The following is a 114309-nucleotide window of genomic DNA, read 5'->3' on the forward strand; positions in this document are numbered from 1 at the left end:
AAGTTAAAGAAAAATGAAGTAAAGCCGTTTAAACTCGCAATTTAATAAGTAATCTGTTGCTTTAGTCGACTAGTGTCCAGTATTAGGGGGTTAGACCGGATTGTTGTAGAAAATGCAACATCGCCTAATCCAAAACATAAAATTTCAAAATTAAAAAAAGCTGCCCCCAAAGGACAGCTCAAACGAAGGCCAATCAGCTAAACAATGAAATTTTGATTTTCGATATTAGTTACATTTGTCCCGGTCGCACCTACAGTACCAGCAGGTGGTGTCTTGGCGCCAAAACCTTTAATCATGCTTTGGATTTTGTCTACCACTTGCGGTGCCGAGTCAATGAGGCGTTCAAGAATATGTGTTTGGTTGTCCAGCGGAACAACCTTCACGCCATTCTTGCCTACGACGAGGAAAGCAATAGGTGTTATAGATACCCCGCCGCCGCTACCGCCACCGAAAGGAAGAGCAACCTTCGCATTCAGTGCATCGCTTCTACCTACAGTGCCGCCTTCGATTTCAATTTCTGAATCTGTCACGAATTCGCTGCCACCTGCGGCAAAACCGAAACCTACTTTGGAAATCGGCATGATAACACTACCGTCAGGCGTTTCAACAGGGTCACCGACAATCGTGTTAACGTCGACCATTTCTTTAATATTTTCCATGGCGACTTTCATGAGGCCTTGAATCGGGTGTTCGGACATGATCGTATTCCTCCTTAGAATTGTTAGCCAGATCAACTGGCATCGGAAGCAAAAACGTCAAAATGCAATAATGGTTCATTTGTATAGTGCCCTTAGTGGAATATCGTTATGTACACTTTAAGAAGCAGTTTTAACTCGTGACCTTATCTTCATTGTTTTCAAAACAATTTGAATCCATATGCGAATACCACCTTTTACTTTGGCAGCTCTGCTAATTAAACGAACTCCTGCAACTACTACAAACCATACGCGGATACGTCCTGCAAAACGAAAATCGGTAGAAAATTGTTTCTCATTGTATTGCGGAATAACATCAATCTGCGGCTTAGCCGTTAATTTCACATAGCGAATGGAAAAACCAAGCAGCGAAGATTTGATTCCCCATATAGCCCCTGTTGTAATTGCTGTTTCAGGAGCATCACCTACGCCTACACGAGTTATCCATTTCAAATCGGTACATTCGACTTTCGCTAATGTCTGCTTCGTCCAATCATAAAGGTTTAATGTATGTACAAGTGCTTCCTTTGCTTGATTGTAAAGGTAGATTATTTTTTCTTTGGTGATATGATCCTTGTTTTCATCTTTAAGTTCGGAACTGGATTTGGTTATGGTTTCAGATTTAATCATGATCCCCTTCGTAAAGCCTTTGAATTGTATGATTGGAATGACGTAACGATAGCGTATAAGCCCGAATAGCGCCCGCATTTCCACTGATAACGTATCGTTGTCCTTCACTCTGGTGAAGTTGAACTCTCCACGAATGAAACTGAATAAGAAAACGATGATCGCAAAAATGATCAAAAGAAACACAATCCACAGCCACAACAACTTAGAATCCCTCCTAATATAGGGATCTTTGAGCTATGCTCAAAGTCTCTCCGCTCTGGGATCTTTGAGCTATGCTCAAAGTCTCTCCGCTCTGGGATCTTTGAGCTATGCTCAAAGTCTCTCCGCTCTGGGATCTTGAGCATTGCCCAAAGACTCCGTTCAACAAAAAACTCCGCCTGCAAGAATAAGTCTTCTCGTAGGTGGAGTTAGTATGACCCTAAAAAGGAAATGAAATGCATGTGAGCGGGTTCTTATTCAGTTTCATCATTTACATCTTCAAGCGTAAGCTGCTTCTGATCCCCGCCTAATCGGTCAAATAATAGACGTGTTTCTTCTTCAAGATCGAAATTCCCTTGGAAGCTTGCTGAATCTGGGAGCTCTGTAATCGAACTAAGCCCGAAGTATTCTAGAAATTGCTTGGAGGTTCCGTACAATATCGGTCTACCTACCGCATCGGCGCGTCCGACTTCCGTTATCAAGTCTTTGCCCGTTAAGGTTGCCAAGGCCCGATCACATTTCACGCCGCGGATCTCCTCAATTTCGACCCTTGTAATTGGCTGTTTATAAGCAACGATGGATAAAGTCTCTAACGCGGCTTGCGATAAGGATGATCGTGAAGGTGAATAAGCTAATCGTTCAAAATAGGGCGCATGCTCAGCTAAGGTCGTTAACTGATACGCTCCAGCTACTTCCACAATCTGAATGCCACGACCTTTTCGTTTGAACTCTGTTCTCATATCTTTAAGCAGATCACGAACCAAATAAAGATCAAGCTCCATGACTTCAGCTAATTGCTTGGCATCCAAACCTTCGTCGCCAGAGGCAAAGAGCAGTCCTTCAATAATTGATTTCATCTGTTGGAAATTGAGTGTCAATGTCAGAAACCTCCTCTTTCGCTTGGATGACGATGTCTTCAAACAGCTTGTACTGATAGCAAATAACTTTTTTCATTTTCATTAATTCGAGTATCGCTAAGAAAGTCACAACAATTTCTTCACGTGTCATTTCGTAATCGAATAGCTTCGAGAAAAGCAGCTTGCCGCCTTTAACTCTAAGTAAATCGACTACCTCTCTAATGCGTTCTTTGACAGATATTTCATCTCTACGTATTCTCGTAACCACATTGCGGTTAGCCAGCTTCCTTAGCGTTCGCTGAAAGGCAAACAACAGATCTGCGACATCAAGCCCCTCAACCGGGTTCTCCTGGATGTCAGGCAAGTATGATGTCAAATCCTCAGGTTCTCGCGTGTAAACCAGACTACGTTCTACTTCTTTATCCCTAAGCATATCGGCAATCGATTTGTACTTTCGGTATTCAATCAGCTTCGCAACAAGTTCTGCGCGAGGATCTAGCGAGTCGTCCATATCATCAAAATATTCATCAAATTCAATAACAGGCGGCTTAGGTAATAGCATTTTGCTCTTGATAGAGAGAAGAGTTGCTGCCATCACAAGAAATTCACTCGTAATATCCAGCTCCAATTCATGCATGGCTTGAACATAACCCAAGTATTGGTCTGTAATTTCTTTGATCGGAATATTATAAATGTCAAGTTCATTTTTATCGATAAGATGAAGCAATAGATCAAGGGGGCCTTCAAATGCTTCTAGCTTATAGGTTACTTTCATTTCGTTCTCCCCCTTGTCATATTGAAAATAGATTCATAACAAATTGCGCGGCAAACGGATAAACATGTCCGAGCGCCCATTGACCAACTGGTGTAATCAATAAAACAATAACTAGAATAAGTGCATAACGTTGATTCCGTGTAAACCAGCCTTGCTTATGAGAAGGAACAAGTCCTTTCAAAACATGCCATCCGTCGAGCGGGTAAAGGGGCAGCATATGTATCAGACAAATCATTAAATTAACGATGACGCAGTACTGCAAATAGACTCGCCACTGTTCAACGGTTATGGACTCGGTCCCTCCTAACAAAGCAGGAAGAAAGAAGTAGAGCCACCAGAAGAACAAAACGAGCAACAAATTCGTAAAAGGACCCGCTAAATAAACAAGTGTATGGGATAGCCTCGGTCTTTTCTTAAATCGTGATTCATCTACCGGTAATCTCTTCGACCAGCCATAGGGTCCGAAGATGATCATAGCTAGCCCCAAGGCATCTAAATGTGCCAAGGGGTTTAGCGATAACCGTTTGCTTTCTCGAGCTGTACGATCTCCGAGCAGCCAAGCTACCCCCGAATGAGCTGCGTCGTGCAGCGTCATTGCGATCAGAAAAGCGAACAACCTGGGCAGCAGTGTTTCCAGATGATAATAAGAAAGCATTACGAAGTGAATTGCTTCGTCAAATTCGCCATTTCAATCGCTGTTACGGCAGCTTCCCAGCCTTTATTTCCAGCTTTGGTACCCGCGCGTTCCACCGCTTGCTCAATGGAATCTGTAGTCAAGACGCCGAAAATCGTAGGTACGCCTGTTTTCAGGTTAATAGCAGAAACACCTTTCGCTACTTCGCTGCACACATAATCAAAATGCGGTGTTGATCCTCGAATTACCGCACCTAGTGTAATAACAGCATCGTATTTCCCGCTTTCTGCCATTTTTTGAGCGATTAACGGAAGTTCAAATGCGCCTGGAACCCAAGCAATATCTACTTCATCTTCATTGACACCATGACGTTTCAGAGCGTCCTGTGCGCCACCCAACAATTTGGATGTAATAAATTCATTGAAACGACCTACAACGATACCATATTTTAAATTTTGCGAAATTAAATGTCCTTCAAAAATGTTAGCCATGGTGAGATACTCCCTTTCTTATTTGAACAATTATTTGGATTAGATTGGATTTAAATGCCGCTGCCCGAGTCGTGGAAACTGAGCATATGACCAAGTTTGTTTTTCTTCGTTTGTAAATAATGGAGGTTATCAGCCTTACTATCCATTTGAATCGGAACCCGCTCAACCACTTCAAGGCCGTAGCCTTCTAGTCCTCTAATTTTGCGAGGATTATTCGTTAATAGACGAAGCTGCGTGATGCCAAGATCTTTCAAAATTTGCGCACCAATCCCATAATCCCGAAGATCTGGAGCAAAGCCTAGCTTAATATTCGCTTCTACGGTGTCTAATCCCTGCTCTTGCAAGGCATAAGCCTTCAATTTATTGATTAAACCGATTCCGCGGCCTTCCTGTCGCATATATAATAATACACCATTGCCCTCTTCATCAATCTGTTTTAATGCGGCATCCAATTGTGGACCGCAGTCACAGCGATGAGAATGGAAAACATCCCCAGTTAAACACTCGGAATGCACACGTACCAAAGTCGGTTTTGAAGGGTCAATTGTCCCTTTAACAAGGGCTACGTGTTCTTTGTTATCAAGCAGGTTCGTATAGGCAATTGCCTTGAAAACGCCGAAGTCGGTAGGAAGTTTAATTTCAACCTCACGTTCAACTAATTTCTCCTGCTGATTCCTGTAATGGATTAAGTCCTGAATCGTGATAATACACAAGTCGTGTTTCGTTGCAATCTCCATCAGATCCGGTACACGAGCCATCGTCCCGTCTTCCTTGATGACTTCACAAATGACGCCTGCTGGGTAAGAGCCACACAAGATAGCTAGATCTATTGTCGCTTCTGTATGTCCAGCTCTGCGAAGGACGCCCCCCTTCTTGGCAATCAGAGGGAAAATATGGCCAGGTCTGCGGAAATCCTGCGGTTTTGTTCCGGGATCAATCAAGCCCATAATCGTTCTTGAACGCTCATGCGCAGATATCCCTGTGCTTGTATCCATATGGTCAACAGAAACGGTAAACGCTGTTCCGTGATAATCCGTATTCCGAGCGACCATGGGAGGCAGCTCAAGTTCTTGTGCACGTTCTTCCGTTATAGGTGCACAAACGAGCCCGCGTCCCTCTCTGATCATGAAATTAATGACTTCTGGCGTAGTTTTATCAGCAAGTGCGATAAAATCGCCTTCGTTCTCACGATCCTCATCGTCTACAACAATAATGACTTTTCCAAGTTTAAGATCCTCTAACGCTTCGTCTATGGTGTTGAAGTTTATTTGTGTCATATTCACCTCTCCTAAAAGCTTTGCTTTAGCAAAGCTGGCTTCGTAAGCGTAAACTTGAGTTTTGCTTTTGCAAAACTTTCTTCGTAAGCATAATCTGAGCTTTGGTTTAGCAAAGCAGGCTTCGTAAGCCTAAACTTGAGCTTTGCTTAGCAAAGCTGGCTTCGTAAGCGTAAACTTGAGCTTTGCATAGCAAAGCTTTTTTCAAGTTCCTACATAAAGCCGTTATCGGCAAGAAAGCTCGCAGTTAGCGTACTTTGCTTTTTCCCGTTTCCATCCGAAGATTCAGATGGACCGAACTTTAGTAGACGCTCCATATATTTGCCTAGCACATCGCATTCTATGTTGACTGTATCCCCGGCCTTTTTATCATGTAGGACCGTTTGAGCAAGGGTATGCGGGATGATGGATACCGCCACTTCACGATCATTTACATCAACAACGGTAAGGCTTATGCCGTCAACGGTGATGGAACCCCCGGAAATGATATATCGGAAAATATGCTTGTTCTCCGGTTCGAACCGGTAAACAACGGCATTTTCTTCGGGTATTCGTGAAAGGATCGTTGCGATTGCATCTACATGCCCTTGAACAATATGCCCGCCGAAACGGCCATTCGCTGACATTGCTCGCTCCAAATTCACGCGTGTGCCTGTTTGTAGTTTGCGAAGATTCGTCTTGCGGTATGTTTCTGGCATAACATCCACGGAAAATGAGTCGTTATCAAAGGATATAACCGTCAAACAGACGCCATTTACAGAAATACTGTCACCCAGGTGGACATCTTCTAGTACTTTCTTGGCTGCGATGGTCAATACCATCGCTTGCCCTTGACTATGAATGCGGCGCATGTGGCCGATTTCTTCGATAATTCCGGTAAACATGCAAGCCCTCCATTCGTTAGCTCTTATAATTCGGATAGCCGGTTACGCAAATATCCGGTCCGAACTGCTCGACCTTGAGTCGGTCGAGCGTAATCGCATCATCCATCTTCGCGAAGCCATCGAAGTTGATGTTTACAGGTGCTGCAGAGCCTCCGCCGATGAGTTTCGGCGCAAACATCAGCACCAGCTTGTCGATCAGGCGCTGCTCCAGCATAGCGCCGTTGAGCTTCCCTCCACCCTCTAGGAGGATGGAGCCAATCTCGCGCTCGCCGAGCTGCCGCATGGCGAGCGTCAGGTCCACCTGCGGGCCGTCCCCGCAGGTGAGGACCGTGATGCCGCGCGCTTCCAGCGCGGCACGCCGCTCTGCGGGCGCCTGTGCGCTCGCGAGCAGGATCGTCGGCTGACGATCCTGCTCCGTGAGCACCCGGGCGCCCAGCGGGACTCGCAGGAGCGAGTCCGCGACGATCCGTACCGGCTGCACAGCCGGTACGTCGACGCGCGCGCTCAGCAGCGGGTCGTCGGCGATGACGGTGCCGACGCCGACCATGATCCCCTGATGCCGATGGCGCAGGGTATGAACGAAGGCACGCGACGCTGGCGACGTGATCCACTTGCTGTCGCCGGTCTTCGAGGCGATGCGACCGTCTAGCGTGCTTGCCGTCTTCATCGTCACATAAGGCATGCGGGTGACGATGTATTTGTTGAAGGCCTCGTTCATTGCCGCGGCCTCCTCTGCAAGCAGCCCAACCGCCACGTCGAGACCGTGCTCGCGCAGCTTAGCGATGCCAGTCCCAGCAACCTGCGGGTTCGGATCCGTTCCAGCGACGACAACCCGTGACACGCCGGCCTCAATGAGTCGGTCGCTGCACGGTGGCGTCTTTCCAAAGTGACTGCACGGCTCTAATGTCACATAAGCCGTGCTGCCCTTAGCTTCCTCGCCTGCCATTTGCAAGGCGAGAACCTCGGCATGGCCATGTCCGCGCTTCAGGTGCGCTCCCATGCCAACAATGCGTCCATTTTTAACAAGGACACACCCTACTACGGGATTAATCCCTGTCTGACCAAGAGCACTTTCAGCCATTTGAAGAGCAAGTCTCATGTAAGCTTCGTCATTCAGTACATGCACGAAGTTCACCGCCTTTCAGGTTCATTCCAAAATTTGAATGCAAAAAGGCCCCTCCGTGTATCGGATAGGGGCCAGAGATTGTCTAGATAACACGAAGAAGCTTCATCCATCCATACTTGCCGCATTTTTGATCAAATCAAACAACAACGACGTATCTGCTTCAAAAAACAGACCTGCCGAATTTTTGTTTACGTGAAAAAATGTACAAGCATGCATAGCGAATCAAATGTTCGCGTTTTCCTTCTCCCATCCAGACTATACTGTCGGTTCCGGAATTGCACCGGATCAGCCGTAGCGAAGCTGTGTGTCAGGTACCGCTAGCTTCAAAACGGGTCACGGACTTATCGAAACCATGTAACGGGTACATGCTATCGAATCACCGCCGGTGTGGAATTTCACCACGCCCCGAAGGTTTTGCATACATATGAAAGTAACTTACAACTAAGAACTAGCTAAAAATTACTTTGGTAATGAAAAATTTATCACTCACACTTACAAAAAGCAAGTGCTTTTTTCCTTTTCACATTAATTTCTTACTTTTTCAATGAATTCACTCGGAATTAAATCAAAAAAGAAACCTATTGAAATAAATCAACAGGCCTCTTTTCGAATATGTCGAATTATACTTCTACAACTTCAACTTTCTCCATCAAATCTTTGCCTTTGAAAGCATCGACTAATTCCATGCCTTTGGATACTTTACCGAATACGGTGTGTTGTCCATCCAAATGCGGTTGCGGTTGGTAAGCAATATAGAACTGGCTTCCACCTGTATTTCTGCCCGCATGAGCCATAGCCAAAGAGCCGCGCTCATGTTTGTTCGGGTTGATTTCACAGTCGATTTGGTAACCAGGGCCACCAGTTCCTGTTCCAGTAGGGCAGCCACCTTGTGCTACGAATCCTGGAATAACACGATGAAAAACAAGTCCGTTATAGAAACCGGAGTTTGCTAATTTTTCAAAGTTAGCAACAGTATTCGGTGCATCGTTTTCGAAAAGATCGATAACGACTTCGCCGCCACCTGCTAGTTTAATTTTTGCTTGTTTGGCCATTTGTGGTCCACTCCTTTAGGAAATAATATCTTATTCTACTATGAAAACATCCATTTCACAAACTGCGCTATATTTCTAACACAATTCTCCCCCGACCATGCCCTGTTTGACTGCGAAAATGTGCTTCCCGCTCAAACGTAAAGAAGGAAACCCCGTGAAACTAGGCTTCCTTCTTTTTTATTCAAAACCAATTAAACGGTCTCGCTCATTTGTTTCATTCTTGCAGGAATGATGTCGTTGCCAACGATATTATCAAACGTTTCGCGTTTCACGACAAGATCACTTTGACCATCTTTCACGAAGACAACACCAGGACGGCGGATACGGTTATAATTGCTTGCCATTGCATAATTGTATGCTCCTGTGCAAGATACAGCGAGTACGTCACCTGAATTTACTTTTGGCAGGTTCAGATCCCAGATCAGCATATCGCCGCTCTCACAGCATTTCCCTGCTATAGACACAACCTCTGTTGGTTGCTCTGTAGCGCGGTTAGCCAACATTGCCTCATACACAGCATCATACAAAGCAGGACGCGGATTATCCGTCATTCCGCCATCTACAGCTACATATTTACGCACTCCTGGAATATCCTTTGTTGTCCCTACTGTGTACAACGTAGTTCCAGCGTCACCCACGATGCTCCGGCCTGGTTCAACCCAAATTTCAGGCATTGGAAAATCATTGCTGCCGAAGTTGTCTTTAATCGCGTCTGTAATAGCTTTCACATAAACGGCAACCGGAAGCGGGCTATCTTCGCTCACATAGCGAATGCCAAAACCGCCGCCAAGGTTAATGACCTTGAACGTAACGCCTATTTCTTTCCGAACTTGAACGGCAAAGCCAGCCACTTTCTCAGCAGCTATGCGGAAGCCTTCCACTTCAAAAATTTGGGAACCAATATGGGAATGAACACCCAATAGCTCCACGTTGCTTAATTGCGAAGCCTCTTGAACAGCGCGGAATGCTGATCCATTGCCCATGTCGAAACCGAATTTGGAATCCGTCTGGCCTGTAGAAATATATTCATGCGTGTGTGCCTCAACACCCGGCGTAATACGCAGTAAGATCTTCACCTTTTGGCGCTTCTCTCCGGCAATCGCATTCAACATTTGAAGTTCGATAAAGTTATCTACGACGAAACAGCCAATTTTGGCATCGATCGCCATTTCTAATTCAGTGATTGTTTTGTTATTGCCATGGAAATGAATGCGGTCCGCTGGGAAGCCGGCTTGTAGCGCCGTATAAAGCTCACCATCGGAAACAACGTCAAGTGACATTCCCTCTTCATCTACAATTCGGCACATGGCCATTACGCAAAATGCTTTACTTGCATAAGCCACTTGGAATTTCAGACCAGATGCTTTGAAAGCATCTACGAATTCACGGCAGCGCCCACGTACTAACGCTTCGTCAAATACATATAAAGGTGTGCCGTATTCAGCAACTAATTTCGTTGCATCGACACCGCCGATTTCGAGGTGGCCTTGGTCGTTTATTTTACTAGTACCATGTAAATACATAGCTTTATTTCCCTCTCTCCCTGAACCATCTTCTTGCTATATTCCGCCAAAGAGGTTAATGTACATTACTATTAAAAGTACCATATGGCATGCGCTTTTGACAATACACGCTTCGACATAAAAGCAAAAAAGGACAAGAGAATTCCCTGTCCTTTTTCTGCTATTTAGATTTTGGTTGACGTGTGCCATCGATCGGCTTTGTAATACTAAGCCGCGTTTTGCCTGCAAGCACCGGACGCCGAACCAGGATGGCAAAGAAGCTTTTGGCGTTAAATGGAATAAAGGGCCACATGTAGGGTGCATTAAAGGATTTTCTTGTCGCTAGCAGAATCAACCATATTGTTGAGCCTACTACAAAACCGGGCACATGGAAGATCGCCACGATGATTAAGAGCGCAAGCCTTACAATTCGATTCGCTAAACCCAGCTCATAGCTTGGTGTCGCGAACATCCCAATGGAGGCGAGTGCCAAATACAGGATAACCTCATTGATAAAAAGACCGGTTTTCACCGCGATATCTCCAATCAAAATGGCTGCCACCAAACCCATTGCGGTAGCGAGCGGTGTAGGTGTATGTACGGCTGCCATTCGCATGAGATCAATCCCTATATCCGCTAACAAGAACTGAACCAATAGCGGCAGGGTTCCTTCCTTCTGCGGACCGAGAAATTCTAGTCCAGGCGGCTTTAAGGAAGGATCCATTACCATCATAAACCAAAGAGGGAGCAGGAAAATCGAAGCCATAATGCCAGCAAAGCGTACCCACCTTAAATAAGTACCGATGAAAGGCGTTTGTCGATATTCCTCTGCGTGCTGTACATGATGGAAAAACGTTGTCGGCAGGATCATGACGCTCGGCGACGTGTCCACAAAAACACATACATGTCCTTCAAGTAAATGGGCGGATACAACATCCGGCCGTTCCGAATATCGAACCATCGGGTATGGGTTCCAACCCTTATTCACAATCGCTTCTTCCAGTTGTTTCTCAGCCAGAGGAAGGCCGTCTATTTCAACATTCTTTATTTTATCTTTTACAGCTTGGACTAAGTCCGCATCAGCAATATCGTTAATATAAGCTACACAGACATCCGTTTTGGTTCGTTTGCCGATTTGCAAGATTTCCAGCTTAAATCTTTCATCGCGAATTCTTCGTCTGACTAATGTCACATTCAATAAAAGAGTTTCCACGAAGCCATCTCGTGAACCTCGAACAACCCGCTCTAAGTCAGGCTCAGCGATCGAGCGAACGGGATAACTTTTAACATCGATCGTAATGCCTGCTGTCTCCCCTTCAATGAAAAACGCCGTTCCGCCCATCAATACTTGTCCTACGACTTCAGACATTTTCTTGTAGGACTTCACTTGAATGTGCGGAATTAATTTCTCAATGAATGCTTCCAATGTATGATGCGAGACGGATTCTTCATCCGCATAAGTGAGACGTGTAATGATATCTGTTAACACCGTATCTTTGGCAAATCCATTGCAATAGAAGATGCCTACGCGCTTGGATCCGAACACCATTTCTCTGAGTATGAGATCGAAGCTTCGATCGAGTCCTACTCGTTCCTCCAGCACCCTTCGAACTTCTCGAATACTTCTGGGGATATCTTCCTGAATTTTGAGCTCCTTTTCTTCAGGCGTCATGTCGGTTATTGGATTGTAAGCAGATAAATTCCCCTCCTCATCTACGGCCAGCTTCTCTGTCTCTCCCTGTGATTCGTTTGATTCGATTGATTCGTTCGAGTCATCCTTATCGCTTCCATTTCCTTTTTTCACAATAAACTTCACTTGCACTCCTCCTTCAACACACGTTAATAAAACAACCACTCAAACAAGGATCCAAATACTTTACCGAAAATCATCGCCATTAAAAGCAAAATCATATAGGATCCCATGCCAACACGCTTGGCGAGGATGGGCAGCACGTTAATGATTTCCGTTAGCGCTGCCGCTAGCATGCCAACAAAACATCCGGCAAAAATACCTACTACCGCTGTTCCCATGGGAAAAAGGTGCAGCTTAGCATCGCTAAAATCAACCCATGTAAATAAGAGTGAACCCATCACAACAGCCGCTTCATAAGCGTGTATTTTTGAAAACGAGCGTGTGATCTGGGCAAGTCTTGGAATAATATCCAGTACCACAAGGAACGCGACCATGCCGCTGCCAACAGCGATTCCACCTGCTAATCCGATAAAAGCCGCCAAGAGGGCTTCCCCAAATAGGGTAATCACGCACGATCTCCTTCCTCATGAATTTTGATATATTCTTCCGTTATCACATAATGGTTTATATTTTCCTGGTACATGAACATTTCCACTTCCAGCGGGCTTGGTTCTTCATTGAATTTCTTCTTGAACAGGTGGTTGAAAAAAATGACCATTCCAACACCAATACCTAGGGAATACGGGATTTGCAGAATGAGCGGATGCTCCACCTTTTTCCCTGTCATCAATTCATAAATGCGTTGGTGAACTTCCAGCATAGAAACATCCGCATGGAAATTCATGATGGCCAGCCCCGATCCGATGAACAAAAGCAGCCAAACCAAACCGATAAGTATTGGACTTGGCTTTCTAGAATCGGAGATAATCTCGAGAAGCACATGAGGTTCTCCGAAATGCTCAATTTGCAGCTGTGGATAAAGATCTTTCACTTTACGAACGATCAGCATCATATCAATGAGAACCCGATTGCCATCCTCTTGTTGCGGACGATGAATGATCAACTCGTTCAGAGCTTGCTCATATTCAGGTTCCACGAAGATCTGAGCGATATGACGTAAGTACACGACATTCCCCTTGCGAATACTAGCTTTTCGGCGAAGCCGGATGTATAGATATGGTTTTCCATCCTGAACCATGGTCTCACTCCCCTCAGAGCTTTACGGTGAATCATCCATGTATAGGAGTAGTATGCAAAATCTTTCCTTCCCATAAACACCTGATAAGATGGTAAATTCTCCAGGAATAATGTCATCTGCATTATGGCATAGTAAGATTGAATAACGATAACTTATTCCATATAAAGAAGGTGATAACATGAAAAAATTCGCGTTAACACTAGTCATTATTGGTGCGCTGAATTGGCTCTTGGTTGGGCTTTTCGAATGGGATTTAGTTTCTGCTTTATTGGGAGGAGATTCTCATCGTGAATCTTCCGGTCTAAGCCGCATTATTTATACGGTAGTGGGCTTATGCGGAATTTACTGCGTGAGATTTTATTCAGACGACAGGCACTCTGCCCGATAAACATGCTCGTGATCACAAAAAGCCGCAAACTACCCAGTAAAGAATTAGGGTAATCAGCGGCTCTTTTTTATGCAGAGCAGACTATCTGACTTGTTCAATCATTAATTTACTTTCCTCGTTTAAACCAATACAGATGACTTTTTTATTCAGTTGCTCATATTTCGTAATGGTTTTGGTTATAGCTGTCACAGCGGAATGATCCCAAACATGTGACGAGCTGAAATCAATCGTAATCGTATCGGGGTCGTTCCTATGATCAAATAACTCAATAAAATGTGCCATAGTTCCAAAAAACAGCTGACCAGAAATGCGATATACTTTTGAGCCATTTTTGTCGTTTGAAGTATGCGCCTTAATTTTGGCTGATCTCCAGCCAAATATCAAAGCACTTAACGTAACGCCTGATAAAACGCCAATCGCTAAATTGGATGTTGCTACAACGATGGCTACGGTAATGATCATGACTAGCGCGTCACTCCGCGGAATTTTAACTAAGGTTCTAAGCGACTGCCAATCAAATGTGCCCACGGATACCATAAACATTACACCTACTAGTGCGGCCATTGGAATTTGCTTGACCACATTGCCTAATACCATAATTAAGAACAGCAGGAAAACCCCCGAAACAAAGGTAGATAGTCGGGATCGACCACCCGATTTCACGTTTATGACTGTTTGACCAATCATGGCACAACCTGCCATCCCACCGAAAAAGCCAGACACGATATTGGCTATGCCCTGCCCTCTCACCTCTTTATTTTTATCACTTTTCGTTTCGGTCATTTCATCTACAATCGTTGCTGTCATCAAGGATTCAGTCATACCTACAACGGCTAATGCCAAGGAAATAGGTAATATATAGCCAATTGCTTGAAGAGTTAACGTTAAGTCAGGAATATGGAAGAACGGCAAGGTCTGTGTGATTTCACCCATATCGCCAACTGTTCGTAGATCTAGATGTAAGTTTATAGACAGAATCGTCATCACAATAATGGCAACCAAAGCAGAAGGTATGGCTTTCGTGATTAAAGGCAGCAAATAAATAATAGCCAAAGTACCAGCTACCATGGCATACATCTGCCAGCTTGCCCCGGTGAAATTAGTAAGTTGAGCCATGAAAATAATAATGGCGAGTGCATTAACAAACCCAACAATGACAGAGTGCGGAATAAACGTAATGAATTTACCAAATTTCAAAACACCCATCACATATTGAATTACACCTGTCAAAATACTGGCTGCAAATAAATATTCAATTCCATATTTCGCAACTAAAGGACCCATTAGAGAGGCCATCGCACCTGTTGCAGCTGAAATCATCCCCATCCGGCCACCTGTGAAAGATATCACTATGGCAATGATGAAAGAAGCATACAAGCCAACCATTGGGTCTACACCGGCTAGAATAGAGAACGCAATGGCTTCGGGAATTAAAGCCAAAGCAACCGTTATACCAGACAAAACATCCTTACGAATATTAAAAAACCATGAATCCTTCCATTGGCTATAAATCAAAAATACACACTCCTAAGTTAATTTTGGTGACTTTTCACTCTCAGAAAAGTCGGGACCGTTATTTGCAGTATTTATTATACACAAATCGAGACTATGTCTCTACATAGTCAAATAACCGTTCCTCCGAGGAGGAACGGTTATTTATTTCAAAAGCCTGTTATTGAGCAATCTGATCTTTAATCGATTGCAAAATTTTCTTTTCCAAGCGTGATACCTGCACTTGGGAAATACCTAGCCTACTCGCGACCTCGGACTGCGTTTGATCTCGGAAATAACGGAGATAAACGATGAGCCGTTCTCGCTCCGAAAGCGTCCCAATAGCTTCATTCAGCGCAAGCTTTTCGAACCACTTTTCTCCGGACTCATCCGAAATTTGATCCATTAGCGTGATAGGATCACCATCGTTCTCAAAGACGGTCTCATGGATGGAAGAGAGAGGTTTGTTCGCCTCTTGCGCGAAAACAACTTCTTCCGCCGTTATCATAAGCTCCTCTGCGACCTCTTTGATCGTAGGCAATCTGCCAAGCCGCTTCGAAAGCTCATCTTTCGTCTTGCGAATCTTATTCGCCAATTCTTTGAGCGAACGGCTTACTTTAAGTGTTCCGTCATCACGAAGAAAACGTTGAATTTCACCGATAATCATCGGTACCGCATAGGTTGAAAACTTCACATCATAAGATAGATCGAATTTGTCTACGGACTTCAGCAGTCCGATACAACCGATCTGGAACAAGTCTTCGGCTTCGTATCCTCGGTTCAAAAAACGTTGAACCACAGACCAAACCAAGCGGATATTGCAGCTGACAAGTGTTTCTCTGGCGAGTCCATCTCCGGATTGGCTGAGGGCGATTAACCGTTTGACTTCCGAATCGTCTAAATAACTATGAGAAGCATGTTTCAGATCGACATCCATAGATCAAACCCCTAATTGTATAAAGCTTTTTTAGATTCAATTCGCTTCAACATGTTTATTTTGGTTCCGATTCCGACGGCCGTCACAACTTCTACTTCGTCCATGAAATTTTCCATAATCGTGAAACCCATGCCAGAGCGTTCCAACTCTGGTTTGGATGTATATAGCGGCTGTTTCGCCTGTTCTAAATCAGCAATCCCTGAACCCTTGTCTTCGATCGTGATACGAACCACGTCGTCATCAATTTGCGTCGAAATCATGATAACGCCATCTGTTCTATTGTTATAACCATGAATAATCGAATTTGTTACCGCTTCAGAAACAACCGTCTTGATATCGGTTAATTCATTCAGCGTAGGATCCAATTGAGAGACGAAAGCAGCAACAGCTACACGAGCAAAAGCTTCATTCTCCGAACGACTGGCGAACTCAAGTGTCATAAAGTTATGTTCACTCATAATGCAACCTCCAAACTGGACATTGCATTGCGTTCGTTGTCCTGTATAGATACAATCTTGAACATTCCAGAAAGCTCGAATAAGCGGTAGACAGCAGGAGCAACGTCACAAACGACCATTTTGCCGCCTTTACTCGTAATCTGCTTATAGCGGCCGAGAATGACGCCTAGACCTGAGCTGTCCATGAAGGATAGATCCTTCAAACTAAGGATTAAATGACGCGTATGCTCTTTGGCAATCGCTTCCTCCATCCTTGCTTTCACAACATCGGCTGTGTGATGATCCAGCTCGCCTTTCAATCTAACAATCAGCGCTCTTCGGCCTTGCTCGAATTCAATTTGCAGGCTCAACATGTTCACTCCTCTCAGCTGAGAGACTTTGAGCATACTCAAAGATCCCGTCATGAAACTTAAGTTTCTACAGCTGAGAGGGATTCTCCTGCCCCCCGACAAAACTAGAAGAAAACTGCTAAAACTAGAAGAAAACTGCGCTTATTCGCGAAATCTCACCATTAATCCGTATGAAACAGATTCGATGTGGTTCGCTTGAATAGCTTCCACCAGGACGCTTTATCTACAGCAACTGGAGACTCAAGTGGGTATTCAGCAAGTAAATTATCGCCATTGTAAACAACAATTCTTCCGATTGGTTGCCCCATAGAAATCGGTGCTTTTATGTTTGGATCGAGTTTCAGTTCATGTCGAATCTCCCCAGTCACAGTACCCTTTTTCATTAAAATACTATAATTCTGCTTCGCGACTAACGGTACTGTCGAAACCTGACCTTTATTAACCGTAAAATTTCCAAGACTGTCGCCAGATTTAAACAAAGGATAGTTCGTAAATTGCGCAAAAGCGTAATCAAACAGCTTCGTTACTTCAGCATTCCGTGTTTTAGTATTTGGTTCACCGAGCACCACGGCAACGACCCGTAAATTATCCCGTTTTGCTGTTGCAGATAAGCAGAATTTCGCTTCGCTTGTGTATCCCGTTTTCAAACCATCTGCACCGCTGTAGAAGCGCACCAATTTATTCGTATTCACGAGCCAGAACGGCGTTGCCGTTTCTTTTCGCAGATAGTCTTGATAAGCTCCTGTAAATTTAGTAATCCCCTCATGCTTGAGCAGTTCTCTTGACATGACGGCAATATCATTCGCACTTGTATAATGATTGGCCACAGGCAGTCCGTTGCAGTTTGAAAAATGGGTGTTTTTCATGCCTAACTGCTGTGCACGATCGTTCATCATTTGCACAAAATTCTCTTCCGAGCCTGCGATTTTCTCAGCCATTGCCACAGAAGCATCGTTCCCGGAAGCCATGGCAATCCCCTTCAGCATTTCCTCAACCGTCATCTCTTCGCCAGGCTCAAGGAAAATTTGCGATCCACCCATGGAAGCCGCGTATTCACTGACCTTGACCTTCTCATCCATTTTAATATTGCCTTTGTCGACAGCTTCCATAATGAGCAGCATCGTCATTATTTTCGTAATACTGGCCGGAGGAAGCTTTGCATCCTTATTCTTTTCGGCAATGACCGTGCCCGTGTCTGCATCCATTAATACAGCGGATTGTGCATTCGGTGTCAAATCGACCGATGGCGCCTTCTTCTCTTCCGCAAATGCGGCTGGTATGAGCAGCATCAAACATAGCTGTAAACAGATTAAACTTATTAGCCCTTTTTTTCGCATAGCAATTGTACCCCTCCTGTGATGTATGAAGTGAAAGTCTGACACTTGCAGCTTGAATGACTGCTATTCAGTCTTGACGATTTCCGCACAAAATATTCCAACAGGAAGAAAATAAAAAAGGCACTTTCCGCGTGGAAAGTGCTTGGGCAAATCATTTGGCATTAAACAATGACATCATAAATTAATTGAACGGGAGCAGGTTTGCTATTCTCGATGCGATAGGCTCCTTGAATCATACTCTCGACTGCCTTCACATCCTGTTGATTCGCATGAATGGTACAGATAGATTCCCCAATCTGCACCTCGTCACCGATTTTCCTATTCAAAGTAAGACCCACTGCATAATCAATCTGATCTTCCTTCTTGGCACGACCAGCACCAAGCAGCATCGCGGCAATACCGATTTGTTCCGCATTGATCTGATTAATAAAGCCATCTTTCTCAGCCAGTACTTCGAATTGGTAAGCTGCCGTCGGGAGGAGCTCGGGTTGGTCAACCACATTCGGATCACCGCCCTGGCTTGCTATGAAGCGTTTGAATGTCTCTAACGCCTTCCCGTTCAGGACAATATCGCGGACAGCCACCTGTGCCTCCTCAAAGCTCTCAAACACTTTCCCCAGCAGCGACATGTAGGCAGCAACCGAGATCGCTACCTCCGTCAGCTCCTTATCACCGGTACCGCGGAGCACTTCAATGGATTCACGAATCTCATTTGCATTTCCGATTTCACGTCCGAGCGGCTGCTCCATGTCTGTAATCATGGCGATTGTGTTCCGCTTTAATTGCGTTCCAATATCAACCATCGTACGAGCCAGGGCTCTTGCATCGTCCACTGTTTTCATGAAGGCGCCTGAACCGATTTTCACGTCCAGCACAATAGCATCTGCTCCGGAAGCTATCTTCTTACTCATAATGGAGCTAGCGATTAAGGGAATTGAATCAACCGTTGCTGTTACATCGCGAAGTGCATACATCTTCTTATCAGCAGGAGCTAAGTTACCACTCTGGCCAACGATGGCGATTTTATTCGTATTCACCGCATGAATAAAAGCTTCTTTCGTCAATTCAATTTGAAAGCCTGGAATCGACTCCAGCTTATCTACCGTACCGCCCGTATGCCCTAATCCTCGGCCAGACATTTTGGCAACTGGGATTCCTAGCGAAGCAACAATAGGTCCAACGATCAGGCTTATTTTGTCCCCCACCCCGCCTGTTGAGTGTTTATCCACTTTAATCCCGGCAATCTCCGATAAATCGATCATTTCTCCCGATCCTGCCATGGCCAGCGTGAGTGCAGAGATCTCTTCACTTGTCATCCCATTGAAGAAAATAGCCATCAATAAAGCTGACATTTGATAATCTGGAATATCACCGCGTGTATATCCGCTAACGATATACGTAATTTCTTGTTCGCTAAGCACTTCACCAGAACGTTTCTTATGGATTAAATCAACCATTCTCATGTGCATTCCTCCTTAAGATTACCTAAGAGTTTTCGCTAGAAAACTTGCATCGTACGCATTACTCATCAAAATCGAAAAAAGGGAGCTGCTAGAGCCCCCTCTGATACTACCATTATTGGTTAAGAAACAACTAATTTGGATTTCATTTTGGCATGACCTTCACCACAAGGAAGGACACACTGAATTTCATAAGTGCCTGGTTTATCGAAAGTTATTTGTTTGGAAGGATTTTCTTTATCCAACTTGATATCCAATCCTACGATTTCAATCGCATGTACACCTTCTTTTAAAGACAAGGTAACTTTCGTAGGCTCACCGCTTTTAACCGTATAATCTGCAGAATCGAACTGCCAGTTAGAAGCTGCAATTTTAAGCTGTTGACCTTTGCCAGCGGCAGCCTCTGCTTCCTTAGCCACTTGGCGGTCAGAAATATCTTGAAAGAGGACTCCCAGCCCCAATGCGCCCGCAAGTATAAATAACACAAAGAAAATCCACTTTTGCATGCATATCCCCCTCATAATGTGTTCACTTCATCTATTCTACCTAACATCTTCAGACAATCCCATACATGGTTAGTGGCAAATCCTTGAATATTTTGTGACAAAATTGTGACTCAGCCTTTCGTAAAAACATCCCCCTTATCGGGGGATATCACCATTACTATTGCCCATTTTGTTATAAATTACACACCACTAAGTCTTTCACGTATTTGAAAACCGCCAGTGGATACTGACTGTTTTTCTCTAAGAAGTGGTTGAAATGATCGGTCTTTCTCTTTCAGTTCTCTAATATCCCTATTAATTCGGTACGTGCAATCCGGGCAGAGCTTTTGTCCGCGAATCGGTTTCGAGCATGATACGCAGGGATAGTTCAAATTCGGATAATCCGAAAGCAGCAGCTTCCCCTCTTTAATCCAAGTATGCATTTGCTCTTGTGAAACACCTGTCGCTTCGCTGAATTGCCTATTCGTTGAGCGATGATTTTTACGTAGAAATTCAAGACTGGTCGTGAGCATGGAATCCATGCTGCGGCTGCAATCTGAACACTGGTTTCGAAAATTTTTCTGGAACACTTTCCCGCATTTAGGACAGTTAGCGACCATTAATTGTTGGACTGACATGCTCCATCACATCCTTGTTATGGAATGGGTATCTGTATCTACGACACCCTCTAATATAGTTCTAATTAACTATATATTAGCATGACTCCCTCCGAATTCATAGGTCTCCAGAAGCTTATTTTCATTAAAAGTTCATAAAAAATATAGCCAAATTATCCCAGACGGACCTCACGAACAAAGGCCTTAACAAGTGCAATGAACTTCGGTTTCGTCCGATTTGCAACCGCCACAACCTGCTCATGCGTCAATGGTTCCAGCTCTTCGCCTATCGCCATATCGGTAATACACGAAATCCCTAACACCTTAAGTCCTGCATGACGTGCTGCAATAACTTCTCCTACCGTGGACATGCCAATCGCGTCGCCACCGATGCGAGCTAACATCGTAAGTTCAACTGGCGTACAGTAGGTTGGTCCTGTAATCCCCGCATAGACCCCTTCCTGCAGCTTCAGCGGCACGCCATCTTCTCCTACGACCGTTTGTGCCAGCTCATGAGCCAGCTTGCGGTATTCGCGGTTGTACGCTTCCGACATGTCCGGGAAACGAACACCGAGATCAGCATGGTTAGGTCCGATAAGCGGGTTATCACCTGTCATATTCAAATGGTCGCTAATAACCATAAGATCTCCCGCTTTGAAATCTCGATTCATCCCGCCTGCTGCGTTCGTCATCATAACCGTCTGAACGCCAATGGCTTTCATAACGTAAACAGGAAATACAACCTTTTTCATATCGTAGCCTTCATAATAATGAAAACGACCCTGCATAACAATAACTTGCTTACCTTCAAGGGTACCTGCAACAAAACGGCCTTCATGACCTTCAACAGTTGAAACGGGAAAGTGAGGAACCTCGCTATAATCGATGGCTATGGGCTGCTCAACCTGATTCGCCATATCTCCCAAGCCTGATCCCAAAACTAATCCGATAACAGGCTTAACTCCGCCTAAACGCTGCTCAATAAAGCTCGCTGCTTCTTTAATTTTATCTATGTAAGTCAGTTCCATTTTGTTCTCCTCTTCTAGTTAAAGTGCTTCAATAATGCCTAGTACTAATTTCAGAAACTTAGGCTTTACTTTCTCTGTCGTTTCCATGACTTCTGCATGGGAGAGTGGCTGGTCTAATATACCTGATGCCATATTCGAAATACAGGAGAATCCAAGCACTTCGATTCCTGCATGACGTGCTACAATCACTTCAGGTACCGTCGACATCCCAACGGAATCACCGCCTAATGTGCGGAACATGCGAATCTCAGCAGGTGTTTCATAGTTAGGACCGAGGAGTCCCACATAGACGCCTTCTTGTAAGTGGAAGTTCTGTGATGCCGCAACTTCGTGCGCCAATTTACGCAGACGTTTGCTGTAAGCTTCCGACATATCCGGAAAGCGAACACCTAAAGCCGAGTCATTCGGTCCAATGAGTGGGTTGCGGTATGTCAAATTCAGATGATCACTTATGACCATAAGATCGCCAACTTGGTAGGATTCATTAATTCCACCAGCTGCATTCGTCACTATCAGCGTTTCTACACCTAGTTCTTTCATAACTCTTACTGGAAAAGAAACCGTTTCCGCGCCATAGCCTTCATAAGCATGAAAGCGGCCTTTCATCACTAACACTTGTTTGCCTTGAATCGTACCAACGACCAATTCTCCGGCATGCCCTTCCACCGTAGACACTGGGAAATGGGGAATTCTCGAGTAGTCTACAACGATAGGCTGCTCAATAAGATCAGCAAGAACGCCGAGACCAGAACCAAGAATCAGTCCAATTTGGGGTTTAATATTCGTTTCCTTGCTAATAAATGCAGCTGCTTCTTGAATCTTTTGAATCATGGACGTATCGGACATGGGTGGATTCCTCCTAAGCGATTTCAGTTCACATAGACTGAGTATTTCGTAATCATTTATTTTAAAAGATGTAAGAAGCTCTCGCCTTGATCGGTTGCACTAACGCCAAAATTATCTGCGATGGTCGCTCCCAGATCAGCGAAGGTTCCGCGGATACCAAGCGAAGCAGGGGATTGGAAGCTTGGGCTGTATAACAAAACAGGCACATATTCGCGCGTATGATCGGTTCCCGGATGCACAGGATCATTGCCATGATCCGCCGTAAGGATTAGTAGATCCTTCGGTCCTAGACCCGCTTTGAGCTGAGGCACATAAGCATCAAACTCCTCCAGTGATCTTCCATAGCCCTCAGGATCACGACGATGCCCAAACAACGAGTCAAAATCGACAAGATTCGTAAAAGCGAGTCCTTTAAACGACGAGCCCAGTACCTCTATCGTCTTCTGAATACCATCTAAATTACTTTTTGTTGATGTGGCTTTTGTAACACCTTCACCATCGAAAATGTCATTAATTTTCCCAATCGCAATCACATCATATCCAGCATCCTTCAAATGATTCATGACCGTTGGCGCTGGCGGTTTCACGGCATAGTCATGGCGATTCGGAGTACGTTTGAAAGCGCCAGGCTCCCCGAGGTACGGTCTAGCAATGACTCTGCCCACCGCAAACTCATCCTGCATGGTCAACCTTCTGGCAATCTTGCATGCCCGATACAGCTCTTCTAGCGGAATGACGTCTTCATGCGCAGCTAGTTGAAATACACTATCCGCAGATGTATAAACGATCCAATCCCCTGTTTTCATCTGCTCTTCTCCGAGCTCGTCTAAAATTTCAGTGCCTGAGGCCGGCTTATTTCCAATGACTTTACGCCCTGTCTCCTGCTCAAATTGAGAAATCAATTTTTCTGGAAATCCATCCGGAAATACATTAAATGGGGTATTAATTCGAAGCCCCATCAATTCCCAGTGGCCTGTCATCGTGTCTTTCCCAACAGACACCTCAGCCATTTTCCCATAATAACCTTCTGGTGAATCAGTTGCAGGAATCCCTTTAATATCAGCTATGCTCCCAAGTCCCATTCGCTGTAAATTAGGGAGTGCAAATCCGCTTACTCTCTCTGCAATATGTCCTAGTGTGTGAGCGCCACTATCGCCAAACTGCTTGGCATCCGGTAATTCGCCGATGCCTACACTATCCAATACAATTAAACATATACGTTCAAAGCGCACTCTTGTCCCTCCAAATCAATTCCTAATGTCATCCACCCTCGATTATCTCACTTCCACTCTATGAATGCAAAACAGCAGCTTCCCCTAGGGAAATGCCGCTGTAAGGTTATAATTTCGCTCTTGGATGTGCAAGGTTGTAAACCTCTTTCATTTTGAGCTTGGTGACTTGAACATACATTTGTGTCGAGGAAATATCGGAATGTCCCAGCATTTCTTGAACCGATCTCAGATCTGCGCCATTTTCAATTAAATGGGCAGCAAAAGAATGCCTTAAGGCATGAGGTGTTATCTCATTCGCGATATTCATCTCATTTGCATATTTTTTTAAAATCTTCCAAAACCCTTGCCTCGTCATCCTTGTTCCCAAGTGTCCGATAAATAAGGCTTCTTCATCCGCCGTTTTTTTCAACAACTTCATCCGATAATTATGTATATAGGTCGTTAAACACCGAATGGCGATTGAGCTAAGAGGAATGTTACGTTCTTTATCCGCTTTCCCTATACAGCGGATGAAGCCCATTTGCAAATTGATATCCGTTACATTCAGAGAAATGAGCTCCGATACTCGGATCCCAGTCGCATAGAGCAATTCCAGCATGGCCTTATCACGCGCGCCGCTCACATGCTCAGGTTGTGGTGCATCAAGGAGCTTCTCTACCTCTCCAATCGACAGCACTTTAGGAAGCTTTTTTTCCAGCTTGGGAGCATCAACATAAATACTTGGATCAGAATCCATTACACGTTCTTTCACTAAATATTGATAAAGTGCTCGAATGGAAACCATATTGCGAGACAAGGTTGCTGATGCTCGTCCGAGCATTTTCATCTGCGATAAGTATCCAGCAATGTGAGTTTTCCCTGTGTCTTTCCAAGCCGTAATGCCTTGCTGTTGTAGATAATCAACAAATTGCTGTAGGTCTCTCTCATAGGATTCCAACGTATTCCGGGATAGTCCCCGTTCAACTGACAAAAATCGGATGAAGGATTGCAAGTCTTTCGTCATCATGCCGATATACTCCTTCGTTATCATGCCATATCTTCATACCGAATAGCATTCAACGATTCCAGTGCGAACTCCTCTTTTTTACGCTTTCTTTATTCCCCATACCAATAAAATAAACGCAAACGGTCACTCATTGTTCCTGTATCCGAAACCGAAGTATGCTCGTGATGGCCAAACACCTTAACGGACTTTCCCGTTGGTGTTCTGTATTTGTTCACAGGCTGAATCCAACCCGTTAGAACAAGCATAACTTGATATAGAATCACAGTCAAAGTCATAAATAGTAAAATAAAGCGTAAGCGAACAATTAGTTTTCGATATGAAAATATCATAGCCAGTCCTCATTTCTATCCCCTTTTTATGATCAGGATATGAGGCTTGGTCTATGATTATGACAGATCGGACAACTTCACATACGGCTTTCCTAGTGCTTCAGCCACTGCGGGGTGCGTTACACTCCCTTTGTAGGTATTCACACCTAATTGGAGTGCGTAATTAGCAGCTACAGCCTGTTCAAAACCTTTATTGGCAAGCTCCATGGCATAAGGTATCGTCACATTGGTTAACCCCAGTGTTGAAGTTCTCGGAACGGCACCAGGCATATTGGCAACAGCATAATGCAGTACGCCATGTTTCTCATAGGTGGGATTACTGTGCGTTGTCACACGGTCAATCGTTTCAATCGATCCACCTTGGTCCACGGCAACATCTACAATCACAGCGCCTGGCTTCATGCTTTGAACCATTGCTTCCGTTACTAATCTTGGAGCTCTAGCTCCAGGTATAAGAACAGCGCCAATTAATAAATCCGCCTTCTGTACAGCACTCGCAATATTATAAGGATTAGAAATCAATGTTCGCAGTCTTCCCCCGAATATGTCGTCCAGAGCTCTCATCCGATCGGCACTCCGTTCAATAATGACAACATTAGCTCCAAGTCCGAGCGCCATTTTGGCCGCATTCGTTCCAACGATCCCTCCGCCCAAAATAATGACATCGGCTGGCGGCACTCCGGGTACACCACCCAATAAAATTCCGCGTCCCCCATAGAATTTTTCCAAAAAATGGGCGCCAATTTGTACCGACATCCGGCCAGCGACTTCACTCATCGGTGTCAAAAGCGGCAATGAGCCATTCGGAAGTTGAATCGTTTCGTAGGCAATCCCTGTCACTTTCTTGTTAAGCAAATGTTCAGCCAAGTCTCCTGCCGCTGCCAAATGCAAATAGGTGAACAACATCTGCCCTTCCCGGAAATAACCATACTCTGCTGGTAAAGGTTCCTTAACTTTCATAATCATATCGCTGAGAGCCCATACCTCAGCAGCCTCCGCGACAATAACGGCACCTTCGCGAGCATAGTCCTCATCACCGAAGCCGCTGCCAACACCAGCCCCAGTTTCAACAAACACTTGATGTCCTGCCATCAAGAGCATACCCGCTCCTCCAGGCGTTAAAGCTACTCTGTTTTCATTGTTTTTGATTTCTTTTGGAACGCCGACTACAATAGGTTGCTGAGTCATAGTTGCTACCTTCTTCCTTATTATCACTAAACATAATGTGCCATCCTTCTATACGAATTATGTGAGTTAATATCCGACTTTTCTTATTACCTAGTATATGAAAAGAACACAAAAATGCCTGTATGCACAGGGTGTGCTTACAGGCATTTTCATTGTATAAACAGCTTCTATTCCGAAACTGTTATTTTAGATTTGTCCAATGAGTCCGGTTTGCCTCGATCGTTACAGCGATAGCATATACCTTGAAAATCAAGTCGATGATCTAGCACTTGAAAATGAAAATCTTGCTCTAACCGTTCTTCCAAAGGTCCGAGCCAATCTTCCATAATTTCATCTACGGCTCCGCATTGCACGCAGATTAAGTGATGGTGATGATGACGTGTACTGTCGTCACGTAAATCGTAACGAGCGACACCGTCGCCAAAATTCATTTTTTCCAAGACATGCAGCTCACTCAGCAGCTCTAAAGTTCGGTAAACTGTTGCCAATCCGATCTCTGGAGCCTTGTCCTTCACAAGCATAAACACATCTTCAGCGCTTAAATGATCTTGTTCATTCTCTAAAAGTACGCGTACTGTCGCTTCCCGTTGAGGGGTTAGTTTGTACCCTTGGGATTGCAATTGCTGCTTAATCTTCTCGATCCTTGCTTCCATATGCCTCCCCCTCAGAAAGGTGGGCATCCAAGCCCAGTTTTAGCCACTCTTTTTATTATAGGGGGAGCTGACTGACAAAGTCAAACAGAAACATAAGTGGATCTCTTATCCATATAGGCCAACTAGCATAGGCGTTACCCATTTCATCATCAATTGTGACATATATCCTTCCCAAAGCGCTGCTCCAAGGAGGAATACCCCCATCAAGAGGGTTAGCGTTGTATATCGCATAAAGGGCTGGTATATGTTACCATTTCGGCTCATGAAGCGATTTTTGATCATATATATGGAGAACGCCATAGCCGCTACACTGCAGAATAGGATAGCCGGAATAACAATCAGGTTCTGCGGCGCAACGGAAACAAGCGCAAATAACATGCCCTTCCATGACATTTGGCCGACCAGATACCCAACCGTAAACCCAATTAGCACACCTTTGAGAAAGTCCAAAACGAGAATCAGCGGCAGCCCGACAATAGACAAACCAAAGAGCCATATCAACAAAATCCACTTCATATGCATGCCGAAAGCTTGAACGAACGATTGCCTGCTGTCAAACTCGGCACCTTCGTTAATTTCATGAAAAAAACTACCCAAATGACGAGTCATTTCTTGCTTTTGCTCCAAAGAAAGTGCATTCACCATCACGGCGCCGAACACGACCCCTATGATGAAAAGAACGGAGACGAATATAAATAGCGGCAAATTATCCTTCATATATTGTTTCATCGTTAGGTTCCTATTCATCTTGCTGCTCCTTCCTTGTGTCAACCTCTACAAAGACAAGCTTATGAGCGAGTATTGGAAACTATGAACGATTTTTAACTTTGCCGTATTTACCCCCGCCGCCAACTTCAAGCTGTAAGGTGCCCTCTCGCGCTTTTACAATATAAGAAGCAATTTCTTCACCAATTTCACTTGCAAGCTCTTCCGGTGTCGTGCGATGCAGCACATTCATTTCCGTTCCGAAGCGGCGAAGCAGTTGTTCAAGCTTCTTAGGCCCGAGCCCTGGGATAAATTCTAGTGGAACTTGATACTGATACGGAGGTCGATAAGACGGAAGGAAAGCTTTTTCACGGTCTGCTAAGTTCAGGATCCGATCCATGACTCCTCTAATAATTTTATTGCTGCCACAGTCGGCACAGCGCTGGACAGTCGTTTCACTTTCATCCAAAACGGATTCACATAAGCTGCAATAGGTTCGGTGGTATTTCCCAAGCCGTGGATTAAGGCCGTAGTTAGCTATTATACCGCGTTCCTCTTGACGATGCAGCGCTTTAACGAGTTCCTCATACGTAGGGGCAGCCAGCTTCATTTCGTTGTACTCACGTCCGATTTTGCCAAGAGAGTGTGCATCTGAGTTCGTAACGAATGTGAACGGGTCAAGCTCCGAAATTAAACCGGCCATATCGGAATCAGAACTAAGACCAAGCTCGACAGCAGAGATACCATTAAGATCTAGAAGGTACTTCATCTTAGAAGTCGCACTTCCATACACACTTTTATGTGGAGTAAAAATATGCGCAGGTATTAGGATACCCCCCCTGCCTAGCACTTCTTCTTGAAGTACGCGAGCGGGTACATAAATGCGTTGAGAGCTTAGCTCCACATTTTTCATGTGCCCCTTCATCCATTGCGTGAACCCCTGCATCACTTTCAGATTAGGCATATAGGCAAGCAAATGGGCCGGGCCCATGCCTGGATCCCGCACCTCAATTTCACTGCCCAACATAATCGTCGTGTCCTGATACCGGATGCCGCCGCCCTCCAGCTCCTCCATCTCACCCCGATCCAAGTACGTCATAATGTCATCCTGAACAGAAGGCGAGTGACAATCGATAATACCGATGATGTCCATTCCTTTTCTAACAGCAGCTTCCTGCGCAATATTGAAGAAAGTCAGGTCATTCGAAGCGCTAATCTTAATCGCTTGTCCCTTCTCTGATCGACCTATGTGAATATGGAGATCAACATAATAAGCATTCATTTAGATTTGACCCGTTAAAAGATACAGCTGCCAAGCGTAAACAGCCATAATCGTCTTCGCGTCGCTAATTCGCCCTTCACGTATGTACTGCTGTGCTTGTTCCAAAGTAATCGATTCGCATTCGAGGAATTCATCCTCATCCGGATTCGCTTCGCCCTTTACCAAATCTTCTGCGAGATAGAGATGAATGATTTCATCCGCGAAACCTGGCGAGGTATAGAAGGAACTAACCAGCTTCATATTATCCGTGCGATAACCCGTTTCTTCCTCTAATTCGCGTAAAGCTGCCTTTAGCGGCTCCTCACCTGCATCCAGCTTACCGGCCGGGATCTCGACCTGACTTTTCTCCAGCGGCTTTCGATATTGTTCTACAACGATCATTTTATCTCCTAATAGCGGAATAACAGCTACAGCGCCGGGGTGTTTTACGATTTCACGTGTTGCAATCTCCCCATTTGGCAGCTTCACATGATCCACCTGCAACGAAATGATTTTACCTTTGAAAATAGATTCAGTCTTAACCGTTATTTCTTCGAATTTTTTGTGTAATATCATACGAACACCTCACCCTTGTTAAAGTTGGTCTAACTTGTCCCATTCATGCATATCGTTCATTATATCAAAATTTCACCTGAAAAGAGGAAAATGGATATGAAGAGCTATGTAACCGACCGTCAAATTCGACTTGTAGGGAAGGCCTGGGAAATCAAACGTCAATTGCAGTTGATGCTGCAGCAAGGTGGGAATACCATTACACTAATGGATTATGTAACTGGCTTGCACAATCCGCAGCCGCACAAATCGCTTGGAAATAAACCGGGTCCTGCGATAATCCCCTTCCCATCGAGGTAATGGGCTGTGGATACTGCGAAAAAGCTTCAGCGATTTCCGCAATCGATGGACTCGGCATGGCTTCTATTTGATGCAACTGCAGGTTCTGCGCTTGTTTTTGCACAATAGCATTTTCCTTAACGCCCAAAATTGGGAGAGGCACTACAGCCGGACATCTCGCTGCCAGCTGCAACGCAGTAAGCGTATGATGACTAATGCCCTGATGCCGAATCCTAGGATCAGCAAAAGAAATTCTAGGGATGACCACTGGAATCCCGCCTAAAGCGGATACAGCATTCACGAGCTCACCAACCTCAAGACCCGAGAAACCGTATCGGGTATTCGTTCCCACGATGCCTGGTCCCATAGTTACAAGACTGATATCTGCATTCACTGCATTCTTAGCTGCAACTAATGCACTAAATTTGTTAACCGCCTCCACCTTACCTCCGTAGGCTTGACCATAAGTAATGGTTGTTTTAAGCCATTCCATTCCCTCAAGTATCGCCACATGCTCACTCCATGCGAGTGGAAGAGCCCCCCCATCTGTCATGATATAGGCGACCTCCAAAGCACGATCAGATAAATTTCTTTGTTGATGCCGATATCTGAGCCAGCATATCACGACAGGCAGCATACTGTGCAATTCTCCCAGCAAGACGGGCATCCCCTCTAGATTCATGTCACCTTGAAATGAAGAATGAAACGAGCTAGCAGGCTCTTCAATAGCGAGCACACTTCGCTGCATTGGGGTATATTTGAGCTTCATAATGTGTCCATTTGATGATGTAGATGCTGAATCGTGATCCGATCCTCGGTCGCGAACGGATATTACGATATGAAATCCCCCTGAACCTAACCTCAGCTTCATGGCAGTTACATTTAAGTCAACCAGGTCCCCAGGAGTTAACAAAGGTAATGTATCCGTGTAGTGTACAGCATGCTCAAGCTCACCGCTTCGCATTTGTACAGTGACAATCTGTAGTCCCTCTCTAACTGAAATAATTTCCGCAACCGTACCCTCATCCCGTATCATCAAGCCAGTTTCCCCTTCCTGGACGTGTCTTACTCGAAGCATATGAGGATTGATTTCGTTTTACCCCAATTAATCGGTAGAATGACTGAAAAAAACCGACCAGCCATGCCATGTCATTGGCAGACTAATCGGTTCTCTAGAAAAGTGGTGAATTAAACTTTCGCAGCTTCCTTCACGAGAGCAACGAGTAATTCAGCCGTTTTGACTAAATCACTGATGGCAATATGTTCTTTTGTTGTATGAATTTCATGATAACCAACAGCGAGATTAACGGTTGGAATGCCCATTCCGTTGAAGATATTCGCATCACTGCCGCCGCCGGAGTGGAAGGTTCGAGCTGTCAATCCGAGGGTTGAGAGTGCTCTAGCGGTCAATTGTACAATAGGAGCAGAGTCATCATGCATATAGGAAGCATATACAATATCCGCGTTAAACTCGCAAGTAGTGCCAGCATCAGCTGCTGCTGATTCGCAAGCTTCTTTCATCGCGGCGATTTGAGCTTCCAGCTTATGCTGAACAATGCTGCGTGCTTCCGCTTCCATCTTCACTTTATCGCATACCACGTTCAAAGGACCTACGCCTGAGAAACTGCCAATATTCGCAGTCGTTTCGTTGTCAATTCGACCGAGCGACATACGCGAAACTGCTTTACTCGCTACTTGGATGGCACTGATGCCGTCTTCAGGATTAACACCGGCATGAGCTGACTTTCCGTGGAAAATAATTTCAATTTCTGCACGTCCAGGCGCTGCTGTTGCGATATCGCCAATGGCACCGTTAGAATCAAGTGCAAAGCCGAACTCAGCTTCCATAACGCTGCGATCCATGGCGCGGGCGCCTTTCAGACCGCTCTCTTCCCCTGCCGTAATAACGAATTGAATGCGGCCATGTGGAATGTTTTGCTCTTTTAACACTTGAATGCCTTCGATCATCGCCGCGATACCCGCTTTATCATCGCTGCCAAGGATCGTCGTTCCATCGCTGCGGATATAGCCATCATCGCCAATTTGCGGCTTGATACCTTTCCCAGGAGCTACCGTATCCATATGAGAAGTGAAGAAAATAGTCGGAATTGCTGCGTTGCTGTCCGTTGCTTCAAGTGTACAGATCAAATTCCCTGATCCATGGCCGCTTTTCGCCATCGAATTATCTTCTACAACATGCAACCCTAAACGACTGAACTTTTCTTTAAGAACGACACAAATCTCTTGCTCAAATCGGGTCTCGCTGTCTACTTGCACAAGGGAGATAAACTCTTCCACCAAACGATTTTGCTGAATCATGTACTTTCCTCCGATACACTCTATGAGTTACAATAAAACCGTACAAGCTTTTTCACGAAAAAGGAGTGAATCTTCATTGTTACAGAATAAGCGTTGGTTTAAAATCGTGATTTACCTAATGCTGATCACGATGCTGCTATCAAGCATATTGTTTACTGCGGGATTATTTTTTGATTCATAGTTTTAATAAATCTTTGTATCCGCGTTATAACTTTCTAAATTTTCTTTCACTCTCTGTAGGAACCGGCCACAGATGACACCGTCAAGAATACGGTGATCCAGTGACAGACAAAGGTTAACCATCGAACGAACCGCAATCATATCTTGAATAACGACGGGCTTCTTCACAATCGATTCGAAGGTCACAATAGCTGCTTGCGGGTAGTTGATGATCGGATAAGACAGAATCGAGCCGAAGGAGCCTGTATTATTTACAGTAAATGTCCCGCCAACCATATCATTCAACGATAATTTCCCCGCACGTGTTTTCTTCGTCAATTCATCAATTTCTCTGGCTAGTCCTGCGATATTTTTTTGATCCGCTTTTTTGATGACTGGCGTCAAGACCGAATCTTCCGTTCCGACAGACAACGAAATGTTAATATCGCGTTTCACGATAATTTTATCTACGGCCCAGACGGAGTTGATGATCGGGTAATCCTTAATAGCATTGACGACCGCTTTCAGCATGAATGCCAAGTACGTTAAGTTAATGCCTTCTCGGCGCATAAACTCGTCTTTCACTTTATTCCGCAGAACAACAAGATTCGTTACATCGACCTCAATCATTGTCCATGCATGCGGAATTTCTGTTACACTCTGGCGCATTTTTGAAGCAATGGCATTGCGCATTGGTGTAACGTCAATGAAATGCTCATTGCGAGCGTCTAATGAATGTCCTTCCGCTTCAATCAACGGCGTTTGCGGACTGGCGGATAAATGGATGCCAGAGCTGCGAACAGGCTGGTGGGCCTGCTGCGGAACCACAGGTGGAGCGGTTTGTGGAGCAACAGGAGATGCAGGTTGATTCGTTTGCACGGCGGCAGGAGCTGCATTAGCTCCACCAGAGGCGATGAATTGCTCAACGTCCTTACGCGTAATTCTTCCGCCAAGCCCCGTTCCTGCAACACGAGACAAATCTATGCGATTGTCTTGTGCAAGCCGGTGTACAGCTGGTGAATAACGACCGCGCATGCTTTGATCTGAGTCTTCAGCCAGTTCAGTTCCAGTATGACTAGCAGCTGCAGCGGTTGATGGTCCGTTCGCTAAAGCTGCACCCGGCTCTTCAATTAAACAAATGGCTTCGCCAACAGCAGCTGTCTCGCCGTCACCGACAATAATTTTTACAAGTGTGCCTTCAATGGGTGAAGGCATTTCCGTATTCACTTTCTCTGTGAAAAGCTCACAAAGCACATCGTATTGTTCGATATAATCACCTGGCTTCTTGAGCCATTTGCCTATTGTAGCCGAAACAAGGCTCTCCGCTAGATGCGGGACTGTGACCTCGGTTAGTCGGCTGTTGGTTTGGTTCATGGGTGTACCTCCTAAGTTCAGGACATGATCAATGAAAGGATATTAGATGTGTAAATTAGAACATAGCAAGCTGGTGCATGGCATCCTTCAGCTTATCTGCATTGAGCAGAAAAAATTTCTCCATCGGTGGATTGCTGCCAACTGCCGGAACGTCTGGGCCGCAAAGTCTTGCGATAGGCGCATCGAGCTCGAACAGCATTTCTTCGGCGATAATCGCCGACACTTCAGCACCAACGCCGCCTGTTTTGTTGTCTTCATGGGCGATGAGCACTTTGCCTGTTTTCCTAGCAGCCTCCAAAATAGCTTCTTTGTCTAGCGGCTGTAGCGAACGCAGGTCGAGTACATGCGCGGAAATGCCTTCCTTCGCAAGCTCTTCAGCTGCTTGTAATGCATAATTGACAACCATACCGTAGGCGATGACTGTAATGTCTGTGCCCTGGCGCTTGATGTCGGCCTTGCCGATCGGCACGATGTAGTCGTCATCTGGCACGTCCGCAGATAACGCCAGATAGCACTTCTTGTGCTCGAAGAATAACACAGGATCGGCATCTCGGATTGCTGCCTTCAGCAGCCCCTTCGCATCATATGGATTCGAAGGCGCTACGATTTTAACACCCGGCGTGCCAAAGAAAACAGATTCAGGACATTGGGAATGGTACAAGGCACCTGCCCCGGTCGCTCCATATGGAGCACGAATGACGATCGGGCAAGTCCAATCATTATTAGAACGATAACGAATCTTAGCCGCTTCACTAAGAATTTGATTCGTTGCTGGGAAGATGAAATCAGCAAACTGAATTTCGGCGATCGGTTTCATCCCATACATCGCAGCACCAATAGCCACGCCTACAATGGCAGACTCCGCTAGCGGCGTGTCTAGAACTCGCTCTTCACCAAACAAATCACGCAGCCCTTTGGTCGTGTTCAAGACACCACCCTTACCAACATCTTCACCAAGTACGAAGACGTTATCATCCTGCTGCATTTCCTCCTGCATGGCAGAACGGATTGCTTCCAAATATGTAATTACAGCCATAATTTATTGGTCATCTCCTTCTGCATAAACATGAAGGAGCGTATCTTCCGGTTTCGGATAAGGCGCGAGATCCGCATACTTTGTAGCTTCATTAATCTCTTGCTTTTGCCGTTCCTGAAGGTCACGATCCTGATCATCACTCCATAGACCGCATTCCATTAAATATTCTTTGAATTTAAGGATGCCGTCTTTTTGACGGTTCTGTTCAACTTCTTCTTTCGTCCGGTACAGCATGTCATCATCCGACGTTGAATGAGGCATGAGTCGATAAGAAATCATTTCGATGAGCGTTGGACCTTCGCCACGAACGGCTCTTTCTCTTGCTTCCTTCGTCACCCGATACATTTCTAATACATCGCTGCCATCTACTTGAATACCTGGGAAACCATACCCGAGCGCACGATCCGCGATTTTTCCTGCCACTTGTTTATGAAGAGGAACAGAAATCGCGTATTGATTATTTTCACAAACGAAAATAACAGGAAGCTTATGTACACCCGCGAAATTACAGCCCTCGTGGAAATCCCCTTGATTGCTGGAGCCTTCACCGAAGGAAACAAAGGTGGCGAAGTCTTGCTTTTTCATTTTGGCTGCAAGCGCGATACCAGCAGCATGCGGAACTTGAGTCGTAACAGGGGACGACCCTGTGACGATATGATTTTTCTTATCGCCAAAGTGACCAGCCATTTGTCTTCCACCGCTGTTAACGTCTTCTGCTTTGCAAAAAACCGCCAGCATTAAATCCCTTACTGTCATGCCGACAGATAGTACGAACGCATAGTCACGATAATACGGCAAAAAATAATCTTTTTGCGCTTTCATCGCAAAAGCCATCCCTACTTGACCCGCATATTGTCCCATACCAGATACGTGAAAAGGTATTTTACCTGCGCGTTGAAGCATGAAAGCTCGCTCATCATATTTAGCAGCAAGACTCATGACTGTATACATACGAACGGCTTCGTCGTCAGACAAACCTAAACTTCTATGTTTATATAGTTGACCAATAGACATGGAGGTTGCCTCCTTTAGAAATTTTAAGTACCACATAAATTATTACCTGGTCCTAGTACTTGACTCTATATGCTTATTATAAACGCAAATGTTTATGATTACAATTTTTATCCGCTAATTGCAATCCCATCCACGGCCAGCATTGCTTCTCCTAATGCTTCTGATAAAGTGGGATGCGGATGAATGGTTTGTCCCACTTCCCAAGGCGTCGCATTCAGTACCTGTGCAAGTGCTGCTTCAGATATGCTGTTAGTCACATGCGGTCCAATCATATGTACACCAAGAATGTCATTCGTTTCGCTATCTGCTATAACCTTTACGAAGCCGTCTGTATCTCCATATACAAGTGCTTTCCCAATCCCTTTGAAGCTGAATTTGCCAATTTTCACTTTGTGTCCTTGGAGGGCGGCCTGTTGTTCGGTCCAACCAACACTAGCTATTTCCGGTCTTGTATATGTACATCTTGAAACGAGATGCGCTTGCAGCTCATGCGGAGTTTGACCAGCCAGGTGTTCAGCTGCCAGAATCCCTTCATGACCGGCCATATGAGCCAGCATAAGTCCTCCAATAACGTCGCCAACCGCATAGATATGTGATTCCGTCGTTTGCATGAACCGATTCACACGAATGACACCTTTATCTATTTTAATATCCGTATTTTCAAGTCCGATTCCCTCAATATTCGCTATTCGGCCAACAGAAACAAGCACCTTATCTGCTGTTAATTCAACAATTTCCCCTTGCTTGTCCGCTTGTAAAGTAACACTGCCTTCCGTTACCTTAACGGAATCAGGAAGCACTTTTGCTCCAGTAACCAAAGTAATGCCGCGTTTCTTAAACAAGCGCTCCAGCTCTTTGGAGATATCCGCATCCTCTAAGCTCACTAATCGTTTATCCAGTTCAACTATGGTAACCGCTACGCCAAAATCGCTCAGCATCGAAGCCCATTCTACGCCAATCACACCGCCACCTACAATGATGATTGACTTCGGAAGGTTCTCCATACGCAAAGCGTCTTCACTCGTTAAAATATGGGTACCATCGATCTCTAAACCTGGTAAACTACGCGGTCTGGAACCTGTAGCAATGATCAAATTACTCGATAGAAGCGTTTCGATATCCCCGTCTTCCTTCTCTACAGAAACAGCACCGCTGCGTGGTGAAAAGATAGAAGGCCCAATAATGCGTCCATTGCCGTAATGGACCGTGATTTTATTTTTCTTCATCAGGAATTGCAGTCCTTGATGCAGTTGATCAACAATACGTTGCTTACGGTTAAGCACACTGTCAAACTTTACTTCGATGGATTCAGCAGAAATGCCATATTCCTCACTTTTCTTCATTGTTGCGTATACTTCCGCACTCCGAAGGAGAGATTTACTTGGAATACAGCCTTGATGTAAACAAGTGCCTCCAAGCTTGTCCCTTTCCACGACAGCTACAGTTTTCCCTAATTGTGCTGCCCGTATAGCCGCGGTATAACCTCCAATACCACCACCAAGTACGACGACATCATATCTATGTTCACTCATTATGTATTTCCTCCCTATTAAGCGTTCACTACCTCATATGTATACACTTCACTCTATTATATTACCCTTTTTTGGTCACCAAATCATAGTCTTATTTGTGAATTAGACACACTAACAGTTTCAGAGTATGATGATATAAAACATGTTTTATGCAAAGTAAGGAGCAGCTATGAGAGCGCCATTTTATCGATTTATTGCTATTCTTCTTCTCGTCATTCCCGGTTTGACAGCTACCTATGGGTTCCTTGCCATGAAGGATGCCTTTTTCGCTCAATTCGATACGGACGGACATCTGTTGTGGGGAAAATTTATCCTTGGGCTAATTTTGTTTCTTCTAGGTGTTGCTTTTATTGGAGGATGGACGTTTTTCCGTGATCGCAAACGAAATTATGTGGCACCAAGATTTAAACCTAACCGACGCAAATAGACCGGACTTTCAAGTCCGGCCTAAACGATCTAACCAATGAAGGAACCGGTTCTGTTCAATCATTTGTGTAATGGAGCTCACCTCCGCTTGTCTATGAAGGAAGCCGATTACAGCAACAATCACACATTGTGCCTCCCAAGGAAAGATCATAATAATTCCATAACCCAATGTAAAACCAAGTAGATTCGATCCGGCATCACCAAGCATCCCAAAGCCTCTAATATCAAGGCTATAAAGGATCAAGCCACCCATGCATACTGGGATCATTGAAAAAAACAAACTCGTATCCAAGTCTAAAAAATAATATCCTAAGAGCAAAACCGCACAAAAACTACCCAAAAATGCTTTTAATGATCGACCTGGACGAACGTCAAGCAAGTTCAAGGTATTCGTCATTAGTATCAGCAGGATAAGCTCAACCCCCATCTGCCAGATGGGGGTTTGATCGTTTCCGACCGCTAAAACAAGCCATGCGGCAATCGATAATGTGCCTATCGCCTTAACGGCTCCCATCGATAAAGTCTTTGACTCCATCCAATACCGAAAGTTTCCCTTAAGGCCTTTTACGGCTTTACTACCTATTAAATCATCTGTCCAACCTAATAAGAAAATAAATGTAGCGGAAAAAGTGAATGCCCGATTATTCACTTCAAGGGTACTAAGCTCTTTAAGTAATGAAATTTCGCCCATCAAGCCTGAAGATTCTAGCTTTAGAGCACCTTGAAGAACCAGCTCCTGAAGCCATAAGAGCAACCAAAGAACGACCCCCATCCCGCGAGGGATGGTATGGCCAAGATAGTTCGGCCCTACTTGCCCATGGGCCTCCAGAAAGCGCCTTACGTGCGGCAGCATCCACCACCCTGCCGCTCCAAGCACAATCAGATCGAGGATCGATCCGATGAGAACCATATCCGCTTCCTCTCCTTCCAGCGAGTCAGCAGTGTCAAACCGACCGCGGCGAATTGCCTGCCGCGGTGCATGTATCCGTGCCAATCCCGCCCCGTTTCCCGGTGCGTGATTGGCACGTCCAGCTCCACGATGCGCAGGCCGTGCCTCACCGCATCGATGGTTAGCGCGACTTCCACGCCGAAGCCGCGCGCGAACCCTCCAAGCTCCCGCAGCCGATCAGCACGCACCGCGCGCTGTCCAGACAAGGGAGCTTCAGTCTTATAGCCGCTGAGCCGGTGAATACCGCGACGGGCCAAGCCCTTCACCAAGCCGAAGCCTGCTTTGGCGCCGGACGGCGGCAGCTTCGCTATCGCCATATCCGCTTCGCGCCGCAGCAGCGGCTCGATGAGGACGAGCGCCTCCCCGGCCGTAGCCTGCAAGTCGGCGTCAAGAAAGAGCAGCAGGTCGCCACGAGCCTTGGCGACACCTGATTGCATCGCCGCTCCTTTGCCGCGCCGGCGGTCATGCTTGACCAGCTTGTCCACCCAAGGCCAAGCAGCTTCATAGGTATTATCGACGCTGCCATCGTCGACCACAATAATTTCGAATCTCATCCCCGTACTCCAAATGAAGTCTGCCTGATTCAACAGATGTTGTAGTGTACTCGGAATCGTGCTTGCTTCATTCCAAGCTGGAATAATGATGGATAGATACGGCTTCATCCTTCACCTCCTAGATTCCAAACTACGTGAGCAACTCGCTTCAAAATCCAGTGAAGCTGAAAAAGCCCTAAAGCAATAAAGAAAAGTGAAAGAAAAGCAGTGGTGGCAACCTCTTTCGTCCATAGATACGGCTGCTTATACAGGGCGCCTATACTTTTGATATCTACCAAACGCGACCCTACCTTCATCCGAACAAGAAGCGTGCTTCCCATGCCCTCCCTCCCTTTCTCCAGAAAATCAATCATATGAGTATGCGCACCAACCGTAACTAGCCACTCCCCCCGCTGCTCAAAGGCGAGTAAAAGCGCCGCGTCCTCACTGGTTCCGAAACAAGGCAGTACATGCGCGAATAACCCTAATGCGTTCGTACGAGCTATCCCCGGTGCCGTTCCATTCGGGTAAGCATGGACAATTAACTCCGCACCGCACAAAAGGGCTCGATCCGTCACACTGTCCATATCCCCAACAATCAGATGCGGCTGATAACCGCACTCCAGCAGCGCATCTGCCCCCCCATCAACCCCAATCAGAATCGGCTTGACCTTTGAGATAAATGCTTTTGCGGCAAGTAAATCCTTCTTATACCCTTTCCTTCTGGAAACAACCAATACATACTTACCCTCGCAATTTACCCTAAGGTGTAGTGTGGGCAGCGGCTCCATAACAGCTTGTTTCTCCCGAATTGCATAGGTTAATGTATTATCAATAAATTGCTCCAAAAGCCTTGACGATTGATCGTTCGCAAGCTGCTGCAAGTTCATCCAGTTCTCACGTGTAAATGCGGTACAGGCGATATGCTGATCTCCGATGATGATCCTATCCTCATAAATCGCAATCTCCTTATTCGATTCAAAAACTTCGAACGCCGACGACTCCACTTCCCAAATCCGTATATGCTGCTGCAGCAGCAGCAGGGGGCCTTGGGTTGGATAAGTGCCACTCATCGTTTGGTGGCAATTTATGATCGCTTTTACTTTATGGTCGATGAGTTCCTGTGCAATGACTTCATCTAAGTCACGGTGCTGCAGAACAACGATTCGGCCTGGCGGCAAATCACGCAGCAATACTTTCGTAATCGCCCCTACGTTAATCTTCCCTTTGCAGAGCGGCAGCGGCTTCGAAGAAAACAATGACAACGAGGGCCAATTCATGATAGACACCGACTTTCCTTTCGTCTCTTGGCTCGCTTATTTTGCCCTTTGCCACTATATTCTATGTATATTTTACCTATCCAATGGCAAGTATTGGGTTATATTCTTATTGAAAGGAGATGAAACATCCATGGAGCTAAACATGAGCGCAGACGAAGTGTTAGGCCACATTGTACAGCTTCACAACACCGGAGAGTCGCTAGCCAAAAAAAATGTGAAGAAGCTGCATCCTGATCTTATGAAAAATGCCCTGTATTATTACCCAAGCTGGGAGCACGCCTTGCAAAAGACCGGAGTTGGCAACATCGTTCACTAAACATACATACCATTGCACACACAAAGAGCTCCGAAGGGGATTAATCTCCTTCGGAGCTCTATACGATCTACGTTATTTTCTTCGTTATTCAAGCACTTCCCATTCAACTTGCACCATGCGATCTACCCATGTGCGGATTTTTATTTCAATCGCACTTTCGATTTCTTCATCAGTCATTTCACCAAGTTTATATTCCGGTATTTCAAGTACATCCTGCTTAACCATTTCGCCTGACACGGCTAATTGAATTTGAATACGCAAGCCCTCACCCTTTTCTAAATGAAGTGAATATATAATTGATAAGAAAACTTTCCATTGCAGCTAGGCAACTGATTAATTACAATTAACAAGAGTAACAATCCAATTTGAATGAAGAAAAGAGGAATCCGAATGTCACGAACCCAAGCACAAAAAAATCGACAACGAAGTTTACGCGAAGGTAAGCTAGATCCTGCTATCCATCGACTGCACTGGCATGGAGTCAACCCTGTAACTAAAACGACGCCTACACTGAAACAATTACTAACGAAACAAAATCATAAACACAAATCAAGGAATTTGAACCATTCGCATGGTGACGATTCCTTTTTTCATGCTTCATAACGTTCTTGGATCGTAATTCCTTGTTCCGCTGCATAAAGGACTAACGCTTCTTTTTCCGCAGGACGAAAGGTATAGTTACAATCAAACCCGTTAAAGAACAGCTTCCACTCGCTCACAACTCCGTTATCTCCCAACTCTAACTCCGCTACATATAAGGAATCAGGTTCATCTTCAAACTGAAGGCCGATATGGAGTTGTATCTTCCCTTCCGACATTTCTTGTTCACAATAGTCCATAATCACGAGTGTAGGCCCTCCTATTGAATTAAATCTTTTTTATTTATATAATATACTAATGCGCACAAGCTAAACAACGAGGTGAAACTTTGATCGCAGGTCAAGGATCCCTATACGACAATGCTAGTTTATGCTTAAGCTTACGTAGAAAGTTTTGCTAAAGCAAAACTCTTAGGAGGAATTACAATGGCATACGATCCGCAAGTAGTAGATGCAACAATAGTTAGTGATAACAAAAAAAATGGTCTTTTCGAAGTCGTTGTCTCACTGAAAGACCGCAACAAATGCCGTCTTTTCTTCGAAAGAGATTCCGAAACGGGTATCGGCAAAGTGACTGATTTGAATAGATTGATGAAAGAACCTTGTCCGATCTGCCGCAAAGATTACCTTTGCAACTGTCTTGACCGTTACAAATATTCAATCGCGGATCAAGCGCTAACCTTCATAAAATAATGGCATGACGAAACCCCCTAGCTAATTCAGCTAAGGGGTTTCATTGTTAGTTACGACTTTGTTGATACTGCGTACACGCATGAATCCATTCTTTCACCATATTCGGATTAGATGCGAAATGCAAATGTGTATAACCGGCAACAAGATTCCCAGTGAGATATCCGTCTGCTTTGGTTCCAAACCGGCCTTTCAATTGAAAGGCAGCTTTTACATCCACACCCTCATTAGCTTGAAAAGTTGAATAATGAAATTCATGGCCGCGAGCCTGTTCGCCTGCGGAAAACAAGAAGTTTTCCTCTACACCTGTAACCTCGCGGTAACCTAGAGCTGCTAACTTCGTCTGCATGGTGACTTTTCCGGGGATCATGCCAACCATTGGAAATTCATTTCCTGTCGTATCTACAATTTGTTCCGTGAGGAACATAAATCCACCGCATTCAGCGAGTGTCGGGATACCTTCCTCAATTCGGCTGCGAATTGAGGCCTTAACCCCTTCTTCGGCAGCTAATCGCTCTGCGAATTCCTCGGGAAACCCTCCGCCAATGTAAAGTCCGTCCGCATCAGGAGGAACCTGTTCACCAGCAAGCGGCGAAAAGAATACACATTCCGCACCGCTCGCCTCTAACAGCTCCAGATTTTCCGGATAATAAAAATGAAATGCGGCATCTTTGGCGATCGCAATTTTAACTCTCTTAAGTTCGTCAAGTTGATCTTTGCTAGTGAATAAAACGGACTTACTATTTATTGGCTCAGCTGCGGCTAAATCCAACAAAAGGTCCAAATCTATATGTGCTGTCACTTTGTTAGCCAAAAGCTCAAAAAAAGGTTGGAGCTCGCCTCGCTCAATCGATGGAACCAGACCCAAATGCCTTTCAGGTAGTTCAATGTTTGCGTCGCGCGGCAGATACCCTAAGACAGGAACACCGCATTCCTGCTCGATGGCTTGCTTAACCATCTTATAATGCCCTTCGCTGCCTGCTCGATTGGCAATAACTCCTACAATGTTATCGCCTTGACCAAACTGCTGAAAGCCTTTTACAATCGCAGCGGCGCTTCTTGCCATACTGGCAATGTTGACAATCAACACGATCGGAGCACCTAGAATGCGTCCTATATCTGCGGTACTGCCTTCATCTGTCAGCGGGTTTTTGCCATCAAACATCCCCATAACACCTTCGATAATCGATATATCTGACCCTTGGCTTCCGCGTTCAAATATTTCCTTCACCGCTTCACGCCCAGTCATCCATGAATCCAAGTTGCGTGAAGGCCTTCCCGTTACTGCCGAATGATAGGTAGGATCAATATAATCGGGACCACACTTAAATCCCTGAACCGTATTTCCTCGTTTCTGCAAAGCAGCCATAATCCCGATGGTCAAGGTGGTCTTCCCTACACCACTGCCTGTGCCTGCTATGACAATCCGATGATCCATCACAAGCCACCTCGTCCATATTGCGTAGAACCTGTAAATTCGAGTAATCCCACAGATATGGTGACGTTTCCTGATTTTTTCTTAACTAAAGCTAATTTATCTTGACCCGTGTAAAGCTTAACAGCCGGCTCACTCACCGCATACGCTCCTGTAAACTGATACACAGTCTCAGACGGTGCCTCAACGCTCACTGTGTTCAACTCATCAGGAGTATAGGTGATGAACTCCCAGCCGTGATTACGGGTAACCTCGAGCAAGCCAACTTCGTCCTTCTTCAAATCGATCGTACATACTGCTTTCACGCTTCGAATGGAAAATGATAGCTCTTCAAGTGTTACTTGTATGACTTGTTCAATTTCATCTGATAAAGTACCGCGGTTACAGCCTATTCCGAGTATGATAACTTTCGGTCTGTACAGCACACCGTTAGTTAAAACGCTCTCCTCCTCTGGCTCCAAAAGCCGATGCGTAATGAGCAGAACGGCATTCGGCTCGCTTGCTCGACCCTCCGAAATTGATGTGAACCGCCTAATATTGGCGGGTATAGGTCGCTCATGCGTCCACCAATTCGGTTCACCCGATTCCTGAATAACGGCAATTCGCTCTTCATTGACGACAGCAGCGCTGACCGGGGTCAGTTTATCTGCCGAGTCCCAAACCCAGCCGAATCGACGGCCGAAGAGGTCGACAGGTATCGTTTTCTGAACATCCGATGCCGTAGTAATTACAGCCCTTGCATCAATAGCAGCTGCGACCTCATGGGTTAGCTCATTGGCGCCGCCCAAATGCCCAGAAAGCACGCTAATGACATGCTCCCCATTATCATCAATAACTACAACACCAGGATCTTTTTTCTTATCTTTAAGTAATGGAGCAATCATACGAACAACAGCACCTAAGGAAATGATGATAATAAGTCCTTGGTATGCAGGAAATAAGGCTGGAAATAATAACCTTACACTTCCTGTAAAAAGTTGAATCGAGCGCTGCTCTTCATCACCTTTGACGAATTTGCTCATGTAATAGACATCCGTGCCGCTCATTTGCTCATTCAGCTTGCGTGCAATCTCAACACCATGTTTCGTAATAGCTACGATCGCATAGTCATTTTGCTGTCGTATAACAGGAATGACTCCTTCTTGCAGACTAATCGTCATGGCTTAACCCCTCTGCGGAAGCGGTGTGTAAATGATTTATCATATAACTTGGAGCGGTACTCCTCTTTGCCATGAATTTCCGGATCCAGCGCCCAGCCTGCCAGAATCATCGCATGCGAACGGATGCCATGGCTCCGCATATCCTCTTCCAGCTTCCCTACCGTCGTACGAACAATGAGCTGATCCGGCCAGGTAGCACGCTGAACGACCGCAACAGGTGTCTCCTCGCTCCAACCCGCCTCAACAAACTCGCTAACAACTTTCTTGATTAAAGTAGCACTCAGGAACAATGCAATTGTACAATGATGTGCGGCAAGATCACGCAATTTCTCAAGCTCAGGCACTGGCGTACGGCCTTCCGCTCGAGTTAGAATAACCGTCTGGGTAAGTTCTGGAATCGTTAGCTCTGCGCCAACAGCCGCGGCTGAAGCGAAGACGGAGCTTACGCCTGGAATAATTTCATAGCCAATGTTTTCTTTACGCAGCAAGGCGATTTGTTCCATTGTTGCCCCGAACATGGCTGGATCTCCGGTGTGCACGCGCACAACCATCTTTCCTTGTTTAAGGCGGTCGACGATGATGCCAACCATTTCCACCAACTCCATGCCGGAGCTTTTCAGTACTTCTGCTTCAGGCTTCGCCTTAGCAATCAACTCTTCATTCACAAGCGAGTCCGTATACATCACAACATCTGCTTGTTGAAGAAGCTTTAAGCCTTTCACAGTGATCAAATCCGGATCTCCTGGTCCCGCACCAATAATATAGAGTTTCATCTATTTTCTCACCACCATCAAGGTTAAATATTCTAATTCTCGTCCTTGCAGTTCTTCCACATTACGCCAAATCTCTTCCTCCGAGGAAGTAACTTTAGTTAAAACGGATGCCTTATTCACGAGTCCGAGATCGTGAAGTACGGATAGCATCAAATCTATCACTTTAGCGACCTTGATGAAGACGACACAATCATGTTCTTCAATGGCCTTGCGCATCTTGTCGTAGTCGTCCATAGCCGGGACGATAGCAATTTGCTCATCACCATCCGCTAAGGGGATGCCCAAACGAGAAGCAGACGCGTTAATCGAAGATATTCCTGGAATGGAGACAGCCTTAACTTCAGGATGACGTTCGTTCATAAGACGCATCAAGTGAATGTAAGTGCTATAAATCATCGGGTCGCCCTCCGTCACGAAGGCAACATCTTTCCCTTGCACCAAATGTGCCCAAACACTTTCAACCGTCTTCGTCCATTGCAGTTCAAGCGCTTCTTTATCCCTTGTCATTGGAAAAGTGAGCCCCATCATTTCTTTTTGCTCCGTATTCACGTACAGCTCCGTAATCGCTAGCGCATAGCTCTTGGCTCCACGCTTCTTTCTTGGGTAAGCGATGACCGGACATTCTTTTAACAATCGAAAAGCCTTGACCGTAATTAATTCAGGATCGCCTGGGCCTACACCCAAACCATATAGCGTGCCGAGACTACTCATCGCCAGTTCCTCCCTCCATATCTGTCTGCTTGCGCTGCGCTGTGATGATGTAGATCGGATTCAGTGCGTCGAATCGTTTCATATGGAGGATAGGCTTGCTGCGCGATACTTGTACAAGCGATATCTGCGTTGTGAATCCAACCTTTTCAAACGTTTTATCAGCTTCGTATAACGTCTCAATTGTCGCAGCGTTCAACACAATTCTACCATTCGGCTTCAGTCTCGCTGCACATATTTCTAGCAGCTCTTGCATCTCTCCACCGCTTCCGCCAATAAAGATGGCATCCGGATCTGCAAAAGTATCGAGACCCTTTGGTGCTCTGCCATGCACGGCTGTCAGATCAACGCGAAACTTGGCGCTGTTTTCCAGGCAATTCTGAAGATCGTCTTCGTTTTTCTCGATGGCAAATACAGCACCTTCACGAGCTATACTTGCCGCCTCAATGGCTATGGAGCCTGTACAAGTTCCAATATCCCATACGACACTATCCACTTGTAGAGCTAATTGACTGATGCTTAATACGCGAATCTCTTTTTTCGTTATTAGCCCTTTATCCGGTTTGCGTTGGGCGAACTGATCATCTTCAATACCAAGCGGCCAAACAGGCCCTGGGGCTTGTTTTTTCAAAATAACCACATTGAGTGGTGAAAATGTTGCCGTGGCCAGCTGGTCCAAATCGTACCAACCACAGCGTTCTTCGGCTCCGTCCAAATTCTCAGCCACAAAGGCACGATATTCGGACATTCCAAAAGAAAGCAAATAAGCCGCAATCGCACTCGGTGAATTCGTTTCATCCGTGAGCAGGGCCACTTTGTCCTTCCCGTCTATTCGCTGCGCCAAGCCCTTGATGCTCCGTCCATGAACGCTTGTGATATAAGCATCGTGCCAGCTTTCCCCCATCCGGGCAAAAGCCAATTGAACCGAGCTAACAGCCGGGTAAATTTGTACACCTTCCAGCTTCTTCTCAACATAACCGCCAATCCCATAAAAGAGAGGATCGCCCGAAGCCAAGATAACAATGGAACGCTCTTCTTTTTGGAGTTTACTCATGAGCTCTGGCAAGCTGCCTTTTATGACGATCTTCTCGCCTTTATATTCAGGAAAAAAGGCAAGGTTCCGCTCTCCGCCTACAAGTACTTCACTTTCATTAATCCATTTGATATATAAAGGGAGCAGGCTCCCTAGTCCGTTATCGCCGACACCAATCACTTTTACGCTTCTACTCATTCGTATGCCAACTCTCCATTCTCGCTTCGCTTCACCATCGCCGATTTCCCTAAGAGTTCGGCTTTCATCGAAATGATCACTGTTTCTATGAAATCAAATCCGTCTCTTGCAACCTCTTCTAGTCCAGCTAGATTACAGCGCTCGCATAACCGCTCAAAATAACGCAAATTCCCCATAGAAGCCATTAAATCTCCAACCTGTGAAGCTGTATTGGCGCCTCTGATTTCTTCAACAAGAGCATCGGAAGCTTCCGATTCGATCGCAACCTGTGCAAGGAACCCAAAATCAACCGGGGCACTCTTCGAATGCACCATCATCACACCCTGTGCAACCTTAGAGAACTTGCCCATCATACCGACCAATGTCACCTTACGAATGCCTTGTCTTTGGGCTTGTATCAGCGCAAAACCGACGAAATCGCCCATCTCGATAAAAGCTTCCTCTGGAAGCTCGGGATACATGCTAATCCCGAATACTTCCGTCCGGCCGCCGGTCGAGAGCACCAGATGCTTGCAGCCGCATTTCACGGCTACGCGAATCGCCTGTGCGACACTGGCCTTGTAGGCCGCACTCGAGAATGGCACCACTGTGCCACGGGTGCCGAGAATCGAGATGCCGCCGAGGATGCCAAGACGCCCATTCAGCGTCTTCTTGGCGATTTCTTCGCCGGCGGGCACAGATACGAGCACGTCTACACCGTGCACGATCTCGTAATGGTCAAGCACTTCTTGCACGGTTTCGCGGATCATTTTCCTCGGGACCGGGTTGATCGCTGCTTGACCGATCTCAACTGGCAGGCCGGGCTTCGTCACGCGCCCAACGCCAATGCCTCCATCGATGCCGACGCCAGGCTCGGCACGGAAGCTTACGCGCACGATGATCTCCGCACCGTGCGTCGCATCGGGATCATCGCCGCCGTCCTTGATGACGGCGGCTTCGCCCCACAGCTGCGTGAACGCGCAGCTGTGCAGAGCAAACTCAACCGTTTCCCCGATGGGGATACGGATATGCACGTGCGTTTGCGGCGCTTGCTCGATAAGCGCCACTAGTGCTGCTTTGGCTCCTGCGGTTGCACAGGAGCCGGTGGTGTAGCCGTGGCGCAGCGGCTTGCCCGGTACTTCCTCCATAGGCGCTACTCCTTACGCGCCGCCATGATGGACAGCGCGTTGACGGCTGCGACGGCAACGGGACTGCCGCCTTTGCGGCCAATGTTCGTGATGAACGGAATGTCCAGTTTGGCCAGTTCATCCTTCGATTCCGCTGCGGAAACAAATCCAACAGGCACACCGACGATGAGCCCCGGCTTCGCGATTCCTTCTTTGACGAGTCGAATCAGCTCCAGCAGGGCTGTCGGTGCGTTCCCAATGGCATAAATAGCTCCATCTGCTTCCTTAATTGCTTTGCGAATCGAAATAATCGCACGTGTCGTGTTCAGACGCTTGGCTTCCTCCATGACATCCTTATCCGAGATATACACTCTGACATCGCCGCCGAATTGCTCAATACGCGGTTTACTAATGCCGACTTGCACCATCTGAACGTCAGCCACAACGATTTTACCAGCTCGAATAGCTGCAATACCTGCTTCGATTGCTCTCGGATGAAAAACAAGACTGCGTCCTAATTCAAAATCCGCTGAAGCATGAATCACACGCTGTACAACGGGATATTGCTCCGGGGTAAACGGATGCTCGCCCAATTCCTCTGTAATCATCTCAAAGCTTTTCTCTTCAATTTCTTGCGGTTGTACGGTTAATGGTTTGAATTCCGTATGAAAATCCATCATATTTAGCCCTCCTTATGAATGCTATCGTTTATAAATTGAATAACGCCTTGAAAGTCTGAATAAAGAGTTCCATATTCAAGTTCCGGTCTACCTATGACAATACTCGGAATCCCCATTTCGAGTGCTGCTTCGAGCTTCTCATCCACAGCTCCGACTTTCCCGCTTTCTTTCGTTATCATCAAGGTAACTTTGTAATGGTCATAAAGAGCTTTATTTAACTCTTTGGAAAAAGGGCCCTGCATGGCCACAATATTTTTCTGCTCAATACCCAGTTCTTCGCATTTCTCCATATTATCTTGGCGTGGAAGCATCCGCGCAATGAGCCTCGTATCGGGAAGCCCAATTAGGCGATCAGCAAAAATCTTCAATGTTTTGCTGCCGGTTGTCAGCATAATGCTGCCACGCTTCTCAGCCGCTAGCTCTGCAGCCTGTTTATAATCATCAACCGTCGTAACAAGTGCACTTTGCTCGATGGACAAGCTTTGACGTTCGAAACGAACATAAGGTACTGCCGCCAGCTTAGCCGCCGCCATTGCATTCTTCGACGCTTCCTCCGCAAAAGGGTGGGTTGCATCAACAACCACGCGTAAACCTTTATCTTGAACTAGCTGGTTCATGTCTTCCGCGGTTAGGCGACCAGTAAGTACCGGAAGCCCTTCCGCCTCCATGCTCTTTGCTGCGCTCTCGGTCACAACTGTTGTGAGCACAGCGTATCCTGCTGCTCGAATTCCTAACGCCAGCTCCCTAGCGTCACTCGTACCTGCAAGAACGAGAATCATCGTTTGTCACCTCTTGAATGAGCATGGTCATGATCATGCTCGTGATTCTCGTGATTCTCGTGATGCTCGTGATCGTGGTCGTGGTCGTGGTCGTGTTTATGCTCATGGTCATGATGATCGTGGTCGTGAGTGTGATCGTGATGGTGATGATCGTCATGATCATGATGGTGATGATGATCAATATGCTTCATTGCCTCTAGTCGATATTGGCACATGTCGCAGTTCATCTTCACTTCATCCTGAAGCGCCTCCTGCGCGCGTCCAATCAGAATCTCTTGCAGCAGCGGATGGAAGCCAAAATAAGGTGCCATCTGGAATTGTTTATCTGGATATGTTTCGCGATACCCTTGAACCAATTGTTCCATGCGCCCAATCAAAACGCCTGTGAACAGGAAATATGGCAAAATGATTACCTTCTTCGCTCCGAGCAGTAAACATCGCTCAATCCCAGCATCCATCAGAGGTGCTGTAACTCCGATAAAGGCTGTTTCCACCCATTTCACCTGAAGCTTCTCCCAGAATAAACGAGAGATTTTAAACAGATCGCTATTCGCATCTGCATCACTGCTTCCACGTCCAACAATAAGTAAAGCTGTTTCACCTAAGTCCTCTTTCAATTGAACTCCGAGATCTTCTACCCTAGAGGATAAAATATCCAGAATTTGTTCGTGTACCCCAATAGGTCTACCGTATGTAAATTTCACAAAAGGATATTTTAATTTCGCATCATCGATAGAAGACGGAATATGAATTTTCGCATGTCCAGCCGCAAATAAGATAATCGGAATGACCACAATATGAGTAGCCCCTAGCTCTACACAGCGATCAATTCCTTGCATAATCGTTGGTTGAACAAATTCCAAGAAACATGTCTCCACAATTTGCTCTTGCATCTTACTCGCAATTTCTGAAACAAAGAGGCGAACTTCCTCATTCCCGCCTTCTTCCCGACTCCCATGACCCACAAATAAAACAGCATTCATCTTTTATTCCTCCTAATTCTAATCGCCGCAAATGGCATTCTCGATGACGAAACCTACCATTTCTTGATGGCGGTAACCTTCAATTTCTTTAACACGCTTGAAATATTTATGAAACCGTTCGTTCGGGTGTCCTTCTTTTTGGTAACGTTCCACGATTCTGCCAACTAATCCAACAAGCTCCTCAGGATCAATTCCTTCTGCAACAGGCTGAGCCGCATGTGCATTTCGACCTACTGTTTTTCCGCCAAGAAATAGATCAAATTTCTCTTTGCGGTAAACAATGCCGATATCTTGCTGAACCGCCCCATAACAAGCCATACCACATCCATTGAACCCAATTTTCAGCTCTTTTGGCACCTCTAGATTACCAATTCGATTATGAATGGCTTCCGCATAAGGAATAGATTCACCTTTTTCCAAATTACAAAAGTCGCATGCTTTAATTTGGGCAACATCACCAATCGGAGATAACAATAATCCAAGCACACTTAGTTCGGAGGTAATCTGCTTAGGGTTATTGGTTTGCACACGAACAATCAATTGATGATGCGGTGAGTACTCAATATCTCCACGATCTCCAACAATCTCGCCTAAAGCACACAGTTGGGCTGCTGTTAACTTTTTATTCGCAATACCTGGGCTTACGGCAAACTCAAAGATCGATTGGGTCGCAGTCAGCTTATTGTCAAATTCAAAAGGCACCACTTCAGTCCCTTTGGATACTAGCTGCAAGGCTTCCATTGCAAGTTGTAAGGAGTTGCTAGGTGACAAATTCGGCGATGATTTCAGCAGGGACGGTTCTTTACTTTCAGTAACCTCATCATCCATGAGTTCATCATCTTCATCGAAGTCCTCCATGGATTCATCCCAATCCTGCTCATCCAATTGTTCCAAAGCCCACGGCTCCGCCTCGGATTTCAACCTTTGATGTGGTTTAAGCGGCTGTGTTTCAGCCCCTAATGTGTATTTCCGCTGATAACCGCGTGGTGTAATCATGAGACCTTCATACAGTTTAGTTGCAGAATTACCAATAATAATGGTTGTTAACATACCAATATCGTGATTCAGCATATCGGCAAGCGTCGTCACAACAACATGCTCGCGATCTCGATAAGCACTTTTGACAATCCCAACAGGTGTTAAAGGAGAACGATGCTTTAGGAGTATGCGCTGAGTCTCAACGATTTGTCTAGTCCGTCTACCGCTTCGCGGATTATAGAGGGCAATAACGAAATCCGCCATCCCCGCTGCCTCGACCCGCTTCGCGATCAGCTCCCAGGGCGTAAGATGATCACTTAAGCTTATAGTGCATGAATCATGCATAATTGGAGCACCTAGCAGAGATCCAGCCGAATGAACAGCTGAAATGCCAGGAATCACTTCCACTTGGACGCCATCCTCACGGGTCCAGCCTTGTTCCATCAATACCTCATAGACAAGACCGGCCATCCCATACACGCCGGCGTCTCCACTGGAAATAACGGCAACTTTCTTACCCTGCTTGGCTTGCCGCACAGCCTCTTGCGCACGACTCACTTCTTCTGTCATACCTGTTCGAACTACTTGCTGTTCAGTTAACAGACCTGCGATAAGATCCACATAGGTGTTATATCCGATGATAACTTCACTTTCCTGAATCGCTTCCCGTGCACGCTTCGTAATATGTTCAAAACTCCCCGGCCCAAAGCCGATAATGAGCAGTTTTCCTGACAATTTGTATCACCCTTTCCCATAATTACACAAACAAAAAAAGCATCCCTAACATAAGTCATGTTAGAAATGCTTGGTAAATTACTACAGTTAATAAAACCAGAAGTAACCGCTCTCTAACACTCCCTAATTCCTCGTAGGGTTATTGTGTTGTTGAATTAGGCAGGTCTCCTGACTTAATCATCCCCTTGCACCTTCCCAGGTTGTTACCCAGTGGCATGTTGCAAGGAGTTACCGTAATAACGGCGATTTTTACAGTGGCGGGTCCGTGCCGGTATTTCACCGGTCTTCCCTTTTAACCATAAATCCGAAAGGATATATGGCACCTAATTCCATTGATATGCAATTACGATCATCCTACCATCTATCGATAGGGTTGTCACGTATTTATTCATAGATGGCCCGGTAGAGTCCTTCCATCAAACTCTGGTAACTGCTTGGATCATAGGTCATTTCGGCAAAAGAAACTTGAATGACCTTGTTGATCGTTTTAACGATAAAAAAACTATCCTCTCCACGCTCCGGGTCAATATAGGTATAACACTCTAAGTGACTGCTTCCGGTTTTTTGACGTAAAAATTCCGTTGCTTCCGCACTCAAATTCGCATATTTAGGCATTGTTAGATTCCTTTCCATTTAAACGACGTGATGCTATCTATTATAGCGTATTTTAACCCTTTGATTCCTATCAAACGAGAAAGTATTTCTTTAATTTTCAGAATTTTCGTACTATAATGAATCTATCAAGATATCGCTTTCATTATATGAAGGAGGAATTGATATGAGCAGTCATGAAACGAATGGATTGGTGTTTGTATTTACTGGCACAAGCGGTTCCGGTCGTAAAACAATTGCCCATCACATTGCCAAAGAACTTGGTTTCTCATCTGTCGTCTCCTACACAACTCGAACACCTAGACCCAAAGAAGTCAACGGGAAAGATTATAATTTCATCTCACGCAAAGTTTTCATCGATTGTGACATTGCAGGTGAATTTTTTCAAACTGCTGAAATTGATGGGAATTTCTATGGGATTAAGAAAGCGGACATCGATGAAGCGCTTCGCAAAGACGGACTTATCTATGTCATTGTGAATCGTTATGCAGCTAACCGTTTCAAGTATACATTTGGAGAAAGAGCAATCCGCTTGTTCATCTATGTCAACAAACAAACGATCATGGAACGCATGCTTGCTCGAAACACGCCAACGGACGTCATAGACCACTACATGAACCACTACATAGAGGAAGTCTCCTACCGCAAAGATTGTGAGCATGTTTTTGAGAATATGAATTTACAAGAAACGATCGACAAAGTAAAGGCAACCATGCTCGCTCACATGCCAACTACAACTAGTTAAATGTGCTAATAACGCCAAGAGACCCGGTGATCGACATCACCGAGTCTCTTTTTTACGATCCTACATTCATTTTAATGGGGCTTTTTTCCTCTTCAAGGCCACAAATCCACCTAACAGAGAAACCGGTACGATGACGACAAAACCAATCAACTCATACCATAATGGAATGCTATGATTCGTTAACATAGAATCAAATCCGATTGCAGCGCCGATGACGCCAATAATGGCTGCATTGAAGTATTCGGCACGCTTCGCAACCTTAGCGGCGATGTATCCGCCAAGAAACGACCAGAACAAACCAACTACCAAAAGCAAGAGTAATAGGCCTACATTCGAATATATAACACTTACATCTTGCTCATCCACCGGGCGATTAGCAAAATATATACCGCCAATTAACGTAGTCGATATCAAAGTCCCTAAGTTATCGACCGCTATACCAAGCAGCACACCCAGAAAATGGAATTTTCGTTCACTTTTTTGTTCAACCATAGATTCTTCTTCTCTCCTGATCACTTCGACCTACCAGCCTTATCCATAATAACATGTGGGAGTCTTACTATCCAGTTCTTACCTAACAGACCTTGTAGACTGGGCTATCTCTTCAGCAATTTTCTTCACATAGTTATTGCGCATTTTAAGAAATTGAGTCATATACTTTGCTAGAAACAAGTGATCAACAATCTTCCCCAATCCTCCAAAAGGCGATGTGTAATCGAACGTGTCTACCATCAATGTACCTTGATCTACAGTAACAAATTCATGTGTATGATGAAATCGCTTGAATGCCCCTTTTACCATTTCATCTACAAAATAATTCGGCTTCTCCATCTCAGTAATTTGGGCAGTCAACTGCTGCTTAATACCTAAATGATAAGCTTCCCAAGTCACTGTTTCTCCATGCTCAATCAATCCCTGAGTCCTGCCTGCTATTGCTCGTTCCTTCGTATGGGAGGTCGATTTCGCATGGATATCTATACTCCTTGCCAAATCAAAACAAACCTCGATAGGTGCATGAATAAGTAACTCCTGTCGTATAGTTGGCATTGATTCCTCTACTTCCACCAAGCTTCTATCGGGTAATCCGCGGCGTTCACGGTAACAGTTTGACCTATTTTTGGTGTGACAATTGACACTTTGTTAACATGCGCTGCCCTTGTGGCACGTTCTACCGGATCTGTCCAATCATGCAAGGCCAGCGTGAATGCCCCCCAATGTATCGGTATCATCAGCTTCCCTTTCACATCCATATGGGCTTGAACCGTTTCTTCTGGCATCATATGAATATCAGACCAGCGATCATCGTATTGACCGCACTCCATCAAAGTAAGATCGAACGGACCATATTTAAGTCCAATTTCTTTGAAATGAGAGGAATACCCACTATCACCGCTGAAGAAAATGCTGGACTGCTTTCCTTTGATCACCCACGAGCACCATAGGGTAGCACCGCGATCCGTCATGCTTCTCCCCGAAAAGTGTATAGCTGGCGTACAGGCTAACGTTAAACCTTCAAACGTTAACTCATCCCACCAATCATACTCTTCGATCTTCTCTGGCTGGACACCCCATCTGATCAGATGACCACTAACCCCAAGCGGGACTAAAAACTTGTTCACTTTATGCTTAATTTTCATGATCGTTCCATAATCCAAATGATCATAATGGTCATGTGACAAAATGACGGCATCAATCACAGGCAGCTGCTCAATTTCAAAAGGCAATCCACCGCTATATCTTCCCTTCCCTAACCATGGAAACGGAGAAGGAGCTTTCCCGAACATGGGATCTAATAAGAGGGCTTTCCCATCGATCGTTAGTAAGGAAGCCGAATGACCAAACCAGGTCACTTTTGTTTCCAGATCCTTGGTCAAATCGGGGGCTCCCATAACTAATTGCGTATTGGGACGTCGATTAGGACTGCTTTTCGCAAAATCGAGCAAGATCCCCACTGTATTCTTGAAGCCCATATTCATCATGGTAGGAACTGGATTTTCGAATTTCCCATTCAAATATTGAGAGGATCGAGAGAAAGCCAGAGTCTTCTCCTTCGATGGTTTCCGTCCAAAAACAGGGTAAACATTCATAAATAGAACAATAACGCACACAATTCCCACTACGATACTCGTCAATATAAATAACAACTTCTATGCCGCCTCCAAGCTTAAACTTATTGGAATAGTCTTTTAATTTCTAATGAAAATAATCGACTAGATGTATTAACGTAAATCCGCATCGTGAGGTTCCAAGAATTGATTAACAACCTCCAATCGGATTTTTTTCAAGAGTAGGGACAATAGCACAATCATTCGATTCGCCCAAACTTTCCTCAAAAATAGTCATAAGCTATCTTGAAACACAAACCAATATCAGTTGGAGGTTGATTCGGATGAGTTGTGGAACTGGCGTAGGTTATACTTCTCCAGCAGCAATCTTGGTACTGTTTATTTTGCTGGTTATCATCACTAGCGCATTTGTTTGGTAATTAGAAATCAATATAGAAGGGCTACCTATACTCATAGGTAGTCTTTTTAACATTCCCTTCTTCATTTTAAGTCTAAAATAAACTAAAAAGAACGCTCTGGATAAGAGCGCCCGCTTTTTGATATATAGGATTACAGCCATCAATTCAAAATATTAGACTCGATCGTAACCAATTCATACAAATCATTCACATCACACCCTAGGGTGTCAGCGATAGATATAGCAGACTTAAGCGGCATGATTCTTTTGTTTTCAACAAAGTCGGTAATCCGCTCTGGCTTGTAGAACAATGTTCGAGCCAGTTCACCGATAGTCATGTTGGACTCAAGTAATCGCTCACTAAGTAGGCAGCGACCGAGCTCATATTTCATTCTGATGCCCTCCGAAACATTACAAAGATTCTAACCCTCTCAAGAAACCTTATGCTCGATACGAAGCTTATCGGCAACCATCGCGATGAATTCACTATTCGTCGGCTTTGATTTCGAGATATTAATCGTATAGCCAAAAATAAAGCTAATGCTGTCAATGTTGCCGCGCGTCCAAGCGACTTCAATCGCGTGTCGGATAGCCCGTTCAACGCGGCTAGGCGTAGTCTTGTACTTCTCAGCAATAGCTGGGTACAAAGTTTTGGTGATCGCGCCAAGGATTTCGATATTGTTATAAACCATAGTAATCGCTTCGCGAAGATATTGATATCCTTTAATATGCGCAGGAACGCCGATTTCATGTATGATGCTAGTGATATTAGCATCTAAGTTTTTACCTTTAGGCATATGTACAATATTTGCACGCGACGTTGAAGTTGTTGCAGATGCTTGATTGTTGCCAACAAGCTGGCGAATACGATTCGTTAACGTTTCCATATCAAAAGGCTTAAGAATGTAGTAAGAGGCTCCAAGTTGCACAGCTTTTTGAGTGATATTTTCTTGCCCAAAAGCGGTTAGCATGATGATTTTCGGTTGTGTGGGAAGATTCATCTCACGCATTTTTTCAAGTACACCCAGGCCATCCAAGTGAGGCATAATAATATCTAAAATGAGTACATCCGGCAATTCACGTTGTTGTTCAAGAAAACGAAGAACTTCGTTACCGTTGTACGCCACTCCTACAATTTCCATATCCTCTTGCTCACCAATGAACTCTGATAATAAATGGGTAAACTCACGATTATCATCTGCCAGTAACACCTGAATTTTTTGCAACTTAAAATCCTCCTTTAGCTACTCATACAAGTTGGTAATTCTCTCTTAAGTATAGGTATTCGACACCCCAACTTAAATTCCTTCTGTCGAATATTATTTTTCTTTTCTTTTATTTCACTTTCTTATATAATAATATATTTATCTTCTATTTCCAACATTTTTCGACAAATTCACATAAAGCCGCGTTTTCCTTGTAGAATGAGGTTAAAATAAAATAAAGAATCAAAGGCTTTTAGCTCGCCTTTGATTCTTTGTACGAAGCTCCTGATGAAGGTCTAAGGATTATACCCGAGTCCTGAAGCATCCATTCTATGAAACAACCGTAGCCACTTGTAGGATCATTCACGAATACGTGTGTGACGGCTCCAATTAACTTGCCATTCTGGATAATTGGGCTGCCGCTCATCCCTTGAACAATACCGCCTGTTTTATCTAACAACCGTGGATCAGTGATTTTAATCACCATACCTTTTGTTCCTGGAATTTCTTGTTTGGATACATGGACAACTTGAATGTCAAATTTCTCAACCTTCTGTCCTTCCACGACCGTATAAATTTGAGCAGGCCCTTCTTTCACTTCTTCAGCAAAAGCAACAGGTATGGCTTCTTTATCCAAGCTGTGGTCAGGAGCAGCATACATTTTTCCAAAAATACCGAATGCCGTGTTCCTTTCGATATTACCAATAACTTTACTATCTTTGTACAAGGTAGCATGTTTCTCACCGGGATCTCCATTGTGACTTTTAGAAATAGAGGTCACATTTGAGTACACAATATCGCCGTCACCAACGATGATTGGCGTTTGGGTATCCATATCCGTGATAACATGTCCCAGTGCCCCGTACACGCCTTGATCTGGTGCGTAGAAGGTTAGAGTACCAACACCCGCAGCTGAATCTCGAATGTACAGGCCCAAGCGATACGACTTATCTACGACGTCATAGACAGGCTGCAGCTTCACAATAATCTCTTCATTGTTACGAAGGATTTTTAGCTCCAACGGTGTTTTGCTTTCTCCGGATTTGGCTACAAGATCAGCAACCTTACTAACATCCTTGGAATCTTTGCCATTGATTTTAGTAATTAAATCACCTACTTGAATTTTTGCTTCTTCACCAGGTGAAACTTTTTGGTCTTGGGCAACAGTTACTAAATGATGACCTACGACCAAAATACCGGCAGACTTAATTTTCACACCGATCGTTTGACCACCTGGGATGACTTTCAAATCCGGCACTACATTGACTTTAACTGTCTTGATGGGGATTGCACCGAACAGCTTGAGCTTCATTTCTGTTTGCCCAGAGTGATCGGATTGCAAAGAGATGGGTTCTTTCAAATTAACTTGAAATGAGTGCTTGGCATTGCCGTTAACCTTTACAATATCCGTATCTTTTACCGTGACTTGGGCGTTGACCGGCATTGTTAGTTGGAGCTGCTTCCCCTGACCGCTGAATAAGCGAAGTTCCTGAGGGAAGGAGGCAAAGCTTTGAAAAGGCGGAGACAAACTTACCATACAAACGAAGAAGACGAGCAGGAGTCCGAACAATCTTTTTCTTTTGCTGGATTGCAATATCTTCACGCTCCTTCACACTTCCTTGAGCCCTGACGATGGGTGTCGTCAAATGCGTACCTTTAAGTTAACCCCACTCTCCCCGTTTTATAACTGAAAATGCTGACTATCTATACTTTCATGCCCTTGCTTTCTTATTTCTTGCCATGGTAAGCATTTCCCCAGCATGATGCAGGGTGGTTTCCGTCACTTCGACTCCGCCAAGCATTCTCGCTAATTCCTCAATTCGTCCAGAATCAGGCATATCTTGAACACGTGTAAACGTACGTTCTTGATCCACTTCTTTCCGGATATAGAAATGTACATCAGCGAAGCTTGCCACTTGAGGTAAGTGCGTAATCGAGAAAACTTGGCAGTTTGTTGACAAAACGGACATTTTTTCTGCAATAGCTTGCGCCGCGCGGCCACTCACACCTGTATCAACTTCGTCGAAAACAAGGACAGGAATTTGATCAATGCGTGCAAATATAGTTTTCATCGCGAGCATAATACGAGAAAGCTCTCCGCCAGAAGCAATTTTACTAAGACCGCGTAAAGGCTCTCCAGGATTGGGTGCCATGAGAAACTCAATTTGATCAATTCCTTGCCGTGAGTAACGCACTTTGTTTCCTTCAACAAGAATGCCGCGTTCATCAAGTGTTTGCTCTACTTTTACTCGGAACTGTGTGCGTTCCATCTGCAGATCGCGAAGTTCATGCTCAATTTGATTTGCTAGCTGTTCTGCTATCCCTTTGCGCAAATTGGAAAGATCTAAAGCCGCCTCGCCCAACTGCTTTTCTTCGGCCGCAAGCTTGTCTTCTAATTTGCGAATATGCTCATCTTTATTTTCAATGGTATCGACTTCACTTTTTATTTTATCCAAATAACCGAGTATTTCTTTAATATTCTCTCCATATTTTCGCCTTAGAGACGTGATCATATCTAATCTTTGCTCAATAAAATCCAAACGCGACGGATTAAACTCGATGCCATCTCGATAGTCCCGCAATTGATAAGCTGCGTCTTCCATCTGATAATAAGCGGATTGCGCCTGCTCGAGAAGAGGACTTAGCTTCGTTGGATCAAGTTGTACAATATCCTGCAATCTGGAAACCGCCTTTCCGGCAGCATCTAACCCACGATTCGTCGCATAGAGGAAATCATAGGCCTCGGAAGAGCTTTGAAATAATTTCTCCGCATTAGCCAGTTTTCGCTTCTCTTCGATTAAGGTCTCATCTTCCCCCATTTTGAGCTTTGCAGCCGAAATTTCATCGATTTGAAAACGATATAAATCTAGCATTTGAAGCGCTTGTTTACTTGTTTCTTGAAGCTCTCTCAGCTCTTTTTGCAGCTTCATATATTGATCAAAGCTAGCTTGATAGTTTTTCTTTGCAGCCTCAACTTCAGAATCACCAAATAAATCAAGAGAATGAATGTGTTCATCTACATTCAGCAGGGATTGATGCTCATGCTGACCATGAATATTAACCAGCCACTCACCCGTTTTACGAAGCATTGTCAAGTTAACAAGCTGGCCATTAATTCGGCTGGAGCTTTTACCAGTTGCCGTAATTTCTCTTCGAATGAGCAAATGCTCACCGGCATCCGCACTTATGCCGAGTTCTGTAAGCGTATGCCAAACCGGATGCGTGGATGGTAATTCAAACATTGCTTCTATTTCTGCTTTGTCTGCACCGTAACGTACTAACTCCGAAGATCCTCTACCACCAACTATGAGTGTTAAAGCATCGATAATAATCGATTTACCTGCGCCTGTTTCTCCTGTTAGGACATGAAAACCAGCTTTGAAACGAATATGTACATGTTCAATAACAGCCAAATTACGAATCGAAAGTTCTGTAAGCATGTGCTCCTCCTGAAATTAAGATAGTAATGACATGACATCATTCACAAAAGTGAGGCTGTTCTCTTTGCCGCGGCAAATCACAAGAATGGTATCATCTCCGCAAATCGTTCCCATGACACCGTTCCACTCTAGATTATCAATAAGTGCGCAAATCGTGTTGGCTGTGCCTGGCAAACATTTCATCACGACAAGATTGTCGGTATGGTCAATGCTAACAAAATGGTCACTCAATGCTCTACGCAGTCTTTGCATCGGATTAAATCGCTGATCCGCGGGCATGGAGTACTTATATCTGCCATCATCCAAGGGAACCTTAATCAGATGAAGCTCTTTGATATCGCGTGAGACTGTCGCCTGAGTGACATGAAAGCCAGCAGCCCGAAGAGTCTCCACCAATTCATCCTGCGTCTCAATCTCGTGGTTCGTAATAATCTCTCTAATTTTTACATGCCTTTGACCTTTCATCCTTACACCTCTATATGAAATGTGATTTTTTTTATTTTGTTTAGTGCCATATCCACATAAAGCACACCGTCAGCTTCTGGATAAATCAGACTATAGGCTAGAAGCATATCGCGAACTGCGCTTCCTGTCATTTCAAGCGGTTTACGTTCCTTCGCTACTTTTACGAGGTAAATTTGTTCTTCTTTCTGGGCAAAGTAGTCGATGAATAACCGGCTTTCCAGCTGTTCTCTTTCGTTGACCTTCATGGTGATGGGAATTTTGGTTTTTCCGGCAAGCACATCGAAACCTGCTCCTTCAAGCAGCTCCACGACTTCATCCTGCGGTATTTCTGAGTGTCTAGGAATCCTTCTTCTTTTCTTATTCGGTCCGTCTAGCCACCTTTGGAATCGCCAAAAGATAATGCCTACAACTATGATCAGGATTAACAAAATGACTTTAACATCGCCTTGTTCCATGTCCCTCACCTCGCCATAGTATTCGCGGATTTACCCGGAAAATCCTTTTTTTGAAGCAAGGATAAATGACTCCATCGTTCATTATGGACGAGTGATGCAAAGCAAGGATACTTTCCAATCTACTGAAAAAACCCATCTCTGGGCCGCAAAAAGGCGTTCACAAAGATGAGTTTATTTGCCATGCAATTTCTGTGCTTCTTTGACCGTCACTGCAATCAACTCTTTCAGGGATGAAGCGTCAGCAAGAGAAGTAACGTCATCAGAATCACTAGACCAATAGGCAAGGAATTCAATATTCCCTTCCCCTCCTGTGATTGGTGAGTATGTCAACCCTTTCAAGCGAAAGCCTAACTCTTCTGCAAAAGTTAACACGGTGCTCAGCACATCCACATGAACATCTGGATCGCGTACAACACCGGATTTGCCGACTTTCTCTCTACCTGCCTCGAACTGAGGTTTAATGAGGGCAACCACATGCCCCTGATCTAACAAGATCTCTTTCAGTGGCGGTAAAATAATACGCAGCGAAATGAAAGATACATCAATGCTTGCAAATGTAGGTCGTGGACCGTTCAAATCTTCCATTTTCGTATAGCGGAAATTCGTTCTCTCCATAACATGAACACGTTCATCATTACGAAGCGACCAGTCCAATTGATTATAGCCAACATCGACGGCGTACACAGAGGAAGCACCATTTTGCAGAGCACAGTCTGTAAATCCGCCTGTCGAGGCTCCAATATCAAGCATAACTGCTCCATTTAGATCAATATCAAATTGTTTCAATGCCTTCTCTAACTTAAGGCCGCCTCTACTCACATAGGGATGAAGCGCACCTTTCACTTTCAATACAGCCTTCCGGCTGATCTTCATACCTGCTTTATCTACAGGTTCTTCATCAGCAAAAACAAGGCCTGCCATAATGGCGGCCTTTGCCTTTTCTCTGCTTTCGAAATAGCCTTGCTCAAGAAGCAATAGATCTAATCGTTCTTTATCCGATGACATTGTGTTTGTGTTACTCCTATTCTTATCATCCATAGCCTAAGCTCGTTGTCGTTTACGTGGCACTAGCTTCTTCACTTCCGTGATTAAGTTTTGTGTGGTAAGTCCAACTTCTTCACGTTGTTCCTTCACGCTTCCATGCTCAACGAAATAATCCGGGATCCCCATTATTTGAACGTGCAATCCAACGACCCCTTTGGCTGCGTAGAATTCTACTACACTGCTGCCAAGTCCGCCTTGGATAGAACCTTCCTCCATCGTGATAATTGGAATAGACTCACTCGCTAGCTGAAGTAAATAGGCTTCATCAAGCGGTTTAATGAATCGAGCATTGACAACGCGAAGGTTGATGCCTTCCTTAGCTAATTGTTCGGCTGCCTCTTCCGCAATCTGCACCATCGGTCCAACAGCAAGTACAGCCGCATAATCCCCGTCACGCAATGTCTCCCACGTACCGATTGGAATCGCTTTTGGCGCTTCAACAACACTCGATCCCGTCCCACTATTTCTAGGATAGCGGTATGCGATTGGTCCATCATTGTACTCAAGAGCCGTCTGCATCATATCCCTTAACTCACGTTCGTCCTTAGGCATCATAAGCACCATGTTCGGCAGCGATCGTAGAAATGAAATGTCGTATGCACCATGATGGGTCTCGCCATCTGGACCCACGAACCCTGCACGGTCAATAGCAAATGTAACATTCAGCTTAGGACGGCAAATGTCGTGGACGACTTGGTCATAGGCTCTCTGCAGAAAAGTGGAATATACCGCAAATACGGGTTTCATGCCTTCACTCGCAAGACCTGCACATAGTGTTGCCGCATGCTGCTCCGCAATCCCGACGTCAATCATCCGATCGGGGAACTGCTTCGCGAACTTCAGTAACCCAGAGCCTCCAGGCATAGCCGGAGTAACAGCAACAATTCTGGAATCCTTCTCAGCAAGCTCGATTAACGTATTCCCGAAAATTTCTGTATACATAGGAGGACCTACTGATTTAAGCACCTGACCTGATTCAATCTTGTAAGGTCCTGGACCATGCCAACTGTGTGAATCCTGTTCAGCTGGCGTATACCCTTTGCCTTTGGTCGTTACGACATGAACAAGTACAGGACCGTTGACTTTCTCGGCCTGTTTAAGCGTGTCGAGCAATACCGGTAAATTATGTCCATCTACAGGCCCAATGTAAGTGAACCCTAATTCCTCAAACCAAACACCGTTTAACACAAAATATTTCAGACTGTCCTTCAGCTTTTCCGCGGTTTTGGCCAAGGTGCCGCCGATGGCAGGAATTTTCTTAAGTAAATGTTCAACTTCTTCTTTGGCCTTCAAATAATGACGATCCGAACGAATTTTGCTCAAATAATTATGAATAGCCCCGACATTGGGCGCAATCGACATTTCATTGTCATTAAGAATGACCATAATATTTTTCTTCTCATGACCAATGTGGTTCATTGCTTCTAACGCCATACCACCGGTTATCGCTCCATCACCAATAATGGCAACAACTTTATTATGTTCACCTTTCAGATCGCGGGCCATCGCCATTCCCATTGCGGCTGACAGTGAAGTACTGCTATGTCCGGCTTCCCAGACGTCATGTTCACTTTCAGAACGTTTCACGAATCCACAAAGTCCCTTGTACTTGCGCAGGGTATCGAATTTATCTTTGCGACCGGTTAAAATTTTGTGTACGTAAGCTTGATGACCCACATCAAAAATAAATTTATCATACGGGCTGTGGAACAAGGTATGTAAAGCAATGGTGAGCTCAACCACACCTAAATTGGAGGACAAGTGTCCACCTGTAACGGACAGCTTCTCAATCAGAAATTGACGGATTTCACCAGCCAATATCTCAAGCTCCGTCAAGGATAAACGCTTCAAGTCCTCAGGCCGATTGATTTGTTCGAGCAGCACGCTTGTTTCCTCACTTTCAATGTGAAAATACTGAGATCGATTTCACTATTATATCATAAATTGGGTATTTCGTGTAAAACGACAAAAACGCAAGGGGAATAATACACCCAATAAAGGATTAATGATCTCTTTGCATTAAGTAATCCGCCAGTTGAAGAAGCCTCTCTGGGTGCGCAATCTGTGCACGAAGCAGCGCTTCTTTAGCCTGATTCGTTAAATCCTTAACTTTCTGCTCCGAGGCTTCGATCCCGATGAAAAAGGGATAAGTTACCTTCTGCTGCTTCTCATCACTCTTAACAGGCTTACCTAACTTTTTCTCATCGCCGATAATATCCAAAATATCATCCTGAATTTGAAAAGCAAGACCAATGGCATGGCCGAATTCACTAAGTGCACGAAGTTGCGCATCCGTGGCTCCGGCAATATGACCGCCGGCACGCAAGGAGAAAACAATGAGATCACTCGTTTTATGCATATGAATAAAAGCTAATTCTTCAAGTTTTGTAATGCCTTGCTCCCCGAGCATATCGGCAGCTTGACCGCCAACCATCCCTCTCGCCCCTGCATAAATGGCAAGTTCTTCTGTAATGGAGAGCACACGCTCAGCTGAAATGCCATGGCCTCTATGGGCCTGCGTAATGCTGAAGAATGCATGAGTCAGCAATGCATCGCCAGCTAGAATGGCCATGGCCTCACCATATACCTTATGATTCGTCAGTTTGCCTCGGCGATAATCATCATTATCCATTGCTGGCAAATCGTCATGAACCAGGGAATATGTATGAACCATCTCTATGGCTAAAGCAACAGGCATCGCTGCTTCTAGGGAACCCCCCAGCACTTCAGCTGCTGCTAGCACCAGAATGGGGCGCAAGCGCTTGCCTCCAGCCATTAAGGAGTAGTTCATGGACTCACGCAGTGAACCAGGAACATCCCATGCTGCAGGCAGCGCTTGGATTAAAGCCGCTTCAACCATTTCTGCATGGGAAGCTATATATTCATGAATGGTAGACGTCTTATTCAACCTAATTCCCCTTATCCTCTAAGACAGGTTGGAAAGGCTTCCTGCTAACAGTGCCCGACTCACCTTCAACCAGCATCTCGATTTTCTTCTCCACTTGTTCAAGCTTCACACCGCACAGATGGGAGAGCCGAACGCCTTCCTGATATAGCTCAATGGCTTTCTCCAAAGGCACATCGCCGCTTTCCAATTGGGCAACTATGCGCTCCAGCTGTTCAATGGCCAGTTCAAAGCTAACTTCCGTTTCACTCGTAGACATCTTTATTCTCCTCCATCCCCGATACCTGACAATTCAACCTTCCGTCCTTGAGACGAATCTTAACGAAATCTCCAACCTTCACTTGGGACACTGAACGAATGAGCTCCTGCTCTTGTTCGTCATACGCCAAGCTGTACCCCCGCTGCATGACCTTCAGCGGGCTGAGGGCGTCCAAATGACGGACGCCGGACTGCCACTCCTGCTTCTTCGTACGCAGGAGAGTCTGCATGGCCGTGAGCATCTGCCGCTTGGAAGTATCCAAGCGCCGCCTTGCGGACACGGCCTGCTCTTTGGGATTGAAGCTGGATAAGCGGCGCTCCAGCTTCAATCGCCGTTCCGCCAGCAGCGTTAGGCGCTGGCGCATCCGGTAACCGAGCTGCTCCGCCAGCCGGTCGAGCCGCTCCGCGGGCTGCATTAGCAGCTGCCTGCGGGGGTTCGTCAGGAACGGGGAGCGCTTCGCGCGCTCCAGCCGTTCCTGCTTGCGGCGCAGCTGCTGAAGCAGCCCGTAGTGCAGCCGCTGCGATTGCTGCGACAGCTGCTGCTTTAGCTCGAGGCGGTTCGGCACCGCGAGCTCAGCCGCCGCCGTAGGCGTCGGTGCCCTGAGATCGGCGACGAAGTCCGCGATCGTGAAGTCCGTCTCGTGGCCGACGGCCGAGATGACGGGAATCGCGGAGGCGCAGATAGCCCGCGCAACGGCTTCCTCGTTGAACGCCCAGAGCTCCTCGAGCGAGCCCCCGCCGCGGCCCACGATGAGCACGTCGGCTTCACCGAGCCGGTTCATCGCTTCGATCGCCTTGACGATCGAAGGAGCCGCTTGCGCACCCTGTACCAATACAGGGTACAGGAGAATCTGGACCGACGGGTAGCGGCGCTGCAGCGTGATGATGACATCACGCACAGCGGCTCCTGTCGGAGACGTAATCACGCCGATCGCGCGCGGAAACCGAGGAATCGGTTTCTTGCGCTCCGCCGCGAACAGCCCTTCCCCTTCGAGCTTCTTCTTGAGCTGCTCAAAGGCCATATACAAACTGCCGATGCCATCCGGCTGCATCGCCGTCACATAAAACTGATACGCTCCGTCTCTTTCATATACGGAAATATTGCCGCGAGCGATCACTTTCGTTCCCTCTTTTGGTATAAAACCGAGCTTCTGGTTATGAGAAGCAAACATGATGCTTTTGAGCCTGCCATCCGCATCCTTGATCGTAAAATACATATGACCGCTGGAATGGTGAGTAAAATTAGAGATTTCCCCACGAACCCAAACATCCTGCAGACGGGAATCGCCCTCTAGCATGAGTTTAATATACCGGTTCAAATCCTTGACAGATAAGATCTTCGTCTCGTTTCTCGCCATAAGCCTGATTAAACGCTCACATTCGCTTTAGCTGCGCGACTAGCTGCATCAACAGTGTTTCGAAGCAGCATGGTAATCGTCATTGGACCTACGCAACCGGGTACGGGTGTGATTGCACTTGCAATCTCTTTAACCGCTTCGAAATCAACATCTCCTGTCAGTTTGCCATCAGCAGGACGATTCATCCCCACATCGATAACGACAGCACCAGGCTTCACGTGATGAGCTTTAATTAAATTCGCTTTACCGACAGCTACAACAAGAATATCCGCTTGTTTCGTGATTTCCTCCATATTCGGAGTACGAGAGTGCACAACAGATACCGTCGCGTGCTCGCGCAGAAGCAGCATAGCCATTGGCTTGCCTACGATGTTGCTTCTTCCTACAACAACAGCGTGCTTACCAGCTATTTCAACTCCTGTGCGTTTTAGGATTTCGATAACACCATGCGGTGTACATGGCTTCATGCCGTCTTTGCCAATCATCAAGTTACCGACATTAATGGGGTGGAAGCAATCCACGTCCTTAAGCGGATCAATTTCATCAACAACAGCCTCTTCATTGATATGCTTAGGCAGCGGTGATTGAACAAGAATACCGTTAATTCGGTTATCGCTATTAAATTTATGAATAAGAGCAATTAACTCTTGTTGCGTTGTATGTTCCGGTAAGCGATGTACTTCGGAATAAATCCCTACATCATCACAGGCTTTCGCTTTGTTCCTTACGTATACCTGTGAAGCCGCATCTTCTCCCACAATAACAACGACAAGACCAGGCTGGTTGCCTTGCGCAGTTAGCGCGGCCGCATCTGACCTGATCTCCTCACGGATGGAACTCACGAGTTCTTTCCCATTAATAACTTGTGCAGACATGTTATTTCCCCCTAAGAGTTTTGTGAAAAACGTTTGCTATGGCTATATATAAATGGTTGAATAATCAATGTTAATTAGGACGGTGTAACTTTGCCCTTTAAATCTTCAACTTCTTTAATCATTTTACCAAGTACTCCGTTAACGAACTTACCTGACTCTTCCGTGCCATAATGCTTGGCCAAATCAATCGCCTCATTGACGACAACTTTAGGTGGAACATCATCTCTGTACAGCATTTCATACACAGCCAAACGCAGCACTTCACGATCAATTCGTGAAAGCCTGTCCATCGCCCAACCTTTTAAGTACTCTTCAAGCAGTTCATCAATTCTAACTTTGTTACTGTATGTACCCTCAACGAGCTCAACAATGTATAGAGGGTCAATTTTATCTCCGGAAAAATTCAACTCTGTTTCATTATCATGCTCTGCTTCATGAATCGCAATTTGGACAGCTTCCTGAGGTGTAGCCTCATTCATCTGGATTTGGTAAAGGCTTTGTACAGCAATTTCTCGTGCAACTCTGCGTTTCATTGTGGTCCTCCTAAAAGTTAGAAAACTGACTTCTTAAGCAATCATGGATGTAATTCGTCCTAAAAAACTCTTTTTACTAGTATACGTCATATTGGAATGAATCCAAACAAAAAAATCCATGGTAGAACCAGGGATTTTAGCGAAACATTCTCCATTTTTGCGTGAGATAGCGCCAAATGTCTTCAAGAATGACGAAACTTTCTTTCCGATCCAGTTTGTTCCCAACATAAAAGCCGACCAGAACAATGAATCCAAAGATCAACATATCCCAAAAACCAAAAAATAAATAAATGAAGCCGAAGAAAACGCCTGCTGCCACTCCGATCACTTTGCCCCTATGGGACTCCCACAGCTCATTCCACATGAGTGGGTTCACCTCTATTCGACTCGGCTTTTAAAAGTTGGGGATGATTGCACGATGTTCGCTACGAATACGGTTACGGAAGCTACAGGAATGCCAGTAATATCTTCGATGTAACTTTTCACAGTACTTTGCATCTCTTCAGTAAGTTCAGGAATCGAACTTTCCCCATCCACAATGGTTCTGATCGTAATTTCTAGACCTGATTGATTCACCCTTACACGGGCCCGTAAATCTTTGGCACCTTTGGTACGACCAGCAGCTTTCAGAGATAAATTCTCAACCGTTTCTATCGAGATGCGAATATCTCCGAAATCCGTTCGTTGGTCGATAGATGGCGCTTGAGAACGACCACGGCGCAGCGTTAATATGAGGAAACGAACAGAGATCAACAGCATGATCAGGCTGATGATAATCGCCGGATACGCAAAGCTTTTTTCGAAATAAAAATTACTTAACACTTGACCTGCTTGTTCTAACGGGATCCAGCTCGAAGCTGTGAACAAAACAACGATAGAAGCAATTAGAATAATTAGGCTATAGAGAAGTAGCAAGAGCCTGTCCACAATTTTACCCACGTAAGCTTGTCCCCTTCCTATAGTTAGAGGAAACCCCCTGCAACCTGTAGGGGGTTTCAATTGATCCATATGGATGCAGCAATCCGCCTATTTCACACGATGAGCAGCTGCTGTTTCTTCTTCAACCGGTTTATCCACCTGTTTAAAATGAACATCATGAATATGAACGTTGACTTCAACAACGTTTAAGCCTGTCATCGATTCAATTGCCTGCTTCACATTTTGTTGAATGTCGCTTGCAACTTCAGGAATTCGATTGCCATATTCAATAATAATGGAGACGTCAATGGCTGCTTCACGTTGTCCGACTTCTACCTTTACGCCTTTGGACAAATTCTTGCGTCCAAGCAATTCAGCAATGCCGCCAGCTAATCCGCCACTCATCCCCGCTACTCCTTGCACTTCCACCGTTGCCAAACCGGCAATGATTTCGATAACCTCGGGGGCAATTTGGATGCTGCCCATGTCTGTTTTGACGTAATCCGGAGCGATTGTGCTCATTGTGGCACCTCCCTAGAGTTTGTGAAACAAACTTGTTTCATAAGCATTCCCTTGCTTGATCCATGGTTTGGATAAGCCATCTTAATTTATTACTATACCATTTCGCCAAAAATATGACAAATGTTTGTCTTACGATTCTGGATCATTCACATCATGCTCTTCCAAGAATTTAATATCATGGTCACCCTTGATAAATTTCTTGTGCTCAAGCAGCTTCAAATGGAATGGAATCGTCGTGTTTACACCATCCACCGCAAACTCGGTTAGCGCTCTTTTCATGCGGGCAATCGCTTCTTCTCGTGTATTTCCCCAAACAATAAGCTTAGCGATCATGGAATCATAATGCGGCGGGATTGTATAGCCCGGATATACCGCGCTGTCAACACGAACGCCAAAACCACCTGGCGGCAAGTAAAACTTCACTTGACCCGCTGAAGGCATGAAGTTCCGATTCGGATCCTCCGCATTCACACGGCACTCAATAGCCCATCCATTGATGTGGACATCCTCTTGTGCAAAAGATAATGGATTGCCTTCTGCAACACGAATCATCTCTTGGATGATATCAATTCCTGTAATCATTTCGGTTACGGGATGCTCAACCTGGATTCTCGTGTTCATTTCCATGAAGTAGAAATTACCATCAGGACCGAGTAGGAATTCAAGTGTTCCTGCACCTGAATAATTAACGGCTTTCGCTGCACGAACGGCCGCTTGCCCCATCGCTGTGCGTGTTTCTGCTGTCAGAATCGGGCAAGGAGCTTCCTCAACAAGCTTCTGTCTGCGGCGTTGTACGGAACAGTCGCGCTCACCTAAGTGAACAACATTGCCGTGTTTATCAGCTAAAATTTGAATCTCAACATGCTTCATGCCTGTCAAGTATTTCTCCAAATATATACCTGCGTTGCCAAAAGCATTTTGTGCTTCTTGCTGCGCTGCCGTAATTTGCTGTACGAGTGTTTCCTCGTTCTCGGCAATACGTATTCCTTTACCGCCGCCGCCTGCTGTCGCTTTAATAATGATCGGGTAACCGATATCTCTTGCTATGACGATCGCGTCGTCAATGTTCTCAACCAAACCGTCTGAGCCTGGAATGATCGGTACTCTTGCTTCTTTCATTGTTTGCTTGGCAACCGCTTTATCACCCATCCGGCTTATCGCATCTGGAGATGGACCGATAAATGTAATATTGCAGCTCTCGCAAATTTCTGCGAAGTCCGCATTTTCTGCTAAGAAGCCATATCCAGGATGGATCGCATCACATTCTGTTAGCGTAGCAACACTCATCAAGTTCGTGAAGTTCAAATAGCTGTCCTTGGAGGCAGTCGGCCCAATACAATAGGCTTCGTCGGCTAGACGCACATGAAGCGCATCACGATCGGCTTCCGAATAAACAGCCACTGTATACATGCCGAGCTCGCGACAAGCTCGGATAATACGAACAGCAATTTCTCCGCGGTTCGCTATTAGGATTTTATGAAATTTCATTATTTTTCCTCCTAAGAGTTTTCCGTTAGGAAAACTTGCATCATAAGCGTGTACTGAGTTTTGCTCAAGCAAAACTGCGTCATAAGCATAAGAGCCTACTATTCGCTTACTCTGGTCTAACTAAAAACAAAGGTTGTCCGTACTCAACAAGCTGACCGTTATCTACAAGTACTTCAACGATTTCACCTTTAATTTCAGCTTCGATTTCATTCATCAATTTCATAGCTTCCACAATACAGACGACGTTTTTGTCGCCCACCTTGGAGCCAACACTTACGAAAGGAGCAGAGCCAGGAGAAGCAGACTGATAGAAGGTTCCTACCATTGGTGAAACTATCTTATGTAAAGATGAGTCCTCTTGCTTAGCATGTCCAGTAGTCGCAGGGATAGAAGCTTCGAGAGCGGCAGCAGGTGCTGTGTTAGCAATGCTTGCTTGACCGATCGGAGCATACGTGTGTTGAACGGGGGCTGTTACATAGACAGACTCCGTTTTATTCGGCTTGCGAATTGAAAGGCGTGCACCTTCATTTTCGATTTCAAGCTCTTGTAAAGAGGATTGATCGACGAGTTTGATCAACTCTTTGATTTCACTCAATTTGAACATTCATGTCACTCCTTCAAGGTTGGTGAACCAGTAAAAAATGCGGTTTCATAGCCGCAACGTATGTATTATACCCATAAACGCAAGAAATGGAAAGAGTCCAGTTTGTCCGGACCCTTTCCATCGCCATCCTGGGCAGGTTAATCTCACCTCTTTTTACTAAGGACGAACATATTGAATCTTAATATTTTCCGGACCTGTACCGAGCTCTTTCATCACCAAGTCAACGATCGTTACACCTTGGCTTTTCTCCAATTTATCGCTTTGAACTGTTACTTTCCATTTATTTCCATCTTGATTAATAATAGCTTGCGGGAAATCCTTCATAAGCACATCTTGTAAATTTTCTACTTTTTCTTGAATATCAGTCAACTTCGCTAAATCATTTGTCGCTTTGGCTACAGCTTCAGGTGTCTTCTTCGAATCGATAATGATTTCCATCAAATCAGAGGATGTTTTGCTGAAATAATCTCTTTGTTTCATTTGCTCATTCGTGAAATAATCGCTAGCCGATGTCGTTCTCGCTTGCTCTTCAACCATCTTCAAAACTTGATCGTCCGTTTTAGCCGTATTTGGTGTAGTTGCTTTGGAAGCATCCTGCGTCGTTGTTGTTTTAGCATCCGTTTTAGGATCGGCTTTCACGTCTGTTTTTGTTGAATTTTGCGGAGTCACAGCTTTCGTGTCGACTTTTGCATCTCCGCCTGTTGTCGCTTTCACATCTGTTTTCGCTGCATTCGCAGGATCAACCTGACTCATATCAATCTTCACTTCTTGTGATTTATTGATCGTTTCCGTTGTGGCTAAATCAAGCTTATTGACATCCTCTGTGAACAGATAATAGGCGGAAAGCACCACCATTAAACTAAGCATAGAAACGAGCCAAATTGTTTGTCTTTTCGCATTCATTGAAATTCCTCCTCAATTTTGATTTACTGCCACATTCATCCCCCAGTTTTGCGGGGTAAAATAGAGATCCTACTCGCTTGCACATCAAGTCCTCGCTCTACAGCTTCTGTAATCATTTTTTTCACAGTGAGATTCTCGGCGCCTTTGGCGACAACGATGACGCCTCTGATTTTCGGTTTAATGTATTTGAGCACAAGCGGTTTCTGGTCACCGGAAACTTGATAGACAACCACTTCACCACTCCGCGTTACCTGGGATATATTTCTTGTCGCTCCACCATTGTCGCGTTCTGTCGTCATTTGCTGATTGTCATTATAATTTTTGTCGACCGTCATTTCTTCCGTCGACTCAATTGTAACGAGCACTTCAACATCGCCTACACCAACAATTTTTTGTAAAATCTCCTTCAACTGTGTTTGATAGGCCGCTTCATAATCGTGAAAGGTAGAATTTTCTTTGGATGTACTGTTGAGAAATGTTTCTTTGCTGGGTTGCGGAGAGGCTCTGCCCGCATTGATGGGATCAACATCTTTTACAGTCATAAATGCATTCATAATCATCAGCGCAGCTCCCAAAAGTCCAATCATCACGACCCATAAGAGCGTGTTCTTTCGTTTGGGTCCTCCCGGACCTCCGCCGAATTTGTGCTCCATCCATTGCAGCAATGTTCCCATCGATTCACCTCGCAATCCTTCCATTCCGTTGGTTTAATTGGATATCAATCTGTGCAGGCTCCACGATCCAATCAAGCACGATTTTTTGCTTGAGATGGTCAACCTCTTGCTCTATTCGTGACGATAACTTAGGCAGAGTTGCTGCTGCTTTATCACTTGAGTTACTTCCCTGCAGCTTCGTGGATGGTTCGATCCTTATCGGATCAATTGGCTTGACTGGCTCCATAACAGCTATGCTTTTTGAGGCTGACGTTGATTTCACCTGTTTCGGCGTTTCTATATCATCAAGGGTTACCCTGACTTTCGTTATAGCGGGTTTCCCATTATTGTCAATTTGTGCCAGCACCTGAACGTCTTGGATGATCAGCTCTGTTTGCTTCTGTAAATCCTCTTTCATCAGCTCAGCCAACTGCGTTTGAATCATTTGCTGTGATTGTTTTTCTCCTGCTTCTTGAAGCTTTTGGGCATCCTTTGTAATCACATCGAGCGATTTCATCAATGAATTTCCACCGCTGCTGCTTGCAAGCATTGTTTTATCGTTTTGCCGCTGCTCCGCTTGACCAATCAATTGATCGATGTCCCAATCCTTCTGAAACAATTGAAGTACTGGAGATAACAGTGTAAGCAGGATGAATAAACTCATAACCGTTTTGACATATCGCTGCATGGTATTACTTGGAAGTAGCAGATCAACAAATGTAGCCAACATAATGACCATGATGACGCTTTTTAGCCATCCCGCTAACCAAACCATAGCTGCCTCCTTTCACCGCATCATCACGGAGACATTACTGATCGTAATCATGATCGTTAGAGCTAGAAAGAACATTAAGCTGACGGCTGCCAGTGCCGCAAACACATAAATTAAGCTCTTGCCTATCGTTTGCAAGCAAGCGATTATTGGACTATCTCCCAAAGGCTGCATGATCGCTGCGGATAAGTTATAGATGAAAGCTAGCGTTAAAATTTTGATAGCCGGAAACGCACACAACAAGATTAGAATGACAACCCCAACAAGTCCAATTGCATTTTTTACAAGCAGCGATGCCCCAATCACTGTCTCTGTTGCATCCGAGAATAAGCGTCCCACAACAGGGACAAAGTTTCCGGTAATGTACTTTGCCGTTCGAATCGCAACGCCATCTCTAACCGCTCCGGCAGTCCCTTGAATCGATATAACCCCGAGGAAAACAGTGACGAATACGCCCAGCATACTTAAACTTATTGTGCGCAGAAGGTTCGCTAGCTGGGTGACTTTGTATTTCTCGCTTAGTGAGCTGACGATGTGCAGGACAGCCGAAAAGAACAACAAAGGGAATATAAACACATATATCGCTGTTCCAACTGAATGGATCATGAACACAATCAGCGGATGTAAAATCGCCACAGAAGTGACATTTCCCATTGATGCCAAAAGAGTTAATAGCAAAGGTACTATGGCAATCATGAATTGAATCATGGAAGATATAGCCGTTTTGGCGTAACCGATTGCTACGCTGAAGCTGTTGATCGCTATAATAATCAGAACCATATAAGTAATTGAATAACCAAGCTTGCTGACTGTATTTCTTTCAAAGGAGCTTTGCAGCGTTTCGAGAATCATACTGAAAATCGTCAGGACCACGATCGAAGCAAGCAGCTTTCCATTAATGATGATTTCGTGGAACACATAGCTTAGCAATCCTTTGAAAATACTCTTCATGCTAATGCCCTTGGTCCCGAGCAGCAATTCCATGAAGGTTGGCGTCTTACTTTCAGGGAAGTAACCGCCGTAATCCTTCATGAGCTTATCCCAATATTGCTCAACAGGTTCCGTATTCAGATGGTTGGCCTGCTCCTTGATAATGATATCCGTAGGCGATTCAGCGGCCATATTGCCCGTCAATCCAAGCCATAATCCCATTGTCATTATGAATAAAATAATCCAGCGGTTGTTCAGCTTCTGGTGCGAATAAAGTAGATTCATATTGGTCACTCCTCATGGATCATCCTAAGCAGGGAGCAGTTTAACGACGGTCTCAATGATGACGGTTATGATCGGAATCGCCATCACCATAATGAGCACTTTCCCGGAAAGCTCGATCTTGGAGGCAATAGATTCTTGACCGGCATCTCGTACGATTTGAGCACCGAACTCAGCGATGTAAGCAACACCAATGATTTTCAGAATCGTTTTGAGAAAAACCATATTGATGCTTGACTTTTGAGCTAAGTCCTCGAGCACCTGGATGACTGAGGAAATTTTACCGATCAGGAACAAGAAAATCATGATGCCCGTAAATGCCGCCAGCAAGAAAGCGAACATTGGCTTCTGCTCTTTGATGATGAGCGTTAATATCGTTACGATGAGTCCTAAACCTACGATTTGGATGATTTCCATCAGGCCCACCTCATTGGAATAGGAAGATCGTTTTGATTTCTTTAAATAAATGATCGAGCATACTGACGACCATAAAGAGCACGACCACGAAGCCAATGACCGTGACCCAGTGTGCCATATCCTCTTTGCCCATCTGCTTGAGCACCGAATGGATCATCGCGATGATGATGCCGATGCCGGCGATCTGGAAAATGGCATTCACATCTACGTTCATTCCAGGCACCTCACTCTGTTGACAAGGAACTCACTTGTATGGCCAAGTCATCCTTGCTACCATTAATACATCAATATCACGATCAATGCTCCGATTAAGAGACCGAGGCTTTTCCACATTTTCTCGTAGCGCCGCTGCTCTTCCCTAGACTCGGTTTCTTCCGTTTGAAGTTGGCTAATCGCGAGCCGTAAATGTTTGATTTGATCACTTCGATCTGTGAGCCCAAGAACGGCTCCCAACTGCAGCACCACTTCTTGTTCCGCTTGCCTCATCGAAGTTCTTGTCCATACATCATTGACACTCCATTGCCAAATCTCACGGGTGGATTTACCGTCACTCTTCAATAAACGCTCTGAAGTTATTCGAAATAAGGAAGATAGCGGCTCTGCGACCTGTTTGCTGAGTGAGGCGAATGCTTCAGGCAGCGGTGTGAGTGCGTACATGATTTCCGTCTCCATTCTCCCTAACGCACTGATAAGGCCACGGATTTGCTTCGGACGTCTTACATAATGCGCAGCCTTTAGGAAGCCAAACAATGTGGCAGCACCGATAATAAGAACCCCTCCGACAAATTTCAGCATCTACCATCATCCTTTTCGCACAGGATAGAGTTCCAAGGCCTTGCCCTGACAATCCAAGATGCGATAGGAAGCTTGTGCACCTTTTCTTCTATGCAGGATGACATATCTCGTGAATACACCCTCTTCCAACAGCTGCTTTAGAACAGGCCTCCTGCGTACATCCTCATAATCAGCACCATGTGCAGTGGCTACGACGCGAATCCCGGTGTGAACAGCTTCATGGATGGCGTCCGCATCTTCTGGACGCCCAATCTCATCCACAATCAGGATATCAGGTGATAACGACCGAATCATCATCATCATGCCTTCCGCCTTCGGACAACCATCCATAACGTCAGTGCGTGGCCCCAGATCGAATCTGGGCACCCCTTTGACACATGCAGCCAGTTCTGATCGTTCATCCACCACTCCCACTTTCTTACCAGTCGTCGATACGTTACTCCCCCCCCATTCTCCCCGGCTAATCAATCTAGCCAGATCGCGGATCAGCGTTGTTTTCCCATGCTGTGGAGGTGAAATGATGAGCGTATGATGGATGCTTCTCAGTAAAGGATCGAATAGCTGTGGTAACACCTCTTGGCCGACCCCTTGGATCTCGCGGGCAATCCTTATGTTGAAAGAACTTACATCACGTATTTGCTTAACATGTCCCTGATCCAAAACGGTTCGCCCTGCTAGTCCAACTCGATGACCTCCAGCAATCGTGATATAGCCTCTACGCAGCTCTTCCTCGAAGGTATACAAGGAATGATTCGTAAGCATCTCTAGCAGCGAAAGACAGTCCTGCCGTGTCGGCTTGTATGCCTTCGTTTCCTGAGTCACCATCTCCCCCCGTTCACTCACAAAGGTATATCGATCACCCCAGCTAATCTCAAGGGGCCGTGACTCTCTCACCCTTATTTCTTCAACACTAGCTTGTACGTCTGGCGGCAGAGCGGCTAAGAGAAATCGGAAAGTTTGAGGCAGCAAATGCAGAATCGAATCAAGCATAGGGAGACATCCCTCCAAGTTGTCCAGTCTTCTATACTCATTTCTATGCTTAATAGAAAGAAATATGACCGATTACTTTTTTAAAATACCAATAAAGAGACAGCTTACTCCCGCAATCACCCACAGCATTTTGCCATATGATAGTTTCTCTGCGATTCCTACTAATCCAATCGTCGTTGTTGCTAGTAATACTAGAGGACCTACTAGAGCCAAACCCGAGTTCACCAGCAGCGCTTTCTCCACCGTCGCCAGTCTCAGCATCACAATGGCTGCGATAATTTCGATACTCCCCGACATCATCCTCAGCGAAGCCATCGTTAGGACAATTTTGTTCATCTCTTTCTACTCCTCCTCGTAAAAATCTTTGAGCTTTATGTGTCGTCGAATATTTAGCGGAGAGGATTTATAAAAGGCCGGAAGAGCGACTTTTGTAAAGCTGTTCCTACCTACTCAATCCAATAAAAGGAACAGCTTTACAATGGAGTCCTGGAGGTTTTTATAAATTCTCGGAGCGACCGTTTATTCGACAGAACGCATAAGGATAGGGTCAAAGCTTTTTACCCTATCCTTATGCAAGCTCGTCTGATTTTAGGCATGCTGGGCACCTCCATTTGTGAAGATGCATATGCTGAACACAGAATTGAACCTTCAAAGGACAGTGAGGAGAATTACCGATGGAAGTGACCTCTCATTTGAAATGGAATCCCGTTCTAGCCGACCCCACAGGACAAAGGCAGGCTAAACCAAGAACACTGGGTAAAACGATGGTGATGGATAAAGGATTAGGCTTGAACGCTTTTCAAGATCTGCTTACCACGTCAAGCAGCCATCTAGATATGATCAAAATTGGCTTCGGTACCTCGCCGCTTTATCCGTTACATGTACTTAAAAGTAAGATTTCCTCTGCAAAAGAAAACGGCATTTGCGTTTATCCGGGTGGTACCTTTTTGGAGGTAGCCATCAGACAGAATGCGGTAAACTCTTTTTTTGACATGCTTATTGCGCTTGGTTTTAATGGCGTTGAAATTTCCGATGGGACGATTGAAATGGAGCGTAGACTTCGAAACGAGCTTATTTCCAGAGGATTGGAAGAGGGATTCGAGGTCATCACCGAATATGGCAAGAAAGGTTGGGGATCTTCCATTGAGTTGGAGGAATTAATTGAAACAGTCTTGATCGACACGGAACTCGGGGCCAAAATGGTTACCATTGAAGCCCGGGAATCAGGCATGGGCGTTGGTATTTTTGATCAGAACGGGAAATGTAAGGACGACGAACTGCAAAGGGTGCTTTCCGCAATTCCCGGCGAGCTTCTCTTATGGGAAGCACCGCTCAAAAGTCAGCAGGTACATTTAATTAGCATGCTAGGCCCCAACATCCACTTGGGCAATATTCCACCGGATGAGTTGATTGCGTTGGAAGCATTACGGAGAGGACTCCGTTCCGATACGTTGTCGTTGGGTACCAGAAAGGATTAAAAGATGCATATCGAGGTTGTCGCCAACATCGGCGAAGCTAGAAGTGACGAATTTCTTCATAAAACCGTCATTGTCGTTGATGTTTTACGTGCAACTAGCACGATCATCACCGCACTGATTAACGGTTGCAAAGCCATTGTTCCTGTGGAAACGGTTCTGAAGGCCAAGGAATTATTTCGAGAGGGAGATTTACTTGGAGGCGAGCGTTTTTGTAAAAAGATTCCTGGTTTCGATTTCGGAAATTCGCCACTGGAATACACAAAAGCAGCCGTTCAAGGCAAGCGAATTATACTTACAACCACGAATGGAACAAGAGGTATTCAGAAAGCGATGAAAGCCGATCACGTGTTAGCGGGAGCCCTACTAAATAGCAGAGCTTGCGCGAGGGCCGCGGTCGATTTCAAACGAGATACCGTTATTTTGTGCGCAGGAACTCAAGATGTTTTCTCTTTGGAAGATGGGCTTTGCGCAGGTCTTATCCTTGAGGAATTGTCCATTCTGCTCGGTGACAAAAATATAGCAGTCAACGATTTCGGCATGGCCATGCGAGGGTGTTATCTGGAATCGAAGGATTCGTTGTATGAAAAAATATTAACCTGCAGTAATGGAAAGAAAATGAATAAGTCTGGTTTCCAGGCAGATTTGGTTTTTTGCGCAAAACCGAATATCACAGATCATGTTCCCCTTTTGGAACGTGATCAAATGGTACTCATGCATCTTTGATAAACACTCCTTCGTTCTAAATACAAGCCCTTCTCATAAACTAAGATTGAAGTTATGAGGACGAGGGGTTTTGACACTATGAATGGCGATTTGCTCTTAGTTATTCTCATTATAATTGGACTCATTGGCCGATCACCAATTATTACGACCGCGGCTTGCATTTTACTTGCGATTAAACTTATTGGGTTAGACCGTTTTTTTCCCACGATGGAGCGCAGAGGATTAGAACTCGGATTATTGTTCTTAACGATTGGGGTGCTGGTCCCCTTTGCCAGTGAGCGTATCTCCGTGAAGGATATCTTGTCGGTATTCACCACTTGGCCGGGCATCATCGCACTACTTGGCGGAGCTATTGCTACCTATATGAATGGAAAAGGGTTGGAACTGCTAAAATTAGACCCACAATTAATTGTGGGTCTTGTGATTGGTTCTATATTTGGCATTATATTTATGCGCGGAATTCCGGTTGGCCCCTTAATGGCAGCCGGAATAACGGCTTTTTTATTAAAGCTGGCTTATTTTATATCAGATAAATGGCATTAATTTTTCGATTATCTGCGATCTTCTGGTCCACCAACAAACGCATGCTCGGTTGTGTCCAAGCCGTATGCAGTGTGCAGGGAACGGATAACTTCAGTTAGGTTCGTGTTGTCAACGACACAGGACATTTTAATCTCCGATGTGCTAACTAAGGAAATAGAGATACCAAGATCAGAAATCACTTTGAACATCGTTGCAGCAACACCTGGTGTACTTACCATACCAGCGCCAACTATGGACACTTTCACAAGGTTCACTTCAGAAGTGACTTCACGATATCCAATGTCACCGCGAATTTGTTCAATCACGGTCAATGCTTTTTCGCGATCTGCAAGAGTCGTTGTGAAAGAGAAATCAGCCGAACCGCTGATCACACCGCTTTGTACAATGATGTCGACATCAATTTGCTCTTCGGCAAGAGCAATAAATACTTTAGCCAGCTGTCCCGGTTTCTCAGGTACACCTAGAATACTAATTCTTGCCACATTCTTATCGTAAGCGATGCCTCGAACGACGATTCCTTGCTCCATCACTGCTTCCTCCTTCACGTTGGTACCTTCATTGTAAGTAAAGCTGGAACGTACCACTAAGGTAACGTTATAATTTTTGGCATATTCTACAGCCCTTGGATGCAGAACAGCAGCCCCTAAATTAGCAAGCTCCAGCATCTCATCATAGGAAATCTCATTTAGCTTTCTCGCTACTTTCACGATGCGCGGATCTGTCGAATAAATGCCATCTACATCGGTATAAATCTCACATAGATCTGCTTTAATAGCAGCAGCAAGTGCTACAGCCGTTGTATCCGACCCGCCGCGGCCAAGTGTGGTAATCTCACCTGCATCGGTCATCCCTTGGAAGCCAGCTACGATGACGACATTGCCTTGTTCGAGAGCTTTCAGTACACGATGCGGCTGAATATCCGTAATTCTGGCCTTACCATGAATCGGTTCCGTATAAATACCACTTTGCCAACCGGTATAAGAAACCGCCTGCTCACCCAAATTATGTATTGCCATCGATAAGAGAGCTACCGATACCTGCTCTCCTGTCGTTAACAACATATCCATTTCACGAGCCGGAGGGGCTCCATCGTAAATTTGCTTAGACAGGTCGATCAAATCATCCGTTGTATCTCCCATCGCGGAAACGACAACAACGCAGCTATGTCCTGCTTGTTTTCGCTCTACGATTCTTTTTGCAACACGCTTCATTCGCTCTGGATCACCAACAGAGCTTCCGCCAAATTTCATCACTATAAGAGACAAAGCTGACCCACTCCCAACGCATACTAGTGCATAACAATTCAATATTATAGCATAAAAACACCTTGCTGTGGTAAGAAATCCACGTGAAATGAAAAAAAGCCTTTTGGACTCCAAAGAGTCTGAAAGGCTTTAGTCATTAGTTGCTCGCGCGTGAAAGGTATTTTCCATCATCTGTATCAACGGAAAGAATATCGCCTTCGTTGATGAAAAGTGGCACCATCACATTAAGACCTGTTTCCACTTTCGCATTTTTCAAAGCACCTTGAGCTGTGTTTCCTTTAACGCTTGCATCGGTTTCGATAACTTTCAAGTCAACGCTCTTCGGAAGGTTAATCCCAAGAATTTCACCTTGATAGCTCATGATTTTGATGTTCATGTTTTCTTTCAGAAAGTTCAATTCCCATTTCAATTGTTCATGGGAAAGGGAAATCTGATCAAACGTCTCTGTATCCATGAATGTGTACTCGTCGCCAGCTGCGTACAAGTATTGCATTTCACGGTTTTCGATGTGCGCTCGTCCAACGTTCTCGCCAGCACGGAATGTACGTTCAACGGTATTCCCGTTACGCAGGTTTTTAAGCTTGGAGCGCACGAATGCAGCGCCTTTACCTGGTTTAACGTGTTGGAAATCTAGAACAGTAAAAATATCATGCTCAACTGTAATTGTAAGACCTGTTTTGAAATCGTTAACTGATATCACTTGTGAATCCCTCCGCTAGTCAATAATAAGAAAATCTTTGGTAGAATGTGTGAGTATTTTAATGCCGGTGTCAGTAATTACTGCGTCATCCTCAATACGAACTCCGCCAAAGTTGGGGAGATAAATACCAGGTTCAACCGTAACCACCATACCAGGTGTTAAAATCATGTCCTCGGTTTTCGACAAGCGTGGATTTTCATGTACCTCCATGCCTAAACCATGTCCGGTACCGTGACCGAAGTAATCGCCATAACCATGCTTCACAATCACGTCTCGTGCGTAAGCATCGCCTTCTCTGCCAGTGATACCTGGTCGGAGGTTAGCTAAACAATTCAATTGGGCCTCAAGGACAATGTCATAAATTTCTTTATGTTTGTCTGTCGGCTTACCTAGCATAACCGTTCTAGTAATGTCAGAGCAATACCCTTTATAATACGCTCCAAAATCCAATTTGACAAATTCGTTTAATTGTAGCACGCGATCGCTCGCTTTACCATGAGGAAGCGCAGAGCGTTCACCAGAAGCAACAATTGTTTCAAATGACGTTGAAGTCCCGCCATTTTTGCGGATAAACATCTCGATCTCAAGGGCAATATCCTTTTCCTGCACACCTGGTTTGATAAAAGATAGAATGTGTGAGAATGTTTGATCAGCCAAATCAGCGGCTTCTTGCATAATCTGTAATTCCGCCTCATCTTTAACCATTCGAATCAACTCAACAACGCGCGCTGTAGGCACCAATTCGATACCCGCTAATCCTTCTTGGTAACTTAAGAAATCACCGTAGGATACATCCACTTGCTCGAAGCCAAGCTTTGTGATCCCTTGCTGCTGCAAGAGTTCCTTCACTGTCTCGATTGCTTTTGCCTTATGCTCAACAACTTCAAATAGCTTAGCTTGCTGAGGAGCTTGCGTCATATAACGAAAATCAGTTAACAATAAGGCACGGTCTAACGTTATAAGGACATAGCCAGAAGAACCAGTGAAACCAGATACATATGTACGGTTGTATGCATTCGTGATGAGTATTGCCGGTAAATCTTGCTGTTGCATAACCTTGCGAAGACGTTCAATACGTTTCTCCTGCATTGAGATCACCAATCTTTCTTACAGATGAGGTATTAATGCTCTTAAACCAAGTTCATAGCTCTGTGCACCGAAGCCACAGATTTGACCGATAACGACAGGCGCAGTAACCGAGTGATGACGAAACTCCTCGCGCTTATGAATATTCGAAATGTGAACTTCTACAGTTGGCAATTGAACCGCTGAGAGTGCATCGCGAATGGCATAACTATAATGCGTGAATGCTCCTGGATTGATTACAATACCATCTTTTGTGCCGAAAGCTTCATGAATTTTATCAATAATATCGCCTTCATGGTTCGATTGAAAGCTCTCAAGCTCGATCGACAGCGCCTCAGCTAATTCATTTAAACCTTGAATAATCGTTGAAAGCGAAACCGTTCCGTACACGCCAGGTTCACGTACGCCGAGCATATTTAAGTTCGGACCATTAATGACTAGAACCTTTTTCAACAGGAAATCACTCCCAAGCATTTTTCATTGAAAAATGGGCTTTACAAGCCTATTTAACCTCTGATATTTTACCATAACTTTCATGTCTTGTGTATAGGTCGTCTTGTTCTTGCATCCGTATATTCAATAGAAATGGAATAACCAATAAACATTCCCCATAGCAGAAACAAACAAAAATCACTAAGAACGGTATCTAGATCCAGATCCTTAATCCAATAGGTCATTCCCGATAAGGGACCAATGAGTAAATATATTACAGCCCACCATAGAGCTCCATACGCTAGCCCCCACCAAGGCCCCTGAAACTTCCACATCGTGACCATATAGATAAACGCAGCAACGATTGAAAATACGGTGAATATCCCCCAACCAATGAGCGTTCCCAGCCAAGTATGCAGAAAATCATGTTTGAAAAAAGGCTCTACAAGAAAGCCGATTACAATCTTGGTGAACTTTAAATAGTACTCAACAATTTTGATTGCTCCCCATATAAATCCAGCGAAAAAGCCGATGTAAAGGGCAAATACCCAACGATTTGTCCGGATTTTTTCTTCCTTTTTATCACTTATCATCCATCGTCTTCCTTTCTCTACACATGTTGCTTGTCTTTCCTTAGGTATGAATAGTATGTTCTACCGCTATCGGTAGCATTCAATCTACGAATCCGTTACAATAAGAAAGTACAAATAACTGAATTTGAGAAAGATAAGAAGGTGGATCTTGTGGCAGAACAAAACAGTATATACGGAGGACAAGCCGTCATTGAAGGCGTCATGTTCGCAGGAAAAAATGTGCATGTAACCGCTGTGCGCAAAAAAGACGGTTCCCTTGATTACTTAGAAGTACCGAAGAAAGTGATCCCTTGGGTCCAAACACTCAAGAGAATACCGTTTATACGCGGTATTGTGGGAATCATAGAATCAAGCGCTAAAGGCGCTCAGCACTTGAATTTCTCGGCTGAATCCTTCGCTGAACAAGAAGGCGAGGATGCTAACAGTGCCAAGAAAGAAGAAAAACCAGGCTTCTTTTCTAATATTTCAATGATTCTTGGCGTAGCTGTTGTGGGTGTGATTTCGTTTCTATTTGGCAAATTCGTATTCACGCTGGTTCCAGCTGTTATCGAACAGTTTTTGTTTCAAAATGTATTTAGCAATCAATTTCTTCATAATCTTATAGAAGGTGTTATTAAGATTATTTTACTTGTCGGATATATTTATTTCATATCTTTGACACCTATGATCCGCAGATTGTTTCAATATCATGGCGCTGAACATAAGGTCATTAGTGCTTATGAGGCTGGCGTAGAGCTAACGGTTAGTAACGTACAGAAATTCAACACGCTTCATTATCGTTGTGGCAGCAGTTTCATCGTGTTCACCGTATTGATTGGTGTCGTTATTTATTCATTCCTTCACTATGACGGATATGTCGAACGTATCGTGCAGCGTTTAATATTGCTGCCTGTTGTCATTGGTGTTTCTTATGAAGTATTACGATTCACCAATTCGCTTCGTGAAGTCCCCGTCCTTCGTTACTTAGGCTATCCTGGACTATGGCTTCAGCTGCTTACAACCAAAGAACCTGAAGACAGTCAAGTTGAGGTGTCGATTGCTTCTTTCAACCGCATGCGTGAAGCAGAACAACGAATCTTGGAGGGACGTGCATGAGAAGAAAATTTTCCCCGATCGAGGTCGCCATTGCGATTTTGATTGCGATTGGTTTGCTGGTAAGTTTGCGAACTTTGTTCATTCCTATTCTCGTGTTAGGGATTATTTTTCTTCTATACAAATTCCCGCCTTCTCGTTGGAAAAAGAATTCAACGGGTCGGGGGCCCAAAGGGAAAAGGAAAAACGCCAAGTTCCGTGTCATCAACGGAAGTAAAGATTCTGATTCGGATGATTTACCCAAATATCATTAATACGGCTTAGCGTTATTCACGTCGCAATACGTACTTCTCGTAATTCTGTTCATATAATTCAGCGGACCAATTGTTGAAGTAATCATTGGAAGCTTGAAAGCCTGAGTCGTATAAAGACATACTGAGTTCTTTGGATAAGTTAAACTGCGTATTTCCCACACCTAAAGTCGGGATTTTGACCGTACGGAACCGGTTCTTTTGCTCAATATAGCGCTCATCATGAGCACTCAACATCGTTCCAAACAACGCTTCCAACATGGTTATCGGTCCTTTAATTTTATGAGTGGGAATTTCGTTTTTACCTACTAATTGGAAACCAATAACAGGGATGATATCCTCGCGATCTGTTTCCTGATCAAACACCCAAAGTGGATAGTTGCTTAACAAGCCACCATCTACAATATAGTAAAACTGCTCTGCGAAAGGCGCTGCCTTTGCAGAGCTTTTTAATTTGCGCCGAATCATGACGGGATCGAAAAAATAAGGAATGCTTGTGCTCATTCGGACGGCTTTGGCAATAGAGAATTTGCGTGGATCGATCCCATATTGAGCGATATCATCAGGTAATATCAAAAGCTTACCTTGTGTAATATCGGATGCAATTACGCGCAGTTGATTGTGTCTCAAATCACCAAATGTACGGATTCCTTTGGCTGCTAATTGTTGATTTACCCAATCCTCCAACGCCGCTCCGGAGTACAAGCCTTTTTTGATGAACAGCCGCGCGGCAGGTCCAATAATTTTCGTATTAAAAATAGGCGAACGCTGCATAAACGACCTGAAAGGTGCTCTCAGGATCATTTCTTTCATGTCTTCTCCTGTATAACCCGCGGCCAAAAGAGCCGCTACGATGGCACCTGAGCTTGTACCTGCGACTTCATTGAAGACATGCCCCTGCTTCATCGCCGCGCTTACACCACCAACCAGTGCAATCCCCTTTACGCCTCCGCCTTCAAACACACCGTTGATCTTCAAATCGACACCCCTCCTAGTATAGCGACTATAGGGCTTCCATTGTTATGTATGCGGACGCAGTATGTTTATATACCCAAAAAAAAGACAGAGCACCGCGAATTGCGGCCTCTGCCTAGCTTTCTGCTTCTAACTCTTTACGAACATTCATGAGATCATCCATCCGATTCGGTTCTCTTCGAAAATATTCTAATAACGTTTCAATACAAGTAATGGAATCCCAGCTTAAATGATGCTCAATTCCTTCTACATCCTTATATATATTGTCCTCTTGGACACCAATAGTCGTTAAGAAATTTTCTAGAAGTTGATGACGTTCCACTAAACGCTTTCCCATCTTCTTCCCTTTGGGAGTTAACATGAGTCCGCGATATTTTTCATAGATCAAGTAATTATCTTTATCCAGCTTTTGAATCATTTTAGTTACAGAAGAGGGGTGCACCTCAAGCCCTTCAGCAATGTCGGAGACACGAGCGTAACCTTTCTCGTCAATAAGCTTGTATATTCTCTCCAAATAGTCTTCCATGCTTGGCGTTGCCATTGCTTTATTTCCCCCTGCTTTTCCTTTATTTCCTGCCTACTGCTTAACTATCATAATGCATCAACCCAGACGCGGTCAAATATCCCATGGTTCATTAAGTTATGACGTTGGCACACTAATGTATAACAAAGAATCGAACAGATAGTAGTGAAAGGAGCTTATCATGTCTACTGAACTGCTCTCCAGACCCGTGCCAAGCTCGGCTGTTTTCGTGCCGGAGCTTGTTTATTTTGAACCTGACGCGATGAATTATCCTAAAGGACAACAAATATATGAATGGGCTAAGCAGCAAGGACTGGACATCCATATGACGACCTCTCATAATCAAATTCGTGATTTGCCCGGTGATTCAGAACTTGAAAAGTACCGAATTGCGAAACGCACTCTTGTCGTTGGTATTCGAAAAACACTCAAATTCGAAACTTCCAAACCATCTGCCGAGTATGCAATCCCCATTGCTACAGGCTGTATGGGGCATTGCCATTATTGTTATCTTCAAACGACAATGGGAGCTAAACCTTATATACGTATCTATGTAAATATGGACGATATCCTAGATGCTGCCAAACAGTATATCGAGGAGCGAGAACCGGAAATCACCCGCTTTGAAGCCGCTTGTACCTCTGACCCCGTCGGACTAGAGCATATCTCAGGCTCATTAAAGCAATTAATTGAGTTTATGGGTCAACAAAAGAATGGTCGTCTGCGTTTTGTAACCAAATACCATCATGTAGAACCTTTGTTAGATGCCAAACATAACAAACATACACGATTTCGTTTTAGTGTGAATGCGGACTACGTCATTAAAAACTTCGAGCCTGGCACATCCAAGTTCCAAGAACGAATCGAAGCCGCTGGCAAAGTAGCCCATGCAGGCTATCCGCTAGGCTTTATTATTGCGCCAATCATTTGGCATGAAGGATGGGAAGAAGGCTATGCCACTTTACTGGAACGACTTTATAAAGAACTACCTGCTGAGGCAACCAAAGATTTAACATTTGAAATGATACAGCATCGTTTCACAAAGACAGCCAAAAATATCATCGAAAAAAGATATCCAAAAACGAAACTAGAAATGGACGAAGAAAAACGAAAGTACAAATGGGGAAAATACGGGAAAGGAAAATATGTCTACAAAGATGAACAAGCAAACGCACTAAGGGAATTTATCACAGATCAAATCTTTGATAAATTCCCTGATGCGAAAATTGAATATTTTACTTAACTAAAACTTTAACCAATCGGGGGTTATGGAGTTTAACCAAAGCGTGATTTGCGTCATTTTGCCTGTATAGAGCAGAACCGCAATGACGATCATCAAGCCCCCTCCTATTTTCATAATCAGGTTTGAATAGCGTAGTATCCATTTCGTAGATCCTATAAAAAAAGATAGTACAAAAAATGGAATCGCAAAGCCTAGCGAATAAGCAGTCGTTAATTGGAACCAGGTACCAGGTTCCGTTGTAGCGAGCGCAAGGATCGCCGACAGAATAGGACCAACACAAGGGGACCACCCTGCTGCAAACCCCATTCCAACTAGAACAGAACCAATATAGCCAGCAGGACGAAATTTGATTTGTAATTTACGTTCCTTCATTAACCATTGAGGTTGGAAAATGCCGAGTAGGAACAAGCCCATGATGAAAATTAATAAAGCTGCTATTTGTCGAAGCAAATCACGATAATCGATGAAAAAATTGCCTAGGAAGCCTGCTGTTAAGCCTAATGCATAGAAAATGATCGAAAACCCCACGATAAAACTTAACGTATGAAGCATCGTTTGACGTCGAACGGCCGAAGATGATTCCCCTGATTTCAACTCACTAACTGAAATTCCCGTTATGTAAGAAAGATAAGAAGGATATAAGGGCAAACAACAAGGTGATATGAAGGAAGCAATTCCCGCCCATAGAGCAATCCACAAATTAACAGAATCCATATTAAATCCTCAATCCTCTTTTCAAAATGATCCCGCTCAATATCGCAATGAGAGTGAGCACAACAGTTCCGCCCGGAGCAAGATCCCATACACCCGCAACGACAAGACCAATAATAACAGCAATTTCGGAAAATAGTATCGCTAAAAAGACGGAGTGCTTAAAGCTCCGAGCGATCAATAAACTGCACGCGACTGGTATCGTTAATAATGAGGAAACTAACAATGCTCCGACAATTTTGATAGCGACTGATATCACAAGTGCCGTTAGCATTGTAATCATCATATTATAATACTTTAGCGGTAGTCCACTTACACTCGCTGCATCTTCATCAAAAAACATAAGAAAGAACTCTTTGAAATGGGACGCGATTACGCCGACAACGAGTACACAAACACCAAAAACAACCCATAGATCGGTTGAATCCAATGTGTAAATACTGCCGAACAAATAGCTCATAACGTTCATATTAAAGCCTTTGCCAATGGTAAAGAGGAGAGTTGCCAGTGCAACTCCGCCTGACATAATAATGGCTATAGAAAGCTCTGCGTAAGTCTTGTAGGCTTTGCGCAAACGTTCAATGGCAAACGATGCAAGCAAAGCGAACACGAGTCCAACACCCAAAGGATATACGTTAATGAGAAATCCAAGAGCAACACCTGCAATTGAAACATGAGCAAGTGTATCCCCAATCATTGACAACCGTCGAAGGACAAGAAAAACGCCCATTAAAGGCGCTGTAAGCCCAATCAGAATGCCGCCAATTAATGCACGCTGAAAAAAGTATTCCGTAAATATGTCCAAAATGCCCGCTCCTAATATAGGGATCTTTGTTCGGATAACAAAGTCTCTCCTCTTTATTGAACTCCGATCATCTCACGTATCTGGCCGATTGAGTGTGTCAAATTCGTCTCACGACAATCCTCCGGATCATGGGTATGCTTGACATAAAACTTAATGCCGCCGCTTACCTTCTGCGGCTCCGTACCTAAATATGACTGCATCATGTCCATATCATGGGACACCATGATGAAGGTCATATGATGATGCTGGTGCATATGACGGATCATTCGAAAAAATCCGACCTGCGTTTCAGCATCGATGCCAACCGTCGGCTCATCGAGAATGAGCAGCTCCGGGTTGTTTACGATCGCGCGTGCAAGGAAAGCACGCTGCTGTTGCCCGCCAGATAGTTGACCGATGCGTCGGTCAGCCAAATCCTCGATGCGCATCGCAAGCATCGCATCTTCGGCCTTTTGAAGATCTGCTTTAGTCAATCGGCGATAGACCCGCTTCTTGCTATACATGCCTGATAAAACAATTTCCCTGACTGTAGCTGGGAATAAGGGATTGAACGCATTTTTTTGAGGAACATAACCGATGCGTTCCCAATCCTTGAATTGGCTCAGCGATCGATCAAATAGCCTGATCTCGCCAACTGTTGGTTTCAACAGACCGACAAGCATTTTAAGCAGTGTGGTTTTCCCAGCACCATTGGAACCAATCACGCCAACAAAATCACGTTCAAGGACATCGAAATGAAGCTTCTCTATCACTTTCTTATTATCATAAGAGAATGAAAGGTTATCCATAGATACTATGCTCCGATGGCAAAAGTTTTTACTGCTATTCTCCATCTTCTTACTCCTGACTCATTAAGAATGGAACTACACATATCTTATTGTAAGGCAATAACTAGGTTTTTCAAATTTTCGTCCATGATCGAGATATAATCTTTACCTGCCTTCATTTGTTCATCCGTTAATCCCTCAATCGGGTTAAGTACCATCGTGTCCACTTTAGCATCTTTTGCCAACGTTTTGGCTAATTTATCAGATACCAGTTCTTCAAAGAAAATATATTTCAAACCATGTTCTTTCAAAAACTCATTCATTTTTTTCAAATCCTGAGCCGTCGGCTCCGCATCCGGTGATAATCCCATTATGGACATTTGTGTCAAACCATAATCCCTGCATAAATAAGCAAACGCGTGATGGGAAACCGCAATCTCTTTCTTCGATGTAAGAGCAATTTCCTTTTTGTATCGCGCATTCAAATCGGTCAACTTCGCTGCATAATTCGTATAATTTTGCTCAAAAACATCCTTGTGAGCAGGATCCGCTTCTATCAGTGCTATTTTAATATTATTAGCCATTTTCACAGCGTTTAACGGGCTTAACCAAGCATGAGGGTCATATTCCTCTTTATTTTCCGTCGTTTTTATTAAATCTGCCCCTTTACTGGCCTCAACAACCTTTAGAGTCGAGTCTCCTGACAAACTACCGAGGAAGTCCTTTACCCAACCTTCAAATCCCGCTCCTTGATACACAAAAACCTGGGCTTGGGTCATATTTTTAATGTCTCTGCTCTTTGGCGACCAATCATGCGGTTCCACGCCAGCTGGGACCAAATTAATTGCATTCACATACTCCCCGCCAATGTTGCGGGTAAATTCATAAAGAGGATAAAAACTAGTCACCACATTGACTTTGCCTTGAACCATCTTAGCTTTCGAACTTGCAGGACTTCCACAACCAGCCATGACAACAGTTAAAATAGCCAACAAGACTATGTAAAGAACTCTCTTATTTCTTATCATCATAACCAACCCACCCATTTTCTAAATCGTAATTATTTTTATTAACGAATTGATTATACGAGTCCCCTTAATTGAAGTCAATACATCAAAGTGTAAAAAACAAAAAAGCCAGCTGTCGAATTCACAGCATGGCCCCATCTGTATCAGTTATTGATTCGTTTTTGTTATTTCGATTGACCTCCACCACCATCTGTCTTTTTCGAACTGCCAGAATCCCCCTCCTTCGACTCTCCTGATTCACTACCTTTCTTGCCACCTGAATCCTTATTACTTGTATCCCCACTTTTCTTAGAATCAGATGGTTTATCACTTTCCTCTTTTAACTTCTTATAACGTTCTTCTGATTGTTTAATAAGCTTTTTATCCTGTTCAATCTTATATTGAAGAATCTCATTGTACATCTCATATTGCTTTTTCAACTCTTGATCAATAATACTTTCTTTTCCCTTCGTACTTTGTGTTTTAGATTTCGATTCACCCTTTTTGGCATCTTCCTTCTTCTTACCCGAGTCGCCACCGAAAATCGAACAAGCCGATATAAGAATGACCATCCCTGTTATACCTATTAATTTCACAAGAAACCGAACACTCATATGCCTCACTCCGTGGTTAGTTTCCTTTATCATGCCCCACTCATATTAAAAACACCCATACTAAAACAAACACCCCATCCGGGAAAAATAAGGGATGAGGTGTTTGTTCGTTTGGCTTCTATTACTTTACAATTGCTCCATTAGGCATCGAATCAGGGACTGTAGCAAGTGTTAACTGGTCGCCATGTGAAGCGGCGAGAATCATACCTTGAGACAACTCGCCGCGCAGCTTGACGGGCTTTAAATTCGTGACGCAAATCACTTTGCGTCCAGCAAGCTCTTCGGGCGAGTAAAACTTCGCGATGCCCGATACAACCTGGCGCTGCTCGTATCCGAGGTCGAGCTGCAGCTTGAGAAGCTTATCGGCGCCTTTCACAGGCTCCGCCGATATCACCTGTGCTACGCGCAGCTCCACCTTGGCGAAATCGTCAATCGCGATTTCGTCCTTTGCTTCAGGCGTGGGCACTGTGTTGGCAGCAGCCGCAGGTGCTGCTGCAGTCGCTTCATCGGCGCTAGATGCAGCGCCGCCTCCCATGGCCTCGACGATGAAGGCGACTTCTGCCTCTACGTCCAGTCGAGGGAACATAGGCTCTCCCTTCTGCACTTTAGTGCCAGCAGGGAGATGCCCGAACGTTTGCACGCTCTCCCATGCGGTCAAACGTGGCAGAACTTCGTCAGCTATGCCCAGCTGCTGCCAAATCAGTTGCGGCGTCTTCGTCAAGAACGGACGCAGCAATACGGATGAAATGCGCTGGGATTCTGCCAGCACATACATTACGGAGCCAAGTGTCTCGCGCTTGGCATCATCCTTCACCATCGACCACGGCTGCGTCTCGTCGATATATTTATTCGTGCGGCTGATAAGCTGCCACACCGCTGAAAGCGCGATGGAAAATTCCATCTTTTCCATCGCTTCCTCGTACTTCGCTACCGTAGAACGAACAGTCTCCAAGAGACTTTCGTCAAATTCGGTAGCCCCCGCAGCATACGCGGGAATCTTGCCTGCAAAATACTTATCGATCATAACGATCGTACGGTTCAATAGATTCCCGAGATCATTAGCGAGGTCATGATTGACTCGCTCAACAAAACTTTCCGGCGTAAATGTTCCATCCGCCCCAAAAGGCACTTCGCGCATGAGATAGTAACGCAGCGCATCTAATCCGTAACGGTCGATCAACGTAACCGGATCGACAACATTCCCTTTGGACTTCGACATTTTGCCGTCCTTCATGAGCAGCCAGCCGTGCGCAAACACCTTTTTCGGCAAAGGTAAATCAAGAGCCATCAACATAATTGGCCAATAAATCGTGTGGAATCGAACAATCTCTTTACTCATTAAATGAACATCTGCAGGCCAATATTTCTTAAATTTACTTTCATCTTCGGAGCCATAACCAAGTGCAGTAATGTAGTTGGAAAGAGCATCGATCCAGACATAAATGACATGCTTCGGATCCCCTGGAACTTTAATTCCCCAGTCGAATGTCGTTCTGGAAACTGCCAAATCCTCAAGACCTGGTTTAATAAAGTTATTCAGCATTTCATTTTTACGAGATTCTGGGTGGATGAAATCCGGATGTTCCTCATAATACTGCACTAAGCGATCGGCATACTTGCTCATCCGGAAGAAATAAGTTTGCTCCTTCATTTTCTCCACAGGTCGCCCACAATCTGGACATTTCCCATCTACTAGCTTGCTTTCAGGGAAAAAAGACTCATCAGGAATACAGTACCAGCCCTCATATTCGCCTAAATAAATATCCCCTTGATCCAGTAGTCTTTGAAAAATCTTACCAACGGCATCTTTATGACGATCTTCGGTTGTTCGAATAAAATCATCGTATGAAATATCCAGCTTCGCCCAAAGCTCTTTGATTCCTGAAACAATATGATCTACAAATTGCTGAGGCGTCGTCCCTTTCTCTTGGGCCTTGCGCTCGATCTTTTGACCATGTTCATCCGTACCTGTTAAATACCTGACATCAAAGCCGCGCAGTCGCTTGTAACGTGCCATAGCGTCCCCGGCTACCGTAGAATAAGCGTGACCAATATGCAGCTTATCACTCGGGTAATAAATTGGTGTTGTAATGTAAAATGTTTTCGATTGCGTTGACATCATTCGTTCCTCCTAGCAAATAGTAGAAAACACAAAAAGCCCTCATCCATCTTGGGACGAGAGCTGAACTCACGCGGTACCACCCAGGTTCCCCCGCCTTTCACAAGCTCGGGGCTCAGTAAGTCGATTACGACTTGCCCATTAACGCTGGGACACGAGGCCAGCTTACTCCCTTTTTGCCATTTGCTTCACAAATGCAATAAAGGGCAGCTCGAAGGCCTATTCTCCGGGACCATATTCCAAACCTCATCCTATACCGGCTTTCACCTAACCCGGCTCTCTGTTTATAGGCATCCGTTTGTACTTATCCGTTCATCGAAACCATATATACAACTTAAGGCAAATATATCGAAAAAATGAGCTGCCTGTCAAGCAGACTGATCGTTATGAGATAAATTTTCCGCTCGTGCCGGCACATGATCAACACCACCTGGATGAAAAGGATGGCATTTACAAATTCGTTTCACCGACAACCAGGATCCCTTCAACGCACCGTGAACTTCAATTGCTTCTAATGCATATTGCGAACAAGTGGGATAGAATCGGCAAGTCGGCGGCTTCAACGGAGAAATAAACTTCCGATAGAAATGAATAGGTACTTGTAAAGTTTTTTTCAACCGAGCCCTCTCCCTACTCCATTGTTTTTCAAAACATGCTGCTCATCCATCATGCCTGAAAAAAAGGACAGAGTCAATTCAAGCCTTCGTGCTAAGCTGAGAGTTGAAAACACTTAAGAAAAGTAGGATATAAATAGATCGATGTAAACGTCTTGATCCAATTAATAAACGTAAACCCCGATCTATTCTTATTATTCAAATATCTTTGGTGATTATTAGGCAAACTACTCCGTATCATCAATTTGGAATTTAATCTATTTATTTTGGATTCTAAGAATAAGCGCAGATTCCACTCGTTAGTGGAGTTTTGGTTTAAATCGGTTTGAGGCGTTTCTACATTAGATTCCTGTTCATTATCTGATGGAGTATCAGAGGCTGATCCTCTTACTTTCTGAAACAAATTAAGTCTATTTTCTTTAACCAAATTTGCATAATGAATTTTATGAAGCATCAATTGAGCACTTCTATAATTAATTCCAAGGATATGTGATAAAGAACTCGCCGTATACTCTTTGCCTTCTTGCAATAACAGTTGGATGGCACGGAACCAATGGAGTAATGAGAGCTTGGATTTATGCATAATCGTCCCAGCAGTTATAGAGACCTGCATTCTGCATTCCTTGCACTCTAATAATCTCCGTGTACGGATTCTAAAAGCTTCATTATAATCACAGCGAGGACAACAAAACCCATTAGACCAGCGCAACTTCATTAAGAAATTCTCACATTCCTCTTCTGTTAAAAACGTAAAAGTTTGCACATCGGTAAATTGTAGTTCCATATCCTCACCCCTTACCCGCCTTAGAACTGCTGTTCTCATTTTCATTATACCAAACAAACGTTCTCTTGTGAAGTTCTTTTATTAAAAGAACTCTCATTTTAAAGAGTTGAATTCTGTTATATCTACAACTTGTTGCTTTCTGGCTATTTGAGCTAGCAATATAAACTTGGTAGAAATGAAATTCTGAGACATATACAAAATGCCATAAAAAACTCTTTAACTCTGGAAGCTGATAGCCCCGATAACTCTAATAATTCTACTAGCTTAATAACTTTGCTAACTCTAGTATTCTGGCAGCACTCGAAACTGAGGTAACACCGGTATTCTGCTAATTCAGGTTGTTTAGTAGTAACGATAGAAATGTTGAACCCACTGTTGAGTTGGATGATTCGGCTTGTAGTTGGTGTTGTTGGTGTTGTTGGTGTTGTTGGTGTTGTTGGTGTTGTTGGTGTTGTTGGTGTTGTTGGTGTTGTTGGTGTTGTTGGTGTTGTTGGTGGTGGAGTTAGTATACGGTGTAGTTGGTGTAGGGTGTAGTTGGTGTAGTTGGTGGAGTTGGAGGAGTTGGAGGAGTTGGAGGAGTTGGATACATATTGGAGGAGTTACTTTAAATTTAATATTGTAATCAGATATCAGAACTGATTATCAGTCATTATTAGTTATTATTAGTTATTATTAGTTATTGTTGGTTATTATTGGTTATTGTTGGTTATTGGTACTTGGTTGTTTGTTGTTTGTTGTTTGTTGTTTGTTGTTTGTTGTTTGTTGTTGGCTGTTGCTTGTTGCTTGTTGCTTGTTGGTTGTTGGTTGTTGACTATTGGTTATGGTTATTGATTAATAGTTTATTAGTTATTGATTGATATTGATTGGTTATTGGTAGTTGATTGTTTGGTTGGTGGTATTGGGTGTTGTTGGTTGGTGGTTGGTGGCTGTTGGCTGTTGGCTGTTGGTTGGTGGCTGTTGGCTGTTGGCTGTTGGTTGTTGGTTGTTGGTGGTTGGCTGTTGGTTGGTGGTTGGTGGTTGGTGGTATTGGGTGTTATTGGCTGTTGGCTGTTGGTTGTTGGTTGTTGCTTGTTACTTGTTGCCTGCTAGTTGTTGGTTTTTAGCTGTTGGTTTTAGTTTGTTAGCTTTAGGTTTTTAGCTATTGGTTTTTCGTTTAAATTATTACATTTTCAATCATTGTAGATACCACAGAATTTACGTTTTGTTGGCGAGTAGCCTGGGCTGACTTTTCCTCACAGTATCGCTGAAAGTACCAAAACTACAATATAATTTATTGTCATTTGGCTATCCTGCCCTTTCAAGGTGATTTTACTAAAATTGGCCGCGTCTTTGCCGAGATCGACGAAGTTGCATTGCTGCTATATATAAAATTTCATAAATGGAAAAAACCTCTGTCTTGAGACTGAGGTTTTTTCCCGAGAACTTATAGAAGAATATCATCAGCTTATTGATAGAATGCGAACACCTTTTGCTGAAAGTGTAACGGTGTTGGTTAATGGTTGACTTTCTATTAAATCCGTTCCAATTAAGGTTCCTAAATCTACGTTAACGGGTTGATCATTATGATTTAGAATAAACAAATATGTTTTACTTTCATTGGTTCTTTGTGAAATCTCAACTCCAGGAACTGGGGGAATTAGGGCGGTTATCCCTTTTTCTTTGCACAAATTAGCTAGAAACCCTTGTAAAAAAGATGGCTCAGGACTAGTAGCTACATACCAAGCTTGACCTGCCCCGAATTTATTTACGGTTAGTGCTGGCATTCCTTGATAGAAATCACTTCCATAGACGGCTTTTATCTCGGCTCCTTCTGAATGGATTAAGTCACATAGCAGTCCACATTGGTACTCACCGCTTAGTGCTCCCCATTGTTCTTTAAGCACGATTTGGTTGCTTTGATCTGGGAAAAGCGCATCGATTTCTTCTGCCCATATTCCGAGTACCTCGCGCAATTCACCAGGGTAACCGCCAAGTGTGACGATATCGTTCTCATTGACTATTCCGCTGAAGAATGTCGTCAGGAAGGTTCCTCCTGTGCGGACGAAGTCCTCCACCCGCTTCGCGTAGCCTTTTTTTACCATGTACAGCACAGGTGCAATAACGATGTCATAGTCTGATAGATCTGTGTCTGTTCCTATTAGATCGGCTTGAATATTTTGCTGAAAAAGAGCGTCATAATATTTGTGGACTTCATCCACGTAATTGAGTGCAACGGTCGGTCCACTGGATAGCTCAATGGCCCAGCGATTCTCCCAATCGAAAACGATGGCGACACGTGCGTTGATTCTAGTGTCCAGTAGACTGTCTGAGAGTTTTTGTAATTCAGACCCTAGCTCCGCGCATTCGCGGAACACCCGAGTATGTTCATGGCCAACATGCTCGATGACAGCTCCGTGATATTTTTCGCACGCACCTACTGATCTGCGCAGCTGGAAAAACATTACGGTATCCGCACCATGAGCCACGGCCTGATAACTCCAAAGCTTCATAACTCCGGGTCGTTTGAGTGAATTATAGGGCTGCCAGTTTTGTTGACTCGGGGTTTGTTCCATAAGCATGAATGGCTGTCCTTGCTTCAAGCCGCGCATCAAGTCATGGGTCATGGCCGTAAGACTTATAGGTGTATTTAGGGAAGGGTAATTATCCCAAGAAACAACATCTAAATGCTTGGCCCATTTGAAATAGTCTAATTCTTTATAAAGACCCATTAAATTCGTTGTTATAGGTAGGTCAGGTGTATGTTTTTTAATCGCGCTATACTCTATTTTGTAACAGTCAAGCAAACTATCCGACATAAAACGGCGGTAATCGAGCGAGATTCCTTGGAAGTTGGTATTATCCACTCTCCATTCTTCCGAAAGGGCATTTGGCGGAACAATTTCTTCCCATTCGTAGAAGGTATGACCCCAGAAACCCGTATTCCACACTTTATTCAAGGTTTCGAGTGTTGTATAACGCTCTTGGAGCCAACTTCGGAAGCCGTCCGCGCAATGATCGCAGTAACAATAGCCACCATACTCATTAGAAACGTGCCAGATTAAAATTGCTGGGTGATCCTTGTAGCGTTCAGCAAGCTTTTCTGCAATGCGTTCCGAATATTTTCGATAGGTTGGGCTGTTTGGACAGGAATTGTGTCGTCCTCCGAATTTACGTTTACGCCCCTCGAAATCAACTCGCAATACATCTGGATATTTACGAGCCATCCATGCAGGATGAGCACCTGTACTTGTGGCTAGACATACATAGGTTCCATTCTCATAAAGACGGTCGATAATTTCATCCAGCCATGTAAAGTCGTAGGTATCTTCATTTGGTTGTGAGAGCGCCCACGAAAAAACATTTATGGTCGCAACATCAATCCCTGAAAGATTAAACATCCGTAGATCTTCATTCATTATTTCTTTGTCCCATTGTTCTGGGTTGTAGTCTCCGCCATACCAAATTTTGGGAAGTTGCTTATTTATCATGTTGGCACCTCTTTTTTATTTTGATGATTAGTATAAGAATAAGTACATTGTATTGGATTATTGTCAGGCTTAAAATATAATATTCTTACACCTTATATAATAAAATGGAACAGGATTGTGAAAAATGCATAAAAGATATGAATTAATGCCTTCAACTGCGCAACCGTTTCCATTATTTATTGAAAGCATTGGTCACCATGAGGATCAAGAAAAGTTAGTAAGACCTGAGGGTTTTCCTAGTTACCATTGGCTGCAAACTTATGCTGGTGAAGGGGAATTCATTATGGATGGGAAAAAATTTCGCTTAACAAAAGGTTCAGGGGTATTATTGCTTCCGGGTGTACCTCATTCTTATTGGGCTGTAACTGAACAATGGTGTACGCAATATGTCACATTTGGAGGGACTTGTGCAGATGCCATTCTTCGTTCTTTTGATTTAAGGGAGTCTGCTATTTTTCGTTGGGATGAGGAGGGTCCGCTGCAAGTGGAAATAGGACGAATTATAACCAATATGGATGCAGCACTCGAATATTCGGGGTATGAAGCCTCTGCGGATTTGTATCACTTTCTAATTCAGCTAAAAAAGCATGGACAAATCAATAACCGCGCCTCTATTCGCAATCAGATGGTCCAGCTGCAGCCATTATTGATTTGGCTTGAAAGTCACTACGATAATCCTGATATCGGGCTTGAAGAAATGGCTGATATCCTAAAGATAACACCTAGACACATGAATACACTATTTCAGCATGCCTTTAGGCTATCCCCTTATTCCTATTTAATTATGATGCGTCTTCGTAAATCCAAAGAGATGCTGTTGAACCATCAGAATCAGACCGTTAAGGAAGTGGCTGCGCAGGTAGGGTTCAGAGATACAAGCCACTTTGTGGCGAGTTTTCGCAAGCATGTCGGACTAACACCTGAGCGGTTCAGGCAAATGAATTAGTGTGCTATAATAAAAATATAGTTACTATTATTTCATCAAAGGAGTCTAATCTATGATTATTGAAATATTTCAAGATATTGTTTGCCCATGGTGTCGTATCGGCAAAAAGAATTTGACTGATGCGTTAGCCAATTTTACATCGGAGCCTGTTGAAATCCACTATCGTGCTTACCAACTTGACCCTTCAACCCCTACTGAGGGATCACCCTTCCGTGATGTTATGCTTCAAAAGGTACGAGCGGACGAGGCGAAGCTGAGCGGCATGCTGCAGCAGGTTACACAGGCTGGTCAAGCGTCAGGATTACATTTCGATTTCTCAAAAGTTGAGAAGATGCCAAATACATTAAAGGCGCATCAACTCATCGCTATCGCACTCGAAGATCGCAAAAAAGATCTTGTGGACGTTTTGTTTAAAGCTTACTTTGAAGATGGAAAAGATATTGGGAATGTGGATGTTTTGCTTGATTTCGCTGAGAAACTCGGCATGAATCGGGAACAAACTTCCACTCGTTTAAGTGCAAAGGAAGGGCTACAGCAGGTCGAGGATGATCTTGATTTTGCCAGACAAGCCGGAGTTTCGGGGGTTCCTTTTTTCGTAATCAATCGTAAATATGCACTTACTGGCGCACAGCCATCGGCTACATTCCTGCAAGCCTTACAGCAAATCAGTGAGGAACAATCGGGAGAAGAAGCTTAAAACAAACAGAAACCGACTCTCTCATGATTGAGAATTAGTCGGTTTTTTTAACATCAATGAATTAAACTGTGTATGGTTTTTTCCCAAATATTTGCTTGTAAAATAAAGCACTTATCATCACTACTACGGCAAATACAAGGAGTAGATTGCTATACGGTACAGCTTTTATCGTATTCAAAACCGGATTCTTGTAAAACTCCATCATGCCGCCATCTAACAGCTTGGCAACAAGTGCTGTTCCTACCGCGCCTGAGATAAACGAAATGAGGTTGAACAAACCCATCCCTACCCCCGTCTCATGCACTTCCAACGTCAAGGAAACACGGTTAGCTAAAGCAGTTTGAATAAAGGAAAAACCAACATAAGTGGGAAGCAATGCTGCTGAAATGAGCCAAGGAGAATGACCTACCGTGAGGGCAATAGCCGCGAGACTTACAAACAGAAGCCCCATTCCAATGTACACAACGAAGTTATTTCCTTTCTTATCTGCTAAATTACCGCCGATTGTTCCAAACACAACAGCACAAATGGCACCAGGGAACAGGATGAGACCGATCATACTTGTACTCAAGTCATTGACTGTCGCCAGCATCAAAGGAATAACAAACATAATACCCATCACTGTACAGAAAATGAGAAAACCAACGATCAAACCGCCACGAAGCAGCTTGTTACGGAACAAGGCAGGCTCGATAAATGGCTCTTTTGCTCGGCGAATATGAGCAACGAACCAAATGAATAAGACCACACTCGCGGCCAAATAGTACCAATGAGGGAATGATAAATATACCGTGATACCTGCTACGGAAAATGCAACGAGAACCGCACCAAGAATATCAACACTTCCTTCTTTGCGCTTCTCCTCAGGTAATATCTGTCTGAAGAAAGGAATTGAAATCAGTGTAAATAGTGGAATGATAAAAAGATAAGTCCAATGCAAGGTTGATGAGACAAATCCTCCAACAACGGGACCTACTGCAATAGCAAATGATACCGTAGATGTTAAAATTCCGAATATTTTCCCCCGATCTGAAGGAGAAAAGTATCTAGCCACCACGACCATGATTAATGCCGGTATAGCTGATGCGCCTGCACCTTGAACCGCGCGGGCAAAAATGACGGCCGGATACCAAGCTTGAAAAAGAAAGCCCAGTGCGGAACCTGCACTATAGATGAAGATTCCTGCAACTATTAGCTTTTTCAAGCTAAAAATATCGGATAAGCGGCCATAAATAACTGAGCCTATCCCAAAGAAGATAATAAATGTGGTGAGTACCCAACTCACACCTGTCGGGGTAATCGCGTATTGCTTGGCGATCGCTGGCGTGGAAACGTTAAAAACAGTTTCGTTTAACACCGCGAAAAAAATAAGAAAAATAATCCATGGCACAGCCTTCTTGGCATCTATAACCTTTTCTTGTGTCATGTCTGTTGCCGTAGCAACATGCTGCATGGTTTCCACCTCCATTTTATGTCTCCAGCCATCTTATCATAAGCGTTTCTTATATTGACTGGAAAAAACAATTACAATCAACTAACTGTAATATTTTTCATAACAATTAACTGTAATAATAAATGTTATAGTTAGGACTGTCAAGGGCTATCTTTCATCTTTTTCGATAATATAAGATAATGGACGAATGGAACTGGCTCATATAGAACAGGAGTTATAAGAATGACTAATTTACTTCAAACACTTAAGCATGTACCCTCTCGCATTTTGATTGTTGTTTTACCTTTTCTACTTATGGGCATGGTTGAATACTTAGAAAGAGGCTCTTATGAAGAACTTCATAAATGGGTCATGTCACACCCGCTTTCAATGGTTCTTGCCTACTTTGTTGTCGGTACTATGTATTTGTTCCTAATTGCATTAACAGGTCGAAGTCGGTTATCCTTTTGGATTCTTTGTGCAATCTTGCTTCCTCTAGGAGCAATAAGCGGCAGTAAATTAAAAGCTATTGGAGCGCCATATTATCCTTGGGACCTCGTATTTAATAATCAAATTGTTGAGTACAAAGCATTTTTGCAAGGGTATCTCAATTTTAGAATACTGGGTACTGTCGCCATTTTTCTCACGATAATTGCTTTATTATTTCATTTGATTTTGCTGCATCGACGTATCCGATTCACTTGGATTGAACGTAGTATTTATGCTGTCATTGCCATTATTATGGCGACTAGTCTATATACGGACAAACCTATCCCTTTCATGAATTTATACGGTATTTATACGGTCCCTTGGGACCAAACGATTACCTACGACGAGAATGGATACTTGTATTCCTCTGTACAGATGCTAGGTTTTCTCAAGGTCGCAAAACCTGAGGGATATAGTAAGAAAGCCGTTACCACCATTCTTGAGCAGATTCCTGAGAAAAAACCAGCAAGTGACAAAAAGCCAAACATCATTGTGATGCTCGGAGAATCTTTTTGGGATCCGACGATTATGAAAAATATCTCGTTTAGTCGAGATCCTATCCCGAATTTACATCAGCTGCAGAAATCGTATACCAGCGGTTGGATGTTGTCTCCACAATTCGGAGGCAGCACTGCAAATGTTGAATTTGAAGTCTTATCGGGTAATTCCATGAGATTCTTTGGGAAATCACCCGATAAAATATTGCCCTACATAGAGTATATGAATCATGGTGTGGACTCTTTAGCTAGCATTACGACTAGGCAGGGGTATACCGCCACCTCGATTAACCCGTTCTTCAGCTATTTCTTCGACAGCAGAAAGGTTTATAAGCATTTTGGTTTTTCACGTTTCATAGCTAGTGAGTTTTTCCCAAATGATTTTGAAGGCCCTAACTATGCGGATCGAGCCGTTGCAAAGAAGATTATTGAGGAGACAGAGAAAAGTCAGGGGCCTGATTTTATTTTTGCGAACACGATGGAGAATCATCATCCCTTCAAACCAGGGAAATTCGTCAAAAATACGATTGAGGTTAAAGGAGATATTACACCTGAATCCAAAGGAATTTTGGAAACATACGCCCAGGGTATTTCGGGTACTGACAAAGCGCTTCAGTCCCTAGTGGACTATTACTCAAAAAAATCAGAGCCGACGATCATTCTCTTTTTCGGAGATCATTTACCTTTTTTCGAGGAAAATTATAAGGTTTACCGTGATGCTAAATATGTCCTTCCTGATGATCCAGATTTGTATATTAAGACACACTACACGCCTTTCTTGATTTGGAACAATTTCCTGCCTGCAGATCAAGAAAAAACGGATCTAAAAATGAGCCCTTCCTTTCTAGGCCCTAAGGTTCTTCAAATGGCTGGTGTTCAGGGCAGTTACTACACAGACTATCTCTACGCATTGTCGCAAAAAATTCCTGTCATTCCGCCAAATGAGATGTGGGACAAGTATCAAATCAAAGAAAGTGATCTCTCCGACTATATGCAGCTTCAATACGATAATTTATTCGGAGGTCGTTATGGGTACGAAGCTAAAGGGTTTAAAAACACGATTGTACAACCAGGCTACACCTTGGGGTACGGCGATCCCGTTATAACAAAGGTGAATCAAAGTGAACACAAACTTCAGGTTGTTGGTAAGCCCTTTTACTCCTCCTGCAATGTTTATATTGATGGTTTAGCATTTAAATCCAATTTCGATGGTGAAGATACACTTTATGTCGATCTGTCGGAGAACCCGCCTTTAGATCCTGGGAAGCCTCATCAAGTCGAAGTGCGTATTTATGATGATAAAAAGATGAAGATCGGCCAATCTAACCTTTATCCACTCCCCTAGTCATGACTCCAGCCCCCCTCGAATAGGATGAAGCATATCCTGTAGCCGAGGGGGTTTGTCATGCACCCACGTATCCCACCTGCTCATGTTCATTTCTTTAAAGTTATAACATCAGAAGAATTAAACCATCATCACCTATTACGACTATATACATTTAGTGTAAACGGTACGGCTTATGACAATCACGTACATCAATACCAAGGCATTTCCGGCATCCGGTATGGCCATTACCATGCTTTTTATGGTACGACAGGGCCTGCCATAGCGCTCCAGGATGGCACTCACTTTCATTTACTTGATGGCACTGTCGAGCTGAATGCTTATAACACCTCGCGGGGAGGTGCATTGGTTAAATCAAAACAAATAGAAGGACTTATTCAGGAGCTGCACCGGCACAGTTATGCTGGTTATTCATCCGTTGGTCTTAGTTATGAGCCATGGTGAGCCATTCATGAAATGGAAATAGAAAAAGAGTCAAGTACGAAGGCTGAATATGCCTTCCCTTGACTCTTTTTGGTAAGCTACTGCAAAGGTTCAATATGGATGGACCACTGAAATTTGAATGATTCTCCCGTTGCTAAGCCTTGGGCACCCGAAATTTCAGGTGCAAAGGGCTCGTTGAATACGTTCATGATACTCGTATAAGGTTCAAGCGACACAGCTTCCGCCCATGGCGCTGTGAATAGTACATGAATGGGAAACTTGTCTCCCATGTTGTACACGAGCTTAGTCCCCCGAGCCTCGTACTGAAGCTCGCAGGTTTGCGGGCCCGGCTCGATGCTGAGCATCTGCGAGCCGCCTGGGTAATTCGGCAGCTCCGTGACGAGCATGCCTTGCTTTAGCGCCGCAGTGAGCGGCGAAGGCGCGGGCTCCGCCGCCGCGTAGCCATCCGCGCTGAGCGGCCACTCCGCCGCCGCGGGGATCACCACCCGCACGCGGCCCGCTTCGCCCTTCGCGAACGCGAAGTACGGGTGAAAGCCAAGAGATAGCGGCATCGTTTGGCCGCTATGGTTGGCGATTTCACCGCTGAGCGACAGCGTACCGTCCTTCAGACGGTACGTGAAGCGAAAGCATGCGGCGTGTGGATAATACGCCAGCATGTCCGGATGCTCCGCGAAGTCGAACTCCGCGGAGACATAAGCCCCGCCAGCGGCATCCGCGCCGCTGGCAATGACCTTCCACGGCCGCTCGCGCAGCTCGCCGTGGGCGTGATCCGGCTCCCGATTCGCGGGGAGCCGGTACTCGCGGCCTTCGAAGGAGAAGGCCGCAAGCTTGACGCGCCCCGGCGGGAACAGAATGGGCACGCCGTAGCGCGAAGACTTGACGCGAAGCTCAGCCAAGCTGTCTGGTTTCGCGATGTAGGCATGGTTCCGCACATCGAAGCGGAACAGATGCAATCCGACGGCCGGGATAACTTCGGCCTCAGCCTGTGCATGATGGTCGACTAGGCGCAGGGTCGACTCCCCGTCCCACTCGCTGCTGATAATCTCGTACTGACTCATATTGAATCCTCCTTAGTATTTTACATTGGCAGTTAATTCTTGCGTTTTAAGCTGTAGCATGACGTTCTTAATACTTAAGCATTACTACTTAATTCATTTGCATTTGCGGAGCACGTCTTCGATAGTCTGAGTATATCAAAGCAATCCCAATTACTAGAATGACTGTCGTGACCAAGCTGCCTTCAGCCCCAAAATCCGCTCCCGAAATAAATGAAGCTCCCTGTATCTCGGTCTTTATGAGGGATGACATCGGTGTACCGGAAACTTCGAATCCAAGGATACAACCCTGAAAAAAATTCCAAGACAAGTGCATGCCTATTGGCATCCACAAACCGCCGGAGTACTCCCGACTTAAGGCGAACAATAGGCCTGCTAGAAGTAAATTCAAGATTGGAAGCGGCGAATTCCACATGCCTGGATTAAATGTATGCAAAAAGGCAAATACAACGGTCGAAACCGTTATGCCAGATAAGGTGCCGAACCTTATCTTCACCAGTCCTTGTAAATAGCCGCGTGCAAATAACTCTTCATTAACAGCAACCCCTACAAAGAGTAAAAAACCCCACGTCAGTTCGAGTCCGAGCGTTCCAGTCCATTGCAACGATACGATCTTAATCCCACCCAGCAGCCATATTCCTGCAGTGCTGATTGTAATGAGTAAAGCGCCTGCAGCGAAGCCTTCTCCGAATCTTCTACCAAGCCTATGTGTATGAAGTCCCAGTGTCCAGCCTTTACGTCTTTCGAAAATGGCATAAGAAAGAATAACTCCGCTAATAAAACCAATGATTTGCGCCCATAAAGCTGCCTTTATAAAGAATGGATCTCCAGCAACACCTGCCATACTTAGCTCCTGAGAGGCAGGATGCCTCAGAATCGCTATAACCGCGGCTGCGATTGATAAGAGCACAGTAATCACAACAATGAAAACGAGGGTTAAGAGTACTTTACCCACAATCATCAGAATGGATAAGGACTTTCGCTTCTTTTCCTCGATAAGGTTCCACTCCCTTCTAAACCACTTATTCGCGAATAATCGCCTATTTCCTGCCAACTTGCGAAGGAAAGGAAGCTCTTGTGCAAATGTTGGCTCCATGCCACAATAGAAGTAACATCTGATTTATTTGACGGAGGAAACATGCTTTTTGTTCTATTTGCACTCTGGATCATCGCGTTGGGGCTTGTCATGGTAGATCCAAGATCTAGTACGATGCGCTGGATGAGCGCTATTGCTTTTACCGGCGGCTTTGGCGCCCTTGCTGCCGTTTTGTCCGAAACTTTTATCCCCTATATTCAGCAAACAGTACCCAACCCATCCATTAGTGCTCTTCTTTTTCGTGTCATGGGCATTAGCTCACTGATATCTTACTATGGCCTGCCATATTCATTTGCCATGCTTTCTTTGAGATATAACGCATCCTGGCAGAAATCGGCCATTCTAACGTGGCTGCCAATAGGACTACTTATTCCTCCGATTGCCTGCATCCTATTCACAGCTAGTTATACTGAGGAAATGCCCATTGACTTTCCCATCGTAGCCTCCTGGGTTGTTCCTTATATCTTCATAGGTGCTGTACTTATTGTGATCAAAAGAGAGCGGCTTCCGGCTATGAAGCGGACTCATTTGTTTACTTGCTTAGCCCTCCTTCCGCCTATCCTTTGTGTAGGCATACTTAATTACGTTATGCCAAGCTTCGGTTTTTACCGTATGTGGGTCTATCACGTATGGATTCTTGCTTTCGTTGTGCCTTTTTTCGTATTCACCTTTTTCAAATACGGTTTTCTCGGAATGCGTCTGCTCATCGAACGCCGCAAGCTGGACTCGACCCTCCGCGCCATCACATCGGGAACCGCCATTTTGAACCATTCGATAAAGAACGATGTTGGGAAAATGCGTTTGTTCCTCGAGAAAATGAAACAACATGCTGAGGAAACGAATCAGCCAGAACTAATGCAGGACATCGATGTCGTTATGGGGGCTTCCATGCATATCCGTGACATGATTAGCCGAGTACACGAACAAACACAAGAACTCCCTCTTAGGGAATCTTCAGTCGATTTAGATGAGCTTATTCATAAAGTTCTTCTTCCACTTGGACCTTACCTAAGTAAAATCCAGGTGAACCAGAACATCCCTGAGAACTTAATTCTTCAATTAGATCCTATTCAAATTGCGGAAACGTTAACGAATATACTCATGAATGCGGTAGAAGCCATGCCCAAAGGCGGCGATCTTACAATTAAAGCGTTTCATGCTAAAAAGAACATTATTTTGGAAATAAGAGATAACGGAATAGGGATTGAGAAATCTGTGCTGAAGCAAGTGTTAGAACCGTTTTATACAACCAAAAGCGGCAGTCATAGCAACTTTGGACTCGGACTCGCTTACTGCTACAGTGTCATGAAGAAACATGGAGGGGCTTTGGAGTTAAGCAGTGCGCCAGGGAAAGGCACGAGTGTGTTTCTAACCTTCCCCGGCAACCGGCTAAAGAAATAAAGGGGGCTAACAACTTGGAACCAATTCGTATTTTGATTGTTGAGGATGACCTTGACTGGCTTCGCGGCCTTAAAGCCTATTTAAATCGTCAGCCAGATTTGAGTGTCCTAAGCACTGTATCAACCGTAGAAGAAGCAAGAGAACTATTTGCTAATGCGGAACCAGAAGCTGATGTTGTCCTTATGGATATCATGCTGCAAGATGAGCCCGCGGGCATTGGACTTGCTGAACAAGCGCTCTTATCTTGGGGAGCTAAAGTCATTATGCTTACCTCGATGGAGGAGAAAGATTTCATCTTCCGTTCCTTTCAAGCCGGCGCTATTGACTACCAGATCAAATCCCGATTCGAAGAGCTTCCTTCCATTATTAGAGGCGTACATGCACGTCAGTCTTCCATTAACGCGGCAGTAGCTGAACAGATGAGAGAGGAATTCCGCAGGCTCAAACGGTTAGAGCACCAATTCAAGGTCAAAGAAGTCAGCGATCTAATCACACCTACAGAGCTTCAGGTGCTGGAGATGATTGATCAAGGACATACGCAAACAGAAATTGCTAACCGCTTTTTCATATCCTTACGAACTGTCAAAATTCATGTGGGGCATATTTTAAAGAAACTAGGTAGTCCGAGCAGCAAAGATGCCGCACAGAAAATCAGAGACTTGGGTTTGTTTGAACGAGGAAATAAAACTAACGGAGACGGCAAAGGGGACTAATGGATGTCCCGCTTCTTGAATCGACCGCCTTTGACATCGTGGATATTGCCAACTGCGAGAAACGCTGCAGGATCGAGCTCATCCACGATGGATTTCAACTTCGCTTCCTCCAGCCGCGTAATTACACAGAAGATGACCTTCTTGTTATCTCCCGTGAAGCCGCCTTCCCCTTCGAGATATGTGACACCGCGTCCTAAGCGGTCCAGAATAGCTTCACCTATTTGTCTGAAGCTATCACTGATGATCCACACAGACTTCGACTCATCAAACCCTTCAATGGTTACATCAATCATTTTATAAGCAATAAAATAAGCGATTAGGGAATACATCGCACGATCCCAACTGTAGACAAACCCTGCGCTGCCTAAAATGAATAGGTTGAAAAACATCACAATCTCACCTACGGAGAACGGTATCTTTTTGGACACGAGAATCGCAACAATTTCGGTACCATCGAGTGATCCCCCGAAACGAATAACCATTCCTACCCCAATACCGAGAATAATGCCGCCGAATACGGCTGCAAGCAAAGGGTCATTGGTTAGCTCTTTCACAGGGTGTAGCAGATACGTGCCTGTGGACATGACCAGAATTGAGAAAAGCGTTGATAATGCAAACGTTTTACCTATTAATTTATATCCGATAAACAGGAATGGAAGATTTAATAAGGTCAAAAATATCCCGACTTGAATATTGGTTAGATAAGATAAAATGATGGATATTCCTGTAATGCCCCCGTCAATAATTTTGTTAGGAACTAAGAAAATCTCTAATCCAATTGACATAAGCACAGCACCTAAGAATAAAAACACGCTGCGTCGAAGTAAAGCCTTCTTGGTCATTCTACGATGCTGCATTTGCATTGTTGCTTTTTTCACATATTGAAGTTGTTCCTCCACCATACAATCCCCTCCGTTTCTCTATCTTCTATACATACATTTCTCGACAAAACCACCTTTTTCCTGCAAATTCAGCCTTTCCTTTGATACTTTATTATAAAAAATGTTAGATATAATACCATCGAATATTACCGTCAGCCGTGGTATAATGATGGCTGTTGTCATTTACAATTTCTTAATTTGAAAGTCATAGGGAGACATATATGAACCAGCACATTAATCGCTTATTGCTTCTAACCCGGCAACGATTGCCGCTATTATTAATTGCCCTAATTCCTGTATTGATCATGGAAATTTTGAGCCGCGGGCATTATATAGAAATGATTACTTGGAGTTACAAGCATCTGATTGAACTCCTGTTTAATGAGTGGATCGTCTTCAGCATGTTATTATTGTTCATCGCCATGATTGGCCGAACTAGAATCGCCTATTGGGTCGTTTCAGGTATTCTTCTAACCTTGGCTCTCGTAAGTGGCGTTAAGTTGAAAATATTAGGTGTCCCTTTGACACCCTGGGACATCGTCTTGGCCGGCGAAGCGTCAGATATGGTGAAATATATCTCGAATATTCTAAGTTTCAAAATTTTGATAATACTTTTACTTTTCCTTGCGGCCAGTTATTTTTTGTTATACCGCACGACCTTATTCTCGAAAAAGGTTGCACTTAAAGAACGTGGAATCCTTGCCGTAATCGCGATTGCTATGTTGTCTGCGGTTTACACGGATCTCCCCCTTCCGATTCAGAAATGGTGCGGTATCCAAGCATCCGTATGGAACCAAGTTGAGAATACCCAAACGAACGGCTACGCATTAGCATCGTTTCTGAATACGAAGTCGATGTTTACCGATAAACGTGAAGGTTATGATGATAAAGCTGTTGAAGCAATTGTCAGTAATACACCTAAGCCGATTAAAGCTGGGGATCCAAACAATCATGTAAAACCAAACGTTATTGTCGTGTTAAGTGAGGCATTCTGGGATCCAACCGTCATTAAAGGTGTGGAATTCAGCCGTGATCCGATTCCTTTCTTCCATAAGCTGCAGCAGACGGGGACAAGCGGTACGATGCTCTCACCGCAGTATGGCGGGGGTACAGCTAACGTCGAGTTCGAGGTTTTAACCGGCAATTCCATGCGTTTCCTACCGCAAGGGTCTATCGCCTACAATCAATTCCTTACCAATGAAGTAGATTCTTTGGCAAGTATTTATGCCAGACAAGGCTACACATCAACGGCGATTAGTCCTTTCTACAACTGGTATTTCAACAGTAATAAAATATATAAATACTTTGGCTTCTCCAAGTATATACCAATCGAATATTTTAAGCCTAACTATTCAGGTCCTTATATCGCAGACAGCGAAGTTGCTGCCAATATTATTCATGCGACGGACCAAAGCGATGGACCCGATTTCGTATTTGCTAACACGATGGAAAACCATTTTCACTTTTTCCCAGGTAAGTTCCCAAAAAATACAATCGATGTTACTGGCAATATGTCTCCTTCTTCTCAAGGTATGCTTGAAACGCTTGCTCAAGGCATTAGTGCCTCAGATAACATGCTGAAGGAATTAGTTGAGTACTACGAGAAAAAGGGTGAACCGACGATTATCGCCTTCTGGGGAGACCATTTACCGGCCCTTGGTGATGATTATGCCACTTACATTGACACGAAGTATATTAGCGGCAAAGACGATCCCGATTTCTTGAAAAAGATGTACAGCGTTCCGCTCGTTGTTTGGAACAATTTTGACCATGAGCGCAAAGATACATTAAATATTAGTCCTTCTTTCTTAGGTCCTTATCTTATTGAATTATCCAAACAGCAAGGCAGCTATTATACCGATTATTTAAGTCAACTTTCAAAAAAGATCCCTATCATACCACCGAAGGATCATTATGAGGCAATGAATATTAACGAACAGGACCTTAAGGATTACGAGACTTTGCAGTATGATATCATTTTCGGCGATCGGCATGCATACAAGGATTATAAAGTTCCCATTATAGATTCCAAGTATATGCTCGGATTTGGACCGATCCAGCTTGATAAAGTCGAATCTGATACGCAGGATCTATCTGGACGTTCAAGTGTAACGTTAACGGTCAGAGGAAGCAATATCCCAGCCCTTGGCTATGTTACTTTAAATGGCAAAGCCGTTCCGACCACATGGCAAGATGAACATACACTGACTGCCAAGGTCGAAGGCCATTTACTCAAGTCTGGAATCTGGGACATTCAAGTGAATGTGAAAGATTCGAAGGAAACTATCGTTGGTAAATCAAACACCCTGCCTATCGAAATAGGCGGTCGTTAAGCTTAGTTGGACGCCAAGACCCCTTTTCTCTAATTTGAGAAAAAGGGGTTTATTTTTTATTAGAAAAAAAAGCTCCATCCACGAATGGATGAGCTTCTCTTTTCTCGTATGACCTAGATTACAGGGAGATAATCTTCCCTGTTGCTTCGGATTCAAAGGCAGCAAGGATGACTTGCAAGGAACGAAGCCCCTCTTCACCGGAAATCCGCGGCTTTTTACCTTCCAGTATGCTCGTTACGAACTCGTCGATTACACCGCTATGTGTTTGTTTCTCGTTCGTTGCGATTTGTCCGACTTTATAACGTTCAACCGTACCATCACGAAGCTCAACGATGACTTGATCATTCGGATCGGTATCAATTTTGATGACACCATTCTCGCACCATAACACGGTTGAGTTGTCTTGACCTTTATAATAAGTCCAGCTAGCGACTAACGAGCCAGTTGCGCCGCTTTTCATGCGAAGCAAACAAGTCGCGTTATCATCAACATCTGTACCTTCTTTATGCAGGGTCCCCACGAAAGCAGCCACTTGTGCAACCTCGTCAGCAAGCAACCAACGAATTAAATCCGACTTGTGTACGCCAAGATCGCCCATCGCACCCATTGTTGCTTCTTCTTTACGGAAGAACCAGCTTTCACGTCCATCGACGCTCCATCCTTCCGGACCTGGATGTCCGAAAGATGTACGGAATGTCAGCACTTTACCCAATTTGCCGGAATTCAAAATTTCTTTGGCTTTGACATGTGGAGGCATTAGTCGTTGGTTGTGACCAACCATCAAAAACACGCCATTTTTCTTTGCCGCTTCAATCATGGCCTCTGCTTCTGCTGCCGTTGAAGCCATTGGCTTCTCAACCAGTACATGAGCGCCTGCATTTGCAGCCGCAATGGATACTTCAGCATGAAGAAAGTTCGGAGTACAAACACTAACAGCGTCCACTTTCTCCTGCTTCAACATTTCGGTATAGCTGCTGTATGCTTTGCCGCCATGCAGCTGCGCAAAGTGCTCCGCTCTCTCCAGAACAGGATCTACGAAAGCAACGAGTTCAACATTCGAATTCCAAGCATATTCCGGGATATGTCTATGTTTAGCTATAGAACCGCAACCTACTACGGCCACTTTAAT

The 114309-nt window shown here is 44.6% G+C and carries 128 protein-coding genes and 2 riboswitches (1 of these 130 only partly in view); of the genes, 23 read left to right on the forward strand and 105 right to left on the reverse strand.

The window, feature by feature from the left end:
• Positions 1-197 precede the first annotated feature (197 nt).
• From ytfJ to ASD40_RS27600, 14 genes are all read right to left on the reverse strand, one after another.
• A complete protein-coding gene (ytfJ, locus tag ASD40_RS27535) occupies positions 198-698 on the reverse strand; it encodes a GerW family sporulation protein (RefSeq protein WP_057306354.1) in 501 nt (166 codons plus the stop codon).
• 117 nt (positions 699-815) lie between these two features.
• On the reverse strand, positions 816-1526 hold the full coding sequence (locus ASD40_RS27540; RefSeq protein WP_057306355.1) for a DUF2953 domain-containing protein: 711 nt from the start codon (positions 1524-1526) through the stop codon (positions 816-818).
• Between the two features lie 251 nt (positions 1527-1777).
• Positions 1778-2380: an SMC-Scp complex subunit ScpB gene (gene scpB, locus ASD40_RS27545; RefSeq protein WP_057306356.1), complete on the reverse strand. Its 603-nt coding sequence runs from the start codon at positions 2378-2380 to the stop codon at positions 1778-1780.
• On the reverse strand, positions 2364-3155 hold the full coding sequence (locus tag ASD40_RS27550; protein ID WP_057306357.1) for a segregation and condensation protein A: 792 nt from the start codon (positions 3153-3155) through the stop codon (positions 2364-2366). Before ASD40_RS27550 ends, scpB begins: the two co-directional genes overlap by 17 nt.
• A gap of 16 nt (positions 3156-3171) precedes the next feature.
• A complete protein-coding gene (locus ASD40_RS27555; protein ID WP_057306358.1) occupies positions 3172-3810 on the reverse strand; it encodes a site-2 protease family protein in 639 nt (212 codons plus the stop codon).
• Positions 3810-4280 carry a 6,7-dimethyl-8-ribityllumazine synthase gene (gene ribH, locus ASD40_RS27560; RefSeq protein ID WP_029192962.1) on the reverse strand — a complete coding sequence of 157 codons (471 nt, stop codon included), beginning with the start codon at positions 4278-4280 and terminating at the stop codon, positions 3810-3812. Before ribH ends, ASD40_RS27555 begins: the two co-directional genes overlap by 1 nt.
• Before the next feature lie 50 nt (positions 4281-4330).
• On the reverse strand, positions 4331-5557 hold the full coding sequence (locus tag ASD40_RS27565; protein ID WP_057306359.1) for a bifunctional 3,4-dihydroxy-2-butanone-4-phosphate synthase/GTP cyclohydrolase II: 1227 nt from the start codon (positions 5555-5557) through the stop codon (positions 4331-4333).
• Positions 5558-5766: 209 nt separating this feature from the next.
• Positions 5767-6438 (reverse strand): riboflavin synthase, encoded by a 672-nt coding sequence (gene ribE, locus ASD40_RS27570; protein ID WP_057306360.1) that lies wholly within the window; start codon positions 6436-6438, stop codon positions 5767-5769.
• 16 nt (positions 6439-6454) lie between these two features.
• The gene (gene ribD, locus ASD40_RS27575; RefSeq protein ID WP_235549422.1) at positions 6455-7564 is read right to left on the reverse strand and encodes a bifunctional diaminohydroxyphosphoribosylaminopyrimidine deaminase/5-amino-6-(5-phosphoribosylamino)uracil reductase RibD; all 1110 of its coding nucleotides are present in this window, start codon (positions 7562-7564) and stop codon (positions 6455-6457) included.
• Positions 7565-7798: 234 nt separating this feature from the next.
• Positions 7799-7981: riboswitch (FMN riboswitch) on the reverse strand.
• Between the two features lie 203 nt (positions 7982-8184).
• On the reverse strand, positions 8185-8616 hold the full coding sequence (locus ASD40_RS27580) for a peptidylprolyl isomerase (protein ID WP_056837979.1): 432 nt from the start codon (positions 8614-8616) through the stop codon (positions 8185-8187).
• A gap of 191 nt (positions 8617-8807) precedes the next feature.
• Positions 8808-10139 (reverse strand): diaminopimelate decarboxylase, encoded by a 1332-nt coding sequence (lysA, locus tag ASD40_RS27585; protein WP_057306361.1) that lies wholly within the window; start codon positions 10137-10139, stop codon positions 8808-8810.
• A gap of 160 nt (positions 10140-10299) precedes the next feature.
• Entirely contained in the window at positions 10300-11790 is a 1491-nt protein-coding gene (locus ASD40_RS27590; RefSeq protein WP_082562564.1) for a spore germination protein, read from the reverse strand.
• 167 nt (positions 11791-11957) lie between these two features.
• On the reverse strand, positions 11958-12380 hold the full coding sequence (locus ASD40_RS27595) for a stage V sporulation protein AB (protein ID WP_057306363.1): 423 nt from the start codon (positions 12378-12380) through the stop codon (positions 11958-11960).
• Positions 12377-13009 (reverse strand): stage V sporulation protein AA, encoded by a 633-nt coding sequence (locus ASD40_RS27600; RefSeq protein WP_057306364.1) that lies wholly within the window; start codon positions 13007-13009, stop codon positions 12377-12379. Before ASD40_RS27600 ends, ASD40_RS27595 begins: the two co-directional genes overlap by 4 nt.
• A 178-nt stretch (positions 13010-13187) precedes the next feature.
• On the opposite strand from ASD40_RS27600, the gene ASD40_RS27605 reads away from it, so the two are divergent.
• On the forward strand, positions 13188-13397 hold the full coding sequence (locus tag ASD40_RS27605) for a DUF378 domain-containing protein (protein WP_057306365.1): 210 nt from the start codon (positions 13188-13190) through the stop codon (positions 13395-13397).
• A gap of 81 nt (positions 13398-13478) precedes the next feature.
• Here ASD40_RS27605 and ASD40_RS27610 read toward each other — a convergent pair whose 3' ends face one another.
• The 18 genes from ASD40_RS27610 to ASD40_RS27695 form a co-directional block, all read right to left on the reverse strand.
• Positions 13479-14909, reverse strand: coding sequence for a SulP family inorganic anion transporter (locus tag ASD40_RS27610; RefSeq protein ID WP_057307054.1), 1431 nt, complete (start codon positions 14907-14909; stop codon positions 13479-13481).
• Between the two features lie 160 nt (positions 14910-15069).
• Positions 15070-15825 (reverse strand): RNA polymerase sporulation sigma factor SigF, encoded by a 756-nt coding sequence (gene sigF / locus ASD40_RS27615; RefSeq protein ID WP_029192952.1) that lies wholly within the window; start codon positions 15823-15825, stop codon positions 15070-15072.
• An 11-nt stretch (positions 15826-15836) separates the two neighbouring features.
• The gene (gene spoIIAB / locus ASD40_RS27620) at positions 15837-16283 is read right to left on the reverse strand and encodes an anti-sigma F factor (RefSeq protein ID WP_057306366.1); all 447 of its coding nucleotides are present in this window, start codon (positions 16281-16283) and stop codon (positions 15837-15839) included.
• Entirely contained in the window at positions 16280-16633 is a 354-nt protein-coding gene (gene spoIIAA / locus ASD40_RS27625; RefSeq protein WP_047674049.1) for an anti-sigma F factor antagonist, read from the reverse strand. Before spoIIAA ends, spoIIAB begins: the two co-directional genes overlap by 4 nt.
• 161 nt (positions 16634-16794) lie before the next feature.
• A complete protein-coding gene (locus tag ASD40_RS27630; RefSeq protein ID WP_057306367.1) occupies positions 16795-17970 on the reverse strand; it encodes a D-alanyl-D-alanine carboxypeptidase family protein in 1176 nt (391 codons plus the stop codon).
• Between the two features lie 161 nt (positions 17971-18131).
• Positions 18132-19433: a pyrimidine-nucleoside phosphorylase gene (locus ASD40_RS27635; protein ID WP_057306368.1), complete on the reverse strand. Its 1302-nt coding sequence runs from the start codon at positions 19431-19433 to the stop codon at positions 18132-18134.
• Positions 19434-19552: 119 nt separating this feature from the next.
• On the reverse strand, positions 19553-19936 hold the full coding sequence (locus ASD40_RS27640) for a cupredoxin domain-containing protein (RefSeq protein WP_057306369.1): 384 nt from the start codon (positions 19934-19936) through the stop codon (positions 19553-19555).
• 179 nt (positions 19937-20115) lie between these two features.
• Positions 20116-20553: a hypothetical protein gene (locus ASD40_RS27645; RefSeq protein ID WP_057306370.1), complete on the reverse strand. Its 438-nt coding sequence runs from the start codon at positions 20551-20553 to the stop codon at positions 20116-20118.
• 152 nt (positions 20554-20705) lie between these two features.
• Complete coding sequence (locus tag ASD40_RS27650) at positions 20706-21560, reverse strand: purine-nucleoside phosphorylase (RefSeq protein ID WP_057306371.1); 855 nt, start codon at positions 21558-21560, stop codon at positions 20706-20708.
• Between the two features lie 18 nt (positions 21561-21578).
• Complete coding sequence (locus ASD40_RS27655) at positions 21579-22406, reverse strand: purine-nucleoside phosphorylase (protein WP_057306372.1); 828 nt, start codon at positions 22404-22406, stop codon at positions 21579-21581.
• 56 nt (positions 22407-22462) lie between these two features.
• Positions 22463-23638: a phosphopentomutase gene (gene deoB / locus ASD40_RS27660; RefSeq protein ID WP_057306373.1), complete on the reverse strand. Its 1176-nt coding sequence runs from the start codon at positions 23636-23638 to the stop codon at positions 22463-22465.
• 106 nt (positions 23639-23744) lie between these two features.
• Entirely contained in the window at positions 23745-24641 is an 897-nt protein-coding gene (gene xerD, locus ASD40_RS27665) for a site-specific tyrosine recombinase XerD (RefSeq protein WP_057307055.1), read from the reverse strand.
• A gap of 92 nt (positions 24642-24733) precedes the next feature.
• Complete coding sequence (locus ASD40_RS27670) at positions 24734-24973, reverse strand: DUF4227 family protein (RefSeq protein WP_057306374.1); 240 nt, start codon at positions 24971-24973, stop codon at positions 24734-24736.
• Positions 24974-25030: 57 nt separating this feature from the next.
• Complete coding sequence (gene ald / locus ASD40_RS27675; RefSeq protein ID WP_057307056.1) at positions 25031-26146, reverse strand: alanine dehydrogenase; 1116 nt, start codon at positions 26144-26146, stop codon at positions 25031-25033.
• A 182-nt stretch (positions 26147-26328) separates the two neighbouring features.
• Complete coding sequence (fur, locus tag ASD40_RS27680; protein WP_057306375.1) at positions 26329-26814, reverse strand: ferric iron uptake transcriptional regulator; 486 nt, start codon at positions 26812-26814, stop codon at positions 26329-26331.
• A gap of 105 nt (positions 26815-26919) precedes the next feature.
• Positions 26920-27561 (reverse strand): stage II sporulation protein M, encoded by a 642-nt coding sequence (gene spoIIM, locus ASD40_RS27685; RefSeq protein ID WP_057306376.1) that lies wholly within the window; start codon positions 27559-27561, stop codon positions 26920-26922.
• Positions 27562-27622: 61 nt separating this feature from the next.
• Entirely contained in the window at positions 27623-28801 is a 1179-nt protein-coding gene (locus tag ASD40_RS27690; RefSeq protein ID WP_057306377.1) for an endonuclease Q family protein, read from the reverse strand.
• Positions 28802-29356: an NUDIX hydrolase gene (locus ASD40_RS27695; protein ID WP_057306378.1), complete on the reverse strand. Its 555-nt coding sequence runs from the start codon at positions 29354-29356 to the stop codon at positions 28802-28804.
• Positions 29357-29446: 90 nt separating this feature from the next.
• On the opposite strand from ASD40_RS27695, the gene mciZ reads away from it, so the two are divergent.
• Positions 29447-29653, forward strand: coding sequence for a Z-ring formation inhibitor MciZ (gene mciZ, locus ASD40_RS39525; protein ID WP_442952730.1), 207 nt, complete (start codon positions 29447-29449; stop codon positions 29651-29653).
• Here mciZ and ASD40_RS27700 read toward each other — a convergent pair.
• Both ASD40_RS27700 and ASD40_RS27705 read right to left on the reverse strand, forming a co-directional pair.
• Positions 29553-30668: a DUF3866 family protein gene (locus ASD40_RS27700; protein ID WP_057306379.1), complete on the reverse strand. Its 1116-nt coding sequence runs from the start codon at positions 30666-30668 to the stop codon at positions 29553-29555. The two genes, mciZ and ASD40_RS27700, sit on opposite strands and share 101 nt — an antisense overlap.
• Positions 30669-30820: 152 nt before the next feature.
• Positions 30821-31951 carry a M20/M25/M40 family metallo-hydrolase gene (locus ASD40_RS27705; RefSeq protein ID WP_057306380.1) on the reverse strand — a complete coding sequence of 377 codons (1131 nt, stop codon included), beginning with the start codon at positions 31949-31951 and terminating at the stop codon, positions 30821-30823.
• A gap of 22 nt (positions 31952-31973) precedes the next feature.
• Between ASD40_RS27705 and prli42 the strand changes: the two genes are divergently transcribed.
• Positions 31974-32132, forward strand: coding sequence for a stressosome-associated protein Prli42 (gene prli42 / locus ASD40_RS37515; protein WP_156390217.1), 159 nt, complete (start codon positions 31974-31976; stop codon positions 32130-32132).
• Positions 32133-32134: 2 nt separating this feature from the next.
• On the opposite strand, the gene ASD40_RS27710 is transcribed toward prli42, so the two are convergent.
• The 4 genes from ASD40_RS27710 to lpdA all read right to left on the reverse strand — a co-directional run bounded on the left by ASD40_RS27710 (position 32135) and on the right by lpdA (position 37066).
• Positions 32135-33484 (reverse strand): dihydrolipoamide acetyltransferase family protein, encoded by a 1350-nt coding sequence (locus ASD40_RS27710; RefSeq protein WP_057306381.1) that lies wholly within the window; start codon positions 33482-33484, stop codon positions 32135-32137.
• 55 nt (positions 33485-33539) lie between these two features.
• Positions 33540-34520: an alpha-ketoacid dehydrogenase subunit beta gene (locus ASD40_RS27715; RefSeq protein WP_057306382.1), complete on the reverse strand. Its 981-nt coding sequence runs from the start codon at positions 34518-34520 to the stop codon at positions 33540-33542.
• Between the two features lie 3 nt (positions 34521-34523).
• On the reverse strand, positions 34524-35534 hold the full coding sequence (locus tag ASD40_RS27720) for a thiamine pyrophosphate-dependent dehydrogenase E1 component subunit alpha (RefSeq protein ID WP_057306383.1): 1011 nt from the start codon (positions 35532-35534) through the stop codon (positions 34524-34526).
• Positions 35535-35641: 107 nt separating this feature from the next.
• On the reverse strand, positions 35642-37066 hold the full coding sequence (gene lpdA, locus ASD40_RS27725) for a dihydrolipoyl dehydrogenase (RefSeq protein WP_057306384.1): 1425 nt from the start codon (positions 37064-37066) through the stop codon (positions 35642-35644).
• A 169-nt stretch (positions 37067-37235) separates the two neighbouring features.
• Here lpdA and ASD40_RS27730 point away from each other — a divergent pair, with 169 nt between their 5' ends.
• Positions 37236-37493, forward strand: a complete 258-nt coding sequence (locus ASD40_RS27730; RefSeq protein WP_057306385.1) for a DUF2627 domain-containing protein — start codon at positions 37236-37238, stop codon at positions 37491-37493.
• 9 nt (positions 37494-37502) lie between these two features.
• On the opposite strand, the gene ASD40_RS27735 is transcribed toward ASD40_RS27730, so the two are convergent.
• The 3 genes from ASD40_RS27735 to steA are packed head-to-tail and all read right to left on the reverse strand — an operon-like array spanning position 37503 to position 40254.
• The gene (locus ASD40_RS27735; RefSeq protein WP_057306386.1) at positions 37503-38402 is read right to left on the reverse strand and encodes a hypothetical protein; all 900 of its coding nucleotides are present in this window, start codon (positions 38400-38402) and stop codon (positions 37503-37505) included.
• The gene (locus ASD40_RS27740; RefSeq protein ID WP_057306387.1) at positions 38372-39103 is read right to left on the reverse strand and encodes a glycosyltransferase family 2 protein; all 732 of its coding nucleotides are present in this window, start codon (positions 39101-39103) and stop codon (positions 38372-38374) included. The genes ASD40_RS27735 and ASD40_RS27740 overlap by 31 nt, the downstream gene beginning before the upstream one ends.
• Entirely contained in the window at positions 39100-40254 is a 1155-nt protein-coding gene (steA, locus tag ASD40_RS27745; RefSeq protein WP_057306388.1) for a putative cytokinetic ring protein SteA, read from the reverse strand. Before steA ends, ASD40_RS27740 begins: the two co-directional genes overlap by 4 nt.
• A 130-nt stretch (positions 40255-40384) precedes the next feature.
• Between steA and ASD40_RS27750 the strand changes: the two genes are divergently transcribed.
• A complete protein-coding gene (locus tag ASD40_RS27750) occupies positions 40385-40570 on the forward strand; it encodes a hypothetical protein (RefSeq protein WP_047674694.1) in 186 nt (61 codons plus the stop codon).
• 84 nt (positions 40571-40654) lie between these two features.
• Here the strand turns inward: ASD40_RS27750 and ASD40_RS38305 are convergent, their stop codons facing one another.
• Entirely contained in the window at positions 40655-40831 is a 177-nt protein-coding gene (locus ASD40_RS38305) for a hypothetical protein (protein WP_164484201.1), read from the reverse strand.
• Positions 40832-41160: 329 nt separating this feature from the next.
• Positions 41161-41415, reverse strand: a complete 255-nt coding sequence (locus tag ASD40_RS27760) for a hypothetical protein (RefSeq protein ID WP_057306390.1) — start codon at positions 41413-41415, stop codon at positions 41161-41163.
• Positions 41416-41595: 180 nt separating this feature from the next.
• On the opposite strand from ASD40_RS27760, the gene ASD40_RS27765 reads away from it, so the two are divergent.
• Positions 41596-41862, forward strand: coding sequence for a hypothetical protein (locus ASD40_RS27765; RefSeq protein WP_029192924.1), 267 nt, complete (start codon positions 41596-41598; stop codon positions 41860-41862).
• A gap of 46 nt (positions 41863-41908) precedes the next feature.
• On the opposite strand, the gene ASD40_RS27770 is transcribed toward ASD40_RS27765, so the two are convergent.
• The 11 genes from ASD40_RS27770 to ASD40_RS27820 form a co-directional block, all read right to left on the reverse strand.
• On the reverse strand, positions 41909-43297 hold the full coding sequence (locus tag ASD40_RS27770; RefSeq protein ID WP_057306391.1) for a cobyrinate a,c-diamide synthase: 1389 nt from the start codon (positions 43295-43297) through the stop codon (positions 41909-41911).
• Positions 43297-44454 carry a cobalt-precorrin 5A hydrolase gene (locus tag ASD40_RS27775; protein WP_057306392.1) on the reverse strand — a complete coding sequence of 386 codons (1158 nt, stop codon included), beginning with the start codon at positions 44452-44454 and terminating at the stop codon, positions 43297-43299. Before ASD40_RS27775 ends, ASD40_RS27770 begins: the two co-directional genes overlap by 1 nt.
• On the reverse strand, positions 44451-45227 hold the full coding sequence (gene cobM, locus ASD40_RS37520) for a precorrin-4 C(11)-methyltransferase (RefSeq protein ID WP_057306393.1): 777 nt from the start codon (positions 45225-45227) through the stop codon (positions 44451-44453). The genes ASD40_RS27775 and cobM overlap by 4 nt, the downstream gene beginning before the upstream one ends.
• A complete protein-coding gene (gene cobI, locus ASD40_RS37525; RefSeq protein WP_057306394.1) occupies positions 45228-45938 on the reverse strand; it encodes a precorrin-2 C(20)-methyltransferase in 711 nt (236 codons plus the stop codon).
• Positions 45931-47166, reverse strand: coding sequence for a bifunctional cobalt-precorrin-7 (C(5))-methyltransferase/cobalt-precorrin-6B (C(15))-methyltransferase (locus ASD40_RS27790; RefSeq protein WP_057306395.1), 1236 nt, complete (start codon positions 47164-47166; stop codon positions 45931-45933). The genes cobI and ASD40_RS27790 overlap by 8 nt, the downstream gene beginning before the upstream one ends.
• Positions 47163-48293: a cobalt-precorrin-5B (C(1))-methyltransferase gene (locus ASD40_RS27795; protein WP_057306396.1), complete on the reverse strand. Its 1131-nt coding sequence runs from the start codon at positions 48291-48293 to the stop codon at positions 47163-47165. Before ASD40_RS27795 ends, ASD40_RS27790 begins: the two co-directional genes overlap by 4 nt.
• A 5-nt stretch (positions 48294-48298) precedes the next feature.
• Positions 48299-48949 carry a precorrin-8X methylmutase gene (locus ASD40_RS27800; protein WP_057307057.1) on the reverse strand — a complete coding sequence of 217 codons (651 nt, stop codon included), beginning with the start codon at positions 48947-48949 and terminating at the stop codon, positions 48299-48301.
• A 5-nt stretch (positions 48950-48954) separates the two neighbouring features.
• On the reverse strand, positions 48955-49731 hold the full coding sequence (gene cobK, locus ASD40_RS27805) for a precorrin-6A reductase (RefSeq protein WP_057306397.1): 777 nt from the start codon (positions 49729-49731) through the stop codon (positions 48955-48957).
• A complete protein-coding gene (locus ASD40_RS27810; protein WP_057306398.1) occupies positions 49728-50714 on the reverse strand; it encodes a sirohydrochlorin chelatase in 987 nt (328 codons plus the stop codon). Before ASD40_RS27810 ends, cobK begins: the two co-directional genes overlap by 4 nt.
• An 18-nt stretch (positions 50715-50732) precedes the next feature.
• Positions 50733-52427 carry a precorrin-3B C(17)-methyltransferase gene (cobJ, locus tag ASD40_RS27815; protein WP_057306399.1) on the reverse strand — a complete coding sequence of 565 codons (1695 nt, stop codon included), beginning with the start codon at positions 52425-52427 and terminating at the stop codon, positions 50733-50735.
• 141 nt (positions 52428-52568) lie between these two features.
• Positions 52569-52769, reverse strand: a riboswitch (cobalamin riboswitch).
• A gap of 42 nt (positions 52770-52811) precedes the next feature.
• Positions 52812-53042, reverse strand: a complete 231-nt coding sequence (locus ASD40_RS27820) for a hypothetical protein (protein ID WP_057306400.1) — start codon at positions 53040-53042, stop codon at positions 52812-52814.
• Positions 53043-53205: 163 nt separating this feature from the next.
• On the opposite strand from ASD40_RS27820, the gene ASD40_RS27825 reads away from it, so the two are divergent.
• Positions 53206-53784, forward strand: coding sequence for a guanylate kinase (locus tag ASD40_RS27825; protein ID WP_057306401.1), 579 nt, complete (start codon positions 53206-53208; stop codon positions 53782-53784).
• Positions 53785-53850: 66 nt separating this feature from the next.
• Here the strand turns inward: ASD40_RS27825 and ASD40_RS27830 are convergent, their stop codons facing one another.
• The 3 genes from ASD40_RS27830 to ASD40_RS27840 all read right to left on the reverse strand — a co-directional run bounded on the left by ASD40_RS27830 (position 53851) and on the right by ASD40_RS27840 (position 55919).
• Positions 53851-54276 (reverse strand): hypothetical protein, encoded by a 426-nt coding sequence (locus tag ASD40_RS27830; RefSeq protein WP_057306402.1) that lies wholly within the window; start codon positions 54274-54276, stop codon positions 53851-53853.
• Positions 54277-54354: 78 nt separating this feature from the next.
• Positions 54355-54831 carry an SRPBCC family protein gene (locus ASD40_RS27835; protein ID WP_057306403.1) on the reverse strand — a complete coding sequence of 159 codons (477 nt, stop codon included), beginning with the start codon at positions 54829-54831 and terminating at the stop codon, positions 54355-54357.
• An 8-nt stretch (positions 54832-54839) separates the two neighbouring features.
• Positions 54840-55919 (reverse strand): MBL fold metallo-hydrolase, encoded by a 1080-nt coding sequence (locus ASD40_RS27840; RefSeq protein ID WP_442952750.1) that lies wholly within the window; start codon positions 55917-55919, stop codon positions 54840-54842.
• Between the two features lie 254 nt (positions 55920-56173).
• Here ASD40_RS27840 and ASD40_RS37530 point away from each other — a divergent pair, with 254 nt between their 5' ends.
• Positions 56174-56269 (forward strand): YjcZ family sporulation protein, encoded by a 96-nt coding sequence (locus ASD40_RS37530; RefSeq protein WP_156390218.1) that lies wholly within the window; start codon positions 56174-56176, stop codon positions 56267-56269.
• A 139-nt stretch (positions 56270-56408) separates the two neighbouring features.
• Here the strand turns inward: ASD40_RS37530 and ASD40_RS27845 are convergent, their stop codons facing one another.
• The 27 genes from ASD40_RS27845 to ASD40_RS27975 all read right to left on the reverse strand — a co-directional run bounded on the left by ASD40_RS27845 (position 56409) and on the right by ASD40_RS27975 (position 78395).
• Positions 56409-56639, reverse strand: a complete 231-nt coding sequence (locus ASD40_RS27845; RefSeq protein ID WP_057306404.1) for a helix-turn-helix domain-containing protein — start codon at positions 56637-56639, stop codon at positions 56409-56411.
• A gap of 39 nt (positions 56640-56678) precedes the next feature.
• Positions 56679-57473, reverse strand: a complete 795-nt coding sequence (spo0A, locus tag ASD40_RS27850; protein WP_047673954.1) for a sporulation transcription factor Spo0A — start codon at positions 57471-57473, stop codon at positions 56679-56681.
• A 232-nt stretch (positions 57474-57705) separates the two neighbouring features.
• The gene (gene spoIVB / locus ASD40_RS27855) at positions 57706-59046 is read right to left on the reverse strand and encodes a SpoIVB peptidase (RefSeq protein WP_057306405.1); all 1341 of its coding nucleotides are present in this window, start codon (positions 59044-59046) and stop codon (positions 57706-57708) included.
• Between the two features lie 118 nt (positions 59047-59164).
• Complete coding sequence (gene recN, locus ASD40_RS27860) at positions 59165-60892, reverse strand: DNA repair protein RecN (protein ID WP_057306406.1); 1728 nt, start codon at positions 60890-60892, stop codon at positions 59165-59167.
• Positions 60893-60907: 15 nt separating this feature from the next.
• Entirely contained in the window at positions 60908-61357 is a 450-nt protein-coding gene (gene ahrC, locus ASD40_RS27865; RefSeq protein WP_057306407.1) for a transcriptional regulator AhrC/ArgR, read from the reverse strand.
• A 2-nt stretch (positions 61358-61359) separates the two neighbouring features.
• Positions 61360-61812, reverse strand: a complete 453-nt coding sequence (locus ASD40_RS27870) for a hypothetical protein (protein WP_057306408.1) — start codon at positions 61810-61812, stop codon at positions 61360-61362.
• A 171-nt stretch (positions 61813-61983) separates the two neighbouring features.
• Positions 61984-62817, reverse strand: a complete 834-nt coding sequence (locus tag ASD40_RS27875) for a TlyA family RNA methyltransferase (RefSeq protein ID WP_057306409.1) — start codon at positions 62815-62817, stop codon at positions 61984-61986.
• A gap of 36 nt (positions 62818-62853) precedes the next feature.
• Positions 62854-64740, reverse strand: a complete 1887-nt coding sequence (gene dxs, locus ASD40_RS27880; protein WP_057306410.1) for a 1-deoxy-D-xylulose-5-phosphate synthase — start codon at positions 64738-64740, stop codon at positions 62854-62856.
• 118 nt (positions 64741-64858) lie between these two features.
• A complete protein-coding gene (locus tag ASD40_RS27885) occupies positions 64859-65716 on the reverse strand; it encodes a polyprenyl synthetase family protein (RefSeq protein ID WP_082562567.1) in 858 nt (285 codons plus the stop codon).
• A 49-nt stretch (positions 65717-65765) separates the two neighbouring features.
• Positions 65766-66020: an exodeoxyribonuclease VII small subunit gene (gene xseB / locus ASD40_RS27890; protein ID WP_057306412.1), complete on the reverse strand. Its 255-nt coding sequence runs from the start codon at positions 66018-66020 to the stop codon at positions 65766-65768.
• Positions 66007-67377, reverse strand: coding sequence for an exodeoxyribonuclease VII large subunit (gene xseA / locus ASD40_RS27895; RefSeq protein WP_057306413.1), 1371 nt, complete (start codon positions 67375-67377; stop codon positions 66007-66009). Before xseA ends, xseB begins: the two co-directional genes overlap by 14 nt.
• 8 nt (positions 67378-67385) lie before the next feature.
• Positions 67386-68252 carry a bifunctional methylenetetrahydrofolate dehydrogenase/methenyltetrahydrofolate cyclohydrolase FolD gene (gene folD / locus ASD40_RS27900; protein ID WP_057306414.1) on the reverse strand — a complete coding sequence of 289 codons (867 nt, stop codon included), beginning with the start codon at positions 68250-68252 and terminating at the stop codon, positions 67386-67388.
• A gap of 74 nt (positions 68253-68326) precedes the next feature.
• Positions 68327-68785, reverse strand: a complete 459-nt coding sequence (nusB, locus tag ASD40_RS27905; RefSeq protein WP_057306415.1) for a transcription antitermination factor NusB — start codon at positions 68783-68785, stop codon at positions 68327-68329.
• Between the two features lie 136 nt (positions 68786-68921).
• Positions 68922-69149 (reverse strand): DUF2273 domain-containing protein, encoded by a 228-nt coding sequence (locus tag ASD40_RS27910; protein WP_057306416.1) that lies wholly within the window; start codon positions 69147-69149, stop codon positions 68922-68924.
• Between the two features lie 14 nt (positions 69150-69163).
• Positions 69164-69724: an alkaline shock response membrane anchor protein AmaP gene (gene amaP, locus ASD40_RS27915; RefSeq protein WP_057306417.1), complete on the reverse strand. Its 561-nt coding sequence runs from the start codon at positions 69722-69724 to the stop codon at positions 69164-69166.
• An 87-nt stretch (positions 69725-69811) separates the two neighbouring features.
• Positions 69812-70225, reverse strand: a complete 414-nt coding sequence (locus ASD40_RS27920; protein ID WP_057306418.1) for an Asp23/Gls24 family envelope stress response protein — start codon at positions 70223-70225, stop codon at positions 69812-69814.
• Between the two features lie 129 nt (positions 70226-70354).
• Entirely contained in the window at positions 70355-71713 is a 1359-nt protein-coding gene (accC, locus tag ASD40_RS27925; protein ID WP_057306419.1) for an acetyl-CoA carboxylase biotin carboxylase subunit, read from the reverse strand.
• 106 nt (positions 71714-71819) lie between these two features.
• Entirely contained in the window at positions 71820-72317 is a 498-nt protein-coding gene (gene accB, locus ASD40_RS27930) for an acetyl-CoA carboxylase biotin carboxyl carrier protein (protein WP_057306420.1), read from the reverse strand.
• 156 nt (positions 72318-72473) lie between these two features.
• Entirely contained in the window at positions 72474-73220 is a 747-nt protein-coding gene (locus ASD40_RS27935) for a SpoIIIAH-like family protein (RefSeq protein ID WP_057306421.1), read from the reverse strand.
• A 35-nt stretch (positions 73221-73255) separates the two neighbouring features.
• Complete coding sequence (spoIIIAG, locus tag ASD40_RS27940) at positions 73256-73894, reverse strand: stage III sporulation protein AG (protein WP_057307059.1); 639 nt, start codon at positions 73892-73894, stop codon at positions 73256-73258.
• A 4-nt stretch (positions 73895-73898) separates the two neighbouring features.
• Positions 73899-74648 carry a stage III sporulation protein AF gene (gene spoIIIAF, locus ASD40_RS27945; RefSeq protein WP_057306422.1) on the reverse strand — a complete coding sequence of 250 codons (750 nt, stop codon included), beginning with the start codon at positions 74646-74648 and terminating at the stop codon, positions 73899-73901.
• A 12-nt stretch (positions 74649-74660) separates the two neighbouring features.
• Positions 74661-75860 carry a stage III sporulation protein AE gene (spoIIIAE, locus tag ASD40_RS27950; RefSeq protein WP_057306423.1) on the reverse strand — a complete coding sequence of 400 codons (1200 nt, stop codon included), beginning with the start codon at positions 75858-75860 and terminating at the stop codon, positions 74661-74663.
• A gap of 24 nt (positions 75861-75884) precedes the next feature.
• Positions 75885-76274 (reverse strand): stage III sporulation protein AD, encoded by a 390-nt coding sequence (gene spoIIIAD, locus ASD40_RS27955; RefSeq protein WP_057306424.1) that lies wholly within the window; start codon positions 76272-76274, stop codon positions 75885-75887.
• A gap of 10 nt (positions 76275-76284) precedes the next feature.
• Complete coding sequence (gene spoIIIAC / locus ASD40_RS27960) at positions 76285-76488, reverse strand: stage III sporulation protein AC (protein ID WP_029197158.1); 204 nt, start codon at positions 76486-76488, stop codon at positions 76285-76287.
• Between the two features lie 62 nt (positions 76489-76550).
• Positions 76551-77069, reverse strand: a complete 519-nt coding sequence (spoIIIAB, locus tag ASD40_RS27965) for a stage III sporulation protein SpoIIIAB (protein ID WP_057306425.1) — start codon at positions 77067-77069, stop codon at positions 76551-76553.
• Positions 77070-77075: 6 nt separating this feature from the next.
• Positions 77076-78059, reverse strand: coding sequence for a stage III sporulation protein AA (spoIIIAA, locus tag ASD40_RS27970; protein WP_057306426.1), 984 nt, complete (start codon positions 78057-78059; stop codon positions 77076-77078).
• 72 nt (positions 78060-78131) lie between these two features.
• Complete coding sequence (locus ASD40_RS27975) at positions 78132-78395, reverse strand: YqhV family protein (protein WP_057306427.1); 264 nt, start codon at positions 78393-78395, stop codon at positions 78132-78134.
• A gap of 338 nt (positions 78396-78733) precedes the next feature.
• Here ASD40_RS27975 and ASD40_RS27980 point away from each other — a divergent pair, with 338 nt between their 5' ends.
• From ASD40_RS27980 to ASD40_RS27990, 3 genes are all read left to right on the forward strand, one after another.
• Positions 78734-79537 carry a phosphosulfolactate synthase gene (locus ASD40_RS27980; protein ID WP_057306428.1) on the forward strand — a complete coding sequence of 268 codons (804 nt, stop codon included), beginning with the start codon at positions 78734-78736 and terminating at the stop codon, positions 79535-79537.
• Between the two features lie 3 nt (positions 79538-79540).
• Positions 79541-80260 carry a 2-phosphosulfolactate phosphatase gene (locus tag ASD40_RS27985; protein ID WP_057306429.1) on the forward strand — a complete coding sequence of 240 codons (720 nt, stop codon included), beginning with the start codon at positions 79541-79543 and terminating at the stop codon, positions 80258-80260.
• Positions 80261-80338: 78 nt separating this feature from the next.
• Positions 80339-80803, forward strand: coding sequence for a DUF441 domain-containing protein (locus ASD40_RS27990; RefSeq protein ID WP_057306430.1), 465 nt, complete (start codon positions 80339-80341; stop codon positions 80801-80803).
• An 8-nt stretch (positions 80804-80811) separates the two neighbouring features.
• Here the strand turns inward: ASD40_RS27990 and ASD40_RS27995 are convergent, their stop codons facing one another.
• The 5 genes from ASD40_RS27995 to ASD40_RS28015 form a co-directional block, all read right to left on the reverse strand.
• Positions 80812-82068, reverse strand: coding sequence for an aspartate kinase (locus tag ASD40_RS27995; protein WP_057306431.1), 1257 nt, complete (start codon positions 82066-82068; stop codon positions 80812-80814).
• Between the two features lie 136 nt (positions 82069-82204).
• On the reverse strand, positions 82205-82768 hold the full coding sequence (gene efp, locus ASD40_RS28000) for an elongation factor P (protein WP_057306432.1): 564 nt from the start codon (positions 82766-82768) through the stop codon (positions 82205-82207).
• Positions 82769-82783: 15 nt separating this feature from the next.
• Entirely contained in the window at positions 82784-83857 is a 1074-nt protein-coding gene (locus tag ASD40_RS28005; protein ID WP_057306433.1) for a M24 family metallopeptidase, read from the reverse strand.
• Positions 83858-83875: 18 nt separating this feature from the next.
• Entirely contained in the window at positions 83876-84307 is a 432-nt protein-coding gene (gene aroQ, locus ASD40_RS28010; protein ID WP_057306434.1) for a type II 3-dehydroquinate dehydratase, read from the reverse strand.
• Positions 84308-84387: 80 nt separating this feature from the next.
• Positions 84388-84879 (reverse strand): YqhR family membrane protein, encoded by a 492-nt coding sequence (locus ASD40_RS28015; protein WP_057306435.1) that lies wholly within the window; start codon positions 84877-84879, stop codon positions 84388-84390.
• Positions 84880-85080: 201 nt separating this feature from the next.
• On the opposite strand from ASD40_RS28015, the gene ASD40_RS28020 reads away from it, so the two are divergent.
• Both ASD40_RS28020 and ASD40_RS28025 read left to right on the forward strand, forming a co-directional pair.
• Positions 85081-85974, forward strand: a complete 894-nt coding sequence (locus ASD40_RS28020) for a DUF1385 domain-containing protein (protein WP_057307060.1) — start codon at positions 85081-85083, stop codon at positions 85972-85974.
• A complete protein-coding gene (locus ASD40_RS28025) occupies positions 85971-86225 on the forward strand; it encodes a hypothetical protein (RefSeq protein WP_057306436.1) in 255 nt (84 codons plus the stop codon). The genes ASD40_RS28020 and ASD40_RS28025 overlap by 4 nt, the downstream gene beginning before the upstream one ends.
• A 12-nt stretch (positions 86226-86237) precedes the next feature.
• Here ASD40_RS28025 and ASD40_RS28030 read toward each other — a convergent pair whose 3' ends face one another.
• Positions 86238-87200, reverse strand: coding sequence for a patatin-like phospholipase family protein (locus ASD40_RS28030; RefSeq protein ID WP_057306437.1), 963 nt, complete (start codon positions 87198-87200; stop codon positions 86238-86240).
• 112 nt (positions 87201-87312) lie between these two features.
• On the reverse strand, positions 87313-87738 hold the full coding sequence (gene mntR, locus ASD40_RS28035; protein WP_029197173.1) for a transcriptional regulator MntR: 426 nt from the start codon (positions 87736-87738) through the stop codon (positions 87313-87315).
• A gap of 163 nt (positions 87739-87901) precedes the next feature.
• Here mntR and splB point away from each other — a divergent pair, with 163 nt between their 5' ends.
• Complete coding sequence (gene splB / locus ASD40_RS28040; protein ID WP_057306438.1) at positions 87902-88963, forward strand: spore photoproduct lyase; 1062 nt, start codon at positions 87902-87904, stop codon at positions 88961-88963.
• On the opposite strand, the gene ASD40_RS28045 is transcribed toward splB, so the two are convergent.
• The 8 genes from ASD40_RS28045 to ASD40_RS28075 all read right to left on the reverse strand — a co-directional run bounded on the left by ASD40_RS28045 (position 88964) and on the right by ASD40_RS28075 (position 96384).
• A complete protein-coding gene (locus ASD40_RS28045; protein ID WP_057306439.1) occupies positions 88964-89677 on the reverse strand; it encodes a cytochrome c biogenesis CcdA family protein in 714 nt (237 codons plus the stop codon).
• Position 89678: 1 nt separating this feature from the next.
• Positions 89679-90479, reverse strand: a complete 801-nt coding sequence (locus ASD40_RS28050) for a metal ABC transporter permease (protein ID WP_057306440.1) — start codon at positions 90477-90479, stop codon at positions 89679-89681.
• A gap of 53 nt (positions 90480-90532) precedes the next feature.
• On the reverse strand, positions 90533-91312 hold the full coding sequence (locus ASD40_RS28055) for a metal ABC transporter ATP-binding protein (protein ID WP_057306441.1): 780 nt from the start codon (positions 91310-91312) through the stop codon (positions 90533-90535).
• 41 nt (positions 91313-91353) lie between these two features.
• Positions 91354-92277 (reverse strand): metal ABC transporter substrate-binding protein, encoded by a 924-nt coding sequence (locus tag ASD40_RS28060; RefSeq protein ID WP_063870858.1) that lies wholly within the window; start codon positions 92275-92277, stop codon positions 91354-91356.
• Positions 92278-92438: 161 nt separating this feature from the next.
• Positions 92439-92867 (reverse strand): hypothetical protein, encoded by a 429-nt coding sequence (locus tag ASD40_RS28065; RefSeq protein ID WP_057306443.1) that lies wholly within the window; start codon positions 92865-92867, stop codon positions 92439-92441.
• A gap of 121 nt (positions 92868-92988) precedes the next feature.
• The gene (metG, locus tag ASD40_RS28070; protein WP_057306444.1) at positions 92989-94986 is read right to left on the reverse strand and encodes a methionine--tRNA ligase; all 1998 of its coding nucleotides are present in this window, start codon (positions 94984-94986) and stop codon (positions 92989-92991) included.
• 368 nt (positions 94987-95354) lie between these two features.
• Positions 95355-95603, reverse strand: coding sequence for a membrane protein insertion efficiency factor YidD (yidD, locus tag ASD40_RS36725; RefSeq protein WP_082562511.1), 249 nt, complete (start codon positions 95601-95603; stop codon positions 95355-95357).
• A 91-nt stretch (positions 95604-95694) separates the two neighbouring features.
• Positions 95695-96384, reverse strand: coding sequence for a transposase (locus ASD40_RS28075; protein WP_057306445.1), 690 nt, complete (start codon positions 96382-96384; stop codon positions 95695-95697).
• Between the two features lie 360 nt (positions 96385-96744).
• Between ASD40_RS28075 and ASD40_RS37535 the strand changes: the two genes are divergently transcribed.
• Both ASD40_RS37535 and ASD40_RS37540 read left to right on the forward strand, forming a co-directional pair.
• Positions 96745-96918 carry a hypothetical protein gene (locus tag ASD40_RS37535; protein WP_156390221.1) on the forward strand — a complete coding sequence of 58 codons (174 nt, stop codon included), beginning with the start codon at positions 96745-96747 and terminating at the stop codon, positions 96916-96918.
• A gap of 381 nt (positions 96919-97299) precedes the next feature.
• Positions 97300-97473, forward strand: a complete 174-nt coding sequence (locus ASD40_RS37540; protein ID WP_156390222.1) for a hypothetical protein — start codon at positions 97300-97302, stop codon at positions 97471-97473.
• A 350-nt stretch (positions 97474-97823) separates the two neighbouring features.
• On the opposite strand, the gene ASD40_RS28080 is transcribed toward ASD40_RS37540, so the two are convergent.
• A complete protein-coding gene (locus ASD40_RS28080) occupies positions 97824-99851 on the reverse strand; it encodes a beta-galactosidase (protein WP_057306446.1) in 2028 nt (675 codons plus the stop codon).
• A 124-nt stretch (positions 99852-99975) separates the two neighbouring features.
• Here ASD40_RS28080 and ASD40_RS28085 point away from each other — a divergent pair, with 124 nt between their 5' ends.
• Complete coding sequence (locus ASD40_RS28085) at positions 99976-100797, forward strand: AraC family transcriptional regulator (protein WP_057306447.1); 822 nt, start codon at positions 99976-99978, stop codon at positions 100795-100797.
• 52 nt (positions 100798-100849) lie between these two features.
• Entirely contained in the window at positions 100850-101494 is a 645-nt protein-coding gene (locus ASD40_RS28090; RefSeq protein WP_057306448.1) for a DsbA family oxidoreductase, read from the forward strand.
• Positions 101495-101555: 61 nt separating this feature from the next.
• On the opposite strand, the gene ASD40_RS28095 is transcribed toward ASD40_RS28090, so the two are convergent.
• Complete coding sequence (locus ASD40_RS28095) at positions 101556-102947, reverse strand: MFS transporter (protein WP_082562569.1); 1392 nt, start codon at positions 102945-102947, stop codon at positions 101556-101558.
• A 222-nt stretch (positions 102948-103169) separates the two neighbouring features.
• Here ASD40_RS28095 and ASD40_RS28100 point away from each other — a divergent pair, with 222 nt between their 5' ends.
• Positions 103170-105257, forward strand: coding sequence for an LTA synthase family protein (locus ASD40_RS28100; RefSeq protein WP_057306449.1), 2088 nt, complete (start codon positions 103170-103172; stop codon positions 105255-105257).
• Positions 105258-105317: 60 nt separating this feature from the next.
• Positions 105318-105701 (forward strand): YmaF family protein, encoded by a 384-nt coding sequence (locus tag ASD40_RS28105; protein ID WP_057306450.1) that lies wholly within the window; start codon positions 105318-105320, stop codon positions 105699-105701.
• 77 nt (positions 105702-105778) lie between these two features.
• Here ASD40_RS28105 and ASD40_RS28110 read toward each other — a convergent pair whose 3' ends face one another.
• The gene (locus ASD40_RS28110) at positions 105779-106759 is read right to left on the reverse strand and encodes an aldose 1-epimerase (protein WP_057306451.1); all 981 of its coding nucleotides are present in this window, start codon (positions 106757-106759) and stop codon (positions 105779-105781) included.
• Positions 106760-106847: 88 nt separating this feature from the next.
• Positions 106848-107852: a CPBP family intramembrane glutamic endopeptidase gene (locus tag ASD40_RS28115; RefSeq protein ID WP_057306452.1), complete on the reverse strand. Its 1005-nt coding sequence runs from the start codon at positions 107850-107852 to the stop codon at positions 106848-106850.
• 42 nt (positions 107853-107894) lie between these two features.
• Here ASD40_RS28115 and ASD40_RS28120 point away from each other — a divergent pair, with 42 nt between their 5' ends.
• Both ASD40_RS28120 and ASD40_RS28125 read left to right on the forward strand, forming a co-directional pair.
• Entirely contained in the window at positions 107895-109253 is a 1359-nt protein-coding gene (locus ASD40_RS28120; protein ID WP_057306453.1) for a sensor histidine kinase, read from the forward strand.
• Between the two features lie 14 nt (positions 109254-109267).
• Positions 109268-109966, forward strand: a complete 699-nt coding sequence (locus tag ASD40_RS28125) for a response regulator transcription factor (RefSeq protein ID WP_057306454.1) — start codon at positions 109268-109270, stop codon at positions 109964-109966.
• On the opposite strand, the gene ASD40_RS28130 is transcribed toward ASD40_RS28125, so the two are convergent.
• A complete protein-coding gene (locus tag ASD40_RS28130; protein WP_373462750.1) occupies positions 109963-110823 on the reverse strand; it encodes a YitT family protein in 861 nt (286 codons plus the stop codon). The two genes, ASD40_RS28125 and ASD40_RS28130, sit on opposite strands and share 4 nt — an antisense overlap.
• Before the next feature lie 245 nt (positions 110824-111068).
• On the opposite strand from ASD40_RS28130, the gene ASD40_RS28135 reads away from it, so the two are divergent.
• Entirely contained in the window at positions 111069-113180 is a 2112-nt protein-coding gene (locus tag ASD40_RS28135) for an LTA synthase family protein (RefSeq protein WP_063870859.1), read from the forward strand.
• A gap of 118 nt (positions 113181-113298) precedes the next feature.
• Here ASD40_RS28135 and ASD40_RS28140 read toward each other — a convergent pair whose 3' ends face one another.
• On the reverse strand, positions 113299-114309 hold the 3' portion of the coding sequence (locus ASD40_RS28140; RefSeq protein WP_057306455.1) for a Gfo/Idh/MocA family protein. 9 nt of this gene lie beyond the right edge of the window; 1011 of the gene's 1020 nt are visible here — the last part of the coding sequence; the start codon falls outside the window, past its right edge — the gene reads right to left on this strand; it ends in the stop codon at positions 113299-113301.

It is taken from the genome of Paenibacillus sp. Root444D2, from assembly GCF_001426375.1.
Classification (GTDB): domain Bacteria; phylum Bacillota; class Bacilli; order Paenibacillales; family NBRC-103111; genus Paenibacillus_E.

Excerpts from the sequence above, each read along its gene's own strand:
- ytfJ (WP_057306354.1), bottom strand. The coding sequence starts at position 698 with ATGTCCGAACACCCGATTCAAGGCCTCATGAAAGTCGCCATGGAAAAT.
- scpB (WP_057306356.1), bottom strand. The coding sequence starts at position 2,380 with ATGAAATCAATTATTGAAGGACTGCTCTTTGCCTCTGGCGACGAAGGT.
- ASD40_RS27550 (WP_057306357.1), bottom strand. The coding sequence starts at position 3,155 with ATGAAAGTAACCTATAAGCTAGAAGCATTTGAAGGCCCCCTTGATCTA.
- ASD40_RS27555 (WP_057306358.1), bottom strand. The coding sequence starts at position 3,810 with ATGCTTTCTTATTATCATCTGGAAACACTGCTGCCCAGGTTGTTCGCT.
- ribH (WP_029192962.1), bottom strand. The coding sequence starts at position 4,280 with ATGGCTAACATTTTTGAAGGACATTTAATTTCGCAAAATTTAAAATAT.
- ASD40_RS27565 (WP_057306359.1), bottom strand. The coding sequence starts at position 5,557 with ATGACACAAATAAACTTCAACACCATAGACGAAGCGTTAGAGGATCTT.
- ribE (WP_057306360.1), bottom strand. The coding sequence starts at position 6,438 with ATGTTTACCGGAATTATCGAAGAAATCGGCCACATGCGCCGCATTCAT.
- ASD40_RS27580 (WP_056837979.1), bottom strand. The coding sequence starts at position 8,616 with ATGGCCAAACAAGCAAAAATTAAACTAGCAGGTGGCGGCGAAGTCGTT.
- lysA (WP_057306361.1), bottom strand. The coding sequence starts at position 10,139 with ATGTATTTACATGGTACTAGTAAAATAAACGACCAAGGCCACCTCGAA.
- ASD40_RS27590 (WP_082562564.1), bottom strand. The coding sequence starts at position 11,790 with ATGACGCCTGAAGAAAAGGAGCTCAAAATTCAGGAAGATATCCCCAGA.
- ASD40_RS27600 (WP_057306364.1), bottom strand. The coding sequence starts at position 13,009 with ATGGTTCAGGATGGAAAACCATATCTATACATCCGGCTTCGCCGAAAA.
- ASD40_RS27605 (WP_057306365.1), top strand. The coding sequence starts at position 13,188 with ATGAAAAAATTCGCGTTAACACTAGTCATTATTGGTGCGCTGAATTGG.
- sigF (WP_029192952.1), bottom strand. The coding sequence starts at position 15,825 with ATGGATGTCGATCTGAAACATGCTTCTCATAGTTATTTAGACGATTCG.
- spoIIAB (WP_057306366.1), bottom strand. The coding sequence starts at position 16,283 with ATGAGTGAACATAACTTTATGACACTTGAGTTCGCCAGTCGTTCGGAG.
- ASD40_RS27630 (WP_057306367.1), bottom strand. The coding sequence starts at position 17,970 with ATGCGAAAAAAAGGGCTAATAAGTTTAATCTGTTTACAGCTATGTTTG.
- ASD40_RS27635 (WP_057306368.1), bottom strand. The coding sequence starts at position 19,433 with ATGAGAATGGTTGATTTAATCCATAAGAAACGTTCTGGTGAAGTGCTT.
- ASD40_RS27640 (WP_057306369.1), bottom strand. The coding sequence starts at position 19,936 with ATGCAAAAGTGGATTTTCTTTGTGTTATTTATACTTGCGGGCGCATTG.
- ASD40_RS27645 (WP_057306370.1), bottom strand. The coding sequence starts at position 20,553 with ATGTCAGTCCAACAATTAATGGTCGCTAACTGTCCTAAATGCGGGAAA.
- ASD40_RS27650 (WP_057306371.1), bottom strand. The coding sequence starts at position 21,560 with ATGGAACTGACTTACATAGATAAAATTAAAGAAGCAGCGAGCTTTATT.
- ASD40_RS27655 (WP_057306372.1), bottom strand. The coding sequence starts at position 22,406 with ATGTCCGATACGTCCATGATTCAAAAGATTCAAGAAGCAGCTGCATTT.
- xerD (WP_057307055.1), bottom strand. The coding sequence starts at position 24,641 with ATGACGAAAGACTTGCAATCCTTCATCCGATTTTTGTCAGTTGAACGG.
- ASD40_RS27670 (WP_057306374.1), bottom strand. The coding sequence starts at position 24,973 with ATGATATTTTCATATCGAAAACTAATTGTTCGCTTACGCTTTATTTTA.
- fur (WP_057306375.1), bottom strand. The coding sequence starts at position 26,814 with ATGGAAGCAAGGATCGAGAAGATTAAGCAGCAATTGCAATCCCAAGGG.
- spoIIM (WP_057306376.1), bottom strand. The coding sequence starts at position 27,561 with ATGAATAGGAACCTAACGATGAAACAATATATGAAGGATAATTTGCCG.
- ASD40_RS27690 (WP_057306377.1), bottom strand. The coding sequence starts at position 28,801 with ATGAATGCTTATTATGTTGATCTCCATATTCACATAGGTCGATCAGAG.
- ASD40_RS27695 (WP_057306378.1), bottom strand. The coding sequence starts at position 29,356 with ATGATATTACACAAAAAATTCGAAGAAATAACGGTTAAGACTGAATCT.
- mciZ (WP_442952730.1), top strand. The coding sequence starts at position 29,447 with ATGGATATGAAGAGCTATGTAACCGACCGTCAAATTCGACTTGTAGGG.
- ASD40_RS27700 (WP_057306379.1), bottom strand. The coding sequence starts at position 30,668 with ATGATACGGGATGAGGGTACGGTTGCGGAAATTATTTCAGTTAGAGAG.
- ASD40_RS27705 (WP_057306380.1), bottom strand. The coding sequence starts at position 31,951 with ATGATTCAGCAAAATCGTTTGGTGGAAGAGTTTATCTCCCTTGTGCAA.
- prli42 (WP_156390217.1), top strand. The coding sequence starts at position 31,974 with ATGAGTTACAATAAAACCGTACAAGCTTTTTCACGAAAAAGGAGTGAA.
- ASD40_RS27710 (WP_057306381.1), bottom strand. The coding sequence starts at position 33,484 with ATGAACCAAACCAACAGCCGACTAACCGAGGTCACAGTCCCGCATCTA.
- ASD40_RS27715 (WP_057306382.1), bottom strand. The coding sequence starts at position 34,520 with ATGGCTGTAATTACATATTTGGAAGCAATCCGTTCTGCCATGCAGGAG.
- ASD40_RS27720 (WP_057306383.1), bottom strand. The coding sequence starts at position 35,534 with ATGTCTATTGGTCAACTATATAAACATAGAAGTTTAGGTTTGTCTGAC.
- lpdA (WP_057306384.1), bottom strand. The coding sequence starts at position 37,066 with ATGAGTGAACATAGATATGATGTCGTCGTACTTGGTGGTGGTATTGGA.
- ASD40_RS27730 (WP_057306385.1), top strand. The coding sequence starts at position 37,236 with ATGAGAGCGCCATTTTATCGATTTATTGCTATTCTTCTTCTCGTCATT.
- ASD40_RS27735 (WP_057306386.1), bottom strand. The coding sequence starts at position 38,402 with ATGGTTCTCATCGGATCGATCCTCGATCTGATTGTGCTTGGAGCGGCA.
- ASD40_RS27740 (WP_057306387.1), bottom strand. The coding sequence starts at position 39,103 with ATGAAGCCGTATCTATCCATCATTATTCCAGCTTGGAATGAAGCAAGC.
- steA (WP_057306388.1), bottom strand. The coding sequence starts at position 40,254 with ATGAATTGGCCCTCGTTGTCATTGTTTTCTTCGAAGCCGCTGCCGCTC.
- ASD40_RS27750 (WP_047674694.1), top strand. The coding sequence starts at position 40,385 with ATGGAGCTAAACATGAGCGCAGACGAAGTGTTAGGCCACATTGTACAG.
- ASD40_RS27765 (WP_029192924.1), top strand. The coding sequence starts at position 41,596 with ATGGCATACGATCCGCAAGTAGTAGATGCAACAATAGTTAGTGATAAC.
- ASD40_RS27770 (WP_057306391.1), bottom strand. The coding sequence starts at position 43,297 with ATGGATCATCGGATTGTCATAGCAGGCACAGGCAGTGGTGTAGGGAAG.
- ASD40_RS27775 (WP_057306392.1), bottom strand. The coding sequence starts at position 44,454 with ATGACGATTAGTCTGCAAGAAGGAGTCATTCCTGTTATACGACAGCAA.
- cobM (WP_057306393.1), bottom strand. The coding sequence starts at position 45,227 with ATGAAACTCTATATTATTGGTGCGGGACCAGGAGATCCGGATTTGATC.
- cobI (WP_057306394.1), bottom strand. The coding sequence starts at position 45,938 with ATGAGTAGTCTCGGCACGCTATATGGTTTGGGTGTAGGCCCAGGCGAT.
- ASD40_RS27790 (WP_057306395.1), bottom strand. The coding sequence starts at position 47,166 with ATGAGTAGAAGCGTAAAAGTGATTGGTGTCGGCGATAACGGACTAGGG.
- ASD40_RS27795 (WP_057306396.1), bottom strand. The coding sequence starts at position 48,293 with ATGGAGGAAGTACCGGGCAAGCCGCTGCGCCACGGCTACACCACCGGC.
- ASD40_RS27800 (WP_057307057.1), bottom strand. The coding sequence starts at position 48,949 with ATGGATTTTCATACGGAATTCAAACCATTAACCGTACAACCGCAAGAA.
- cobK (WP_057306397.1), bottom strand. The coding sequence starts at position 49,731 with ATGATTCTCGTTCTTGCAGGTACGAGTGACGCTAGGGAGCTGGCGTTA.
- ASD40_RS27810 (WP_057306398.1), bottom strand. The coding sequence starts at position 50,714 with ATGAATGCTGTTTTATTTGTGGGTCATGGGAGTCGGGAAGAAGGCGGG.
- ASD40_RS27820 (WP_057306400.1), bottom strand. The coding sequence starts at position 53,042 with ATGCCTAAATATGCGAATTTGAGTGCGGAAGCAACGGAATTTTTACGT.
- ASD40_RS27825 (WP_057306401.1), top strand. The coding sequence starts at position 53,206 with ATGAGCAGTCATGAAACGAATGGATTGGTGTTTGTATTTACTGGCACA.
- ASD40_RS27830 (WP_057306402.1), bottom strand. The coding sequence starts at position 54,276 with ATGGTTGAACAAAAAAGTGAACGAAAATTCCATTTTCTGGGTGTGCTG.
- ASD40_RS27835 (WP_057306403.1), bottom strand. The coding sequence starts at position 54,831 with ATGCCAACTATACGACAGGAGTTACTTATTCATGCACCTATCGAGGTT.
- ASD40_RS37530 (WP_156390218.1), top strand. The coding sequence starts at position 56,174 with ATGAGTTGTGGAACTGGCGTAGGTTATACTTCTCCAGCAGCAATCTTG.
- ASD40_RS27845 (WP_057306404.1), bottom strand. The coding sequence starts at position 56,639 with ATGAAATATGAGCTCGGTCGCTGCCTACTTAGTGAGCGATTACTTGAG.
- recN (WP_057306406.1), bottom strand. The coding sequence starts at position 60,892 with ATGCTTACAGAACTTTCGATTCGTAATTTGGCTGTTATTGAACATGTA.
- ahrC (WP_057306407.1), bottom strand. The coding sequence starts at position 61,357 with ATGAAAGGTCAAAGGCATGTAAAAATTAGAGAGATTATTACGAACCAC.
- ASD40_RS27870 (WP_057306408.1), bottom strand. The coding sequence starts at position 61,812 with ATGGAACAAGGCGATGTTAAAGTCATTTTGTTAATCCTGATCATAGTT.
- ASD40_RS27875 (WP_057306409.1), bottom strand. The coding sequence starts at position 62,817 with ATGTCATCGGATAAAGAACGATTAGATCTATTGCTTCTTGAGCAAGGC.
- ASD40_RS27885 (WP_082562567.1), bottom strand. The coding sequence starts at position 65,716 with ATGGTTGAAGCGGCTTTAATCCAAGCGCTGCCTGCAGCATGGGATGTT.
- xseB (WP_057306412.1), bottom strand. The coding sequence starts at position 66,020 with ATGTCTACGAGTGAAACGGAAGTTAGCTTTGAACTGGCCATTGAACAG.
- xseA (WP_057306413.1), bottom strand. The coding sequence starts at position 67,377 with ATGGCGAGAAACGAGACGAAGATCTTATCTGTCAAGGATTTGAACCGG.
- folD (WP_057306414.1), bottom strand. The coding sequence starts at position 68,252 with ATGTCTGCACAAGTTATTAATGGGAAAGAACTCGTGAGTTCCATCCGT.
- nusB (WP_057306415.1), bottom strand. The coding sequence starts at position 68,785 with ATGAAACGCAGAGTTGCACGAGAAATTGCTGTACAAAGCCTTTACCAA.
- ASD40_RS27910 (WP_057306416.1), bottom strand. The coding sequence starts at position 69,149 with ATGTGGAATGAGCTGTGGGAGTCCCATAGGGGCAAAGTGATCGGAGTG.
- ASD40_RS27920 (WP_057306418.1), bottom strand. The coding sequence starts at position 70,225 with ATGAGCACAATCGCTCCGGATTACGTCAAAACAGACATGGGCAGCATC.
- accC (WP_057306419.1), bottom strand. The coding sequence starts at position 71,713 with ATGAAATTTCATAAAATCCTAATAGCGAACCGCGGAGAAATTGCTGTT.
- accB (WP_057306420.1), bottom strand. The coding sequence starts at position 72,317 with ATGTTCAAATTGAGTGAAATCAAAGAGTTGATCAAACTCGTCGATCAA.
- ASD40_RS27935 (WP_057306421.1), bottom strand. The coding sequence starts at position 73,220 with ATGAATGCGAAAAGACAAACAATTTGGCTCGTTTCTATGCTTAGTTTA.
- spoIIIAG (WP_057307059.1), bottom strand. The coding sequence starts at position 73,894 with ATGGGAACATTGCTGCAATGGATGGAGCACAAATTCGGCGGAGGTCCG.
- spoIIIAF (WP_057306422.1), bottom strand. The coding sequence starts at position 74,648 with ATGGTTTGGTTAGCGGGATGGCTAAAAAGCGTCATCATGGTCATTATG.
- spoIIIAE (WP_057306423.1), bottom strand. The coding sequence starts at position 75,860 with ATGAATCTACTTTATTCGCACCAGAAGCTGAACAACCGCTGGATTATT.
- spoIIIAD (WP_057306424.1), bottom strand. The coding sequence starts at position 76,274 with ATGGAAATCATCCAAATCGTAGGTTTAGGACTCATCGTAACGATATTA.
- spoIIIAC (WP_029197158.1), bottom strand. The coding sequence starts at position 76,488 with ATGAACGTAGATGTGAATGCCATTTTCCAGATCGCCGGCATCGGCATC.
- spoIIIAB (WP_057306425.1), bottom strand. The coding sequence starts at position 77,069 with ATGCTGAAATTTGTCGGAGGGGTTCTTATTATCGGTGCTGCCACATTG.
- spoIIIAA (WP_057306426.1), bottom strand. The coding sequence starts at position 78,059 with ATGCTTGATTCGATTCTGCATTTGCTGCCTCAAACTTTCCGATTTCTC.
- ASD40_RS27975 (WP_057306427.1), bottom strand. The coding sequence starts at position 78,395 with ATGAACAAAATTGTCCTAACGATGGCTTCGCTGAGGATGATGTCGGGG.
- ASD40_RS27980 (WP_057306428.1), top strand. The coding sequence starts at position 78,734 with ATGGAAGTGACCTCTCATTTGAAATGGAATCCCGTTCTAGCCGACCCC.
- ASD40_RS27985 (WP_057306429.1), top strand. The coding sequence starts at position 79,541 with ATGCATATCGAGGTTGTCGCCAACATCGGCGAAGCTAGAAGTGACGAA.
- ASD40_RS27990 (WP_057306430.1), top strand. The coding sequence starts at position 80,339 with ATGAATGGCGATTTGCTCTTAGTTATTCTCATTATAATTGGACTCATT.
- ASD40_RS28005 (WP_057306433.1), bottom strand. The coding sequence starts at position 83,857 with ATGCAGGAGAAACGTATTGAACGTCTTCGCAAGGTTATGCAACAGCAA.
- ASD40_RS28015 (WP_057306435.1), bottom strand. The coding sequence starts at position 84,879 with ATGATAAGTGATAAAAAGGAAGAAAAAATCCGGACAAATCGTTGGGTA.
- ASD40_RS28020 (WP_057307060.1), top strand. The coding sequence starts at position 85,081 with ATGTTCGCAGGAAAAAATGTGCATGTAACCGCTGTGCGCAAAAAAGAC.
- ASD40_RS28025 (WP_057306436.1), top strand. The coding sequence starts at position 85,971 with ATGAGAAGAAAATTTTCCCCGATCGAGGTCGCCATTGCGATTTTGATT.
- mntR (WP_029197173.1), bottom strand. The coding sequence starts at position 87,738 with ATGGCAACGCCAAGCATGGAAGACTATTTGGAGAGAATATACAAGCTT.
- splB (WP_057306438.1), top strand. The coding sequence starts at position 87,902 with ATGTCTACTGAACTGCTCTCCAGACCCGTGCCAAGCTCGGCTGTTTTC.
- ASD40_RS28045 (WP_057306439.1), bottom strand. The coding sequence starts at position 89,677 with ATGGATTCTGTTAATTTGTGGATTGCTCTATGGGCGGGAATTGCTTCC.
- ASD40_RS28055 (WP_057306441.1), bottom strand. The coding sequence starts at position 91,312 with ATGGAGAATAGCAGTAAAAACTTTTGCCATCGGAGCATAGTATCTATG.
- ASD40_RS28060 (WP_063870858.1), bottom strand. The coding sequence starts at position 92,277 with ATGATGATAAGAAATAAGAGAGTTCTTTACATAGTCTTGTTGGCTATT.
- ASD40_RS28065 (WP_057306443.1), bottom strand. The coding sequence starts at position 92,867 with ATGAGTGTTCGGTTTCTTGTGAAATTAATAGGTATAACAGGGATGGTC.
- metG (WP_057306444.1), bottom strand. The coding sequence starts at position 94,986 with ATGTCAACGCAATCGAAAACATTTTACATTACAACACCAATTTATTAC.
- ASD40_RS28075 (WP_057306445.1), bottom strand. The coding sequence starts at position 96,384 with ATGGAACTACAATTTACCGATGTGCAAACTTTTACGTTTTTAACAGAA.
- ASD40_RS37535 (WP_156390221.1), top strand. The coding sequence starts at position 96,745 with ATGTTGAACCCACTGTTGAGTTGGATGATTCGGCTTGTAGTTGGTGTT.
- ASD40_RS28080 (WP_057306446.1), bottom strand. The coding sequence starts at position 99,851 with ATGATAAATAAGCAACTTCCCAAAATTTGGTATGGCGGAGACTACAAC.
- ASD40_RS28085 (WP_057306447.1), top strand. The coding sequence starts at position 99,976 with ATGCATAAAAGATATGAATTAATGCCTTCAACTGCGCAACCGTTTCCA.
- ASD40_RS28090 (WP_057306448.1), top strand. The coding sequence starts at position 100,850 with ATGATTATTGAAATATTTCAAGATATTGTTTGCCCATGGTGTCGTATC.
- ASD40_RS28095 (WP_082562569.1), bottom strand. The coding sequence starts at position 102,947 with ATGCAGCATGTTGCTACGGCAACAGACATGACACAAGAAAAGGTTATA.
- ASD40_RS28100 (WP_057306449.1), top strand. The coding sequence starts at position 103,170 with ATGACTAATTTACTTCAAACACTTAAGCATGTACCCTCTCGCATTTTG.
- ASD40_RS28105 (WP_057306450.1), top strand. The coding sequence starts at position 105,318 with ATGCACCCACGTATCCCACCTGCTCATGTTCATTTCTTTAAAGTTATA.
- ASD40_RS28110 (WP_057306451.1), bottom strand. The coding sequence starts at position 106,759 with ATGAGTCAGTACGAGATTATCAGCAGCGAGTGGGACGGGGAGTCGACC.
- ASD40_RS28115 (WP_057306452.1), bottom strand. The coding sequence starts at position 107,852 with ATGGAGCCAACATTTGCACAAGAGCTTCCTTTCCTTCGCAAGTTGGCA.
- ASD40_RS28120 (WP_057306453.1), top strand. The coding sequence starts at position 107,895 with ATGCTTTTTGTTCTATTTGCACTCTGGATCATCGCGTTGGGGCTTGTC.
- ASD40_RS28130 (WP_373462750.1), bottom strand. The coding sequence starts at position 110,823 with ATGCAGCATCGTAGAATGACCAAGAAGGCTTTACTTCGACGCAGCGTG.
- ASD40_RS28135 (WP_063870859.1), top strand. The coding sequence starts at position 111,069 with ATGAACCAGCACATTAATCGCTTATTGCTTCTAACCCGGCAACGATTG.